Below are 115,343 nucleotides of genomic sequence, written 5' to 3'. Positions count from 1 at the left end.
GAAAAATTGGTCGTATTTCGAGCTAGAAAATAAAAGCGAAACGCTACTAATATGTTTATTTTGTGTTTATCTGGTTTTTACTATAAAATATGTTTTATGAGTTTCTGCCAGCAAATATACAAAATAAAATGATAGGTACGTCCTTTTGCCTTGTTTTTTTTATTTTGGGAGCAAAAATATAATAATAGGGCGCAACAACTTGTCGTTTTGAAAAAACTTTATACTTTTGTTGAAAAAATATTGAAAATGAGTTTATCGAAAATGTTTTCAAGGCATCGTTTTATTGTTGAACGATTGCGTATCAAACCTTGTACTAGTGAAGAATTAGAGAATGCTTGGGAGAGAAGTATGGAGAATACAGAGGGGCAACCTCTTGCTAAACGTACTTTACAACGTGATATTCAAATTATTAAAGAAGTTTACCATATAATTATTAAGTTTAACAAATCTCTTAAAGCATACGAAATCACAGAAGATAATGACCCCTATACCCAAAACCTCTTCGAGGCATTTGATGTGTTCAGAGCTTTGCAAAATTATGGTAATCTTTCTAAAGTTATTCAGTTTGATAGGCGATTGCCTGCGGGGACGGAGTATCTCTCACCCTTGCTTAGGGCTATTAAAGAACATCGTCAGCTAAAGTTGCACTATTATAAGTTTTGGGATAAAAAACAACAACCCCAAGTGCGTACGATAGAGCCTTATTTGCTAAAAGAGGCGCAAAGGCGTTGGTATGTGTTGGCGTGGGATGTGGAGAAGAAAGCGCTACGGGTGTTTGGCTTGGATAGGATTACCCGTTTAGATGACAGCAAAGATATTAAATATCAGCACACTGTACCTGAGAGTGTGGAGTGTTTTTTCGACGATAGTTTTGGGGCGTGGGTAGATAGTGAGCACACACAAGCGGAAGAGGTGGTGCTTGCCTTTAAAAAATTGCTCAATGATTCAGTTTTTATGCCTAATCCGGCGGAATACCTCAAAGCGATGCCTCTGCATCCTTCGCAAGAGGTAGTAAGAGAAACTGACAATGAAATTGTACTCAAACTGCGCTTAAAAATTACACCAGACTTTGTTAGGGAGATACAATCGTATGGTGATAGAGTGAAAGTACTATCGGATAATGTGTTAATTTGCAAAAAATAGCGTGAGTTCGATGTAAAAGATGTTAGTGAATGCTTGGAGCTGAGTATGTGAGAGATTATGTCTCAGAATGTCGTAGCACGATAGGCAATACGAGGCACACGGATAGGTGATAATTAGCAAAAGGTGAGGAGAATTGGCAGGAGAATCTTGTACGATTGTTATGGAAAAGGTGTATAAGTAGTTAAGAGTTAAAAGTTTTTTGAATGGACAATGAATAGTAAAAAAATTGTAGGGTAGGAGAGGCATTTGGAATTTGGGATTTATTCGAAGAAAAGACGAAGAAAAGACGAACAATGAACGAAGAAAAGACGAACCTAAGACGAATTTAAAGTGAAGCTAAGGAGAAGGAAAGAAGATATAATGATGATTTTTTTGGCAAAGTAAGAAGGAAGATGTAAGTGGAATGCTTCTGCTGATGAGGAGAAAACAGCGTATTAACAAATCTGAGAGAGAAATTTAGAAGGACTTGGAGAGTAATAAAAAAGATATTTTATGAGAGTAGTTATTCAGCGTGTAACTCACGCATCGGTGGATATAGATAAGCAAACAGTAGCTTCTATCGGTAGAGGCTTATTGGTATTGGTAGGTATAGAAGATAGCGATACCAATGAGGATATCACGTGGTTATCGGCTAAAATAGTGAATTTACGCGTTTTTGACGATGAAAATGGGGTGATGAATCTTTCGGTAAAAGATGTAGGAGGAGAAGTGCTTATCGTGTCGCAATTCACCTTGCAAGCCTCTACTAAAAAAGGTAATCGCCCCAGCTATATAAAGGCAGCACGTCCAGAAGTTGCAATTCCTATCTATGAGGCGTTTATAAAGCAAGTGGAAAGTTTGTTAGGAAAGCGAGTGCCAACAGGACAGTTTGGGGCGATGATGCAAGTAGCCTTGTGTAATGACGGTCCTGTAACTATTCTTATAGATACAAAAAATAAGGAATAAAAAAGCCCCGAAGATAGTCGAGGCGCTAGATGTTTTCACAACGGAATCATCCTTATTGTGAATTGCTTTCAAATTGTGCGACAAAAGTAGGTATAATATTTTTAATGTGCAAATATTTTTATATAAAAAAAATTATTACATTTGTCCTTTCTAAAAACATTATACCAATGAAACACATATTAGGCTTAGATTTGGGCTCAAACTCTATCGGTTGGGCTCTTGTACAACAAGATTTTGAAAACAAACAAGGAAAAATTATGGCTACTGGTAGTAGGATTATTCCTATGGATCAGGGTATATTAGGTGACTTTGAGAGGGGAAATACAGTTTCTCAAACTGCCGAAAGAACTACTTATCGCAGTACACGTCGCCTGAGAGAACGGCATTTACTTCGCCGTGAGCGACTTCATAGAGTACTTCACATATTAGGTTTTTTACCTCCTCACTACGATGTTCAAATAGACTTTACCAAAAGATATGGTAAATTTATAGATAATGCTGAACCCAAAATAGCTTATAACAATGGGAATTTTATCTTTATGAATAGTTTCAATGAGATGATTAAGGATTTCAAAAAACACCAACCTCAGTTATTCTACAAGAAATCTAATGGCGAAGAGAGTAAAATCCCTTATGATTGGACAATTTATTACCTGCGCAAAAAAGCACTCTCACAAAAGATTACCCAACAAGAATTAGCTTGGCTTATACTTCACTTCAATCAAAAAAGAGGGTACTACCAGTTGCGTGGCGAAGAAGAAACTGAAAACCCTAACAAAGAAGTTGCTTTTCACTCTTTAAAAGTTGTAGATGTAGAGGCTGAAGCTCCTAATAAAAAAGGTGAGATTTGGTATACAATCCGTTTGGAAAATGGTTGGATATACCGTCGCACGAGTAAAATCCCTTTGGACGACTGGAAGGGAAAAACACGTGATTTTATCGTTACTACCGACCTTAATGACGATGGGACAATTAAATTAGACAAAGAAGGGAAAGAAAAACGTTCCTTCAGAGCCCCTGATGAAAATGATTGGAATTTACTCAAAAAGAAAACAGAACACGATATTGATTTTTCTGGAAAAACTGTAGGTGCTTATATCTACGACCATTTGTTACAAAACCCTAATCAGAAAATAAAAGGAAAATTAGTTCGTACTATTGAAAGGAAGTACTATAAAGACGAACTAAAGGCTATTTTGGCTAAACAAATAGCTCTTCAACCAGAATTGTTCACTGAAACCCTATTGGCGGACTGTATAAGAGAATTATATCGCAAAAACGAGACTCAACAGCAAAATCTACTATCAAAAGATTTCCTTCATCTGTTTGTAGAAGATATCATTTTCTACCAACGCCCATTGCGTAGCAAAAAATCTACTATTGCCAATTGTACCTTAGAAAAGCGTTCGTATATAGATAAGGAAACTAATGAGCGCAAAGAAGCTCCTATAAAAGTATGTGCCAAATCTAATCCTTACTACCAAGAGTTTAGAGTGCTACAATGGCTACAAAACTTGAGAATTTACGAAATAGAAACTGACCGTGAGGTAACTGCTGAGTTTATCGAAACAGCCGAAGATTATGAGGCTCTGTTTAACTTCTTGATGTCTCAAAAAGAAATAGATAATGAAGGTTTACTGAAATACTTTTTACTTACAAAAAAACCTCAAATTAAAGACAAAGTAGCTAAAAGCGAGCTTAAAAAATGGCTCACTACTTATCGCTGGAACTATGTGTATGATGCGGCGGATAACTCCTCCAAAAAATACCCTATGAATGAAACAGGCTATGACCTTCAGCGGTACTTGCAGAAAGTAGAAGGACTCCCCGCTAATTTTCTAACCTTTGATATAACATATCGATTGTGGCATTTGTTATATTCGGTGAAGGACAAAGTTGAATTTGAAAAAGCATTAAAGAAATTTGCTCAGGAATATCAATTAGACGAAGCATCGTTTGTAGATAGTTTCAAGAACTTCAAACCCTATCCTAATGAATATGGTAGTTTCTCAGAAAAAGCTATTAAAAAATTGCTTCCTCTAATGCGATTTGGCAATCATTGGGACTTTAATCGCATTGATGTATCTACTCAAAAACGTATAGACGACCTTATCAATGGAGTAGCAAATGACGAAATCCGTACCATCATTAGAGAAAAAGCAGAGAAGTATCAGCTCAATAGTGAGAGTTGCTTTCAGGGGTTACCGCTTTGGTTGGCACAGTATGTAGTCTATAACCGTCACGCCGAAGCTACCGATATAGAAAAATGGACTTCAGTGAATGATTTAGAAGCATATTTAGAAGATTTCAAGCAACATTCACTGAGAAATCCTATAGTAGAGCAAGTAGTTACCGAAACATTACGCGTAGTAAGAGATATTTGGCAACGATACGGCGGAGGACAAGCGAATTTCTTTGATGAAATACATATAGAACTGGGTAGAGAACTCAAAAAAACAGCCGAAGAAAGAAAACAACTTTCCAATAGAAATCAAGAGAATGAAAATACCAACCTACGCATTAAGAAATTACTTGCCGAATTAAAAGAAGATGCAAGCATACAAAACGTGCGTCCGTATTCGCCTGTACAGCAAGAACTGCTTAAAATCTATGAAGAAGGTGTGTTTAGTGCTACCGATGAAGTAGAGGAAGATATTCAGAAAATACGTAAAAAAGCTGAGCCTACCACCCCTGAGATACAACGCTACAAGCTCTGGTTAGAACAAAAGTATAAATCGCCTTATACGGGAGAGGTGATTTCACTTACAAAACTATTTACTGAGGAGTATGAAATAGAACACATCATTCCGCAAAGCCGTTATTACGACGATAGTTTATCCAATAAGGTAATATGCGAATCAGCTGTAAATAAGCTAAAAACAAATCAATTAGGATTGGAATTTATCCAGAATCACCACGGTGAGAAGGTGCGCATAACAGGTAATAAAGAAGTTACTATCTTCACAGAAGAGCAATACAAAGAGTTTGTGAAAAAACATTACGCTAACAATTCAGCTAAACAGCAAAAGCTTCTTTTGAATGAGATACCTGAAAAAATGGTGGCTCGCCAGCTGAATGACACGCGTTACATCAGCAAGTATATTTCTGAAATACTTTCTAAAATAGTGCGTTCAGACGAAAAAGATGAAGGCGTAAACTCTAAAAATGTAATACCTTGTACAGGTAAAATCACTACTGCCCTCAAACAAGATTGGGGACTTAATGACGTGTGGAACGAGCTTATACTTCCTCGTTTTGAGCGAATGAACCAGCTTACCCAAACAGAGCTATTTACCTCATATAACGACAGACTTCAAAAAAATCTCCCTACTGTTCCAATAGAATACAGCCAAGGTTTTCAAAAGAAACGCATAGACCACCGCCATCACGCTATGGACGCCTTAGTGATTGCTTGTGCCACTAAAGAGCACATCAATTATATGAATAACCAACACGCATTGGATAAGAGTAAGGATAAAAAAGAAAAACAACAATCTCGCATAGACCTTCGCACTATTCTCTGTGAGAAAAAGAATAATAACTGGCAGTTCAAGAAACCTTGGGCTACTTTCACTCAAGAAGCCAAAGAAGCCCTTGAACATATAGTAGTGAGTTTTAAACAAAACCTAAGAGTGATTAATAAGGCTACCAACTATTATGAAAAATGGGAAGAGAAAAATGGTGTACTTGTAAAAAAGAAAGTAAAACAAGAGGGAACTAATTGGGCTATACGCAAAAAACTTCATGAAGATTTTCCTTATGGGAAAGTAAAATATCAAGTGAATTTCTTAAAAATATCCGAGAATATTTCTAAAATAGATCTTATAGTAGATGAATTTATCAAAAGGCAGTTGGAAAAGATCTATGTTGAGAATCATCGTAAAGTTAATCTAACGAAGAAATATTTAAAAGAAAATCCCATAAGAGACCAAAAGGGGGAAGAAGTCATTAGTACAGATTTCAGAGAAGAAAATATTAAATACAGAAAGAGAAGACCAATATCGGTACTTTCAGATAGAAATAGAAAAACAGGAATAACTTCTATTGAAAAAATGCTTAAAACGATTGCTAAAGTAGCTGATAATGTTCTAAAAAGAGAATTATTTTTGTATTTAGAAGAATGTAATAATGATATTGATGTAGCTTTTTCTCCTGAAGGGATTGAGCAATTCAACTCTAAAAGGAAGATACCTGTGTATAGATTACCTTTTTTTGAAGAAGGAGAAAAAAAGAATGAACTGGGTAATAAAGGAAAGTATGTAGAAGCAGCTAAAGGAACGAACCTCTTTTTTGGAGTATATCAAGGCAAAGGGAAACGCACTTATGCAACAATCTCTCTCAACGAAGTAATTGAACGACAAAAACAAGGACTTCCTTCTGTCCCCGAGCGCAATGAAAAAGGAGAACCATTGTTGTTTAGCCTTTCGCCTAACGATTTGGTATATGTGCCTATGGAAGGAGAAATCGCAGAGACAATAGATTTTAATAATCTCAGCAAAGAACAGAAAGAAAGAATTTATAAAACAGTGAGTTTTACAGGAAACGAATGTCATTTTGTAAAATCTACTATAGCATCTCTCATAAAATCCTATGATGCTAAATCTAAGATAGGAGAATTAGGAAGTTTGAATAAGTTAGAGGTTACTATTAGTGGAGACAGTAGAATAAAAGAAGTCTGTATCAAACTAAAAGTAGACCGCTTAGGAAATATCACCAAAGCATAGAACTCTTTTTAAAAACCAATAAACACCCTTTAAACTATGTTATACCGATCTATTTACATAGGCAATCCTGCTCATTTGAAGTTGAAAGATAAGCAACTCAAAATAACCGACCCCACTACCCAAACTGTAAAAGGAAGTGTGCCTATTGAAGATTTGGGTTTGCTGATGCTCGACCATTATCAAATTACAGTTTCTCATCAATTACTGCAAGAATTGATGGAGAATAATGTGGTACTTATCAGTTGTGATGAAAAACACTTACCCTTAGGAGCAATGCTTCCTTTCGGTGGGAATACTCAATATTCTGAACGGGTGAAAACGCAGTTAGAAGTGAGCGAACCTCTTAAAAAACAACTTTGGAAGCAAACTGTAGAGTGCAAAATTCAGAACCAAGCTAAGGTCTTAGAACATTTAGGAAAGTATGCTGACCCGATGTACGACTATCTAAAAGAAGTAAAATCGGGCGATACGACCAATATGGAAGGTATTGCAGCGCAACACTATTGGAAGTACCTTATCGATTATGATTTTCTTAGAGATAGATTTGGTGAATATCCTAATCAGTTTTTCAATTTCGGATATGGAGTTTTACTCAGTATCGTAGCCCGCGCATTGGTAGATACAGGTTTATTATTAGTATTAGGAATTTTCCATCGCAATAAGTACAACCCCTATTGTTTGGCAAGCGACATAATGGAACCCTACCGACCCATAGTAGATTTATTGGTAATGGAATGGCTCACAACACATCCTGAAGTAGAAGAACTCAACAAAGAAAGTAAAGCTCATATACTGCAGATGGCAACCCGTGATGTACAGATAGAAAAGAATACCCACCCCTTGATAGTAGCAGTAAAGAACACAGCTTCTTCTTTATACAAATGCTATACGGGTGAAAAGCGACTGATAGCTTATCCTGAATTATGATCATAGCCGAACGATATAATGCTTATAGAATTATGTGGGTATTAGTATTATACGATTTGCCAACAGAAACGAAAAAGATGCGTAAAGAAGCACAGAACTTTCGTGATAAACTCATAAAGGACGGTTTTACGCTCTTTCAGTTTTCGATGTATGTAAGGCATTGCCCTAGTAGAGAGAATGCCCAAGTGCATATCAATCGTGTAAAACAAAACTTACCTCAGTATGGCAATATAGCTATTATGTGTCTAACCGATAAGCAGTTTGGCGATATGGAGTTCTTTTACTGTCAGAGAGAAACAGCAGCTCCCGAAACTTATGTGCAATTAGAGCTTTTTTAAGAAGAATAGGAAAGTGAAAACCTCCTCTTTTGTCTTATAAACAAAGGCAAAAGAGGAGGTTTTTCAGTACTGTTTTTAAGCAAAACGGATTGATATTTAAACTCTTAAAAGATTGAGGTTGTTATCAATCGCAAAACTACAAAATTTGAAAGCAATTCACAACTAGATACCTCAGGGTCAATGTCACAGGAATGTTGTTATCAATCGCAAAACTACAAAATTTGAAAGCAATTCACAACCAGCATTATCGCCTTCATCCTTAGGAGATTGTTGTTATCAATCGCAAAACTACAAAATTTGAAAGCAATTCACAACAAGTTTGTCCATATGAAATATTCATTGTATGTTGTTATCAATCGCAAAACTACAAAATTTGAAAGCAATTCACAACATATAGTGACTTTCTGTGTACTTTGGTCTTGTTGTTATCAATCGCAAAACTACAAAATTTGAAAGCAATTCACAACAGGAAGAGAGGGAGGGGAGGGGGTGCGGGTGTTGTTATCAATCGCAAAACTACAAAATTTGAAAGCAATTCACAACTCTTTTATTAGCGATGAGAAATATCAATCAGTTGTTATCAATCGCAAAACTACAAAATTTGAAAGCAATTCACAACGAGCTTTTAATTCTCCTTTCAATGTGTCTAGTTGTTATCAATCGCAAAACTACAAAATTTGAAAGCAATTCACAACAAGTCCTCACTTGCTCGACACTTATCGTTGGTTGTTATCAATCGCAAAACTACAAAATTTGAAAGCAATTCACAACAGCATCGAGTCCTACAAAATTTTAGGGTACGTTGTTATCAATCGCAAAACTACAAAATTTGAAAGCAATTCACAACCTGTAGCCTATATAAGAGACTACCAAAAGAGTTGTTATCAATCGCAAAACTACAAAATTTGAAAGCAATTCACAACAAGTTTGTCCATATGAAATATTCATTGTATGTTGTTATCAATCGCAAAACTACAAAATTTGAAAGCAATTCACAACAGGATTAGAAGTAACAGAAGGTGAAGGTCGGTTGTTATCAATCGCAAAACTACAAAATTTGAAAGCAATTCACAACCCTAACAAGAGAGGGTTTTTGTTTGAATTAGTTGTTATCAATCGCAAAACTACAAAATTTGAAAGCAATTCACAACACGCTGTTAAGAGGAATCGAATACACGAAGGTTGTTATCAATCGCAAAACTACAAAATTTGAAAGCAATTCACAACGAGGTGAATAGTATCAAGAGGCAAACGATGGTTGTTATCAATCGCAAAACTACAAAATTTGAAAGCAATTCACAACCGTATTTGACATCGGTATTTGCAATCTTAGGTTGTTATCAATCGCAAAACTACAAAATTTGAAAGCAATTCACAACTATCGCTTGAAGATACTGTTACTCTCAAATGTTGTTATCAATCGCAAAACTACAAAATTTGAAAGCAATTCACAACTCTGCTGTAAGTTGCTGCTTGACGGCTACTGTTGTTATCAATCGCAAAACTACAAAATTTGAAAGCAATTCACAACATTAGAAGAGGCTATATACGTGTCTAACCAGTTGTTATCAATCGCAAAACTACAAAATTTGAAAGCAATTCACAACAGAGTTCCAACAAGTAATTGAAAAACAAATGTTGTTATCAATCGCAAAACTACAAAATTTGAAAGCAATTCACAACAAGTTTGTCCATATGAAATATTCATTGTATGTTGTTATCAATCGCAAAACTACAAAATTTGAAAGCAATTCACAACCGTTGTTCTTAGACATTACAAGATTCCATTGTTGTTATCAATCGCAAAACTACAAAATTTGAAAGCAATTCACAACCCTTTATCATTATAAAAATAGTCCCGACTCGTTGTTATCAATCGCAAAACTACAAAATTTGAAAGCAATTCACAACGGTTAGCCATTGGACTCATAGAAACCTTATGTTGTTATCAATCGCAAAACTACAAAATTTGAAAGCAATTCACAACGCCTTTATGAATAGGCATCGTAAAGAACTGGTTGTTATCAATCGCAAAACTACAAAATTTGAAAGCAATTCACAACACCTAAGGGCTTTACTACAATTTTGTTACCGTTGTTATCAATCGCAAAACTACAAAATTTGAAAGCAATTCACAACAATACTCTTTCCCATAAGATGTTTCATAAGTTGTTATCAATCGCAAAACTACAAAATTTGAAAGCAATTCACAACTGAAAAATTTCGCTTTGAAAATATTTGAAAGTTGTTATCAATCGCAAAACTACAAAATTTGAAAGCAATTCACAACCAGTCTTCAGCTGAAAATGAATCTGTCGGGGTTGTTATCAATCGCAAAACTACAAAATTTGAAAGCAATTCACAACACAAGTCCTCTTCACTTAAAGATTTCCATTGTTGTTATCAATCGCAAAACTACAAAATTTGAAAGCAATTCACAACTGGTTATTATAATATCTATAACTTTTTGGTGTTGTTATCAATCGCAAAACTACAAAATTTGAAAGCAATTCACAACTAGTTTTGGCATCGTTTGATAATTCTACCAGTTGTTATCAATCGCAAAACTACAAAATTTGAAAGCAATTCACAACAGTCGCTACAATACAGAAAAACGGAGTTTTGTTGTTATCAATCGCAAAACTACAAAATTTGAAAGCAATTCACAACTTATTTGTGAAAGTTCATTAGTAGCCTCTTGTTGTTATCAATCGCAAAACTACAAAATTTGAAAGCAATTCACAACCAGTCTTCAGCTGAAAATGAATCTGTCGGGGTTGTTATCAATCGCAAAACTACAAAATTTGAAAGCAATTCACAACATTGTATATTGTATTTATAAACGCCTCCTTGTTGTTATCAATCGCAAAACTACAAAATTTGAAAGCAATTCACAACCAGTTTTCAGCTGAAAATGAATCTGTCGGGGTTGTTATCAATCGCAAAACTACAAAATTTGAAAGCAATTCACAACAGCCCCTATTCATAAGCTCTGCGCCTATGTGTTGTTATCAATCGCAAAACTACAAAATTTGAAAGCAATTCACAACTCAACTCCCAGCCTTGCCATACACCTATCAGTTGTTATCAATCGCAAAACTACAAAATTTGAAAGCAATTCACAACGTATGCTTCATTAGCCTTGCGGTGTTGTTCGTTGTTATCAATCGCAAAACTACAAAATTTGAAAGCAATTCACAACGAATTTGTTCCTCATAAATAGATTTAAAAAGTTGTTATCAATCGCAAAACTACAAAATTTGAAAGCAATTCACAACAGTCGCTACAATACAGAAAAACGGAGTTTTGTTGTTATCAATCGCAAAACTACAAAATTTGAAAGCAATTCACAACAATTCTTGTTTTGTTAATGGTTACTTCCACGTTGTTATCAATCGCAAAACTACAAAATTTGAAAGCAATTCACAACGAGATTAGGGAGAAGGAAGGACAGTGATGAGTTGTTATCAATCGCAAAACTACAAAATTTGAAAGCAATTCACAACAAGAAAGTTGCACAGTAATAAGGGCGTCTGGTTGTTATCAATCGCAAAACTACAAAATTTGAAAGCAATTCACAACTACAACATAAGAGAAAGAGATGCTATGGATGTTGTTATCAATCGCAAAACTACAAAATTTGAAAGCAATTCACAACGGATTTCCTGAATAAGGGATTGCGTTTTTTGTTGTTATCAATCGCAAAACTACAAAATTTGAAAGCAATTCACAACTGTACCCTCTACTATATTCACCCGTTCCCAGTTGTTATCAATCGCAAAACTACAAAATTTGAAAGCAATTCACAACCTTAATCTCCTTAATAGCCCCGCCTTCCACGTTGTTATCAATCGCAAAACTACAAAATTTGAAAGCAATTCACAACAGAACAATAATTAACAATTAAATATACAAAGTTGTTATCAATCGCAAAACTACAAAATTTGAAAGCAATTCACAACAAGGTAGTCCTATAACAGTTTTCCCCTCGAGTTGTTATCAATCGCAAAACTACAAAATTTGAAAGCAATTCACAACAAGAAGTCGCAAAGGAATAATTTCCCCTTTGTTGTTATCAATCGCAAAACTACAAAATTTGAAAGCAATTCACAACGGGGCGGGGTGGGCTATTTTTCAAGCCCTCGTTGTTATCAATCGCAAAACTACAAAATTTGAAAGCAATTCACAACTGCACCCTACTACACTAAGAGAAACCGCTAGTTGTTATCAATCGCAAAACTACAAAATTTGAAAGCAATTCACAACTCTAATGGATTTAATAAAAAAGGATTCATAGTTGTTATCAATCGCAAAACTACAAAATTTGAAAGCAATTCACAACGGTTGTCAGTTTGGCGATTTCCTTTTACTTGTTGTTATCAATCGCAAAACTACAAAATTTGAAAGCAATTCACAACCAGAGGCGCGAACAAACCTTGCAACTCGATGTTGTTATCAATCGCAAAACTACAAAATTTGAAAGCAATTCACAACTCCCCTCTTTCCCGATTGAAAAATCACCTCGTTGTTATCAATCGCAAAACTACAAAATTTGAAAGCAATTCACAACCAATATTGAGGATATATACTTCGATATGAAGTTGTTATCAATCGCAAAACTACAAAATTTGAAAGCAATTCACAACTTCTACATCTGCCTTTTGTCCGTTTATATAGTTGTTATCAATCGCAAAACTACAAAATTTGAAAGCAATTCACAACCATATAAATATTCATTATACCTCCGTTCAAGTTGTTATCAATCGCAAAACTACAAAATTTGAAAGCAATTCACAACCTCCCTTGCTATTATCAGAAGAACAAGGAAGTTGTTATCAATCGCAAAACTACAAAATTTGAAAGCAATTCACAACAGCTCTTTTCACAGTTCAAAAAGTTTTGTAGTTGTTATCAATCGCAAAACTACAAAATTTGAAAGCAATTCACAACATTTTACAAAGTGAAGCCCCTAATGTATTGGTTGTTATCAATCGCAAAACTACAAAATTTGAAAGCAATTCACAACAGTGAAAGCGCCTAATGCTGAAGAGGCAAAGTTGTTATCAATCGCAAAACTACAAAATTTGAAAGCAATTCACAACTTTTGCCTTTCTCAAAAGTACTTTAATGCCGTTGTTATCAATCGCAAAACTACAAAATTTGAAAGCAATTCACAACTTCGTATACCCATCTCTCTGTGACCATTTAGTTGTTATCAATCGCAAAACTACAAAATTTGAAAGCAATTCACAACTTCGTATACCCATCTCTCTGTGACCATTTAGTTGTTATCAATCGCAAAACTACAAAATTTGAAAGCAATTCACAACTAGTTGCATATTTATTAGTTTAAAAAACACGTTGTTATCAATCGCAAAACTACAAAATTTGAAAGCAATTCACAACTAGGGCGCAATGTAAAAGAATATTTGCGTTGTTGTTATCAATCGCAAAACTACAAAATTTGAAAGCAATTCACAACGCGGCTGGTCTTGGAAGTTGATGTATGTAGGTTGTTATCAATCGCAAAACTACAAAATTTGAAAGCAATTCACAACATTAAATTCTTAGCTTGTGTAGTGTTCATTAGTTGTTATCAATCGCAAAACTACAAAATTTGAAAGCAATTCACAACCTCTTAACTAATCTTTATCATTTCCACTTCGTTGTTATCAATCGCAAAACTACAAAATTTGAAAGCAATTCACAACTACTATTAATGTGCTTAATGTTATTACTTGGTTGTTATCAATCGCAAAACTACAAAATTTGAAAGCAATTCACAACTAGGGCGCAATGTAAAAGAATATTTGCGTTGTTGTTATCAATCGCAAAACTACAAAATTTGAAAGCAATTCACAACGAACAAAAGAAACTCCTAATGGGCTACCTGGTTGTTATCAATCGCAAAACTACAAAATTTGAAAGCAATTCACAACGGTAGGGCGTGGCAATGAAAAATTTGAAGTGTTGTTATCAATCGCAAAACTACAAAATTTGAAAGCAATTCACAACAATACTTTTTGTTTGATTTTACGAAAGCGTGTTGTTATCAATCACAAAACTACAAAATTTGAAAGCAATTCACAACCTTCAAACTCCGGATAAACATTCTTTATCTGTTGTTATCAATCACAAAACTACGAAATTTGAAAGCAATTCACAACCTTCAAACTCCGGATAAACATTCTTTATCTGTTGTTATCAATCACAAAACTACGAAATTTGAAAGCAATTCACAACGCCAAGCCCTCGTTAGCCCCTATGAGGATAGTTGTTATCAATCACAAAACTACAAAATTTGAAAGCAATTCACAACGACAAGTGTATAAGGTACATCGTGGGTATGGTTGTTATCAATCACAAAACTACAAAATTTGAAAGCAATTCACAACTCTTTGCCTCTCGTTTTTTTATTAATCATCGTTGTTATCAATCACAAAACTACAAAATTTGAAAGCAATTCACAACGTAGGAACCTATAACCACGCCATACGCAATGTTGTTATCAATCGCAAAACTACAAAATTTGAAAGCAATTCACAACATAAATGTTTAATTTATCAAATAGTTCAACAATAAAGCGCAAAGATACAAAAAAAATATTTTATAAGTAACAAAGCATAAAAAAGGTTGCCCAGACTTCTGAGCAACCTCTTTCTATATTCTATTAGATGATTAACTTCCTAAGGTATACCAATGTACGCCTATCAAATATTGAAACTCCGCTGAAAACGACAACCGTACGGCAACTACCAGCAGAAAAGTCAATGCCGATAAGCCTATCTTCTGGTACGTCTTGCTCACGGTGGCAATGAGCATCCCTAATAAAAAAGCTACCCCTGTGCTCACAATATAAATCAGAGCTAAACTGAAATGTGCATCAGGCAGACTCCCTGCAATAAGCATTAACCCCGTAAACGGAAGAACAATGCGTAAGGCACTTTGTAGGCATTCTTGGGGTCTCTCTCTTACAAAGAGATAACTCATAATCACTATCCCTGTTAAGTATAGGGGTAGGGTTACCAAATGATCTCCATAGGCTATTGAATTTATAAACAAGTAAAGTGCAATAGCTGAGATAAGTTCTAAAAAGATTTGTACTGACTTTTTCATAATAAAAATGATTAATTAATTGAAAAAAGTGTTCTCATGATTAAATATTTTAGAATTTTGCGACAAAGTTATAAGATATTCTCTTCTCTGTCAAGTAAGTTAACAAAGTTTAAGATTGTTTTAACTTTTAATTGTAGACTTTGTATTGTTTTTAACAAATTCTATTTGTTATCAATCGCAAAACTACAAAATTTGAAAGCAATTCACAACAGAATACGACTTCTACAAGCTCGAAGCCCTGTTGTTATCAATCGCAAAACTACAAAATTTGAAAGCAATTCACAACTTAGTGAAGCCGCGCTACTTGCGCAATAACGTTGTTATCAATCGCAAAACTACAAAATTTGAAAGCAATTCACAACTCGTACGGCAAGGCGTTCACTTTCAAGTGTGTTGTTATCAATCGCAAAACTACAAAATTTGAAAGCAATTCACAACGTAATTTGACTTCTTATAAAATACTCAACAGTTGTTATCAATCACAAAACTACAAAATTTGAAAGCAATTCACAACTAATGTTATCGGCTGTTTGGCGACCGGCATGTTGTTATCAATCGCAAAACTACAAAATTTGAAAGCAATTTACAAAATGTATAAGTAAATAATCTGAACAATAACGCCAAGTAAATCGAGCGAATCCTCTCCCTTTTATGATTTTTATTTGTTTTTTTAGATGATAATTCTTACCTTTGTACCCTAATTTAATATTAAAAATTATGGGTATTATCGCAACACTTATTATTGGAGCCATCGCTGGATGGTTAGGAGGAACTATCTATAAAGGTAGTGGATTAGGTCTTATAGGCAATATCATTATTGGTATTCTTGGAAGTATCGTGGGGTATTGGCTTTTAGGAGATGTGTTTCACGTCTCACTTGGAGGAGGATGGATTGGTGCTATCTTGACAGGAGCTATTGGAGCTATTGTTATTTTATTCTTGATAAATTTGATATTTAAAAAGAAGTAATAAGGAAGGAAGAGCACATATTAAAAATGAAAAAACCCCGAAAATATATATTTTCGGGGTTTTTTTAGTACTTCTTTTTCAGAATTACCTACTTGCGTTAGCAGTCCAGGTCTTTCCATCTGTAGTATACAAAATGTTCAATGAAGAGGCGTTGATTCTAATGATTTTCACACCATCTTTCAAGTCGATGTTTACTAAAGTGTTATCTCCTTCTTTTTTGAAGCTAACACCTTTAAGGTCAGGAATGCCGTCTGAAAAACGGAAATAATAGTCATTTCCTGTTTTAACAACTGTCACAGCTCCGTTATCAGCAGATTTTTTTTCATCTCCATTTGAATAAGAGATTTTACCTTTGTAGGTTCCTACAAAAAGGTCATTGTCTGCTGGGTCATCATTCTTGCTACAAGATATAGAAGAAAAAGCTACTAGTGATAAACAAATCACTGATACTAAAGCAATAATTTTTTTCATACTTGATTCAATTTAAAAAATTAATATTAAAGTTTGTTGCAATAATTATACCATTCGAATGCTTTATGCAATTTTTAATAGTTGTTATCAATGGGAAAACTACAAAATTTGAAAGGGATTCGCGACTATGTGGCTGTACAACTGAATGTCCGTAATAAGAGTTAATGTTTTAGGCGAAATTATAAAATTTGGGTTCATTTCATATGTGTTTTGATATTATTGAATAATTGTAAAGTTTGTATAGAATCGCCATAATTCAAAAGAAGTATTTGATTTTTAGAGTGATAAATCTTAATGTAAGGTTTTGTATTAACACGTAAAGAAAGTTTATATACATCACCTTTTTCGGTTTTAAAAAATCCCTTTTTGATAATGCCTACATCAAAACCGTTAGTTCGCAAAACAAATTTAGGTAATTCGTTAACAAGAGTTATTGAATCAATATCTTTCATTTTAATATTAAAATGATAAAGACCTGAATTCTCAATTCTTTCTTTGCTAACCTCAATATCACTTTCTCTCATTCCATAAAAAAGAAAAATACACACAGCCCCGATTAAGAAAAGAACAATGTAAATAGTTTTTTTAGAAGAAGATTGTTTTCTTATAGGAGATCGTAATACAGATAAAATGGGAATAAGTAAGCCTGGTAATATGGAAACACCAATGTCCCAAACAACGGAACGAGACAGAAAAGTTAAAAAAATAGAAGCTAATCCACAAATAATAAAGACATTACGCAGATACAGCGTATACTCTGTGTTTTTTAAAGATTCTTTCTCTTCATCAGATAATGTGTTATATCCTGATAACAAGTTAGGAAATTTTGAGATTAGAATTCCCATTGTTATGTAAAACACTCCTAAAATACAATTTATGGTATCCATAAAAGTTTAGTTTTATACGTTAATAATACAAGACAAAGATAAACATAACAAAATCTGTTTAAACTTTTGGCAAAGTTACAATAAATAATTGGAAAATGAGGGAATGAGAAAATGAGGAAATGAGAAAATGAGAAAATTAGGGAATTAAGAGATTAGCAAATGGGGTGCGAGTTACAAGCTTGCACCAGAGAAGATTAACTTTGCCAAAGTTTCAAACTTTGGCAAAGTGTATACCCCTAAAAGTGACACATCAGAGCTATCGGAAGGAAACGGAAAAGAACGGAAGAGAGCTGAGAGAAGTTTTAGTGAAAAAAGGGTGTGAGGAGGGTGGGGGTAGCTTATAGAGAGCTTATAGGAAGCTTATACGAATCTTGGACGATTGGTATAGAAAGGGTATATAAGAGGTTGATTGATAATATGATACAATAGGGTTAAAAATGTTAAAAACGGGGTTTCGAGGCGAAAGAAAGAGAAAAGGCAATAGGCCTTAGGCCATAGGCAATAGGGGGAAGTGTGACGGAAAAAATAATGAAATGACGAATGACGAGAGACGAATGACGAAGAAAATGTGATGAAAATCTCTCGCGGTGCACATACCCAGCTGTCGCAGGCTACCTTCAAAGGGGGAATGTAGAGACGGGAAAGGGGAAAAAATGACGAGTGACGAGTGACAAATGACGAGGGGGCGAGTGACGGGAAAGAGGGGATGTAGCGAGAGAAAACAGAAGGGTGAAGGGGGGAATGATGGATTTTTCTTTTATATATCTTGTATATATTACAAAATTCATTATTTTTGCGGTTGTAATTTAATTGTTTTTTCAAGATGAATAAAATGAAATGTTTATTTTTAATAGGCGTACTTTCGGTAATGAATGTTTGTGCGCAAGATTTTAAAGTAAAGAAGGGTGAACTTCTATCAAATGGTACTCCCGTTGCTAAGATTGAGAAAAAGGACGGTAAATATCAATTTAGTGACCTTTCGAATCATTTGTTGTACAGGGTGGTTCTTACGGCTGAAACGGCACAAGGTAATTTAGCTCCTCACCGTTGGATAGAGTTTTCTAATGCTAATGGGGTAATTCGGGAAGTGGCAATTCCGGATAAATTGAAATTTACTTTTTCGGGTGAGAAGTACCTGCTTGACTGTGTCTTTAAATCGGGGACTGGAATGCTCACAGAAAAGGGTATTGACCCTGCGGTGGTAACGGCTTTTTTTGAGAGTACTCATCGTCCGTTCTCAGAGAAATGGGACGCTGTGTTTGAACAAGAGCGGAATACTATTCAAACGGAAGATAACTTGGCTACGGCTGATAAAATTTCGGTACAGGGAGATGCGATTCTTAAAAACGGCAAGCAAATAGGCATTATTGTGCGCAAAGTGCAAAACGGAGATGGGGGTATTGTTATCACTGATTTTACGGTAACAGATATCAAAGGTCACGTAGTGGCTACTGCGCATCATCATTCGTATAAAAACGAAGATTATTTCGTTATAAAAACCTACGACCAAAAAGAGTTTCCGGTATTTGTTCCTCTTACCAAAATAGGGGTGGCTGATAAAAGAATTGTGAATAGGCTTTATGCCAATGGCTATCCGTTTGGCGATATGACTGAGGCTTTTAGTCAATATTTAGAAGGTAGAAAGAATGCTATCGACCAGCAAAATAAAGAAATGTTGGAGGAAGCGAAAAAGCAAACGGTAAATATTTACGATGCTCCGGGTTATGTGATAGATGCTAAAGGGGATAAGAAAGAGGGGCTTATTACGATTGAATTCCAGTCGGTAGGAGCGATACTTAACAAAGAGCAGAATGTATCAGACCTTACTTCATATGGGGCAACGATGAAATTCAAAAAGGAAGGTGAGAAAGACGCTTATTTTAAAGCGAAGGACGGTGTGAAATTCTGCATAGATGAGCGTTGTTTTATAGGTTCAAAAAGTGCAGAAGACGGCTTTTTTGCTCACGGAGGTTCACAGTTAAACGTACTTTCGGGGGCTGCTCAGTTCTTTGAAATTCTGTATGATAACAACGGCAATTACGTGTTGGCACACAGCAGATATCCTGAGGATTACTATTTAAAGATTAAGGGAGCTGACAAAGCGGTATATTTGGGAGATAAAGCAACTTTTGGTTCGAAGAGTGCAGATAAAATACAAAAAATATTGGCTAAATATATCAACTGTCCTTCATTAGATGTTACTAAATACAACACCAAAACGAAAGAAGGAATGATACAGTTGGTAGATGATTATACAAAGACTTGTAAATAGAATGTTTTTGGGCAAAAAGTAAAATGTTTTGTAATATTTTAGGGTATAAGTATTGCCGATAACTAAAAAAATAGTATCTTTGCCCTTGTAAATATTATCAGAATAAGCAATAAAAGGAATACCAATATGGAAATTCAAGGACGAATTATAAAGATTAGCCCTACACAAACTGTAGGACAAAACGGCTTTCAACGCCGTGATGTGGTGATTTCTACTGAGGAACAATACCCCCAGTATATCCCTTTTGACTTTGTACAAGAAAAATGTGTACTTCTCGACAACTTTCAGGTAGGGCAATTGGTACGCATCAGTTTCAATATTCGCGGTCGTGAATGGGTAAACCCGCAAGGTGAAACTAAATATATTGTGAACTTACAAGGATGGCGTATTGAAAATGCTGAGGTGGCACAAGGAGCCTATCCCCCTCCGCAAGGGCAATATCCACCACAGGGGCAACCAGCTTATCCGCCACAAGGATATGCACAACCACAGTATCAGCAAGCGCCTCCGCAATATCAGCAAGCCCCACCACAATACCAACAAACGCCTCCTCAGTATCCGCCACAAGCCCCTCAACAGGCTTTTAGTGCACCAGACCCCGCACAGGGAGCTTCTGCCCCTACTGAGGAAGACGATTTGCCATTCTAAAGAATGATATACTTAACGAACGATAAAACATCTTTTCCTTCCCCCGATACGGCTTCGGAGGAAGGAATTGTTGCTTTAGGAGGGAGTCTTACCCCTGAACGACTTATTGAGGCGTATTCGGAGGGTATTTTCCCGTGGTATAACAAAGGAGAGCCGGTAGTCTGGTGGTGTCCTGACCCGCGTTTTGTACTCTTTCGGGAGAAATTGCATATCAGCAAGCATATGCGCAAGATGCTACGCGAAGCACTTTATTGCGTTACTTATAACCGTTGTTTTACTGAGGTGATGCGACAGTGCGCTACTGTTCCGCGTAAAGACCAAGACGGCACGTGGATTCACCCTGAACTGATAGAAGCCTATACAGGCTTGCATAAAAGAGGGATAGCGCACTCGGTAGAGGTGTGGGAAGGAGATGTACTCATAGGAGGTTTATACGGGCTAAAAATGGGCAAAATCTTTTGTGGGGAGAGTATGTTTAGCAAGCGCAATAATGCCTCAGAATACGGCTTTATCACCTACCTGCAAGCACACTCCAATATAGCATTGGTAGATTGCCAAATATACAGCGAGTATTTAGAGCGTTTGGGAGCAGAGGAAATACCTCGCAAAGAGTTTTTAGCCCTTTTAGGTAAGGCATATGAAGAAAGAGAAAATGAAAAGATAATAACTTAAACTGTATGAATATGAAACCTTTTACATTATTACTATTTACGTTGGCTCTTATGAGCTGGGGTTGTTCTAAAAAAGAGGAGGTTAATGAGAAACCTTGGAAATTGGTATGGGAAGATAATTTCGACAGAAATGATATTTTCTCGACTGGCGTGTGGACAAAAATGAACCGTTGGGGAGACAACTGTTGCAACACAATGAGCAATGACCCGAGTTTGTTTGAGATAAAGAACGGGAAGATGATTCTCTTAGGGGTAACTAATAAAAATTTAAAAAAAGACCCTTCGCCTTACCTTACTGCGGGTGTTTGGACTAAAGAAAAGAAGTTTTTCCAAAAAGGGAAGATAGAAGTGCGTTGTAAGTTAGAAGGCACGCAAGGAGCGTGGCCTGCTATATGGTTGGTTACCAAAGATACTAAATGGCCTGAAGAAGGAGGAGAGATAGACCTTATAGAACGCTTAAATTACGACCCTTTTGTGTATCAGACTGTGCATTCGCCGTTTACACATAAAAAGAAAGCAGGACCAAAAAGCTCTACTTCTTTTCCGATTAATCCTGATGACTACAACACTTATGCAGTGGATTTTGAAGGAGATGTGATACGGTTTTACGTAAACGGACTGCCTTCATTTGTCTATTCGCGTATGCCTGGTAAGGAGAGTGAAAAGCAATTTCCGTTTGATTTGCCTTTCTTTTTGATTATTGATATGCAACTGGGAGGTGAATGGGTAGGCGAAGTAAAGCCGTTTGATAAACCCGTGAGAATGTATATTGATTGGGTGCGGTTTTATCAGAGGTAAACGAGGTATAAAAATGATTGTTTTAATTACTGGAGCTTCGCACACAGGTAAGACTTTTTTAGCTCAAAAGCTATTAGAAAAATATAAATACCCATATCTATCAATAGATCACTTAAAAATGGGATTAATTCGCAGTGGTTATACTAAACTTACCTTAGAAAATGATAAAGAACTTACAGATTATATGTGGCCTATTATTCGTGAAATGATTAAGACAGCCATAGAAAACAAACAAAATCTTATTATTGAAGGAGTATATATTCCTTTTGACTGGGAAAAAGATTTTACAAAAAAATATCTCGATGATATTAAATGTTATTGTCTTGTAATGAGTGAAAACTATATTAAAACCCACTTTGAGGATATAAAGAAATATGCAAATGTCATAGAAAACCGTTTAGATGATGATTGGTGTACAATGGAAAGTGTTTTAGATGATAATGCACAGTTTTTAGCCCTTGCAAAGAAACACAACACTAATTTTATACTGATTGATGATAAATATAAAGTAAATATTGAGCTATGATGTTTATTGAACTATCAGATTGTTAGTTGTCAATGGTGAATTATTATGAAAGCAAGCGCAGTGGTGAGATTTTTGTTTTGGAGAGTCTTAGAGAGGCAGAGAAACGGTATAGTTATTTGCTAATGGTGCGACGAGCGACTAACAGCACATAGCTGAGAGTGCCAACTCCTATGCATATTGCCATTGCAAATACCATTGGGCGCTCGGAGGTGATGGCAAAAAGCGAGAGTACTGCTCCTACTACCGAACCGATACCAAAACGCAACATTCCTGTGAGGGAATTGGCGGTACCCGCTACTTCGGGGTACATATCCAAAATGGCAGCATTGGCACTGCTGGACACTACCGATACTAAACCTACAAACATTGAAACGCCTGCTACTGTAGCCCATAATCCCAAATGAAAAATACCGCATATCACCAGCCACGCTCCTGCAATGAGTTGGATAGTTAGCCCCAACCGCAAGGATTTTTCTACACCTATTTTGGTGACGAATTTGCCATTGAGTGAGGTTGCCGTCATCATTACAATGATGTTTAAAAGAAAGAAATACCCAAAGTGCTGAGGGGCTACCCCAAAGAGTTTGGTATACACGATAGAGCCCGTGGTAATAAAGCAAAACATTCCCGAATAGGAAAGCGAATTGCAGAAAATATATCCCAATACCTTTTTGTTGCTGAGGAGCTTGCCGTAAATGCGTAAGGTGTTGCCTATTTTCAAAGGAACACGCTTGAACTTAGGAAGCGTTTCAGGGATTTTATAACTCACTAAGAGCGCCGCTAAGAGTCCTAAAACCATCAGCACGTAGAAGATGATATGCCAATGAAACCAGTCGGTGAGGTGACCACCCAGTACGGGGGCGATAAGTGGAGCAATCATCGTGACAATCATAATCATCGACATTTGGCGGGCGAACTCGTTCTTGGCGAAAAGGTCGCGTAAGAGGGCACCCGTAACTACCGCCGGCGATGCTCCAAAAAAGCCTTGCACAAAGCGCAGTATATAAAAATGATGGATATGGTGAATTTGCGTAATCACTAACGATACCAATGCTGAGGTGATAATCCCGATGAGAATGATAGGTTTGCGCCCATAACTATCGGATAGAGGTCCCCAAAAGAGTTGCCCAAAAGCAAAACCAAGGGTAAAGAGCGCTAAGGTTTGAGATATCATCTCTTCGGATACGTTCAAATCGTTAGCAATCTTCACAAAAGCTGGGAGGTACATATCGATAGCCAGCGGGGTGAGCATCGATAGGAGTCCCATAATGAGGATAAACAGTAGGTCGGGTTTTGAGTCTTTGAGTTCTTCGGGTTCTAACACTATTTTTTAGGGTCTTTAATACGTTCTATTTCCTTTATAATTTCTTGGTAGTGTAGATGGTTAATAGATGAAGCAGGTTCTTTAGCAAGAGCTTGTTTGGCGAAAGCCTCAATCATATCTAAATGTTGCAAGGCAAAGAGGCGCACATCGGATACTTGCTGTATGCTCGCAGCTTTACTGTTTTTAGCGTCGGCAGGCGCATTGATGAGTCTATCGATTTGAGAGAGGTACAAGCGTTCTATCCCACGGCGATAAGTGTTCTGGCGTGCATCGGGGTTGTTGAGGGGTTTCCATACCGCTTTGAATACATCTTGCAGATATTCGTTTAGCGGATAAGGATTTTTGGAGGTGAGCGATTGGTTATAAAGGTTGTAGAGGGTTTGCTCTCCTAAAAGCACACTCAGGGTAAGGTTTTGCATACTGATGATGTTCTTATCGGGGGTAGCGCCTGTTTTTTCTACTATTTCCTCAGGATATAACCACAAAGGCGCCTCAAAAAGTTCTTTATCTAAATAGTTTATAGCTTCTTTTACCTTCTCTTTGGGTACTTCTTTATAGACTTCTTTCTCACCGATGATGCCCACATATCTATTGCCAATGTGCTTGAGCACGTGCTTCAAATAGCGGAAATACTGCATATAGGCAGCGGTTTGCATTTCGTCGAGATGTTCGTATTTATCGTTAGGCTGTTTAGTCCATTCGGGGAGGTGTTGGACAATATAGCGGAGGTTTTTCAATCCGTAGGTATTGGCTTTCATCACGTTGTCCGATAGGTCTTCAGTTTGCGCACGAGGGTCTTCATCTTTGCCTTCTCCTCCGAACCACAATCGCGGATTGGCTTTGAGTTTTTGGGTAACCATTTCGGCAAGAGATTCTTGTTCAGCATACTCGTCTTTATATTTGTTGCCATAATAGCGATATCCCCATTCGATTGCCCATTTGTCGTAGATGCCTATGCGCGGATAGAGTCCTTTGCTACTGATGTTGTCTTCGGGCTGTGCCACATAGTTAAAACGCGCATAGTCCATAATAGAAGCGGTATGCCCATTGGCTTCTACCCATTTTTTGTCGCGGAGTTTTTCGACAGGCGTCTGACTGCTGGCGCCCATATTGTGGCGCAAACCTAAGCAGTGCCCTATTTCGTGAGAGGAGACAAAGCGCACGAGGTCGCCCATTAGTTCCTCGTTGAACTCCATAGTACGAGCGCGTTTATCGACAGCGCCAGCCTGAATCATATACCACTGATTGAGGAGTTTCATCACGTTGTGATACCAACCCACGTGGCATTCTATAATTTCACCACTGCGAGGGTCGGCGATGTTAGGACCGTAGGCGTTACTTTTTTCGGAAGGGAGGTAGCGAATTACGTTGAAGCGCGCATCTTCTAAGCTCATTGAAGGGTCGTTAGGCCAAGGTTTTGCGACAATAGCCTCTTTGAAACCTGCTTGTTCGAAAGCAACATTCCAATCGTTTACGCCCAAAATGAGGTATTTTTGCCATTGTTTAGGCGTAGCAGGGTCGATATAGAACACAATTTGCTTTTTGGGGCGTACTAACTGACCGCTGAGGTATTTTTTGACGTCTTCTTTGCGAGGTTCTAAGCGGAAACGGTGTATGTAATATTCAGTTTCGGTGCGCTGTTGCTGATCGCTGAACTTGATGTATCGGGTAGCGAAAAAACCCACACGAGGGTCGAAGAGGCGTTTTTGCATAGGTGTTTTGGGCAAGAGTACCATAGAGATATTTAGTTCTAAGGTAACCGCCCCCACCTTGTTTGCCGACGGAATGGTACTGGGTGAAGCGTTGAACGTTTTGAGAGTATTGACCTCTACGTTGATAGGATAAGGACGTATATCGTCTACAAAAGAACGATCGGTAGCGATAGCGCCTATTTTCATTTGGGTTTTTGTATTCGATGAAAAAGAGGTAACGCTGTTGTCTTGCTTGAAGAAATCGGTGATGTCGATGAGTTGTGCTTTGGTTTTTGGGTTGCGCCCGATAACGGTGAACGATGCTACCACAGGGTTGGCACTCGAATTGGCTACTGCTACCGAAATATTATCGTCGGTGCCGGCTTCTTGCAGATTGAGGAAAGAGCGCAAGAGGAGTGTTTTATCGCCTTTCTGCTCGAAATAGACGGTTTGTTCATTCACTTTTTCGCCTGCATAGAGCCCGAAGTTATGAGGAGCAGCTTTGAGGCGTGTTACGCATAGCAAATAGCGATTGAGGAGAGAATCGGGGACTTCAAAATACCATTTATCCTCAATCTTACGGATAGTAAAGAGTCCGTTGCGCTCAATACCCTTTTTTTTGATGAGTTTAGCGTACTCTTCGGCGCGCTTTTGTTCGGGAGTCTTTTCAGGTTTTTCAGTTGTTTTGGTTTTAGTAGTATCTTTAGTAATAGTATCTTTCACAGCAGGCATTTTCTGCGCGAAAATCATTGTTGTAAATGATAGGAAAAGTATAAGTAAGTGTTTTTTCATTATTAGGTGTCAGGGATTAGACTTGTTAGACACGTCTGATCTGAGACGTATTTGATTTTGGGGTGCAAAAGTAGAAAATAATTAGGAAATTAGCAAATGAGGAAATGAGGAAATTTGGAAATGAGAGAATTAGGGAATGAGAGAATGAGAAAATGGGGTACGAGCTACAAGCTTGTACCAAAGGAGATTAACTTTGGCAAAGTTTAAAACTTTGCCAAAGTTTGAGATGAAAAAGCGATGTGTTGGGGTTGTTAGGACTATTCGGAAGATAACGGAGAAGAACGGAAGAGGGTCGAGAGAAATTTTGGTGAGAAAGTGCTATTAGAAGGGTGGGGTTAGCTTATAGAGAGCTTATAGGAAGCTTATACGAATCTTGGACGATTGGTATAGGAAGGGTATATAAGTAGTTGACTTATAATATAATACAACAGCATTAAAAATGGTAAAAACGGGGTTTCGAGGCGAAAGAAAGAGGAATAGGTGATAGGCCTTAGGTCATAGGCACTAGGAGGGAGTATGACGGAAAAGGAGAAGTGTAGCGAGGAAAAAGCGAAAGAAACCTCCCCCTTGCCCCCTCCAAAGGGGGAATTGGCAGATGTGAGAATTAGCAAATTATGTAAGTTCCACTAATAATTGCAATTTTAAGTAGTAATTTTTAGTAAAACTTTTATTTTTCAGAGGGTTTTGCCTCTAAGGGGCAACCCTCTGAAAAATAAAAAAAGAGAAAAAACTATAAAAGTCTTTTCTCTTTCAAAATAAATGCTTTTCTTTGTAAATGACAATGAAAGAATATAAGCATTTAAATTTGGTGCAAAGGTCGGTAATTTCTGCTTTAAAAGCAAGCGGAATCAAACAAAAAGATATTGCTCTTTATGCAGAGTGTAATCCCTCTACCGTCAGTCGAGAGCTGTCAAGAAACAAAACAAAGACAGGAAAATACAGTCCAAAAGTAGCTCAAGAAATCTCAGAAGAGCGTAAAGAACGTTTTAGGAAAGAACGTAAATTTACTAAAGAAATGAAAGTTTTTGTTATTAAGCATATCACTGAAGAACAGTGGTCTGTTGAGCAAATTGTAGGGTATTGTAAAAAAAATAGAATACCAATGGTTGGAAAAACAACTATCTATAATTTCATTCACCAAGACAAAGAAAACGGAGGCGAACTATACAAACACACTCGTCATCAGCTTAAGCATAGAAGTAGAGCATTGTACACTTGTAAAAAGAAAGTAGAAGATAAAAAGTCTATTGAAGAACGTCCTGAGGTTATAAGTCAGAAAACAGAGTTTGGACACTGGGAAATAGATTTAATTGTAGGAGCAGGAAATAAAGGAGCGATACTTACATTGGTTGAAATGACTACTAAAATGTTATTTATGAAAAAGTTAAAAGAAGGAAAGAAAGCTAAATCATTAGCAGATGAACTTATAGATATGACCTTGCCTTACAAAAACTATATAAAGACAATTACTGCTGACAATGGTAATGAATTTTCTGATTTTAAGCGAGTTGAAAAGAAATTGAACCTACAATTTTTCTTTGCTCATCCTTATAGTTCTTGGGAGCGAGGTCTTAGTGAACACACCAATGGTCTTGTACGGCAATACATACCTAAAAATACTGATTTTAAAAATATTACAGATAAAGAAATTAAAGAATATCAATATAAAATTAATAATAGACCAAGAAAAGTATTAGATTTTGAAAAACCTAAAGATTTATTCTATCAGAAAGTAATCTGAAAAATTGCACTTGATGGTGGAATGGGCGTTAGAAAATTAGTAGATTGGTAAATTTGCTAAATGGAAAATTATTTATACTTTTGCGTCTTGGGAAAAACAAAAGAGAAATCGTATTACTGTATGATTATTGATAAAATAAAAGAGCATATTGCTAAGATAGAAGATTTTAGCGCAAAAACTAAGGAAGAACTTGAACAATTCCGCATTCAGTACCTCGGTAAAAAGGGGGTACTCAACGACTTTTTTACCGCTTTTAAAGAGGTGCCTAAGGAGGAGAAAAAGACTTTTGGGCAGGTAGTGAATGAACTCAAACAAAAAGTAGAAGCCAAAGTACAAGAATGGCGTGAGCGTTTGGAGGAACACAGTGAAAACAAAGGTATATACGGCGATTTGAGTCGTCCTGCGACCCCTTCGCCTATCGGGGCGCGCCACCCTATTTCGATAGTTAAAAACGAAATTGTGAATATCTTTGCCAATATAGGTTTTAACGTATCGGACGGACCTGAGATAGAAGACGACTGGCATAACTTTACTGCCCTCAACCTTCCTGAATATCACCCTGCTCGTGATATGCAGGACACGTTTTTTATACAAACTAATCCGGATATTCTCTTACGTACCCATACCAGTTCGGTGCAAATACGCTATATGGAGGGACATCAGCCACCTATACGGACGATTTCGCCAGGTAGAGTATTCCGCAACGAAGCTATTTCGGCACGTTCACACTGTTTGTTCCACCAAGTAGAAGGCTTATATATAGATAAAAACGTATCGTTTGCTGACCTGAAACAAACTTTGTTGTACTTTACTAAGGAGATGTTCGGCAAGTCGCGTATACGTTTGCGTCCGTCGTACTTCCCTTTTACCGAGCCAAGTGCTGAGGTAGACATCTATTGGGGACTCAATAACGAGGTGGATTACCGTATTACCAAAGGTACTGGTTGGTTGGAAATTATGGGTTGTGGTATGACTGACCCTAACGTACTTAAAAACTGTGGTTTTGATAGTGAGGTATACAGTGGTTTTGCCTTCGGTATGGGAGTTGAACGCATTGCAATGCTTTTGTACCAAATAGGAGATATACGTATGTTCTATGAGAACGATATGCGTTTCTTGGAACAGTTTAAAAGTGCGCTCTAAGTGCGGATAAAAGATAAAAGGTAAAAGGTAAAAGGTGCAAGCCGCACGGGCGGATAGGAGGTAAAAGATAATAAGGTAAAAGGGACGAGCCAAAGCCAGCGAGGGCTCACAGCTGGATATGTGGAGGCGGATTAATTAGGGAATGAGGAAATTAGGAAATTAGGGAATGAGGAAATTAGGAAATTAGGAAATGAGGAAATGGGAAAATGGGAAAATGGGAAAATGGGGAGGTGTGAGTCCTTAGGGCACAGGGAAACTTTGCCGAAGTGTGGGAAGCAATATACGAATTGCATAAATTGCAAAGCGCGAATATTTACATATAAATAAACAATGCTAAACCTTAAAAATATATTCTTTGCTTATGAAGGGCAAGACCCTATACTGCAAGACATTTCTTTTGAGTTGGCGCAAGGTGAGCACCTTTCGCTGATGGGAGAAAGTGGTTGTGGCAAGAGTACCTTGCTGAAAGCTATTTATGGTCTCATTGATGTGCAAGAAGGTACTATACACTTCCACAACGAGCGCGTAAAGGGTCCTTCTTGGCAGTTAGTGCCTGGGTTTAAAACGATGAAATACCTTGCACAGGACTTTGGGTTAGGTCCTTATCACACAGTAGCTGAAAATGTAGGAAAGTTTATCTCTAACCTCGATTTAACCTATAAAAAAGAGCGCGTAATGGAGTTGCTCACCTTGGTGGGAATGGAACGTTTTGCGCCCTTAAAAGCACTAAACCTCAGCGGTGGTGAGAAACAGCGTGTGGCATTGGCAATGGCATTGGCACAAGAACCTCAATTGTTATTGCTTGACGAACCTTTTAGTCAGGTGGATAATTTTAGAAAGAACGAACTACAACGCACTCTCTTCACCTATTTGAAAGAGCAAAACATTAGCTGTATAGTGGCTACTCACGACGGTAAAGACGCGCTTTCTTACTCCGATAAAACCCTTATAATGCGCGACGGGAAGCTGTTGTTTTTTAACAATACGCTCTCGGTTTATTTCCAAAATACCGATTATTACACGGCTTCTTTGTTTGGTGAAGTGAGTTGGCATAACGGTAAGCTCTTCAAACCCCAACAGATTACCATTACAGCAACCTCTGATTGGGAAGCTACTGTACAATACTGTTATTTTCAAGGAGCACAATACCTTATAGAAGCTACTTCGGTAGAAGGGAAAGTGTACTTCTACAACGATACCCCCATAGAGAAAGGGGAGAAGGTGTGGTTGAGGATATTGTAGGGGGCTGTATTGTCCTTTTCAAAAATATTTGTACCTTTGCACCATAACAATACTTGCAAAGTATGGAAAAGATTAAAGAATTCTTAAAAAACTCAGGAAAGAAACTAGCTTGGCAATTTGCTTTTGCCATAGTGGCGTGTATTATATTAGTTTGGTGTGTATTGCAACTCTTGCGCATCTATACGGCGCACGGAGAGTACATTACAGTACCTAATTTGAGCAAGAAAACACTTACCGAAGTAGGGGTGATATTAGATAAGCAACAATTGCGTTATGAGGTGTTGGATTCTACTGAATACGACCCTAAATACCCTCCTCTATCGGTAATCAGTCAGACGCCTGAGGCTACCGAGAGAGTAAAGAAGAACCGCAAAATATACCTTAACATCAATCCGTCGGGCTATCATAAAGTAACAGTGCCTAAGGTGATACAAGTAACGCGCCGGAATGCAGTAGCTACCTTGCAATCGGTAGGGCTTGCCGTCGGTAGGGTTACTTATGTGAACAATATTGGGAAAGATATGGTATTGGAAATGCAACACGATGGTAAACCCGTACAACCTGGCGATAAGCTTATTAAAACCTCACGTATAGACCTTGTGTGTGGCAATGGCTTAGAGGCTCGGGATACTATCCCTACCGAAATACCTATTGAAGAACTGATGGGGGACTAGTGCGAGCCGCACAGGCAGTCGTAGCACGACGGGCGGTGTGAGCCACACTAGCAAGTGTGAGTCGCACGGGCAAGTATGAGCAATGCAGGCTATTATAAATTTAAACTTTGGTAAGGGGCGTAGCACGCACGCTATTAGAAACTTTAGCAAAGTTTGTGGCGCAAATGTAAGGTAATGCGTGATATAGACGAGATAGAAGATTTAGACGATTTGGAACCAGACGGAGAGGAAGCTCCTTCTCTTTACGAGCATTACTCCTTTACGGCGGGCAAAGGGCAAGAACCTTTTCGCGTGGATAAATTCTTGATGAACTTTGTAGAGAATGCCACCCGTAACAAGGTGCAACAAGCAGCCAAGCAGGGTAATATTTTTGTGAATGGCGAGCCTGTAAAGTCTAATCATCGTGTGAAAGCTAATGACGAAGTAAAGGTACTTTTTCCTCACCCTCCTCACGAGGATTTATTGGTGCCCGAGAATATTCCTTTAAACATAGTATACGAAGACGATAGCCTTTTGGTGGTAAATAAACCTGCGGGTATGGTGGTACACCCTGGTCACGGCAACTACAGCGGAACGCTCATCAATGCATTAGTATATCATTTTGAGAACTTGCCTAACAACAGTAGCAATCGTCCTGGGTTGGTACATCGTATCGATAAGGATACTAGTGGACTTTTAGTAGTGGCTAAAACCGAAGAGGCGATGTTACACCTTACTCAACAGTTTTTTAATAAAACTACTCAGCGCGAATATATAGCCCTTGTATGGGGTAATATAGAAGAAGACGAAGGAACGGTGTGTGGTCATATTGGGCGACACTTAAAAGACCGCCTGCAAATGGACGTCTTCCCCGATGGTTCTCACGGTAAAGAGGCAGTAACCCATTACAAGGTGTTAGAGCGTTTTGGTTATGTAACACTCATTTCTTGCAAGTTAGAAACAGGGCGTACACACCAAATAAGGGTGCATTTAAAACACATAGGGCATACCCTTTTCAACGATGAACGTTATGGGGGCGACAAGATTCTGAAAGGAACAACTTTTGCCAAATACAAGCAGTTTGTAGAGAATTGCTTTGCGGTATTACCTCGCCAAGCCTTGCACGCTAAAACCTTAGGTTTTGAACACCCCATTACTCACAAGTATCTTAGCTTTGATAGTGAACTTCCTAATGATATGCAACAGTGTATAGAGAAATGGAGGAATTATAAGAAGTCGATGGTAAGTGATTAGCTATATAGTTTACTCTTTTATTTTTCTATTACATATTTTAGATTGTCAAAGAGTCGTTGGATAAGACGGCGGTCTTTGGTGATGATTTCTGCTGTACCAGAAGTTGCTTTATCAGTTTTAATATACTCTCCATAATTAGTTTTTAGTCCTTCATTAAATTGTACAAGTACTAAATAAACCTCCATTTCTCCTTGTGTAGTTTTTTCTTCTTTTTTACTCATTGAGATGGAAATAACAGTTCCTCGTACTGAACCATATTCTAAATAAGGGAAATCATCTAATTTTACAACTACTTCTTGTCCTACTTTTACTTTACCTGCTCCTAGGGTAGGTAAAAGCATCTGTCCTAAACTCTTTTCTTGCGTAGGTATTACCGAAAAAACTTCTGTACCTGCAGTTACATATTGGTTTTCTGTCCAAAAGTTAAGAGTTTGTACTTTACCTTTTATAGGAGATTTGATAATATATAGATGTTCCCATTTATTTATTTCTTCCATAAGTTTATTATAGGAGGTAATAATATTAGTTTTTAAATCATTATACTTAATTGCTTTTTGTGTAGTAAGTTCTTTTATGGTATTGGTAGTTTGCTTAGTTTGTTTTTCCATAGAGGCAAAATTTTCTTTATCAGAGGTTATATTATTTTTGGTTTGTAAGAGCGTCATATTCGATTTGTCCATATCGGCTTCAGCAACTGTTTGAGAAGAAAATAATAAGGAGTCTCTGCGGTGTATTTTTTTAGCAAAGATATAGTAGTTTTCATCAATTGCTAATCGTTCTTGAAAAATATGTAACTCTCGTAGTTGTTTTTGATAGATATGCTGTAGATTATTTATCTGTACATCATAAAGTTTTTCAGTTTCATAGAGATATAATTGCTCTACATTGGATAAAAAGTCATAGTATGAGACGGTAAGTTCTCCTAAGGTAATTTTATTAGGTAGCTTCTTCAAAACATCAGTATATTGAGGAGAGGTTAAAAAATCTGACAAACTGTTTTTTATCTTTATGATTGTATCGTAAGAAACCGTGTTTTGGATATAAGCAATAGGCTCATTTTCCTTTACGTCTGACAGGAATTTATCAGAAAATAAGTGTATTTTTCCAGAGCTATTGGCAACTAACTTTATTTCTTTGGCTGTACTATTAATGGTAATTTTTCCTACAATAATATCTGGATATTTCACTATGAAACCAAAGAAAAAGAATGCGACAACTATAAAGATGATGATATAGGAGGTATATCTACCAAATTTATGGGGCATCCTGTCTATAATATCTTGTACTTCTTCAGTACGCTGGTGTTTGTAGTATATGTTGGTATCTGTTTCCATTATGTATATTTTAGTTTCTTTTTAAATTATCTGATTTATATAGAGATTACTTTCGAATGCAAAAGTATATAATGACTGTTTAAACTTTAAATGGGTTTGGAATTACTCTATCTGTAAAGCGACATAAGGCAAGTAAGCCTTGAATTTAGGTTCGATAAACAAAATACTATAGCAGTAATCTAATACATTTTTACAAAAGCAAAATTTCTTTTTCTTAGTTTCATCAAAGTCAGGTGTTATCAAGAAAGTTTTATATAGAGGGATCACTCTGTTATCTATCCTAGCTAATGCTTCAGATAGTATATGATAGCTTTTATCGATTTTTAAGGTTGATTTTAAGTATTGCTTTTGATTTTGAAATATACTGTTGTATTTTTTCAAAATTGTACTTTTTTCAATAGTAGTTTCTGGAGCTTTATTTATAAGAATATCATCAGCACAATATATTATCCAGCAATCTATTAAATATTTGAGAAAGGAAAGATACTCTTCTCTGCTCATCTTTTCTATCTTTCTAAGAGTTATTAGTAGGTTTAATCCTTTTAGGATTTTAAAATTCTCATTTTCCAAGTTATGAAAAGCTTCTTTTGATAGCATTTCAAAGAAAGGAAGTAGTTTTTGGTAGTTTTCTAAAGAATTAAAGCAAGTTTGAGGATAGAAATAGTGTATGTCTATCAATTGTTCATTAGGAAATTTATTTAGTAGTTTTTGAAGCTGGGATTTGTTAAAATCTTCTATTATCAAGTACAAAAAGCCATCAGTTGATGATATAAAATGGTAAGCATTTATAGAAAGGGTTTTAAGAAAGGGGACTATAGCTAAAATAATTTCAGCAGATTCTTTTTGATGAAGTACTTTTGAAACTTGTATTACTAGCATATTCTCTGAAAAAGCAAACTCTTGGAAGTTTAACTCCTGTATAAACTTTCCTCCTGTAGAATCTAATAGCTCTTTGGTGATAGTTATCAGTTTATCTTTATCTCCCTTTTCAAAAAACATTTGAGTAGCTATTTGAAGCTCTTCAAAAAAAGTAGGAGCTACCTTCCTTAAAAACTCTGATTTTGTTTTACCAGTACCTCCCCATTGACGGAGCAAACGAAGTTTAAACTCAGCTAAAACATCTATCAAGAGTAATGCTACAAAGAAAATACGTTTGGTGTCTTTTACTCCCTCTATATCTAATAAGTAAGAAGTGATTTTTGATCTATATTTTTCATCTTCATCTTTTGAAAGAGGAGTACTCCCTTTTTCTTTTAGTGCTGTAGTATATTCCTTGAGATGCTTTAAAAAATGATGATGGTCTAACAAAATAAATCCTTTAGAAATCATATCAATATACACTCCTTTGTTAGAGAGAAAATCTTCATAAAGGGTGTATTCAATGCTTTCTACCGAGAAAAAGATAAGTTGTAAAGTAATACCTTTGTAATTGAGAGTTTTAATGATTTTTTGTATTCTCTCAGTAGTAAAGATGATAACATCTACATCCGAATAGATCGTTTCTTTACCTTCAGCATAACTTCCCGTTATAAGGGTAGCGTACTGATGAGAATAATTTTCGATGATATATTCTTTTACAAGCTCAATAATTTTTGGATTCATAAATTAGTTTTAAAAACAAAAGCTATCAAGAAAAATGATAGCTTTTGTAGTGTTTTACTTTAAATTATTTATTTGCCTAAATAGTCTTTTAAGAATGCGTAATAATCCTTGTACTTCTTATCAATAACACCCATTTTTTGAAATACACAAAACTGTTTCTCTAAAAAATCCATAGGATAAGCTGTATTAATTGATTTTTCCAATAAATCAGTAAGTACTTCTTTAGCTTTTCTCTCGTCCAAATATCTCTCTATAGTGTAATTAATACTGAGAGGAAAAATCACTTTCCTCTCAGTATAAAAAATAGAAATACCATTCACATTCTTAGTCTCTTTACTCCCAAAATCAAAAGCTTTTTCCTCATCCTCAGCAAGTGTTTTTATTTCCTGAATGATGAGGTTAATTTTTCTTTTAGAGACTTTGTGTTCTCTCAAAGTCTTCTCAAGCATTTGTAAAGATTTCTCAAAATAACCAAACATAGAGACAATACAAATATCTTTCTCTATATTTTGCATAATAATATCGAAATATTGTGTGTTGTAAAAGCGAGCTCCTATTCCAAAGTTTTCGCAGTCGTAAACACTTTCTTGGGCTTGAGAAAAAATAGGAATTGAGAGAAAGAACACTCCTATACTGATAATTACTTTCCTATACTGCATTTACCTAAATAGTCTTTTAAAAAAGCTCGATAATCCTTAAAACTCTTATCAATAGAACCATACCCTTCTATCAAAGTACCTGCTCTTTGATAAAAGCAGAAATTATCTTCCAAATAGCTAACGGCACACTTACAATTAAAATTCTTCTCCAACAAGTCTTCTATCACTTCTTTTGCTTTTTCTTTACTTAAATACTTCTCTATAACTCGATTCAAAGAAATTTTAACCGTTAGAGGATCTACTTGTGTGAAATTAGTAAAATCAAAATGATTGAAAATAGATATTAACTCCGAGTTTTGAGGTTCTATTAAACCATACTCTTGAAGTTTTTTACCAGGCCATCCAGTCATTTTTCTAATTTGCTTAATAATCTGTTCTCTTTCCTTCTGAGCTACACCATAACTCTCCAACTGACTATTAAGCACTTCTAATGATTTATCAAAATAACCATATACCGAATATACCTCAAAGTCTTTTTTAATAGTTCTGAGCCTTATAGTCAATTGTTGCCCTGTGTACGTCTGTCCTACTCTGAAATTTTCACAATCAAAAGGATGCTTATCTTGTGCAAATAAAAAAATAGATGTAAAAAACAAAAATAAAGTAATCATTAATTTCCTATACCACATCCTTTCCACCAGTCGTTATTATTTTTGTATTTCAGATCCTCACCTTTTAATTCTTTCATCCCCTTAATAGACATCATTTCGTGAAATTTTGTCATATCATATTTAACTTCTCTAATGCCTGTAGAACTTAGAGAATCAGCAATTGTTAATTCGTTGGTTTTTGGATCATATCCTACAATAACTACCGCGTGTCCGTCTTTTACAGAATTTGTACGCCAATCGTAGTCTCCATAAACAGAAATAATAGGATTACCCAATTTCAAAGACTCCGTAACTTTATAAAATTCATCACTGTAAATCTTATCATTCTCAAAAAATGTATTTGCAATCTTCTTATATCCATCCCCATCTATGCCTATATTCTTTAAAAAGAAGTTATCAAATGCCTTTTCTTTACTATCTATTCCTATCGATTCTGCAAAATCACTTTTATGTATTCCCACTTTATCTCCTCCATAAAATTTAGAGAGATAATCAAAGGCAAATATACCACACATAGCTGTTCCTGCAACCTGTTGACACATACCAGGCAGGTTCTTCAATTTTAGTGGAGGACCTGGTTCTGGAGGGGTTTCTTCGGGTGTATAACCTCCGCGGGCACCACCATAATTATCATAATCCTCATAGCCAGGACTAAAATCGTTAGGGAATAAGCCTCCCCCTCCTCCGATAGGAGAGCCATATACAGTGACCTCGTCTAAATCGTGGATATAATCAAACCATCCACCTCCTACACAACTTTGAGCATCTTGCTCTTTAAGAGCTCCCATCTCTTCCTCTAATTGAGAAAAAGATAATGTTTGAATACTTCTCATTCTATTTCAAAATTTAAGGAAAACACCGCAAAGGTAACTCATAAAAAAGTAATCACCAAATATTTTACATATTTAAAATATTCAATACTTTTATCTTCAGAATAAAACTAATGAATATATGAAGTTTAAAACCTTCCCTATTGATAGACAAATGAATATGATGGACTGCGGAGTAGCCTGCTTGAAAATGATTTGCAAATACTACTCTCTTCAGTTGTGTGAGTCCTCAACGTAACCAATCCGCAAAGCCGACCAAATAGTGGTAATGCAAGACGGAACTGTGGTAGAAATAGGCAATCACGAAGTGTTAATGCAATTAGGAGGACGTTACAGTCAGCTTGTAAAATCACAATTAGACATCAATACATAACTTATTCCTCACTAGTTTCATCTGCCTGTATAACTCTCTCTTGTCTCCTGTATTACAACTACGAAGAAAATAATAAAAACAGCGGTATGAATAAAGCATTCATACCGCTGTTTGTTTTGTTAGTATAAATTGTTACTTGTTACTTAGGCTAAACAGATAACGCACTCCTGCAAAGGCTTGTACGCCTTGTGAAGGATAATACAACCATTTTTTATAGTGCTCACTGGTGAGGTTGTTGGCTTTTAAGAATACTTGCCAATGTTTGTTGAAAGTGTAATCGGCGTGGAAATTGATATCAAAATAACCTTCCAAAGAGAGCTTATCAGGAATAGGATTTGCAACAGTTACGTAATCGAGGTCGTAACGTTTTCCTACATAAAAGAAGTCGAATCCAGCAAATAGATTGGGTAATATTCTAAAATCGGTGAAGAGAGATACTCGTGTGCTGGGCAAGTTCCAAGCGGTTTTATTTTTCTGTACACGGGCGTTATAGTTATTATATCTTCCTTCAAAGGTAAAAGAGAAAACATCTTTTATATTTCCTCCGATAGAAGCTAAAAGCTCCATATCGTTTACTTCGTCGTACACTAACTTAAAAGAGTTGTTATATTGATAAGGCAATATCTCGGTGGCGATAGTAGGGGTCTCGGAATTGGTAGTAAACAGAGGCATCTCTTTGTATTGGCGATAGCTTCCTTGTATGCGATAAAGCAAATCAGAAGTTACTTTTCCTTTAAGGGCTACAAAAGCATCGGCTTGCACATTGGTAGGCTTAATTTCTTGCATAGGTGAGAGAAAAGGATTCTCTTTGGTGAGTTTCTCTACTGTGTTTTGTTGCATAATACCGCGTATACCTGCGTGCAAAATAGCATCGGCAGTTAGCGGATAAGAAGCCTCTACATCGGGATAAGCTTTAAACTTGCTTTCATCGGACTGGTTTGCATCTACATACATCAAAGCAACGCCTAATTTTAAGTCCAAATTCTCAATAGATAGATGATAAGAAGGATTTACCCCAAAGAGCATCCAACGATTGTTAAGCTCGTTTACTAAGTTATTTTGACGGGTAAAACTACCATTGTAATAATCGAGAATTACATTGGTACGAACTTTTTGGTCATCGGTAAGAGGAATTTCGAAGGTGGGTTGTGCTTTTACATTCAATTCTTTACTATCGAAATGGTCGTAGAGCCCACGTACGCTGAAATCAAGTCCTTTAAAGTAAGGATTAGACCATTGGAGGTAACCTCCTACGCCATAATCGAAATAGGTTTGGTGTACATCATCTACTTTTCCAATCAACTGTTGTCTTGTATAAGAAGCGGGACGGATGCCATACCAGTTGTGCAAACGGCGACCTATATCAGCAGTGAGCCCCCAGAGTACATCTTGGTTCTGAAAATCATAACGCAACTCAGCCGATGAGAGCGCATAATTGGTATCGGTGTATACCTCGTCCATATTATCATTGGCTGAGATGTGATTCAGTAAAAAAGAAGCGTTACTGTTATCAGTTACAGGGAGAGTGATATTGGCATCGGCATAAAATGTATTGAGCATACCGAAACCGCCACCGAAATAAGAATCTAAATAGTCTTCGCGAACGACTTTTGGTTTCACCGAAGCTGCTTTGCCTTTTTCGGGAACAAAAGTAGAGGCTACCGGTACCGAATAGATGGTATAGTTGATTTGCTTTTTCTTAACGGTAAGCGAATCTTTTACGTTTGCATCTTCACGCTTTTTGTCGGCGTCGGCGATTGTAGGAGCATATGATTTTACCACATCTACTACTTTGGTAGAGAGGCTGTCTTTACGGCTTTGAGCGACTGCCATTGTTGAGGCAGAGAACAAAAGCATTGTTAGAATATATGTGATGTGTTTGTTCATTTGTTTAGAAATTAGGGTTTAGGACGGAGATTCAACTTTGCCAAAGGTGCGAGCCGCACAGGCAAAAACTTTGGCAAAGTGTATACCACAATATTAACCATTATTTTACTGATGAATTACTTTTAGCGGCTTCGGCTTTTACTACTGCGAGTTCTTTTTTGGCTTCGGCTACTATTTCAGGAAACTCTTTAAAGTTTTTAATTACACTTTCTAAGACGTAAGAGGCTTGATAAGCGTCTTTTAGTCCGTAGAAGTTTTTAGCCATTACGATAAGGCTCTTAGCAGCGAACTCTTTGTGTCCGCCATAGTCTTTAGCAATCTTTTGAACTACGTCATTAGAGGCTTTGTAGTTACCGTCTTTATTCTTAAAATAAGCATCGTAATACAAGGCTTCGGCAGCGAGGCTACCCGTAGCGGTTTTCTGTACCTCTTGGTAATATTTGCGAGCTTGGGTTTCATTTCCTGCTTGACTATAAGCACGAGCCAACACTATATAAGCATCGTTCTTGATACGTGTATCGATAGATTTTTCTTCTAATACCTTATTGGCATATTCAATAGCTTTATCGTACAGTTTTTCGTTATAGCACACGCGCATTAGGTTGCTTTGTGCATAAGTTTTGTTCTGTGCGATAGTAGCGGTTCGTTCGAGGTCTTCGAGATAAGGTTTGGCTTTTAGGTAGCTACCTGCTTCAAGAAGGATTTGACACACACGAGTAAGCGATTGCTCGCCGTATTCATTAGAACCGCTTTTGGTTACATTTTCGTAATGTGTAAGTGCTTTAGCCTTTTGTCCACTATTGAAATACATTTGTCCTAAGTAAAACTCGGCATTGGTGCGACGCATACCATTAGGGAACTCTTTAAGGTATTTTTCAAAACCTGAAATAGCCTCTTTGGTATTGTTTTGCATATATTGTCGTTCGGCAGCTTCATAAGTAGCTCCTTCAAGTTCGAGGTCGGTTACCTCTACATATCCCAAACCTTTAGCCCACGATGCGTATTCGTTTACGTTACCCATATCTACATAGATGAGTTTTGCGGAAGCTACCGCTTGTGAGGCTTCGTTGGTATTAGGATAGTCTTTGGCGATAGTTTGGAAAAGCGTTAAGGCTTTTTGGTTTTCGTTCCTATTATAATACACTAAACCTTCGCGGAGCATTGCACGAGGTACGAGCACATTGCCTTTATACTCTTTGGCGAGTTGCTGATAGTACTGTAATCCTTTTTGGGTATTTCCTTTGGTTACATAAGCATTCCCTAATTCAAACAAAGCATTAGGACGCAGATTAGAGCTTTTGTAGTTCTTAACGAAACGCTCTAAGTCTTCAATTTTGCTATTGAGGCGGTCTACGAACCCATAACTAATAGCCTTTTGGTAGGCGGCATAATCTTGGTCGGCTGATTTAGCTTCGATGAGTTTGTTATACCCTTCCATTGCAGGCCAGTATTTACCTGTTACGAAGTAAGAATCGGCGAGACGGAGTATAGCGTCGTGTTTCCAACTACTGTTCTTAGGGTTTTGTTTGAGGTACTTCTCGAAATTAGCGATAGCACCTGCATAGTTTTTTTGATTGAAATTAGCATAAGCTAAACCGTAGAAACCTTTGGCATACTCTTCGGTTTTAGGAGCTGATGAATTATGGAGAAACTGAGTAAAATAGGATTCCGCACCTTTGTAATCTTTCAGCTGATAAGCAGTTTCACCAGCCCAATAGGTAGCGCGAGCGGCAAGCGCAGAATTACCACCGATGGCTTTCTGCAAATATTTTAACGCCTCGTTGTATTGCAATTCATTAAAAAGCTCTAACCCGCGATAGAAGGCTACTTTTTTATAGGTTTCTTTGTCCTTTGGGTCGTTAGACTTTTCGAGCAGACTGATAGCGGCTTGATAGTTACCAGATGAAATATAAGAATCGACTAAGAGCGACTGTATTTCGTCCTTATGGTCGTTAGGATAAGCCGAAGCATATGCTTGTAGCACATTGGGGACACTCTCGTAAGGGTTACCGATTTCATAACTGAGGCGGGCGTAGTTCAGATGAGCATCTTTTTTAATTTGCTTATCGAAATCCATTTGAGAGGCATTGCGGAAAGCGTTGAGAGCCTCTTGTTTTTGGTTGGTTTTCAAATAGCATTCGGCTAAATGATAATACGCATTTTGAGCGACGCTATCGTTTCCGCCTACGATTTTGTTGAACTGCTCGATAGCCGCTTTATAATCGTTATTTTTGTAATGAGCGTATCCGATATAGTAATAATCGGTATTGGAGAACCTACCTTTTTTACCTTTATAGTTTTGTAAGTAAGGGATTGCTTCTTTGTATTTCTTGAGGTTGAAGTAGCTTTCACCTATAATCTTATTGAGCTCAGATACTTCTTGAGCATTTTTGGTTTTAGCGAGCTGTTTCTGTCCTTCGGTAATAGCTTCTTGATAAAGAGCTTGTTTGAAGTACATATTGGCTTGGAAGTAAGACACGTTTTTGGTGAGTGAAGCATCTTCTTCTTGTACCTCGCGGAAGTAGCTTTCAGCCTTAGAATAATCGTCTTTATCATAGGCGATATATCCTAAGTAATACTTGGCGTTGGCACCGTATTCTTTGGTGTTTTGTACCGACTCGAAATAAGGTTTAGATTCGGCTTGTTTGCCGGTTTGGAAGAGGCAAAAACCTTTTTGGAAGTTGTATTTAGCTTTATCGCTACTGCTTATGCTTTGGTCGTCGATAGCCTCGTACCAAGCGAGCGCATCTTCGTAGTTGCCCTGCTGATAATAGATGTTAGCCATTTGCAAATAGGCTTCGGAGCTCAGAGGAGAGTCGGGGTGATTGACGATAAAGTTATTCACCAGCGCATCGGCTCCGTCTTGATTGAGGATAGCGGCAATAGTGGCTACGTAGTATTCACTTTGGGTTTGGATAGCTCTATCGGGATTGGAGGTTTGTTCTTTTCGGAACAAGTTCTGTGCAGGCTGATAGAGCTTGCGATTGTAGAGTTCCACTGCCTTTTGGTATTGGCTTTGTGGATGGGTAATCATCTCAGTTTCTTGTGCCCATAACAGAGGGCTAAACGCCATCAGTGAGAGCACTGAAAAAAGTGTTTTTTTCATAATGTTTTAATAATTAGATGTTAGGATATGAGGAATAGATGGGGCAAAGATAAGAAATAATTATGAAATACGAATAAAAAGAGGAGAAATATTTGTGTGAAGGGGAAGCAGGCCTTAGGCCATAGGCAATAGGCAATAGGAGGGGGAAGCGACAAGCGGGAGGAAAATGAGAGAATTAGAGAATTAGGAAATTTGGAAATGAGGAAATGAGGAGGTAACTTTTTGGAACATCAACTTTGGCAAAGTTTTAAACTTTGCCAAAGTTTGAAATGAAAAAGCGATGTGTTGGGACTGTTAGGAGTGCTCGGAAGGAAACGGAGAAGTTCGGAAGAGGGAAGGGAGAGGTTTTGGCGAAAAAAGGGTATTAGATGGGTGGGGGTAGCTTATAGAGAGCTTATAGGAAGCTTATACGAATCTTGGACGATTGGTATAGAAAGGGTGTATAAATAGTTGATTTATACTGTAATACAACAAGGCTAAAAATGTTAAAAACGGGGTTTTGAGGCGAAAGAAAGAGGAAGAGGCACTAGGCCTTAGGCCATAGGCACTAGGGGGAGTGTGACGGAAAAGAGAAGTAATGACAAATGAACGAGAGGCGAATGACGAGGGGCGAGGGACGGAAAAGGGGGAATGTGTCGACGGAAAGATGAACTTACAGGGTGAAATTAGCAAGATAGGAAAAGACTACTTTGGAAAAGTGCCGTATCTTTGCCACAGAAATTCAAAATAAATCTGTATGAAATCCATTACTCATAACGATTACACTCAGCGTATCAACAAAGTGGCGGAATACATCAATGGTCATCTTGATACTTCTATAAAGATAAAAACACTCGCCAATGTGGCTAACTTATCTGATTTTCATTTTTGTCGCATCTTTAAAGCGCTTAAAGGAGAATCGCCCATTGCCTTTATTGCTCGTTTGCGCATAGAAACGGCAGCTCAGCTGTTACGCTATTCGAAGCTTTCGGTAGAAGAAATAGCTTTTAATATAGGGTACGAAACGCCTACCTCTCTTTCCAAAGCGTTTAAGAATCAATATGGTATTACCCCTACTCAGTATAGAACAAACAGAGATTTTTATATTATGAAGAAAGAAATAAACAATCCAGAAGTAGTGCTCAAAGCTCCAAAGATAGTAGAGCTTGAGCCCAAAAGTCTTATTTACGTAGCTCTTACAGGAGAATACGGGACACTTAACTACAACAAAGCTTATGAACAATTGTGGGGTGTTGTAAAATCGCAAAAACTCTTTACCAAAGGCATTGAGTCGATATGTGTTTCGTATGACGACCCTAAAATTACCGAAGCTTCTTTGCAACGTTCCGAGGTGAGTTTGGCTATTCACAAGCCGGCTAAACCCTCAGGTGAAGTGAGTTGCAAAACCTTGGCGGGAGGCAAATATGCAATCTTTTTCTATCAAGGTAGTTATACTCAGCTCTCAGCCGTCTACGATGCTGCTATGCGCTGGGTGGTAGATAGTGAATACGAAGTGCGCGATGAGCCTATGTTCGAGAAATACCTCAACGACTGCCGTCGTACCCCCGAAGAAAAACTGAAAACTGAGATATATATCCCAGTGCAAACTGCACGGGCAATTTCCTAACTTCTAAATTCTAACATTATGAATCTTACAAAAACAGAAAAAATCACAGGTATCGCTTTGGCGATTGTCTTATTATTGCTTACGCTTTCAGGGAGTGGTTACTTCTTTTTTACTCTGAAAGTAAACTTTGTGCAATGGTTGGCTTACAACGCTTGTTCTCCTAGTAGCTTGGTGTATTTAGGTTGCCTTATCGTCTTTTGGGTGACTAAAAAGACTTTTTGGCTACCGCTTGCCTTCCTACCAATGTACTATTTTGGTACGATGGGGCTCTTTACCTTTACGTGGAGTGGTGCTAACATCTTTGCTCAAATGTCGCATATTACAATGACACTCAACCTAATTTGGGCAGGCTATGTGCTCTATCGCATTGGTGATTACAAAGCGTTTGCACAGGGGTTACTGTGGAGTATCGTTCTCTTTGTGCCTTACATTGCTTTTGTGATGTACTACTGTCGTACACACGCTGAGGAAATTAGTCAATTACTTGAAATGGCGTGAGCTATATAAGCAGTTTATATCAGATTTTAAAATAATAGCACAATGAAAGAAGCTTGTCCTGAGTGTTATGCGATAGATAGTCGTATCACGCCTTTGTTAAACCCCAAAGAGTGCTTGCTACACCACAGGCAGTATATTTGTAGTACTTGTGGCAGATGTATCTGTGCTGATGTAGATGATAAGGGGAAGTTCCGTGCTCTCTTCCCTTTTAAAACTCTTGCTATTGCTACCTTATATTTGCGTGTTGCTGAGGTAATATGGAAGCAAGCCTGTGGTATTTACGAAATAGAAGATAATAGAGGCAGAAAACAATACAAAATCTTTCCTTCTTTATCGGGATTGAAGAGTTATTTGAAGAAGAATAAGCAAAAGCGTAGCCTGCTGTCAGAGCCTTTATTGGTCACACCCCAGTATAAGACTTACCAACCTGAGCAGTTGCGAAAACTATCGACGGAGGAAGTAGCTATTTATATGGAAGAGAAGTTAGCAAAAATTTTGTAATCAAAAAAAGTAGTTGTATATTTGCACCAATAATAATTTAAAAAAGCAATATAAAATGAGAAAAGCAATTCTATTATTAGTAGCCTTTGTAGGAATGGTTGCTTGCGGAAAAGACAACGCCAATGGTACAGAAGAAGGGGACATCTCTACAGCAAGATTTATGCCTCCAAAGTGGATTCAAGGCTCTTGGACGACCAATAACAAGCAGTTCGGTTATGCCTTTAAAACCGATGACTTTTGCCAAATAACCTTAGGTAATACGAACTGTTTTAAGGAAAAGAATCTGCCGGTTACTAATATAAAAGACCTGAAAACAAATAATACTTATAAGGTTAGCTATAAAATCGGTTCCTCTGAACAAGTTTTTGTATTCGAAAAAGAAGGAGGTAACAAGATAAGAGTAACTCATAATGGTCGTGTTGAAGGAAGCTATACCAAACAATAAATTACTTGAAATAGCGTAAGCCACACAGTCTATTACAGTATGAAAAGCAATAGAACAAAGTCCTTTACTCTAAATGAGTAAAGGACTTTTATTTGCTTAACTCACACAGTTCTTCCACAGTGATGCCGAACACCTCAGCATATTGTTGTAGCGTTTTAGAAGATAGTTTTTTGAAAACCGAAGGTTTGGCGTGACGCTTGATAACCCATTGCCAGCGGTGCATTGCATCGGCAAGGACTGCCCAATCCATACGGTTGAGGAGCATATAATACACTATGGGGCTTTTGCGTCCTGCAAGCACATCGGCTTTTGCTTCGTCAATCTGCTCTTGCAAACGGCTGAGAGAGGCTTCTAAGGCAATGCTCTTCACCTCCCAGCCCGAACTGGATAGGGTGGTGTAGTTGCCTTCGTCATCGGTTACATAGCACAGTTCTGTAAAGTCCTGTAAGGCACCTTTTTCCTGAGGTAGTTCGGTTTCTTTCATTCCGTTAGATTTTTAATTACTAAGTTCATTTCAGCAGTTGCCATAAGAATATCTCCTACAAAGGCATTACAGCGCATCGAGCAGATGTAATACTCATCGGTATCGAAACGAGAAAGCAATTCGGCTTCGGTGCGCACCACCTCTTGTACCTTAGGCAAGGCGAAGAGTTCCAATTTCTTAATCGCACTGATGTAACCTATCACATAGTTCGATGTGTCTTCTATACCAAAGAGAAACTGCCCCACAATTGCCGAACAGGTTTGCGCCATATTCTCAATGAGTCCTACTTCGGCAAACTTCCCCTCTTCCACAAATATGCAAGTAGGCTTCACCTCAAACTCAGTAACTACGTGTGTATTACTGATATCGGTAATGGTATCTACCATTTGCATCGGCGGACGGTGGGGGAGGTATTTGTGGATTGATATGTTCATAGAAAATAGAAATTAGGAATTAGTAGAAGGAGCAAGTACGGTTTTCATTTCGCCTTGAGCGATGAGGGTATCACCTACAAAGGTTTGCATTGTTACGAGGGTAACGTCCATAAACTCTTGCTGGATAGTGATGTGTGTTTTAAGCGTATCGCCTACTTTGGGTAGCGATTGTATCTCTATGTTTTTAATCGCTCCTATATACCCCATAGGAGCAGGTTTTCCGTTGAGATAGTAGTAATAACCTTTGTGCAAGGCAATGCTTTGGGCAATGTGCTCTATAAGTCCGCTTTCTAAGAATACCCCTTGCTGTACAAAGAGGTTGCTGGGGACAATGGTGAGCCCTGCCACTCCCTCGGTGGGGGTATACTCCCAAAGAGCATCTACCATTACAATGGGATTGCGCTGGGGTATAAGAGTAAGAATTTTATTTTTATCTGTAATTGGTAAAGCCATAGTTAAACGACCTTTAAGAAAGCATAAGAATAGGAAAATCTACCACTCTCAGGCACTGATAGCAACACAGTATCGCCCGTTTTGAGTTTGCCTGAGTGCATCAAGGCTTCTAACATCAAATAAGCAGAAGCAGAACCTACATTGCCTACTTCGGGGAGATTGATAAACCAACGTTCTAACGGAAGGTCGATACCTACTATTTTGAGGGCTTCATATAAGCGTTCTTTGAAATAACAAGACGAGATATGAGGCAAGAAATAGGTAATATCATCTGCCGATAGTTGGTGTTTATCTAAGGTAGCACGCATACTTTCAGCGCCTTTTAGCAAAATATTCTCATTGAGCAACTTCACATCTTGCTTGATAGCAAAAATAGATTCACTAAGCCACGCTTCAGCAGGGTATTCGCTCCAAGCTTTGAGACTGCCATCGGGGAGCTTGTCGCCACCGGCATACATACACGCTTCGAGCTCGTGAGCATACGAATAAGCGTTCATCCACTCTATTTGCAAAGCGCCTTCACGCGGTTTGTTTTCTAACAGAAAAGCCCCTGCCCCATCGGAGAGCATAAAGCGCAAAAAATCTTTTTTAAAGGCAATGGCTGGGTGTGCTTCCAACTCGGCTAAGAGTTGTACCTCGTTTTCGTATTTATCGGCACGCAACCACGCCGATACACGTTCAGAGCCTGTGCATACTGCATTGGCACTATTGCCTGCCTTTACTGATAAATACCCAAATTTGAGTGCATTCATTCCTGAGTTACACACCCCTGAAGAGGCATTCAGTTCTACTGAGTGTCCGCCCAAAATGCCGTGTACCATAGCAGTGTGCGAAGGCAAGAGCACATCGGGGGTAGAGGTACCGCAAGAGAGCACCTCGATAGTATCCCAAGGCACTTCGCCGTCCAATAGGTTTTGTACTGCCAAAGCCGTAAGCTGGGCATTGTTATGAGTGGGGTTACCTTGCTCATCGAGGGCATAGTAACGGGTGAGAATACCATTGTTGCGGAGCACGAGGCGTCGTGCTTTAGAGGCATTTTGGTTTATGAGACCTAAGAAAGTCTCCATTTGCTCATTGCCAATGGGATTGTTAGGTAAATATTTACTTGCTTTTGTTATATAGACATTCATATTATTCAGGTAATAAGTAATAGGTAACAGGTTGTTATTGAGAACAACTACTACAAGAATCCTAATCTCTCGGCTTGCTTTCTTACATACTCTCCTCTTTCTTCTTCGGTTAAAGAACTCATAAACCTTCTTGAATGCCTCGCCGCCAAGAGCCCGTCCATTGTTTGTTGTAGCCATCCAATACCATACTTCTCGTAACTGTCCAGCAACATATCGACTGTCAGTAGATTGTTGTCGTGTGGTTCTATTTGTAGAATATTGTTCTTTGTAGATGTATCATCTTGTTGTTCCATTTTATTATTCTTTTATTTCAGTTAAATCAATTTCTAAAATGGGTTCTACCTGAGCACAGAACCAATTCCATCTATCTTTCAAAGCTTCTTTATTCCACTGTTTACTAAATAGTCCTTTATTATAGTTGTCTACTATTTGTTGAGTTATTCGGAAAGCTGTAATACCTTCTTGGTTATTTGAATAGAAACCTTTACCTGTATAAGATTTAATTTTTGTTTCAAAATCTCTATTTCCTGCTTCAACATTTTTCTTTCCACTTAAAAGAGTTAAGTTTCGTCCAGAATTTAGCCAACTATTAGTTTCATCATTTTTCTCAAAAATAGTTTTCCAATCTTCATTATTATAATATTTTTGAGGTAATATATGTTCCACTTGTACATTCCTATTCGCTATATCTAAAAAGGTGAAATTTGAATCATCCGTTTGATTGTATTCTATTAGAAAAAGGAGAGGCTTGCACCATTTTTCATTGTAAATATCTCCACTTAAATTTTCAATAGCTTTTCTTATGGTGTTATCAGACTCTAAACTATTATCTAATTCTCCCTTAATAAGTTGTAAAGATTTATTCTCTTTTATTGCCTTGATAAGATTAAAAGAGGTTTGCTTAATTTTAGACAAGGTATTCCCTGCTATCCAATTCAGATAGTAATAACGTCTAAAAACTTTTACAAATTCTTCATATTCAGAATATTGTTCTTTTAATGCTGTTAGTAATATAGTTCTCCAATACATTCCCCAAGGAATATAAAAAAAGGAAGATATTAATTTATTATCATCTTTCTTATCAAAAATTTTAGTTTGATAGGTACGAATAAAATCCTTAATGTCAGCAATGACCTCATTAGAATCTTTTTCTTTTAACTCATTTCTCAACTCGTCATACAATGATTTCTTAGGATTTTGTGCTAAAAGATAATATTCATACATAACGAACAAGTCATTTAGAGTAGTCTCTGTATTATTTGAACAGTTTTCACACTCTTTCCAGTCGTCCATAAACTGATCCTCTTTTTGCTTTCTTATTTCATTTTCGCTACTATATTTTTTCTGTATTTTTTCAATTAAGAAACTCTTTATTAAATCAGAATTTGATAAATCAAGTCCTCTATCATTTAACACTTGAAATAACTTGATAGCAAAAGAAACAGACTTACAGTCTATTCTTATAATCTTTACTTTATTAAAAAGATAATTTAAGAGTTTCCCTGCCTCTTTCTCACCGATAGAAGTAAGTTTTTCTCTAAAAAAGAAAGCGGAATTTATAAACTTAAATTTAGGCTCATCTTTCCTTAAGTCCTGTTTTGTAGGTTTCTCTATTTCTTTAGAATCGACAGTAGCATTTTCTGAAAGTATCAATTTATCGAAATCACTCTGATGATTAGAGTGCGTACGCAAACGTAATCGTTGGAATCTATCATTGAACTTGATAGAATTACTAACAGTTTTTCCATCAATAGCAAATGGGTCTTCCTCCAAAATATCGTTATTTATTTCAGGATATAAATCTCTATAAACACAAAGTAAAATAGTTAAAGTCGTTAATCTTTGTTGCCCATCTACTATATCCAAATAGTTATTGTTATCTTCAGGTTTTGCTGTGATAATGGAACCTAAAAAATAATTAGGCTCATTTTCTTTGGCATCTACCAAATCTTCCCATAACTTCTCCAATTGTTCATCTCCCCAAGAATAAGGGCGTTGATATCTTGGAATCTGATATAAACTATCAGCATTCCCAAATATTTCTTTTATTGATAGACTGTTAGGTTTAAAAATATCTTCCATTTTCTTGTTTTTTTATTTCTAATTCTCAATTGTGAATTTTTTCTTGTCACTCTCTACTTTCCAAAAGAACAATGGATAGGTGAGCCAGTATAGCAACCATACTATGGGCATCAGCACCCAAATAGCGATATACAGATAGATGCGGAAGCATTTCAGCAGGAATTTACGCTTCTTACTGCCGTAAATCATCTTTGCCCAAATGCCGAAAAGGCGGTTGCCTTTCTTCTCTGCCGAAAGAATAAAACGCTTGTAATGCACGCCTCCGTGGGATACTATTTCTTGTTGTAGCCCTGTGTAATCACCGGTTTGCAGGTGAGGGGCAATGAGCGTGCCGTATACGCTCGCGCCTTGTATGTCTTTATCGGCAACGCCCGCTTTGGGGAACACACCGAGATAGCGTTTGTTCTTGTCGCCCGAAAAGAGCCACTGTACAATGGTAATCACGCTGATATGATTGTGGTGCCTATCGGTAAGGGCAATATTGCCCACTAAGCGCGCCCCACACTCGGTTAAGAGTTTTTTTACTTTCTGGTGCGCCATTACCCACATATTGCGTGTGCCCGACACAGTAATTACAGGTTTGCCTTGTAACAGTTGCTTACCTGCTTCACTCTGCAAAAAGGAATTAAACGGAATAGAAGGCGACAAATACCACACTTGGTAGCCCAATATCACTAAATCATAATCAGTATGCACCAATTCAAAAGGCTTTAAGGGCTGGGGTATTTGCAAATACGACTCTGGGAAAGCTCCAAAAAACGCCTCGTCTGTCCACGGAAAAGGAAAAGGTTCTGCTGTATCAATAGGCAAAAAGCCGATAGTTACCTCCGTGAGTGGGGATAGTACACTATCGATAATCTCTTTGAGTTGCCCCGATTGGGTGTAATATACTACTAATACACGTTTCATTGTTCATCCCAAAAGTTGAAATAATTAAACCATTGTAGCGGATACTTTCGTAGCATCTGCTCCATATTCTCGGTATAAGCATCGAGTAGCGCTTGGGCATCGCGACTTTTCACCTCAGCTACTTGGGCATACAAGTGGTAATGCAATCTACTTTCCTTCATCACATAAACGAATAACACCGGCACTTTCAAGCGCGAGGCTATAAAGAAAGGACCTGCGGGGAAGGTAGCTTCTGCACCCAACAGCGTTCCTTTGAGCGAACGCACTCCCTCAAAATATCGGTCTCCCGTGAAACACACTATCTTGTTGTCGCCAATAGCATCGTTGATTTTGAAGATATGCGACATATCTTCTTTCACATAGATAAACTGATTCGAGGGTTTATTTTTAGAAATCGACTCCAAATACTCCTTGATTACCGAGTGTTCCATATCGGTAGTTACGGTGCTTATTTTCAAATCAATATCTATTTTCCTGAAAAAAGGTTCAGCAATTTCAAAGTTGCCTATGTGTGCGGAAATAAGTATCCCGCTCTGTTGTTCGTCTAATAGTTTATGTAAGCTTTCTACTCCATCAAACTCATAAGTAAATTTCTCTTCCAAGCCCGCCAAGATAGCAATCTTATCAATAATAGTTTGCCCGAAAGTAAAATAATTTAAGTATAAGTTCACTACCGCTCTCAGAGGCGAATAGCCCAAGCGGTGACGGAAATAGTAATACATATAGCCATTGGAGCGCCACTCAAACAAAAAGTAATAGAACGCTACAAAGATGAGCAAGGCATAAGCAGCATAAATACCCAAGTGTTTCATCAGCCACACAAAGATACTATAGCCTAATACAGTACCCTTAGATTTGCCTTGCCATTTCGTTTTGGCTTGTTCGTTAGCGTGCATTCACTTTATTTTCTAAGGTAGTATAAAAGTCGTTGAAGGTTACGATAGGCTTAAAATCGGCTTCTACCAATTTCACACCAAATTCTTGTTCAATCAGTACCACCAAATCCACATAATCAAGGCTATCTAATCCTAACGATTCGCGGAAGTTTGCCTCAGGGGCAATCACACTGCCTTCTACTTCAAATTCCTCAACAAAAATACGAGTAGTAAGGTCTATAATCTCCTGTCTGTTCATTCTTCTTTTTATTAGCTAATACTTTTAAGGGGCAAAGATACGAATATTTTGTCAATAACCAATTTTCCTAACAAACATCATCTCCCAAAAAGCCCAAAACTACATCGTTATAATCGAACAACCCTCTGAAAAGTCACTTTTGCGTCACACACTTTGCCAAAGTTTAAACCCCCAGCCCCTCTCTTCCAGAGCTTCTCCCCAGCCTATCCATTTTTCGCCATCAACCCATACTAATTTACTAATTTCCCAATTTGCTAATTCTCTAATTTCTCTCCCCTTTTTTCGTCACTCGCCCCTCGTCATTCGCCTCTCGTTCATTCGTCATTACTTCTTTTTTCCGTCACACTCCCCCTATTGCCTATGGACTAAGGTCTATCACCTATTCCTTTTTCTTTCGCCTCGAAACCCCAATTTTAACATTTTTAGCGCTGTCGTATTATAGTATGAATCAACAACTTATACACCCTTCCTATACCAATCGTCCAAGATTCGTATAAGCTTCCTATAAGCTCTCTATAAGCTAACCCCACCCATCTAATACCCTTTTTTCATCAAAAATCCTCTCAAATCTCTTCCGAACTTCTCCGTTTCCTTCCGAATCCCCATAACAGCTCTAACATATCGCTTTTGCGGTACGCACTTTGCCAAAGTTTGAAATTTTGGTAAAGTTGATGTTCTAAAAAGTTACCTCTCCATTTCCCCATTTTCTCATTCTCTCATTCTCTCATTCTCTCATTCTCTCATTCTCTCATTCTCTCATTTTTTCCCTGCCTGTGCGGCTCGCACCTCATTTTCTCATTGTGATATTTGTAACATTCTATTGGTTATTTTGTAACAAAAATAGTGTTTTTTTACTGAAATAATTTTGCATAAAAACAGTGCATAATAGGCATTTCTTTGCGTTTTCATCAAAGAAATGCCTATTTTATTGCAAAAAACGCAAAGAAATCGCGTTTTTATGATTTTTTTCTCATCTATTTTTTACAAACAAAATGAGTAAATTTGTTAAGGATAAATTTGGAACTTAACAGAAAACTTTTCTACCTTTGCACCAGTTTATAAAATAATGTTATAGAAGATGAGATTAAACAAAGTATCTTTCGCACTATTTTTAATACTAATAGTGCAAGGCTTCTCGTGGGCGCAGGAACGAGAAGTGACAGGAACAGTACGCGATGCTAGTGGAACCGAAATGATGGGCGTAGCTGTAGTAGTAAAAGGAGAACAACACGGTGTTCAAACCGACTTTAATGGTCGTTATAGCATCAAGGTTGCTCCAGGTAAGACCTTAGAGTTCTCATTCTTAGGAATGAAAACCCAAAATCGCAAAGTAGGCCCTTCTGGTCGCATTGATGTAGTAATGCAAGAAGAAGCCCAAGTGATTGACGAGGTAGAAGTAGTAGGCTACGTATCCGTAAAGAAAGACCAATACGTAGGTACTGCTGCTACTGTTGATAAAGATGCTCTTAAAAGAAAAAATACAGCAGACGTATCAAAATCTATTGCAGGAGAAGTAGCAGGGGTTCGTGTAATCAATACTTCGGGACAACCAGGTTCTGAGGCTAAAATTCGTATACGTGGGTTTGGTTCAGTAAATAGTAGTCGTGATCCTCTCTATGTAGTAGATGGAGTACCTTATGAAGGAGCGGTGTCTTCTATCAATCCTGATGATATCGAGAATTTAGTAATATTGAAAGATGCTACCTCTACCTCAGTATATGGTTCTCGTGGTGCCAATGGGGTAGTGCTCATTACAACCAAAAAAGGGCGTTCCGATATATCACGTATACAAATAGAATCAAAAGTAGGCTTCAATATGCGCTTGTTACCTCGTTACGATATGATTAAAAGTCCTGAACGCTATGCCGAACTCAGTTGGGAGGCTTTGCGCCAAAGTGGAGCTTTATTGCAAGCTGAAGACGCTACAGCTTTTGCCAACGAGGGTTATACGAGTGCAGTAGATTATGCTAATAAAAATATATTTAGTAATTTAGGAATTACCCCCAAATATAATATGTGGAATGTAGCCGGAACAAATCTTATCAACCCCACTACAGGTAAGATAAACGATGGTGTGACTCGTAAGTACGATCCTGAAGATTGGAGCGACTACGCCTTCCAAACAGCTATACGCAAAGAGTACAACATAAGTATGAGTGGGGGTAGTAGTAAAACTACTTATTACACTGGTATAGGCTACCTTAAAGACGAAGGCTATGCTATTAATACCGGTTTTGAACGCTATACCGGTCGTCTTAACCTAGGCTATCAGCCCAAAAACTGGCTGAAAGGTGAGTTTAATTTAAGCTATGTACATACTGAAACCAAAGCAAATGGTCAGGCAGAAAGCTCTAATAGCTTGTTTTGGTTTACCGATAATATTCCTCCTATTTATCCGCTATTTTTGCGTGATGCTAAAGGTAACAAAGTGAAAGATAATTATTACGGTGGCTATCAATACGATTTTGGTAGAGGGCGTGGTTTTGGTTCCCTTACTAATGCCGTAGCTCAAGCTACTTACGATAAAAGAAACAGAACGCGTAATGATGTCATTGGAAATATTTTCTTACGTGCCGATATAGTAAAAGGATTGAGCTTTGAAACTCGCTTAGGAGGACAGTATTACAATAATGCATATAACAACTATACCAATCCTTATTATGGTAGTTCAGCCTCACAAAAAGGTTATCTTTATAAAGCTAGATATGACCTACTAAACTACACTTTTTTACAAATGTTGCGTTATACTCACCAATTTGGAGACCATAATCTACAAGCTTTTGTAGCTCACGAAAGTACCGTGTACGATTATTACACTTTGGAAGGAGATAAGAACGGTTTAGTAGACCCTAAAGGTACTGAATTCGAAAACGCTATTAAAGTAGGAAGTTTAACTTCGTATATTTATGGCTACCGTATGGAAAGTTATTTCAGTCAGTTACTCTACGATTATCAAGGTAAATACTTGTTCTCAGGTACTGTGCGCCGTGATGGTTCTTCCCGTTTCTTAAACAACAAATGGGGGACTTTTGCTTCAGCAGGTTTAGGATGGGTAGTAAGTAAAGAAAACTTTTTGAAAGATAAACAATGGCTACCTTATTTCAAACTCAAAACTAGCTATGGTACGGTAGGCGATCAATCAGTTGATTCAGAAGGAGATAACGTTTCATACTATCCAGGTTATGATGTATACGATTTAGGTAACTTTATGGGGCTACCTTCGGCTACGTTTAACAGAATAGGCTACCCTGATCTTACTTGGGAAAAAGCGAGAATATTTCAAGTAGGAGCTGAGTTTACCTTCTTAAAATCAAGAGCTATTGAGTTACAAGTAGATTACTATCGTAAAGCTACCAGTAATTTGATTTTTGATAGTCGCTTGGCTCCTTCTACCGGTAATGGAATCTGGAAAGTAAACGACGGTAAATTAATTAATACTGGATTCGAGTTTAATCTACAAACCCATTTAGTTAATACTAACGATTGGAAAGTAGATGTAGGCGTAAATGGAGAAATGCTTACTAACAAACTCATCCAAATGCCTTACGATAAATCAATAAAAGATGAAAAAATTCTTGATATAAGAAGCGTTTTTGGTAGAAGTAAAGACCACTCTCTCTTTGATTTTTATACACGTGAATATCGTGGGGTAAATCCTCAAACAGGAGCTGCCCAATGGACAATGCACTATGCGGATAACAATAACAACAATGTGTTCGATAGCGGAGACGAAGAGATATCCTCATTGCGCGAATACCAAGTACAATATCCTAATGCGAACATTAAGGAAGGAATAACCGAAGTGTACAGTAAAGCTACACAAAAATACATAGGTAAATCAGCTATCCCCGATATACGCGGTGCTTTTAACTTAAATGTCGGATATAAGGGCTTTTCTATCAGTGCACAACTCTTATACAGCTTAGGAGGTTACGCTTACGATGCAGTGTATGCTGACCTAATGGGTAATGAAAAAGTAGGTGGTAATAATTGGCATACCGATATAGAAAATCACTGGAAACAACCTGGCGACATTACCGATGTCCCAAGATTATCATCAGGATATGGCAATAATATCAGTAGCGATACCGATGTGAATAGCCAATCTTCACGTTTCTTAGTCAAAGCTGATTACTTAGCACTGAACAACGTTACCTTAGCTTATAGCTTAGATAAAAAAGTATGTCAAACCATAGGATTTGAAGGGCTGACCTTTACCCTAAGTGGCGATAACTTATGGTTAAAAACTGCTCGTAAAGGATTCAATCCTACTACTAGCGAATCAGGTAATTCTGATAGATATACTTATTCCCCTCTATCTACTTTTACTTTAGGAGTAAAAGCAACTTTTTAAATGAAAAACACTATGAAAAGATATTTAACTTATAGTATATTATTAGCAACAATAGCAGTATTTATTGGTTGCCAAAAAGATTTTCTTGATACCACTCCTACACGAGTAGTGTCTACAGCTCCTGCTGATGTTCGTCTTAATGGCTTGTACCTAATGACCTACAAATGGGGTACAGGAGGAACTGAGGATCAAGTAGATTTTGGACAAAAACAAGTAGATATCTGTACAGATATGCTCTGTGGAGATATGGCTTTGTTAGCAGCAAATTACAGACGTTATCAAACAATAGCTAATTTAACCGCTACCGAACGCCCAAGCAATGACTATAACTATATTCCTTGGCGTTATTATTATCGTATGATATACGAAACTAATAAATCAATAGCCGAATTGGCAAGCCCTAAAAACGATAGTGAGAAGTACGTCTTAGCACAGTTTCACGCCTTACGTGGTTATGCTTACTTTTACTTGATGCAAATATTCACTACCAAGTATGAACCCGAATCAAGTAAGAACTCTATTCCACTATATACAGAAGCCGATATAGCTAGCAAGCCACGTGTAAAACAATCAGAAGTATATGCCCAAATCATAAGCGATTTGAAATTTGCCATAGATAACTTAAATGGCTTTACTCGTGCCAACAAAGGAATGATTAATAGAAACGTCGCCAAAGGCTTGCTTGCCTATACCTATGCGGCTATGGGCGAAAACCAAAAAGTAGCCGAGTTAGCACAAGACATCATTAATAATAGTGGTTTTCCACTTACCTCTCGCGAGCAAACTGTATACGATGCTACTACCCGAAAAGGCGGTGGTTTTAATGATGTAAATACCGACAGCTGGATGTGGGGTGCCGACCTGATTATTGATAATGATTTTACGTTAAACTCTTGGTGGGGTATGATGGACGTTTATACCTATAGTTATGCTTGGGCAGGTGACCCTAAGGCTATTGATGATAAACTCTATGCCCAAATACGCACTAACGACATTCGCAAAAAACAATTTGACACTCCTCTTGCGGGAGCCGAATTAGTTCCTTCAAACAAGTTTTTTGCACCCGATAGAGTGTTAGGTGGACAAAGAAATATCACTACCGACTACGTGTATATGCGTGTAGATGAGTTTTATTTATTGGCAGCAGAAGCCTTGGCTAAGTTAGGGCAAGATGCCCAAGCCAAAACTATTTATAAGAAACTTTTAATGCAACGTTATCCTGAAGCTACTGCTGCTACCGATATTGCTTATGTTGATGGACTTACTAATACTCAGTTACAAGACGACATCTATCTCAATACTCGTATTGAGCTATGGGGTGAAGGGAAAAGTTACCTCGCCTTAAAACGTAACCACAAAACGGTAAACAGAGGGGGCAACCACTTAGAACTAAAGAACAAAAGTTTTAGTTATGATAATCCACGTCTTACGTTCGCAATTCCTCAAAATGAAAGTATCAATAACTTAAATCTTTAATATTTAGCTAAACTATCTTATAAATAAACATTCGCTGCAATGCCAAAGGCATTGCAGCGAATGTTGTTATAATTTATACTACTTATTTAGCGTTGGCTATAAAGCATCACTACTTTATCCCAGTCTATTGCGTTAAAGAAATTAGTTAGTCACTGCTTCACCAAAAACCATCTAAAAGTTTTTAAAACTACCAAAGTCACACCTATGTTTGTATTACAATCTGTGTAAATCCAGCAACAAAGCTACTAATGCGTACCCATCACATTTATCAATTATCAATTATCAATTATCAATTGTCAATTGTCAATTGTCAATTGTCAATTGTCAATTGAAAGACTGTCCGTGTAATCTGTGTGTAGTCTGCGAGCTGGCATAGCAGAGTATGTGTCTAAAGGCAACTTGCTATCTATTTGTTTGATTTTTTTAAGATTTATAAGATTTCTGTAGCGTAAACTACACTTTTCTTATGTCGAACTCACGAATTTAACAGTCCGTACAGCTCACACCACGGGGATTTCATTTTCTCATTTTCTAATATGCTAATTTTCTAATTCCCTAATCTGCTAATCTGCAAATCACTTTCTTATCGCCAAACTTCTCAGCGAGCCATTGTTGCAACTTTTGGCGATCCACTTCTTTGGCGACTTCTTTGCCCTTCACAGTTTCTTTTTTAGGCGTGTAGAGCATCACCGTAGTGAGAGAAGAGTTGCCTTTTCCTGAAAAATCTGTCAGTTTTCCAAAATAAAAGCTCTCAATATTAGGGAACAATACTTTTATTTCTTTGGCAAAAGTCGGGTCGGTATATTTGTATTGCGCCAACTCTTCTTTTAGCTGATTTATCTTTATGTCTTTATTAGAGAGCGACGCCTTGTTTTTGTTGATTTCCGATAGCATCTCTTTGTCAATATCCGACTCTTTTTGCCTAATGATGAGTTCGGTATTGTGTAATTTGAAGTTTTTGAGGTTGCTTTGTAGTGTTTTTACTTCCTCATCAGTAAATTTCTTGTCTAAAAAAGCCAATTCAATGGTTTTAGGCGAGGCATTGTAGTGTATTTTCTTGTAAATAATGGTATAACCGCTGTTTTCAAACTCGGCAGTGATATAATGAGCTACATTCTCGTGGAATTCCTTCTCTTTCAAAAGGCTATATGCCAAATACAAACTAGGGGTAACAATAAGGATTACCAATGTGGTGATAACAACGCGCAAACGCTTGTTGAGCGCTTCGTTACCCGTGTTTTTAGGAGTGTATTTCAGGTATTTGATGATGAGGAAAGTAGCAATCCCAATGAAGAAACAGTTGATGCTATATAGATAGAAAGCTCCTAAAAAAAAACTAATATTGCCCGTAGCTAAGCCAAATCCAGCTGTACAAAGCGGTGGCATCAAAGCAGTAGCAATTGCCACCCCTGGGATAGGGTTCCCTCTGTCTTCTCGGGTGAGGGAGATAGCCCCTACCAACCCACCCACAAAGGCAATAAGCACATCGTAAATGGTAGGCGAAGTACGCGCCAAAAGCTCTGACTGTACATCTTTAAACGGACTGATATAGAAGTAGATAAACGATACTATAAGACTCACCACAGTAGCGATGAGCAAACTCTTGCCCGTTTTCTTCAACAGGTCGAAATCGTAAGTAGCCAATGCAAATCCTGCCCCTACGATAGGTCCCATCAAAGGAGAAATAAGCATCGCCCCGATGATTACAGCAGTAGAATTCACGTTTAACCCAATAGAAGCAATCAGGATAGCACAAGCCAAAATCCATAGATTAGCACCACGAAAAGAGATATTGCTAAGGATATCTTCAATTACTTTTTCCTTTTTCTCTTCCCCCTGATGTAAATTGAAAAGTTTTTTCAAAAAACTCATAATGTAAGATATTAGATGTTAGTTTTTAGTCATTAGTACAAACGGCTAATGCTTTTTATGTGAAGTGCAAAGATAAGCATAATTTATCAATTAACCAATATGTCAATTTGTCGATTAGTGGTGCAAAGATATAAGATATTAAATGAAGTAGCAAATGTATTCGTATGCTATTTAGTTTAATACCTATTATTGTTCAATGTAGACCCACTGTAGACCCACTGTAGACCCACTGTAGAGCCACTGAAGGCTAACTATTAATTAGCATATTTGTAAATTTACTAATTTGCTATTTTTTCTTATCTTTGTACTTTCAAAACTTCTTCTATTATGACAAAGAACAAGAAGATAAATGTATGCATTTTTATTCTCGTTGCCCTCAGTTGTGGCTGGGTAGGCGTATGGGTAGATTCCCTTACGGGGGAAACAGCAGGCGATTTCAGCAATACCAGCAATGGTACTAAAGGAATGGGTATTTTTATAGCTGCCCCAGTGCTGACTTGGCTCGTGTTGCGCGCCTTTATGGGCGATGGTTGGCGCGATGCAGGACTGCGCCCACTTATCAAGAAAAACCTGCGGTGGTATGGGGTGGCTACGCTTATTTATCCTACGGTGATTGCCCTTACCCTGCTTATTGGAGAACTTTTTGGGTGGCTGAAAGTGCAAATCCATTGGACAAACTACTTCGCGGGTTTTGGTATTTTTGTATTAGCGGAATTTGTAAAGAATTTCTTTGAAGAATCGTCGTGGCGGGGGTACCTCACCGCTCGTTTGCTCAGTTTGAAGCTGAAAGATATATGGCTCTACCTCATTGTGGGGGTAGTGTGGTGTTCGTGGCATTGGCCTTACTTTTTCTACTTCATAAAACCCGAACGCCTATTTGCTTTATTCCCTTACGACAAAGTAACCTTTTGCGTGTTGGCATTAGTGAGCTGCACCTTGTGGACGGTAATGTATACCGAGATTTTCCGCCTTACGGGCTCTATCTGGCCTGGGGTGTGGATGCACGCTATTGAGGATACTACCATCTACAGCTTGATGTACGACAAGCATATTTTCATTGAAACGGGTAAAGATATACTCATTTCACCCGTTTCAGGGATTATTCCTTGTCTGTTGTATCTTGGTGTCGGTTTATGGTTACGCAAAATCAGGATTGCCAAAGAGAAACAGTAGGAACTTATATACTACACAGGGATTATTATTGCCTGTCGAATCACAACTGCTGTGTGGCTCGCAATTTGCTAATTTAACAGTCCGTACAGCTCGCACGTGCTACGTTAACAGTTAAACAACAAAAAATCCCTTTCTCTGTGAGAAAGGGATTTGCTATTATTTATTATCCTGCATCGCAAACACCGATTTTAGTAGAGGGGTAGTGCGCGCCGCTATGTTCGTGCGTATTTCCTTCTCCTTATCGCCCACCTTCACAAACAACCCATTGATAGCCTGTTGGGTAACGTATTTAGTAAGGTTCGGTTCAACGGGCTTTACCAATGGTATTTGGTTATACTTGTTGATAATGTTTTCCCATACCTTATCGGCACCTACTTCACTAAGCGAGGCTTGCACTTTGGGAGCAAAAGCAGTCTCCAAAGAACTATAAGTGCTGTTTTTTAGGTAGGTAGTCGCTGCGGTATTGTCACCTTTTAAGATGTTCATCGCATCGGTAAAGGTCATATTTCGTATCGCCGATAAAAAGATAGGCTTCGCCTGGCTCACAGCATTTTCAGCTGCTTCGTTTAGTACTTTTAGCCCTTGGTCAGCCAAAGAACCTAACCCCACCGAACGCAAAGTTTTATCTACCTTCTGGAGTTCTTCGGGTAAGAGAATCCGTACTGCTTGGTCTTTAAAATAACCACCGTCTTTGCTCAGCAAATCCACCCCACTACTTACCCCCATTTCAAGGGCTTGTTTGAGTCCGCTGGCTACATTAAATCCGCTACCGCCTTGGGTAGTGTTGCCCATAACTTGTTGCAATTCGTCGCAACTGTTCAGAGTAAAAGAGCCCATTGTTAAGAGCCCCAAAAGCATTACTTTTTTCATATATTTGTTTTATTAATTTTTAACTGTTTTTTTCTTATTTCATCTGTATAAGTAGCGTAAATAGTAGCAGAAAATTATTATTTACCTTTTATTTATTGAAAGGTATATACTGAAAATGCTCGCAAAAAGTATCGGGAAGGTAATCACAATGCCTATACCAAAAGAAAGAAAGCCTGCTAATACAAAAACACAACCCAAAAAGGTAATGATAAGAGCAGTGAAAGGTGCGAGCATTATTCTTCTATAACTCTCTCCCATAGCCTTGAAAAGAGGTTTGTTTTCCAAAATAATAATCGGGATAGTGAGCACAAATACTAACGAGATAATAGTGTTAAAGGCAAGTCCTAACGAGTACATTCCTACGGCAGAAAAGCCTATTAATATAAAAGTTTTAAGACACATTTGCAGAATAACGTGGCTTAAAATAGCACTTGTTTCAGGAGCGCGATAATAAGTGAATAGGTTGCTCAAAGTAGCGCGTTCCCCTTGGATTACCGTCGCGTAGTTCTTGTAAATACCTGCTGTAAAAGGGGTAATAATACCATCTACAAGTAACGAGAAGAACCAAAATTTAATAACAAAACTCCGGCTACTGACTAAAGCGATGAGCTTTTTGGGGTTGCTTTGCAGAGCTATGATATCCTCTAAAGGCATTCCGAAGATAGTAGTAATAAGAGAAGCGTAAACTAAAAACACTACTGTAAATAAAATAAGAGAGCCCAAAAGGTGCACTCCGAAAGTACTTTGGTATAGTTTAAAAGTATTGCGCAATATATTCAAAAATTTCATAGCAATAGATTAAAAAGATTGGGTGAGCACAAAATTCCGACGAATGAGCTCTTCGTCCATTCCCGCAGCAAAATGTTCCTTATGGTATTTCAGGAGGTAAATATACCTCACATAACGCCTTACCTTATTATAAAACAGTGCTGTAGGTTCTACTTCCCCTGTGATATAAAGAGGCACTTGCTCAGTATCGATATCCAATTGTTCAATAGAGAAAAGAATGTAATACAAGAAGTCTTCAATGGTTTCATAACTGAACCTATTGAAGTAATACAGTTTTTTACCTCTAAACACTACAAAGTAAAAAGAGCCTACTTCGGCATAGATATACATCACTTCGAAAGCGTGTGAAGAGTAGTGTTTGAGGAACATACGTAGTAGTGAGGTAGCAAAGTGTTGGTAGTCGAACCTACCGTAATAAGAAAGTAGTGAATTATTTACTATTGTATTGGGCAAATAAGCATTCACCGTTTCAATAGATATGATTCTATCAATTTCCACGGTATAGGGTTCCGCCTCCGATACATCTATACTGTATTTGAGGTATTCCAGCATTTCGTCTTTTCCGCCGTAAAGAGACTGTGGGATAAAAGCAAAGGAAGGGGTATTGTGTAAAACCTTAATAGTATCGAAATCTTGGCGGAGGTCGTCTTCACTTTGTATCACAAAATAGATTTGCCTATCGATATCTTCTTTGCTCTTATAGCTGAAGTTGATAGGAAAATTATAAATAGCCTCTACACACAGGAGCACAGGGTTAAACACACAAAAAGAAAGTCCATCCAAGTTTATTTGAATGGACAATTCCTTAAAGTACGTTTTAAACTGATTATTGCTTTGCAATTTTTGCGTCATAAGAAGTTGGCCAGTTACCGTTTACAGTAAGCTCTTCGAGTGAACCTACCTGAATATTAGGACCTCTTACATCTTCTACCGATGTTTTTGCAATTTCTTTTTCTACTAAGTCTTCATCAAGACCTTGTAGCACCACTCTCTTAGGCACATACGCTTCAAAAACGGAAGATTTTACATTGTTCTTGTCGGTAATTTCTCCTGTTTTCATTATAAACTGACCAGGAATTTTACCTTTGATAGGAGGTAAATCGCGCAAATGCAAATAACGATTATCGTTTTTAAACAATGAATCTTTTACTGATACGTGCCCCAAAGTATCAATAACTACACCTTGGCGCATTACCGTAATTTTAAAAGTCTCATCGAAAGCATTCCAGCTTGTGTCGCGTTGTGAAGTAATAGTAAATTGTGCAGTTTCGATGAACTTAGTAAGCTCATCAAAATTATCGGCATATTTGCCGTTGAGTCTCAAATAAGCATCTTGCGCTGCACGGATATCTTTTAGTTTCTTAATTACCTCGGTGTAGCGTTCCTCCTTAATTTTTTTGAACTCAATAGGGCCTGTGATAGACCTGTAAATTAGGTAGCAAAATACTAAACCTAATGCCCAAAATGCAATAGTTACAATTTTTTTCATCGTTTTAATTCTATAAATTAATAATAACTTTCTTGACTGGTATTGCGCAAAACTACAATCTTTTTTTGAAACAAAAAAATTATTTTAACTTTTTTTTATAATTTTGCTCTCAGAACTGTTTTTATTATGAACGAAAAAGCCTTTTTTAGTGCCCTTATTAGTGCCTTTAAACACGAGCCTACTCCTTCGCAAGATGTTGCTTTACAAAAGATTACAGAATATCTATTCTCGGTGAATGCTTCTGATAAACTTTTTTTACTAAAAGGTTTTGCTGGAACCGGAAAAACTTCTATCACCAACTGTCTTATCCGTACTTTACCGCTCATAAACCACCAATCGGTGTTATTAGCACCTACCGGTAGAGCAGCCAAAGTGATGACCTATTTCACCCAAAGACAGGCTTTCACTATTCACAAATATATTTATTACTCCAAAGCTGATGGTACTGATGTATCCTTCAAACTGCGTGCCAATAAGCTCCAAAATACTTTATTTATAGTAGATGAGGCTTCGATGATTGCTGATAACGACTATCAACTCTTTGAGCGCCCTTCATTATTAAACGACTTAATGCGCTTTGTGTATTCTGGAAAAAACTGCAAACTATTACTTATAGGCGATACTGCGCAATTGCCTCCTGTTAATACCCTCGAAAGTCCTGCACTGAATATTCCTTATTTAGAATATCAGTTTCAAAAAGAAGTACTCACGGTTACGCTTACTGAGGTGGTACGCCAGCGACGGAAGTCGGGGATATTGCGCAATGCTACCCGTTTGCGCAAACATATCTTCTCTTCGCTTGCTGAAAAACAGTTCGCTTTTAAGATAAATCATCACCCTGATATAATACGACTTACTGACGGGGCTGAAATACAAGACGCTATCAGTGAGGCGTATGACGATTATGGTTCAGAAGAAACTACGATAATAGTGCGCTCCAACAAGCGCGCGGTGGCTTGGAACAACCAAATACGCAGGGTGATTTTAGACGTTGAAGACGAAATAGCTGCCGGAGACTTGCTAATGGTGGTTAAGAATAATTACTTTTGGTGTAAGGATAATTCGCAAGTGAGTTTTATTGCCAATGGTGATACCATAGAGGTGTTACAGCTTTATGACTTTACAGAAGCCTATGGTTTCCGCTTTGCTGAGGTATCGGCTCAGCTTATTGATTATCCCGAAGAGCCTCCGTTTGATACGGTTATATTATTAGACACCTTAAACAGTGAGGCTCCTGCCTTATCACCAGCTCAAAGCAATCAGCTTTATGAAGAAGTACTCGCTGATTACGCTGATGAACCTACGGCTTATAAAAGATATCAGAAAGTGAAAGAAAACCCTTATTTCAATGCTTTGCAGGTGAAGTTCTCGTATGCGATTACCTGCCATAAGAGTCAAGGAGGGCAATGGGACGCCGTGTTTGTGGAGAAACCTTACTTACCTGATGATATCATAGATGAAGGTTACTTGCGATGGCTTTATACGGCTATCACTCGTGCTAAAGAAAGGGTGTACTTGGTAGGGTTTAAAGACGAGGATTTTGGCTGAGAATTAAGAGTTGAAGAAAGATAAGTTTTTTGAGTGACTTCAACTTTGGCAATAATTAGTTTCTTACTTTCCCAAGAGGAGCAAGAGCTAATGCCTGAGCTAACGAAAGGCAAGTGCTGAACATCAGTCCGCCCCAGAAGCCGTGTACTACAAAGCCACCTACTAATTTGCTTGCCAGGAGCACAATTACAGTGTTGATGATAAATAAAAAGAGCCCAAAAGTCATAAAGGTAATAGGGAAGGCAATGAACTCTAATATAGGGCGTACAATACCATTGAGAAGTGAGAGCACAAAGGCTACCACGAGGGCTGTAAAGAAGTTCTCGATATGAGCACCTACATTTAGATAGCCCAATACAAAAACAAGGGTTGCGGAGATGAATAAGCTTATAAAGTATCGCATAGAAAATGTATGGTTTTATTGTAAAATTCAGTAGGGTTTTGAGCGTGTAACCAGTGTCCTGCCTTGCTCACTGTATCGATAATAGCGTGCGGGAAGTGAGTGCGAATAAGGGCTTCGTCTTCGGGCATCACATACTCAGAATACTCTCCTTTTAAGAAGAGTGTTTTACCTTCGAACACATTGCTATCGGGGAGTTCAGCACCTATCTCGCTTTCATTCTCAATTAAAGCAGGGAGATTCAGGCGCAAGCCCAATCGGTCTTTGGTTTCCCAATAAAGGTTTTTCAGTAAGAACTGTCGCACCCCTATATCGCTTACATAAGCTGAAAGAGCTTTATCGGCTTCGGCACGTGAATGTATCACATCGAAATTTAAGGATGCTAAACCTTGTAAACAAGCTCCGTGATGCTCAGGAAAGTATTTAGGCGACATATCAGCAACGATGAGAGAAAGCACTCTATCGGGGTGTTCGGTAGCGAAAAGCATTGCTGTTTTGCCTCCCATAGAATGCCCCATCAGATGAAAGACTTTTAATCCGTGAGCATCAGCATATACAAGCAAATCTTGTGCCATTAGAGGATAGCTGAAATCGGGGCTGTGAAAACTACGACCGTGATTGCGTTGGTCTACTAAATGCACTTGAAAGCCCGCTTCGGCATATTTGAGCCCCAAAGTACGCCAGTTATCTGACATACCCAAAAAGCCGTGCAGGATAATGAAGGGAGTGCCTTCGCCTATAATTTGAGAATGTAACATAGTTATTTAGTAAGATAATTTAAAAGTTGTTAGGGACTTTCCACTCTTCTATAATTCCTTTTTCAATAGCTTTTTGCACTAATGATTTTGCTACTGCGGGATACCAAGAGCCTGCCTCAGGATCGCCATTGGCACAAGTACCATCGGATAAGCCAGGATGTTTAATCCACAAATAAGCGTCGGCGTGAGGAGCAGAGGTTTTGGTGGTAGGGCGTACTCCTAAAGCGGCGTTGAAATTGTTACAACTGTAATAATAAGCCTTATTGGTTTGTTTAGGACTATCGATACCATTGCGGGAGGTGTCTATCACGTAGTATTTTGTGCCCAAGCCTTTCTTTTGGAGCGTTTGTACGAACTCTTCGCTCCACTTTTCAGCCCGAGGAGTCCCTCTATGGTCGGCGACGTTGGTAACAAAGCCACGCATATACCGGATACCGCCATCTATTACCGCTTGAGCAGCTTCTTCTTGTTTGAGTTCTGTTCCGCCAATATGCAAATACAACAACGCATTTGGGTTGTTATCAGCAAAAGTTTTTCCTACATAAGTGAGGAGTTCAGCGCGTTCTTTGTATTTTGCATCGTTGTATTTCCAGCCTTTCTTTAAACAAAAGTTATGGGCATCGGGTTCTACAATCACTATTATAGGGGTTTTGCCAATAATAGCACTGGTGCGATTTATCCACTCTTTATAAGAAGCAGCCGTTTTATGACCTCCAGTTGAATACGAACCACAATCTCTATAAGGAATACCGTAGAGTGTAATGATAGGTGTTTTTTGTTGTGCCTTTGCGCCTTCGATGAGGCGTTTTAAGGTATTATCGTCGAAGGCTTTTACGCCTTCGAACCATTCAGCTGTGGGAGTAGCGGCTATTTGGTAATAGAGTTTCTTTAAGTAAGGGTCTTTTTCTTGCTTAGTCATTTCATAAGCCTTAGTTTCCGTAAAGAGATAGAAAGGCTTGGAATAAGCTAATAAAGAACTGTCTCCTTTTTTAGGTTCTTCTTTTTTAGGGTTCTCTTTTTTAGGATTTTCTTTTTGTGAAATCTCTTCAGTGTTACTGTTTTTGTTACAAGAGATGATTGCGAAGGATATCGCAATGATGAGATAAATGTACGTTAAAATAATATTCTTTTTCATTTGATAATATAATTGATGTTTAATGTTTATTCTTCTATAAGCCCCCGTTCCCCCGAAGGGGGACAACCCGTAAAGAGAGGTAAGTTGCCCATAGCCTTCCTTGAGGGGGAAGTGGAATGCAAAAAAGACTTTTTAGGTTTTTCAATGTTAATTAATGTGAGTTCGACGTAAGAAAAGTGTAGCTTGCGCTACAGAAATCTTACAAATCTTTAAAAAAATCAAACAAATAGGCAACGAGTTGCCTTTAGATACATACTCTGCTATGCCAGCTCGCAGACTACACACAGATTACACACAGATTACACAGATACTCTTTCAATTGACAATTGACAATTGTTAATTATCATCTTTTTTTATCTGAAAGCGAATGTAGGTAATAGGTTTGTTTTGCTCCAAATAGAACTGCTCATAAAAGGTTTTAATTTCGGTTACTTCTTCGGGTACACCGTCGCTATTATAAATGTTGTGATTGGCATAGAGTACTTTATGCCCTGCTCCGTGTAACAATCCTAGCGTATAGCCGTGCATAAACTCACTATCGGTTTTGAGGTGGATATAACCCTCAGGAGCAAGGATATGCTGATACCGCGTTAGAAAATCGGCGTTTGTAAGGCGGTGCTTGGTGCGCTTGTATTTGATTTGAGGGTCGGGGAAGGTAATCCATATTTCGCTTACTTCCTCAGGGGCAAAACAATATTCGATGAGTTCTATTTGGGTGCGCAAGAAGGCTACATTGGTAATATTTTCGTCAGTAGCAGTTTTAGCACCTCGCCAAAAGCGTGCTCCTTTGATATCGATACCTATAAAATTCTTCTGAGGGTAGCGTTTGGCTAAGCCCACTGAGTATTCACCTTTACCACAACCCAATTCTAAGACGATAGGGTGATTGTTCTTAAAAAAGAGTGTGTTCCACCGACCTTTATAGACAAAAGCACCGTTAAGGAGCTCTTCGCGTGAAGGTTGGATTACATTGGCAAAGGTTTTATTTTCTTCAAATCGTTTGAGTTTGTTTTTGCTTCCCATAGATTGAGTGAATAGAGAAAAATTAGGCGATTACGCGTATGGTGTTCTTTACTTGTTCGGCTATTTGGCGTGCTTCGTTGATATTAGGATTTACAATGGTTACGTGTCCCATTTTCCTAAAAGGGCGTGTTTCTTTTTTGCCGTAGATATGGGGGGTTACGCCTTCCATTGCCATTATCTGTTCGATGTTTTCATACACTACCTTTCCTTGATAGCCTTCTGCTCCTACAAGATTCACCATTACGCCTGCGACCTTACTTTCGGTACTTCCTAAGGGCAGGTTTAAGATAGCGCGCAGGTGTTGCTCAAACTGATTGGTATAAGCTGCCTCAATACTGTAATGTCCTGAGTTATGTGGGCGAGGAGCGACCTCGTTTACCAAAATCTCATCATTTTTTGTTTGAAAGAGCTCGACGGCTAAGAGTCCTACTACTTCAAAAGCTTGGGCTACTTGTATTGCAATAGTACGTGCTTTTTGAGCGACAGCCTCTTCAATACGCGCAGGACAGAGCACATACTCCACCTGATTGGCTTCGGGGTGGAACTCCATTTCTACCACAGGGTAGGTACGCACCTGACCCTTTGCATTACGGGCTACGATTACTGCCAATTCCTTTTTGAAAGGCACTAAGCTTTCGGCAATGCACTGGTCGTTAGGTAAAAAATTCAGGTCGGTGAGCTGGCGGACGATTTTCACGCCATTACCGTCGTATCCGAAGCGTGCTGACTTCCACACGAAAGGTAAAGTGAGTTGTTGCTCATCGATTGCCTTTTTCAGACTTTCGGTATTTTGAAAAACTTGAAAAGGAGCGGTAGGGATACCGTGAGAGGCATAAAACTGTTTTTGAGAGGCTTTATTTTGGATATTCTTGATAGTTTGAGGGCTGGGATATACTTTTACCCCTTCGGTTTGTAGTTTCTCTAAGGCTTCTACGTTTACGTTTTCGATTTCGATAGTGAGTACCTCAACGTCTTTACCAAAGTTATACACGGTATTAAAGTCGGTAAGGTTGCCTTGCACAAAGGTATTGCAGGCAATGCGACAAGGAGCGTCGGGGGAGGGGTCGAGCACCTTGGAGGTGATATCGAACTTGCGGGTTTCGGTAAGGAGCATCTTGCCTAACTGACCTCCGCCAAGGATTCCGAGTGTAAAATCGGAAGAGAAATAATGGGGCATATTGCTTTAATGATTAATGGTTAGTGGTTAATGGTTAATGAGGAGGCAAAGGTACGAAATTATTTTTTAATGCCAAAAAAACTAAATAGTGCCAGAGGAGGTAACTTACTGGAGTTTTCAGAAGATATCGAAAGATATTAGGATAATATCGGAAAAATACCGAGATAAAAGGAAACTATGGAAAAAGTGTACTTAGCTTATAGAAAGCTTATAGGAAGCTTATACGAATCTTGGAAGATAGATATAGAAATGCTATATAGATTGTTTATTTTCAATGGGTTATGAATTGTTAAAATTGTATAAAACATTTTATCGTTTTTATACTTAGCGGTTATTTTATTATCTTTGCGCCAAAAGTTATTTTTTTTCTTATGACAACCTCAGAATTAACTATTGATGAGTGGTATATGCATAGGTGCATTCAGTTGGCTTATAATGGCTTAGGAAGTACCTATCCGAACCCTATGGTAGGTAGTGTTATCGTATACGAAGGGCGTATCATAGGGGAGGGGTGGCACCAGAAAGCGGGTGAGGCACACGCTGAGGTACGGGCGATTACCTCGGTGAAGGATAAGAGTCTGCTACCGAAAAGTACGATTTACGTGAGTTTAGAGCCCTGTTGTCATTTTGGGAAAACGCCTCCGTGTGCTGACCTTATCATTGCTCACAAGATAGGACGGGTGGTGATTGGCACTACCGACCCTTTTGCGAAAGTGCACGGCAAAGGGATTGAAAAACTGCGCAATGCAGGGTGTGAGGTGACAGTGGGGGTGTGTGAGGCTGAATGTAGGGAACTGAACAAGCGGTTTTTTACTTTTCACGAAAAACATCGCCCTTATATTATCCTGAAATGGGCTGAAACGCGCGATGGGTTTATAGCTCCCCTGCATAAAGAAGAGGTTGCTCCGCACTGGATTAGCGACGTTTATGCACGCCAGACAGCACACCAAATGCGCACTGAGGAACAGGGTATTGTGGTGGGAATAGGAACGGTATTGGCGGATAATCCTTCGTTGGACAGCCGTAGCTGGTATGGGCGCAATCCTGTGAGGATAATAATTGACCCAAAGTTACGCAGTCCGAAGGAATTTGCGGTATGGAACGACCGTACGACTACTTTGTTTTTTACTGAAGAGACGTCTGTTCCCGAGATGATACACACTGATTTTTTCACGATAGATTTTAAGCATAAACCGTTGGAACAAATTTGTGCTAAACTGTATGAAATGAATTTACAAAGTATGATTGTGGAAGGGGGGCTTATACACTGCAACAGTTTATCGACGAAGGGTTATGGGACGAAGCGGTTGTATTTACGGGGGATATTTGCTTTGGAGAAGGGGTGAAAGCACCTATTCTTAAGTAAAAGGTGCGAGCCGCACAGGCGTAAAAGGAAAGGAAAAGTCAGCGAGGGCTTATAGTTGGGTATGTGAGTAAAAGGTAAAAAGAGATAGAAATTGCAGGAATTACTAAAAAACGGTGAAAGAAGGCTTGGGGTATACCGAATAAATGTTAAAAAGGGGTTGTTTTTAGGAGAAAAAGTGCTTTCTGGCAAGATTTTTGATAGTAGAATTAGTATAAATATGATGTAAACAAGTGTGTCTTGCAGTGTTTTAGCACAATAGTTATTTTATAAGGAGTGTAACACAACACACATATTAAAAGTAGTGTATAAGTCTTTGGATTGGAAAGACTCGCACGGATTCTAGAAAGTACGAGCATTACAAACATAGATAATCTTCAAAATAATTATATACAATGAAAAGAGTTATTTTATTACTTTCGACAGTTGGCTTATTCACAGCTTGTGATAAAGGCGACGATTTACCACCTTCAGATCCTATCTATTTTGCAGATAAGATAGTGGAGACGACCCTACCTGCACAAGGTACCCAAACACAAACTACTGAAAATCTTTTTGAATATGAGAAAACCGCATTAGGCTTGGTACGCAAACACACAATAAAAGTGATAGATGACACTGGCAGAACTGTGGAAAAAGTGTACGAGACTTCGTATGACGGGACTTTTCCTATCAAAACGGTTTACACAGAAGGCAATGTGAAAAAAGAGGAAGTTGTGTATGAAAAGTATAGCAGTGAAAGAGGACGCTTGCTTAAGAAAACAACTACTGTGGTAGGCAAAGAGAGTTTGCCAACCGTAGATGAGTATGAGTATGATGGTGGCAGGTTAAAAAAACATACTAAAAGTGAAAAGCTATCGGCTAATGTAACTAAGTATACAGTGGTAGACTACAACCGTGAAGTACTCAATGAGATAAAGGCTGTAACAAGCGAATACACTGAAACGAGTGGAGTGAAGAGTACCGCTACCACTACTGCTACAGATACTTATGTGTTGAACTACAACGGAACGGTAAGAGAACACACTCACACGGCAGGTAATAAGACTTCGGTAACAACCTACCAGTATGATGGTAGAACCAATCCTTGGTTTTTGCATTTGTCTTATAGAGCTACTCACCCCGAAGTGTTCTTAGATGAACAATACGCCAGAAATAACATTACCAAGAAAACGGTAAAGGACTCTGGTGCAACAGGACGTAGTTACGAGCAAGAAACCACTTATAGTTACTTTAAAACTGAATACCCTCTTAAAGCTACTGTAAAGGAAAACGGTAAAGAAGTAAAAACAATAGAATTCACATATTAGTTAGAGACTTTTACATTGTATTTGTGTTTGAAATTTCTTTCAGAAAAAGCTCCTATAAGAGGAGCTTTTTTCTTATTTAAGCCGTAGATCGCAACACGATAGGCAGTGTCAGCCACACAGGCAACCGTAGCACGGCAGGCAGTGCGAGTCACACGGGCAGTTTATGATTTTGGTTTTTGAGAAACTCGGGAAAATCTTTAGCAAAAGCTCGCCGTGCAAAGGTACGTTATTTACTAATTATTACTACCTTTGGCGCAAAAATATAATAAAATGAAAACACTATTCTTGATCCTATTGTTCACAACTACTACCTTACACGCCCAAGTAGCTGAGCTTACCCTGTTCGACGCTACTACTCATAAAGCTATTCCCAATGCCGAAGTGTATTATACCAACACGCTTAACGGCACTATTACTAACGAGGAAGGCAAAGCAAAAATTACCGTAGAAAATGATACGCTTACCCTAAGTCATATTGGTTATGAGACCAAGAAGATTTTTACAGATAAGACTTTTTCCAAAGCAACAGTCTATCTCACACCACAAGAAATACAGCTTGACGAAGTAGTACTGTACAATTTTGATTTGAAGAAGAAAGTAAAGTATGTTTTAGATAATTACTTCAAATTGTATGACACTAAGGCTAAGATATTAGAGTGTACCTATCGAGAAAAGATGATAAGAAATGATACCTTAACAAGGCTCTACCAAGTTCAATTAGATTGGTGGAGCAAGACCTATCGTTATGCTTCTTTCAATCAACCTTTAGAAAAACTATTACAAATCCGACTTAAGAATGTTGACTACTCTAAAATGTTAAGCGAAGATGAAGTCGCGGCTCGTTCTGCTCACTTAGAAAGAACGCCAATGTTTATGTATCTTTTTGTGAACACCTATTTGTCATTTATAAATCAGTTTGGTGAAAATATTGAAATTAAAAAAGTAGAGAAAAGTAAAGATGTTACTAAAGTAACATTTAATGCTGATATTGTAATCAATAAAAAACTAATTCTAAAACTTGAAAAATCGGTATTGGTGTTTGACAATACTACCAATGCTGTGAGAAAAGTCATTTTTAATGACATACATCAAGGTATAAAGGATAAAGTTTCTGAGAAAACGAATAAGCCTTATAAGTCTATTACAGATAACTGTCGTTTGGAACTTACTTTAACTGACTATAAAGGCAAGTTATTGTTTAGTTCTTATTATGTAAGACTCATAGGAGCTGTTGAATATAAAGGGAAAAGAGATAAACTCTTTTTAGAGCATAGTTTTTTGCGTACAGGAGTACAGAACAAACATATTAAAAAAGAAGATAGAATAGACATTCAAAAATCTTTTCACGAATACGTTACTCCTCACAAACAAGGTGAAGCCAAGTTTTTACTTACCAAAGAAGAACAAGATTTTATAAACCAATAACCTTGTCCAATACCCAAAAAGAATACCGTGTAATTTCTAATTTTTAACTGTTAGAATACTAAAGCTTCAATAAGCAAAAAGCATTTCTCAATACCTCAATCACCTCAAAAAAAATTAACAGTTTAAAGGAGGAATTGTAGTACAAAGATTGTAACGTATTGATTTATAACGTTAGCATAGTTAAAGTTTTGTTAAAATTGCACTTACCTATTGACACGTTTTTTTTTTTATATCTTTGCGCTATAAAAAGGAAGTAACCGATGCCTTACCCAAAGAAGGTTTGATTTCCAGTATTAAAATATAAATAGTTATGGAAACAAAATTCAACAAAGAGCAAGTTTGCGAACTTGACGAAAAAGCCTTAGTAAATGCGTTTGAGATAGACGAACTTGAAAAACGCTATGAAATGGGGTGGGCACCCAGTTCAGTAGGAGGTTCTGGTGGATATTCCGAATCTGATGGTTGGAATTTTAAAGTACAAAGCACGTGGGATCTTACTAAATGATGAAGTTTTTAACAAACAGCGGGGGATTCCCGCTGTTTGTTCTGATTTTTAAATTTATTACCCTATGAAACTAAAAATATACTTAAAAACAATATTGCTACTAATCTCTTTTCAAATTCTTTCTGCACAGCAGAAGATTATAAATGTTTTGGATAACACAACCAAACAGCCTATTAGCAATGTGCATCTATATCTGCCTAATCTTGAAAAAGGAACAATTACTAATGAAGAGGGGAAAGCAAAAATAGATTTTAGCATAGAAGATAGCTTAATTGTAAGTTGTGTAGGTTATACGACAAAGAGATTAGTTATAAATAAAGACACTTCTTTCAGCACTTTGTATTTAACTCCTGAAGAAATTGTGCTTGATGAGGTAGTTATTTATAATTTCGACTTAAAAAAACAAGTAGGATACGTGTTAGATAATTATAAAAAACTCTATGAAACTAATGCTAAAACATTAGAATGTACTTATAGAGAAAAATTTGTAAGAAATGATACTCTTACACGACTTTACCAAGTGCAATTAGATTGGTGGTTCAAACAATATCTATTTATCCCACAAGAAACATTAGATAAACAGTTGGCTGTTACACTTAAAAATACTGATTATTCTCATATAAAGAATGATAAGGATAAAACCACACAAGGAGCTTTTTTAGATCCTAAAAACCTATTTCAATATCTTTATCCTAACAGCTATTTATCTTTTATAAAGTATTATGGAGAGAATATTGAAATTAAAAAAGTTGAAAAGAATGCTGATCACACCAAAGTAACTTTTAATGCAGACATTGTTATCAAAAAAGAGCTCAGTCTTAAATTAACTAATTCAGTTATTTATTTTGATAATCACACTAATGCAGTGAAACGTATTATTTTTAATGATACCAAGCGTTCTGTAAGTGAAAATGTTTCAAAGGAAAGCAAAATTCCCTTTAAATCTATCTCAGATAATTTCTCCTTAGATATTACTTTCAGTAATTATAAGAACAAATTATTGTTTAGCAGTCTTTATGTAAAAGCTAAAGGAGGTATTGAATATAATAACAAAAGAGATAATCTTCAAACAGAGCAATCTTTCTTGCGTACGGGTGTAACAAAAGGACAAATAAAAAAGGATGACAGAATAGACATAGAAAAACCCTTCTTTGAATATGTTACCCCTCATAAACAAGGTGAAGCCAAGTTTTTACTTACCAAAGAAGAACAAGATTTTATAAACCAATAACCCTTATGCCCACTACCGAGAAGTCTCCAGAGTTTTATAAGCATTACCCTGCGTTGTTTCACGCTTATTTTCCTACTGTAAGTGCTGAAACCTTGCGCTTGCTCTGCAAAGCGGGCTATGCCTACTATAATGCGGTACTTTGTTTAGACGCCTTAGTAGATGAGGGCGATACCAAAGCATTGGTGGAAATGCTTGCCTTGCAAGAGGAAACAATTAAAATTCTCACGAGTATTTACGGTTATAAATCGCCTTTTTGGGCTCTATGGCAACAGCGTAAAGCGGAGTATTTTAAGGCTATACAAACCGAAAAACACCTGCTCACTACCCTTGAGGTATCGTTTGAACAATACAGTAGCTTAGCAGATGACAAGTCGGCTTTTGGCAAAATAGCTATAGATAGCCTTTGGCTACAAAGCAACACTCAAAACAAGGCTGTGTACGAAAAATTATTATTGTCACATCGCTATTTTTCAGTAGGGTTTCAACTCTATGACGATGTAAAGGATTTTGCACGTGATGTACGCCGAGGGCAATTCAATTGGGCGGTCTATCAGTTACAACAAAAGGTAGATTTTGCAGAAGCACAACACGAGCCTAACACTCTTCATAAATATTTGTTTGTAAAAGGCGTGGGGCAAGACTTGCTAAAAGAAGCTATTGTGCAGTTTGAAAAGGCAAAAGCTGTAGTAACTGAGCTGAATATTCCCAGCGGGTGGTTGCAAACTATTGAGCAGATGATTAGCACTATCCAAAGCTATTTGGAAACTACCGAAGGTTATTTGGCTGTGCTAAAAACTACACTTGCTCTTAAAAAAGAACGAAACACTGCCCCTTTTTTCAATTTTTCGGCAGTAAAAGAAGAGAGCATACACAAAGGCTTGGATTTTATAGAGCAAGATTTCCGTCAGCATTACGCTGAACTGAAACATACTATGTACTTAGGCAATGCCGAAGGCTTTGAAAACACTTGTCAGGTACATACCTCCGATACTTTCCAGCGTGCACTATTAGACGATTGCTTGTACACTATTGCTCAACGATACCACTTGCCCATTACATCTTTCTTTGAGGAGGAATACCACTACTTTATGGAGCGTATCAATCCCGAAGTAGGCGCTTGGCAATACTTCCCCACCGTACAAGAAATAGCTCCTGATATTGATGATTTGGCACAAATAATGCAGTTCTTTATTCATATTGGCAAAAAAGATGAGATTGCTAAGCACTGTCAAAAAGCCATTGATACTGCTATCAATAGTAGAAGTTGTGCGAATGGAGGCATTGAAACGTGGATACTCCCCAAGCACAACCTAACACCTCTACAGCAAAAGCAACAGTATTTCAACGAAAGCAAATGGGGGACAGGTCCCGATGTGGAGGTAGTAGCTAACTTCTTGTATGCGCTCTATCTTTATGACCCAAAAGCCTATTTGTCTGTTATCCAAAAAGGAATTAGTTATTTATTCTCTCAACAAAAAGAAGAAGGTTATTGGGAGAGTCGTTGGTATTACGGCAATTATTACGGTACCTACGTTTGTGTGCGCTTGTTGCAATGCTTTGCTGAGCAATATACAAACCAGATACAGCGTGCTGTCAATTATATCAAAACCCATCTACCTACTGAACCCCTTTCTATAGCATTGGCTTTACTCACTTTAAAAACAGTGGGACTCAACACTGATGAAACTACTATAATCCTACAAAAACAATTGCTTGCTACTCAAAATATCTCAGGAGGGTGGGAAGCTATGAACTTTATCAAACCTAAAGCGTACGAACCTTATAAAAGCGAGACGCTTACTACTGCTTACGCCCTTAAAGCCCTTTGCTTCTAATGCAAAACAAAATTCCACATATTAATCCCTCTATTACTTTCAATAAACTCAGCGATAACGAGTTTATTCTCTGTAATACCCTTCATAAGCATTATTTGAAAATCAATAAGGATACTTATAACCTCCTTTCACTCATTGACAATGAGCGCTCTCTTCAAGAGATATGTGAACTACACAACCAGCAATCTGAAAAGAAACTTACGGTAAACGCTCTACACTTTCTTCTTTACGACAAACTCTCGAAGTATGGACTCTTAGTAGGCGAAGAAGAACAAATAAAACCTTATCAAAAGCCTTCCTATCTCAAGCTGAGTTTTATCATTTTTAGCAAGCGTTTTATTGCTAAAATCACCCCTTCACTACATTTTCTTTTTCGCAAGAAAATAGCTTTTTCTCTTTTGATATTATGCGCAGTGATGATAGGAACGGAACTTTATTGGTTATTAGAGGGGTATAAAAGTTTTAAAGTGCAGGAAAGTGTTATTTTCTTTTTGGTGGTAATGGCAATGAGTGTTACCTTTCACGAATTGGGGCACGCTACCGCAGCAAGCCATTTTGGGGCAGAACACGGAGGAATTGGCGGTGGTTTCTACCTATTTACTCCCGTTTATTTTGCCGATGTTACTGATGTATGGCGACTCAAAAAATGGCAACGGGTGGTAGTAAATTGTGCAGGAATGTATTTTGAAATCATTTTCTGTACCTTGCTCTCATTAGTAGGGTTATTGTTAGGACAAATAAGTCTGACCCTCATTGCTATTATCGTTTGCTTACACACTTTTTTTAACCTCAATCCATTTCTCAGAAGCGATGGCTATTGGATACTCTCAGATATTACAAATAAACCTAACCTTTTGCAACACTCTTTCCGCAAAATAGGTGATGTTTTCAGAATGATCAAAGGTAAAAAAGTACAGTGGGCAAAAATAGATTTTCTCTTATTAGTCTACGGTTTAGTAAGCTATAGTTTTATTGTACTATTTGTGTATTATGTGCTATTTAAAAACCCACATTCTATATTAAACTTTCCACAGAACCTATATAATTTCCTCAAAAGTTTATGGGACAAAAATGCTACTATTAGTTTAGTGTCACTTGGCGAACTGATTGTACCAATGTTATTCTTCTATTTGTTGTTCAGCTTCTTAAAAGGAATGTTGAAGAAAAGAGGTTAGGGTTTAACTATCAGGTTTTAGTGGAACTCTTCTAACGACAAATAATTTTCTCTCTAATTTTACTTACAAGTCTCACCTTCTTTTTGAGGTTTTTCTCGTTAATAGGCGGAGTTTGGCTATTTGTTCAGTTTCATCAAAAACATATTTAATAAAGTGTTTTTCTAAAGGCAAAAGCGTCATAGTTAAAAGGTAAAACTGAATATTTGAATAATGAAAAGCTTGTGAGGAACAAGGTAAGAATAATTTCTAATTAACAGAATAGACAATTTGCAGATGAAATACTTTGCGTTTTTTTTGTTAAAAAATCACTTTTACCTGCATTTTGTTCAAAAAAATTCAGCCTTTTTTACCCATCTGATATTCAGTTTTCTAACGCCTTTCCTTCGCCTTAGCTTCGGTTTAGATTCGCCTTAGGTTCGTCTTACCTTCGGTTAAAGTAGCTAAAAAGTAAAATATAAAAATAAAGACAATATATTGACTATTATATATTTATAGTTTTTAAAAAGTTTTAAGATACTCAGCTCTTAAATCTGAAAAAAACGCAAGCATTTAACAAGTATTAACATTTTTATTAATGGATAGATTTGTCAGTGTACTATTAGCTGAATTTGCCAATTCACTAATTATTTACTACTTTTGCAAAAAATTACCTTGTAACTCATTATATGAAACATAGATTCCCCATACTGCTCACTATATTCATCGCTTTACTGCTGTGGCAGTGCGCCCGTCGTGGTTCACCCACAGGAGGTCCCAAAGATACTACTGCACCTGTCCTTTTGCAGTCGGTGCCAAGGTCGGGAGCAATGAAGTTCCACGGCAAGAAAATACGTTTGCAGTTCAATGAGTTTGTGGTTACTAAAGACGTGCGCAAACAGCTTATCATCTCCCCCCCGATGAAAACCTTCCCTACTATTTTGCCTACTTCAGCTTCGAAATGGTTGGAAATAAACATTATCGATACCCTAAAACCCAATACTACCTACGTGCTGAACTTCGGTAATAGTATTCAGGATTACAACGAAGGCAATCCTTTGCCCGATTTTAAATACGTGTTTTCCACTGGCGATGCGCTCGACTCGCTCTGGTATGAAGGTGATATTGCCGATGCCATTGCCCCTAAACCCGATAACTTTGTAACGGTGATGCTCTACCCCTATAACGAGCAGTATAACGATTCGCTCGTGTACAAAACGCAACCTACTTACGTCACCAATACGCTCGATAGTCTCGATAGCTTTGTGCTCGAATACCTTAAAGAAGGCAAATATAAGCTCATTGCGCTGAAAGAGAAGAGTGCGAACTATCTGTTCAATCCCAAAGACGACAAAATTGCCTTTATGGAAGAACCTATCACCGTCGCCTATTTAAAGGGGAATCCACAAGGTTTCTACCCCAAATTGCGCTTGTTTAAAGAAGTGCCTCCTTATAAAGCACACCGCCCTACACAAGTGGCGGGCAACCACATACAGTTTGGCTTCGAAGGTAAAACCGATAGTGTGAACATCAAGCCCATATCACCGGTGAGTAAAGATTTTAAGTATATCGTCTCCAAAGACCCCAAGAAAGATACGCTTAACCTGTGGTATAGTCCTAAACAGAAGGATTCTTTGGTATTTACAGTAGCAAAACAGAAAAAAATTGATACGTTTAAAGTCCGTATAAAGGAAATGAAGAACGACAGTTTGCAGATAGAAAACCTTTTTTCAGGTGATTTGCCGATGTACAAAGACTTTGGTTTTAGGAGTAATATCCCCATAGTAAAGACCGATAGCACTAAGCTAAAAGTGTTTGCAGGCAAAGATTCTACGGCAGTAGCTGTTCCGTTTAAAACACAATTAGCTCCTAATCGCTTAGAATACTATGTGCTATTTGATAAAAAGAACGACGAGACCTACCGCATAGAAGCACTCCCTAATGCGCTCACCGACTTTTTTGGACATACGAACGATACCCTAAAAGTAAACCTACATACCAAAAAACTCGAAGAAGTAGCCATTTTTAAGCTACACCTCAACACCGATGAGAAGACCCTGCAATACCCTGTTATTTTGCAACTCACCAACGAAAAAGCTACCGAGGTAGTGCGAGAACTTTATGTTGAAAAACCACAAGAGCAATACCTGTTCGAGAACGTAAATCCCAGTAAGTTCCGCTTACGGCTGATAGAGGACAAGAATGCTAATCGAGAGTGGGACACAGGTAGTTTCCTTGAACAACGCCAGCCCGAGCGGGTCTGGTATTTCCCGCAACTCATAGAGCTTCGTGCCAACTGGGAAGTAGAAGAAACGTGGCGAATTGATAATTAGCATTTGCTATGTAGATAAAAATTATTATCTTTGCCCGAAAATAATACACACAGAATTATGACAACTGAACTCATACAATTATACGATACCGTAAGTGAAAAAATAGGTAAGGAAGGAGCTGCAGCGTTAGCCAGTTATCTTTCTAAATTTACTGATGAACGCGTAAAGGCAAATATTGATAACTTAGTAACTAAAACAGAATTTCATAAAGAAATAGCAGAAATAAGAATGGATATAGCCGAATTGCGTTCAGAGCTCAAGCAAGATATTGCAGAGTTACATACTGAGGTAGCAGAGTTGCGCTCAGAACTCAAGCAAGATATTGCAGAGTTACGCTCAGAACTTAAACAAGATATTGCAGAGTTACGCTCAGAACTCAAACAAGATATTGCAGAGCTACGCTCTGAATACAAACAAGATATTGCCCAATTGCGTACTGAGATTGTAGCATTAAGAGCAGATTTACAAAATGAAATGAAAGACGGTTTTGCTAAGATGAATCGTATCTTTATACAATGGCTTATAGGATTCTTTACTTCATTAGTAATTCTGATATTAACACTTTATTTTAATAGGTAATAATGATAAATATTATAAAAAAGCCTCATTGCACAGCAATGAGGCTTTTTAGTGAGTGTAGTTCAGATGAAGGAATACGAAAGAAGAATGGGAAGGAATCAGTGCTTTTACTCGTTAAAAAATAGAATACTATTAGGAAAGAACTCTAATTAACTGCTTAATTATAAAGTATTTTATTTGTTTCTAATTTATTTTTCGTAAAAAAACTATTAAAAAATTTGCAGATTAGAAAAATAGCAGTACCTTTGCACCGCAAAAATGAAATGTGATTGGTCTATGGTGTAATGGTAACACAGCAGATTTTGGTTCTGTTATTCTAGGTTCGAGTCCTAGTAGACCAACAAAAGGCTTCCTATAAGGAAGCCTTTTTTGTCTTACAAGAAGGGTGAAAACAACCGCACGATACGTTCTATGAGTTGTTTGAACTTACTCCGCTTTTCCCACGCTTCTAACCTTAACAAACTTGCGTCTTCTAAATCCTTATAGAAAATCCTGCGCAAATCACCTGCAACTTCTTTGTTGTACACTAAGGCATTCACTTCAAAGTTAAGGTCAAAACTGCGTGCATCGAGGTTAGCTGTCCCTACTGAGGCTACTTCGCCGTCTATCACAAAAGTCTTGGCGTGTACAAAACCTTTTTCGTATCGGTAGATTTCTACCCCTGCTTTTAGCAATTCTTCAAAAAACGATTCGCTAGCCGTATGCACAAACACCGAGTCGCCTTCTTTTGGTACAAATAATTTCACCTCTACCCCACTAAGTGCCGCAATGATGAGGGCTTCTTGTAGCGAAGTGTCGGGAATAAAATAAGGAGTAGTAATTAGGATTTCACGCTTGGCAGCGTAGATGAGTTGTACGGTAGCGAAGAGAATGTTAGATAGGTCAGAATCTGCACCGCTAGAGACGATTTGTGTAAAATAATCGGTAGGGTAGGGCTGTGTGACTATGGGGAAGTAAGGTGCATCGATAGCTACGTTTTCCTCACTGCAAAAATTCCAATCTTGTAAGAATACCGCTTGCAATACGTGAGCTGAGTAACCTCGTACTTTTAGGTGAGTATCCCGCCAATAGAGAGCATTAGGCTCATCGTTGTTGTACTTATCACTGATGTTGATGCCTCCTACGAAAGCGGTATAACCGTCCACTACCACTATCTTGCGGTGGTTGCGGTAGTTCATACGGTTAGCGAGTTTTACAAAGTTGATTTTGTAAAAAGGGAAAGCAGGCACACCATTGGCTAAGAGTTCTTTTACTATATTCTTGCGAATGCCTTGACTTCCGAAATCATCATAAATAAAGCGTACCTCTACCCCTGCCTGCACTTTCTCAATAAGAATATTTTTAATGGTATTGCCTATGTGGTCATTCTCGTAGATGTAATACTCTATATGAATATGGTGCTTTGCTGCGCGTAGGGCGTCGAGTAGTTCAGGGAAGAGGTTTTCGCCGTTGCATATCACCTTCACCTCTTCGTTAGGGATAATAGAGAGGCGTTCTTCTATGTTCGAGAGGAAACGTAAACTCTTTTCATAGGGAGTGATGAAGGCAGTATCAAGCGAGTTTAGATGGGCACGTATCTCCGGATAGATATGTTCTAATCGCTGACGAAAGGATTGGTCGATAGTGAGCTTTTTGTGGTATATTTTATGCTTGCGATAGTTGATACCAAATGAGAAGTAAAAGATAGCCCCCAATATAGGCACAAAGATAACCAAGAGCAAGTATGCTAAGGCTTTACTTACTGAACGGGTGTCCCACACGATGCGCAAACAAATAACGATTATCAGTAGGACGTAGAGGATTTCATAGAGCAGAAGGAACTTCATTTTTCACTATTGTCAAGCAATTCTGCGATGTCGTATACTTTTACTTGTGTTTCTTTGTTTTTTGTCTTTATACCATCGGTCATCATAGTGTTACAAAACGGACAAGCGGTAGCGATGATATTGGGATGCACTTCAAGGGCTTGTTCAGTGCGCAAAACATTGATATCCTTATCGCCTTTTTCAGCTTCTTTGAACATCTGAGCGCCTCCTGCTCCACAACAAAGAGCACGTGCCTTGCAACTCTTCATCTCTACCAAATCAGCATCGAGTTTTTGTAAGAGTTCACGCGGGGCATTGTACACCTTGTTAGCTCTGCCCAAATAACAAGGGTCGTGAAAGACGATGCGTTTCCCTTTAAAAACACCGTCCTCAATGGTAAGTCGGCCTTCCTGCACTAAAGCTTTGAGCAATTCGGTATGATGGAGGACTTCATAGTGTCCGCCTAAGGCAGGATATTCGTTTTTAAGAGTGTTGAAACAATGTGGACAAGCGGTTACTATCTTAGTAATATGGTAGCTGTTCAGCACTTTGATATTCATCATTGCCTGCATTTGGAAGAGAAATTCGTTGCCTGCACGCTTGGCAGGGTCGCCGGTACAGCTCTCTTCGGTGCCGAGTACGGCAAAGCGCACCCCTGCTTTTTGCAAGAGGTGAGCAAAGGCTTTGATAATACGCTTGGCGCGGTCGTCAAAACTACCAGCACAGCCTACCCAGAAGAGTACTTCGGGGGTTTCGCCACGAGCTGAGAGTTCTGCCATTGTTGGAATCATAATAATCTAATTTGGTGCGAGTCGCACGGGCTGTAATTTGGTAATTTGTTAATTTGGCACGAGCTACAAGCTCGCACCAGCGAAAGGAAAATTGCCTGTGTGGCTCGCACTAATCGTTAAACACTTCTACGGTTTCTTCTTTGAGAACAAAATCGGTGAATTTGCCCTTATAGCGGGTAGCTTTTACGATGTGATTGTCTATCCAATGATAGTTGCCTCCGCGGGGTTTGCCAAAGATGATGCCGTGATATTTAAAGCCATGCTTTTTGAGCCATTGTTCAGTAACCTTACGGTGGGCTTCGGTACGTGAGGTGAAAAAGTAAATCACGTGACCTTCGTCATACCATTTGTTTACTTGTGCTAAGGCATCGGGAAATACCTCGGCAGTAGCCATACGCTCGGGTTCTTCATTGGGGATATCCTCGCCTACCGTACCATCAATGTCGATGAGGTAGTTTTTTACTCCCTCTGGCAATATAGGATTTTTATTGCCTTGAGCATCTTCTTTTAAGGTAAATTTTTCAGTCATAATATTGAATTAGCAAATTGTTAAGGAATCCATTTCTTTTCGAAGTTAGGTTTGCGTTTTTCGAGGAAGGCATCGCGTCCTTCTTTGGCTTCATCGGTCATATACGCTAAACGGGTGGCTTCACCAGCGAATACTTGTTGCCCTACCATACCATCATCGGTGAGGTTCATCGCGAATTTCAGCATTTTGATAGAGGTAGGCGATTTAGCCATTATCTCTTGCGCCCACTCAAAAGCGGTAGCTTCTAACTCACTGTGAGGGACTACGGCGTTTACCATTCCCATCTCGAAAGCCTCTTGAGCAGAATAGTTGCGCCCTAAGAAGAAGATTTCGCGGGCTTTCTTCTGCCCCACCATTTTGGCGAGATAAGCTGACCCATAACCAGCATCAAAACTCGTTACATCGGCATCGGTTTGTTTGAAAATAGCGTGTTCTTTGCTGGCGAGGGTAAGATCACACACTACGTGCAATGAGTGTCCGCCCCCAACAGCCCAACCGGGGACTACTGCAATCACCACTTTGGGCATAAAGCGAATGAGGCGTTGCACTTCGAGAATGTTGAGGCGGTGGTAACCATCGTCGCCTACATACCCCTGATGACCACGTGCTTTTTGGTCGCCACCACTACAAAAACTCCACACTCCATCTTTTGGGGAGGGACCTTCGGCAGAGAGCAATACGGCACCTATGTTGATATCTTCATAAGCATCTTTAAACGCGTCGAGAAGTTCGGAAGTAGTTTTAGGGCGAAAAGCGTTGCGTACTTCGGGGCGATTGAAAGCGATACGCGCTACGCCATCACATTTTTTATACGTAATATCTTCGTATTCTTTTACAGTTATCCAGTTCATTTATTATTAGATGTTAGTGCGATAACTAAATTATCCTAATTTCTTTGCATCGGCTAAGAATTGAGCTAAACCGCTGTCGGTAAGAGGGTGTTTGAGAAGCCCTAAGATGGCGTTGAGCGGTGCGGTAATCACATCGGCACCTATTTTGGCACATTCGAGGATGTGCATTGTATGACGGACAGAAGCAGCAAGGATTTGAGTCTCGAAATTGTAGTTGTCGTAAATGAGACGTATGTCCTCGATGAGCGAAAGACCGTCGGTTGAGATATCGTCGAGTCTACCGATGAAAGGCGACACGTAAGTAGCCCCTGCTTTGGCTGCCAAAAGCGCCTGACCTGCTGAGAATACCAACGTACAGTTGGTACGAATACCCTTATCGGTGAAATATTTAATGGCTTTGATACCGTCTTTTATCATCGGTACTTTTACCACGATTTGAGGGTGAAGGGCGGCGAGTTCTTCGCCTTCTCGCACAATGCCTTCAAAATCGGTGGCGATTACTTCGGCAGAAACATCGCCTTCTACGATAGTGCAGATATCAGTATAATGTTTTAGTATCGCGGCTTTGCCGGTGATACCTTCTTTTGCCATTAACGACGGATTAGTGGTTACGCCGTCTAACACGCCCAAATCTTGGGCTTCTTGAATTTGCGATAAATTCGCTGTATCGATAAAAAATTTCATTATTAATAATTTATAATTGATAGTGTTTCATTAGCATTTTCTCGTAGGATTTGCTCGGCAAGAGTCGTTTGAGGACAATGGAGAACTTCTGCAAGAAACTACCTTGTTTATAATGTACTTTTGGGTGTTTGGTATTGATGACTTTCAGTATTTTATCTGCCATTTCTTTGGGGTCGCCACCACTATCGACGTGCTTGTTCATCAGACGGAGTTGTTTTTCATAGACTTCGGCATAAGGAGAACCTTCGTTTACAGGGGTGTGGTAACGGCGAGAGGCAATATCGGTAGCATAATCGCCTGGGGAAATGGTACAGACTTCTATACCAAAAGACTTAACTTCCATACGTAGAGCTTCACTCATCAGGAGGAGAGCGCCTTTGCTGGCTGAATAAGCTCCACGAAAAGGCAAGCCCATATAACCTGCAATAGAAGCAATGTTGATGATACGTCCGCTTCCCTGAGAGCGCATTGCTGGGAGGACTTGTTGTATCACAGTTATAGCACCATAGAGATTGGTAGCGAAAACGTTGTGCAACTGCTCGGTGGGGAGTTCTTCTACGGCACCCGTAATACCTACACCTGCATTATTGATAAGTATATCGATGCGACCTACTTCGGTGAGGATTTGCTGTACCGCTTCTTTGATAGAAGCTTCGTTTCGCACGTCCATTGGCAAGAGACGAAAAGGCAAGTTTTTGCCTTCTACATTGCGTGCTGTTCCATAGACCAAAAAGCCTTTGGAGGCAAGTAGCAAGGCGGTTTCTTTGCCTATGCCCGATGTAGCACCAGTGATGAGAACAGTTTTGTTCATTCGTTTAAGAAATTTGTGCAAAGGTAGGAATAATTTGCCAATTAGCAAATATGTGAATTATCAAAAAAAGGGCTAAAATCAATTATTTGTTATTTAATGTGAGTTTGATGTAAGAAAAGTGTAGCTTACGCTACAGAAATCTTACAAATCTTTACAAATCAAACAAATAAGCAACAAGCTACCTGAAGGTCTCGCACAGATACAGATTACAGCTGTGGAAGATACTAAAACCAACGGAGAAGAAATCGGGTTAAATAGTAGCTACTTCGTCGTGAATATATTGTCGTCCTTCACAAAATTGAGCTAAATCCTCTTCTATAAACCATTTTACTTCCGTAGTAGAAGTTTTAGGGTATAACAGATGTACATTAGCCCCTGCATCGAGCGTAAAACAAAGTGGGATATTCGTTTCTTTGCGATATTGCCATATGCGCTGAATCACTTCTAACGTATTGGGGCGCATCAGAATAAAGTATGGAATACTGGTTTGCATCATTGCGTGCAGAGTGAGAGCTTCACTTTCCACTACTTCTATGAAACGTTCTACATCACCGGAAGCAAAACTTCTGACAAGTTTATTGATGTTCTCATTGGCTTGTGCAAAACGCGCCTCAGCAAAAGGGTGACCGTGCATTAGGTTATGACCTATGGTACTGCTGACTTGCTTCTGACCTCTATCGATGAGCAAAATAGTATCTTGATAATTTTGAAAAACTTCGTGAACGGGGAGGGGATAGGGTATACCATATTCATCGGAACTCCCTATAATGGCAGGGTGTTCACCCCATACTACTATACTGCCTTGCACACTTCGGCAGGCACTACCCGAACCCAAGCGCGCCAAGAAGGAGGCTTTTTGCCAAAAAGCTTCTTCTGTGGAAGTTTCTCCTAACTCTTTAGAAATCTGCATTAAGCATACCGAGAGAGCAGCCATTGCACTTGCAGAAGACGCAATACCACTGCTATGAGGGAAAGAATTATGTGAGGCAATGCTAAAATGATAGTCCTTTAAGAAAGGCAAGTAAGCTACAATCCGCTCGAAGAAAGTATGGATTTTAGGGTGAAAAGAAGGTTTGGGTTGTCCTTCAAAGCTAAAATCGAATGAAAAGGGTTCGCCTGAGGCAATAGAAGATTCACTCCTACGTTGATATTCAATAGAAGTTTCGGTATAACAATGCGTGAGTGTAAAGCTGATAGAAGGGTTCGCAGGGAGCTGTTCTCCCTTCTTGCCCCAATACTTTACTAAGGCTATGTTACTCGGTGCTTTGAAAGAAATCATATTTAGGCAATAGGACTTAGTCCATAGGCGTTAGGGTATAGGCAATAGCGGGAAACTACTGACTCATATTATTTTAGTTTTTATTACAATACTAAGAACTAAAACAAGGGTTTTTGTTTAGTACTTCTGAATCTGAGAATTATTACACTATCTCCCTTAATTTCATAGTAGAGTAAAAATCTTCCTTTAAAGAAAATTCGCTGATAAACATTATCTTCCTCTATGTATTTAGCTAAAAAATAAGGGTCTTCTTCTATTTCTTTCTGAACTTTTTCAGTTTCAATTGCTATCTTTTCAGAATAAGAGTCAGATTTATTGTTCTCACTCCAGAAATCTAAAGTGTTTTCTAGCTCTGTCTTAGCTTTACCCGACCACCTTACTCGCATATCTTTTTCTGATGTTATCGAATAATTCTTTTCCGTCTATCCAATTACCTTTTTCGACGTCTTCACGGGCTAAGGCAATAGCTTGTTTATCCTCATTTGTTATTAGAGAAGGATATTCGTAAGGATTGGTTACCTCAATTCCTATGGTAGCAAAGTAATCAACTATTTGTTGATACTGCTCAAAGTCGATATTTTTATTTAATATAAGTGTGTTCACATTGTTAGGTTTTAGGGATTCAACTTTGCCAAAGGTGCGAGTCGCCTATATTTTAAGCTCTCACGGCGCGGTTCATCACCAAATCGATGTACAAATTCACTTTGTCTTTGAGCTCTTTGCGATTTACGATAAAATCCAAAAAGCCGTGTTCGAGTAAGAACTCTGCTGTTTGGAAATCTTCGGGGAGGTCTTGCCCTGTTGTGTCTTTCACTACACGAGGTCCTGCAAAACCAATAAGAGCCCCTGGTTCGGCTATATTGATGTCGCCCAGCATCGCAAACGATGCAGTAATACCTCCCGTTGTAGGGTCGGTACAAAGCGAGATGTAAGGTAGTTTGGCTTCGTCTAACTGAGCGAGTTTAATAGACGTTTTAGCCATTTGCATTAGTGAAAGAGCGGCTTCCATCATACGTGCGCCTCCTGATTTAGAAATCATCAAGAAAGGCAATCGGTGTTTGATAGCATAATCAATCGCACGACAAATCTTCTCACCTACCACACTTCCCATAGAACCACCGATGAAAGCGAAATCCATACAGCCTATTACAATAGACTTACCCTTAGAGCTTCCTACGGCAGTGCGCACGGCATCTTTTAAGTTTGTTTTTTGAGTAGCTTCTTCTAAACGTTGGGTATAGGGTTTTGTATCGACAAATTCTAAAGGGTCTTTAGAGCTCATATTGGCATCGAGTTCTTGAAATTCGTTGTTATCAAACAATATTTGGAAGTACTCTTTACTACCTATGCGCACGTGATACCCGTCGTCGGGACTTACATAGAAATTGGAAGCTAACTCGTCCTGTTCGACGATGTTACCGCTGGGTGATTTAAACCATAATCCTTTGGGGATATCTTTCTTTTCCTCAGTAGAGGTTTGTATTCCTTTTGCTGTTCTTTTAAACCAAGACATAATTATTCTGTTTTAGTAAAGTGCAAAAGTACAAAGTTTTTTTGAAATAGCAAAAAAGGAAAATTAATGATTAGTGGTTAATGGTTAATGATTAATGGTGAAGATAAGATAGGTTTTTTGAGTGATTTTCAACTTTGGCAAAGTATGTAGCGACGGAAAGGCGAAGATAAGGCGAACGATGAGTGGCTCTACAGTGGGTCTACAGTGGGTCTACAGTGGGTCTACAGTGGGTCTACAGTGGCTCTACGCTGACTAATAGATTAAAAATCAGTGGAAGAAAGAGGGACAAAAGACGGTGCGAGATGCATAGGCAGATGAAAAATAAGCGCAGAATGATTGAACCTATGGAGAAGGTAAGGTGAAGAATAATTGGTGTATTGAGATTTGTTTTGTATTTTTGCACCGTTTTTAAGAAAAGTATAATGACGACCCATCACCAGCAACATCTTCTCAAACGCCTTTTGATATGGCGTGTAAAGCATATTTCGGATAGGCGTTTTATCCTTATTCTCAGTGGAATAATAGGCATTGCTACGGGATTGGCTGCCTTGGCAATGCGCTCGTTTACACATCTTATTCAGTGGTTGCTAGACGACAAGCTCGCTCAAACTATTACTTATAGTTTTTACTTTATCCTCCCAATGTTAGGCTTTGCCATTGTGTATTTGGTAAAAAAATACGTGATACGGCACGATGTGAACCACGGAATCCCTTCGATTCTTTATGCGGTAGCCCACCAAAAAGGAATAATGAAGCGCTTTCAGGCGTATGGCAGTATCCTCACAGCACCTATTACCGTTGGTTTTGGAGGTTCGGTGGGGTTAGAAGGTCCGATGGTAGTAACGGGGGCAGGTATTAGTTCCAATATTTGCAGGTTTTTTCACATTAATCAATCTAACCGGATGTTGCTTTTGGCGTGTGCTTGTGCGGCGGCTTTAGCAGCTATTTTTAAAGTGCCTATTGCGGCGATACTGTTTGCTATTGAGGTTTTTGGGTTGGATTTGACGCTCTCGTCACTCATACCGCTGTTTATCGCTTCCCTTTGTGGGGTATTCACTTCTTATTTCTTCTTTGGCAGTGAAGTATTGATACCCATAACCATCACACGAGCTTTTTCATTACAAGGCATTCCGTTTTATATTCTCTTGGGAGTAGTAGGCGGATTGATGTCGGCTTACTTTACCTATGTTTATGAGAAAATAAATGCTACTTTTAAGAAACTCACTTCACCTTGGCTAAAAATAGTAGTGGGCGGAGCTCTTTTGGGGTTGCTTATTTACATAATGCCACCGCTTTACGGTGAAGGACACGAGATTATCAATCACCTGAAAGAAGGTCACCCCGAACTGTCACTGAGCAGTAATATTTTTGGTTGGGACTTATCGAATGCGTGGGTGATTATCCTACTTTTGGCTGCCCTTACCTTTGCAAAGGTTATTGCCACCTCGCTCACCTTTGGTGCGGGAGGGGTAGGAGGTATCTTCTCGCCTATGCTGTTTATGGGGGGAGTGATGGGGAACTGCTTGGCGCGCATCATCAACGAGTTTCCTATTTTGGGCTATAAAGCAGAGTTACCGAACTTCACTTTGGTGGGAATGACTGCCCTGATGACGGGGGTATTGCACGCACCCCTTACGGCTGTTTTTCTCATCGCCGAGGTAACGGGAGGCTATTCGCTGTTAGTACCGGCGATGCTCACTGCTGCGGTATCGTTTTCGGTAGCGAAATACTTTAATAAATATTCTGTTTATACGATGGAATTAGGCAGAAAAGGAGAGCTCATCTCGCAGAACAAAGACCAATCGATACTCACCCTAATGGACTTTGACCAAGTGGTGGAACACAATTTCACCCCCGTATATACCGATATGAAACTTCGTGAGGTGGTGTACAATGCTGTGCGCGAGTCGAACCGCAACATATACCCTGTACTCGACCGCGAAAAAGGTACGCTACAAGGTGTGATACTGCTTGACGACATACGGCACTTGATTTTTGAAACGAACTATTACGACAAGATTCCTGCCGTAGAGCTAATGCAAAAACCACCTGCCATCATAGAAATGGGCAAGGACAAGATGAGCACCGTAATGAATAAGTTTCAGCATACTGGTGCGTGGAACTTGCCCGTAGTGAAGGACGGTAAGTACGTAGGGTTTATTTCCAAATCGAAGTTGTTGAGCATTTATAGAAGGAAATTGATATATTTTACTCAGTAAGAGCTAAAAAGGTAAAAGATAAACAAAGGTATAGAATTAAGCTAATACAAGTGTTTTTATAGTCAAACAAAAATAGATTGCGAATAAAAAGGCTTGTTTTTTGGAGGGACAAATAGCCTCACATACGCTACTATCACAAGCTTTACCCCTACGAATACCGAAAAAGTAGTTGGTTATCAGTACAATCAACTTTGGAAAAGTTTCAAACTTTGCCAAAGTGTGGCGCGTAAATTCGGATAGGCTATAATATAGAGAAACCAAACAGAAAAAAGTTCTTGTTATAGGTATCTTATACAAACCTTATACGAACCTTGGACGAATCTTGGACGATAGCTATATCTATACATTTCTACACAAATACTATTTTTATAGAAAAACATTCCAAAAATCATCTTCAAAACGGAATAAATATCTTTTTTGGTAATCTCTATGAGCTTTGAAAGTTGGAGTAGGGGTATTGAAATCGTTTTTAGAGAAAAGTATAAAGCAAAAAGAATTATTAGAATATATTATTGTATTTGTCATTAGTATTTGTAATTTTGCAGGCTCTATGGATATCATAACTCTTTTGAAAGCTGCGAGGTTGCGCACCTTATCCTTATCGGTTGCGGGGATTATCACGGGGAGTGCTTTGGCATTTCGCGAAGACCCTTATGCTTTTAGGTGGGAGATTTTTGGTTGGGCACTGCTTACCACTATTTTGTTTCAGGTACTTTCGAACTTTGCCAATGATTATGGCGATGGGGTAAAGGGCACGGACAATGAGCACCGCATAGGTCCTACAAGAGCTTTGCAGAGTGGGAGAGTTACGCGTAGGCAGATGAAGAGGGTTGTACTTATCACTGCTTTACTGTCGTTACTTTCGGCTACGGTGCTTATTTATACGGCTTTTGGAAGAGAAAATCTGTTATATATCTCGGTGTTTTTTGTTTTAGGAGTGCTGTGTGTGGTAGCGGCTATCAAGTACACTGTGGGGCAATCGGCTTATGGATATCGGGGCTGGGGCGACCTATTTGTGTTTGTATTTTTTGGGTTAGTGAGCGTGGTAGGCAGTTATTTCTTATACACAGAGAGCTTGAATAAGGTTATATGGTTGCCCGCTATTGCTATTGGCTTGCTGAGTGTAGCAGTGCTGAACTTAAACAATATGCGCGATTATGAGAACGATAAGCGTTCGGGCAAACATACATTGGTAGTGAAAATGGGAATTCCGATGGCTAAATATTATCATTATTATTTAGTTATATTGGCGATGGTGGCAATGTTGGGCTTTTCGGTGATGCGTTTGCAAATGCGCTGGGAGCTTTTGTACTTAGTTGCTTTTCTGCCTTTAATAGGACATTTACTCACCGTAAAACGAAATACGGAACTCAAACAGCTTGATAAAGAATTAAAGATAGTAGCCCTGAGTACTTTTTTGCTTTCGGTACTCTTTTTTGTGGGGATTTTGATACATATATTTTAAGGAGAGTTAAACGAAAGAAGGAGATAGTAACGGACGTTATATATATTAAATAAATACACTAAAAAACATAATAACTATGGAGGTAACTTATTACGGACACTCGTGTGTGAGCATCAAAATAGGCGATACACATTTGCTTGTAGACCCGTTTATTGCTAATAATCCTTTGGCAAGCCATATAGATATCAATACGATTCCTGCTGACTACATCTTGATAACCTCGGCGCAACAAGACCATATATCGGACGTGGAGCAGATAGCTAAGCGCACGAAAGCGCAAATCATTTCGAATTTTGAAATCTCTAATTACTTTTTTAATTTGGGAATTGAAAATTCGCACCCTATGGACTTGGGAGGGCTGTACAGTTTCCCATTTGGGTCGGTGAAGATGGTACCAGCATTACATTCTTCTACCTTCGAAAATGGCACTGCCGGCGGGTGCGCTTGTGGGTTTGTGATTAAAACTTTGGAAAAGACGGTATACGTATCGGGGGCTACGGCTTTGTATTTTGATATGCAACTCATACCGGTGCGTTATAAGTTGGACTTAGCTATATTGCCCATTGGAGGTAACTTTACAATGGACGTGGAAGATGCTATTATGGCTTCAGACTTTGTGAAATGCAACAAGGTGTTGGGGTATCATTACGACACTTTTAACCTCATTAAGTTAGATGATAAGGATTTAGCAAAGAGGAGTTTTAAGGCAAAAGGCAAAGAGCTGATATTAACAGATATAGGACAATCTATTTTTGTATAAATTATGAGAAAAGCGACGTTTATTATAGTCTTATTTTTTACAATATCTTTGTGTGCACAACACAAGAAGGCATATCAGTTATTTGATAAGAATGGAAAGAAAGTCAGTTTTGAGAAGGTTGTAAAAAAAGCCAAAGAGAGCGATGTGGTGCTTTTTGGAGAGTTTCACGACAATCCGATTGCGCATTGGTTGCAGTTGGCATTGGTGAAAGAATTACAGCCTCAGGTTAACTTGATATTGGGAGCTGAGATGTTAGAACGCAATGACCAAGAGGTGGTAAACCAATATCTAAAAGGCGGTGTTACAGAAAAGGCTTTGGATACTTTGGCACGATTATGGACGAACTACAAAACCGACTATAAGCCTTTGGTGGATTTTGCGAAGGAACATCATTTGCCTTTTATAGCTACTAATGTGCCGAGGAAGTATGCGAGATTGGTGAACAAAAAAGGATTAAAAGCATTGGATACCTTGCCAGAAGCTGAGAAGCGATGGATAGCCCCGCTACCTATTGTGTTTGATGAGAACTTATCACAGTATAAAAAAATGACAGAGTCGCTCCCCAATCACAAAGGGAAGGAGAATATAATAAAAGCACAAGCCGTAAAAGATGCTACGATGGCAGATGCTATTGTAAAGAACAGAAAGCCTAATAGTGTTTTTGTGCATTTTAACGGGACATATCACAGCGATTTTTATGAGGGGATTTACTGGTTTTTGAAGCGAGAAGAGCCAAAACTAAAAGTTATTACTATTGCTACGACAGAACAAGTAGACTTATCGAAATTAGCAAAAGAGGCTTATGGTCAAGCTGATTTTATATTGGTAGTAGATGAAGATATGACGAAGACCCTTTAGGGGAAGTAGATTTTGCTCATTCATTAAAATTGATTATTTTTGCACTTTATTTTAAGTGACAAACCAACAACTGTAATGGATAACATCAATCAAATTGGGGAAGCCCCATTCCTAAAGCACACCTACTAGAAGATGTGATATCATTTGAAAAAGTAAAAAGAGAAAAAAAGAAATGAAAAATGAACTTGGAATATAGTTCTAAAACATTTCTAACAGCTAATGACTAAACATAACACCTAAACAATGGAACTGATAAAATTACACGATAAGACTTTTGAGCCTTACGTATCTGCCGAGGAACTCAACCAAATTACCGAACGAATGGCAAGTGAGGTATATCAAGATTTGCAAGAATCACGCCCTATTTTCATCGCCATACTGAATGGCTCTTTTATGTTTGCAGCCGACTTCCTAAGGCACTACAAAGGCGAATGTGAAATATCATTTGTAAAAATGGCGTCTTATAAAGGTACCCAGTCTACTGGAAAAATACACCAACTCATAGGGCTTTCTACCCCAGTGGAAGGACGTGATGTGGTAATCTTGGAAGACATTATTGATACCGGCAACACTTTAGAAGAAATTTACCGCATTTTCGAAGATAAAAAGGTGAACTCTTTCCGCGTGGCTACCCTCTTCTTCAAACCCGATGCCTACAAAAAAGACCTCAAAATAGACTATGTAGGCAAACCTATCCCTAACCGCTTTATCGTGGGCTATGGGTTGGATTTTGACGAGATAGCGCGTAACTTACCCCAAGTATATCAATTAAACACTTCATTAACTATGACAAATTTAGTACTTTTCGGCAAACCAGGGGCTGGCAAAGGCACCCAAGCAACATTCTTGAAAGACAAATACAACTTAGTGCACATCTCTACCGGCGATATTTTCCGTCATAATATCAAGAACGAAACCAAACTCGGCAAACTCGCTCAATCGTATATGGATAAAGGTGACCTCGTACCCGATGAAGTTACTATACAAATGCTACAAGAGGAAGTTGAAAAGAACCCTAATGCCGAAGGCTTTATCTTCGATGGCTTCCCTCGTACTATTGCACAAGCCGAGGCACTTGATGCTTTCTTAGAAAGTAAAGGTATGCGCATTCACGGTACTCTTGCTTTGGAAGCTGATGACGAGGTGCTCATCAAACGATTAGTAGAACGTGGCAAAGTGAGCGGTCGCACTGATGACCAAGACGAAGAGAAAATACGCAACCGTTTCACTGAATATAACGAAAAAACAGCCCCTCTTATCACTTTCTATCAAACGCAAGGTAAATATCACACGATTAATGGTATAGGTACTATCGAAGAAATTACTACCCGCCTTTCTGAAACTATCGACAAACTCAAAGCTGAATAATCCCCAATGACCGAAGGCAATTTCACCGACTACGTAAAGATATACGTTGCCTCTGGCAAAGGAGGCGCAGGTTCTATGCACCTACACCGCGAGAAGTTCGTACCCAAAGGAGGTCCTGATGGAGGCGATGGCGGTCGTGGAGGGCATATCATCTTGCGTGGCAATAAGCACCTTTGGACGCTCATACACTTCAAGTTCCAACAGCACTTTCGTGCCGAACACGGTGAAGCCGGAGGAGCCAACCGTAGTTTTGGTGCCGACGGTAAAGATATCACTTTGGAAGTCCCCTTAGGAACCATTGTTAAAGATGCTGAAACTGGAGAAGTACTCTTTGAAATTACAGAAGACGGACAAGAAATCATCGCTTTGCGCGGTGGCAAAGGAGGGCTAGGCAACTGGCATTTCCGCACCGCTACCAACCAAACCCCGCGCTACGCCCAACCAGGTCTCCCTGGTGAAGAACGCGAGTTGCTTTTAGAGTTAAAAGTGTTAGCCGATGTAGGTTTTGTAGGCTTCCCCAATGCGGGCAAATCTACACTGCTATCGGTAATTACTTCTGCTAAGCCAAAAATAGGCGACTATCCATTCACAACCCTCAAACCTAACTTGGGTATTGTGCAAAACCGCGATTACCAATCGTTTGTAGTAGCCGATATACCTGGGATTATAGAAGGTGCTGCCGAAGGTAAAGGCTTGGGGCATTACTTCTTGCGACATATAGAGCGCAACTCGGTATTGCTATTCCTCATTCCTGCCGACAGCAAGGATATCATTGCTGAATACCATATCTTGTTAAATGAACTCAAAGAATACAACCCTGAACTACTGGACAAAGACCGCCTCATAGCCATTTCAAAATCGGATATGTTAGACGACGAGCTCACCGAAGCCATTCGGCAAGAAGTAGCAACAGGATTAGGTGGTACGCCTTTCTTGTTTATCTCGTCGGTGTCGGGCAAAGGCATTCAGCAACTGAAAGACAAACTTTGGGAAATGATACAATAATATAAAAAGTCAGCTATTATAGCTGACTTTTTATATTATTCAATTCCTTATAACGACTGCTTTCACATCAATAAATCTTAGGGTTCCACTGCTCGGGGTATTTAGGAGTAATATCCTTATAAAAGTTCTGTATTTCCTCCATTATTTGCTCTTGTGGGAGCGTTTGTAAGTCCTCTAAGCTAATGGTCTTCCCGATATATATCATTTTCTTCTTAAAATCACCAGCACCTAAAACTATGGGTACTTGGGCAGAAAGAGCTATATGGTAGAAGCCCATACGCCACTTGTTCACCTTAGAACGCGTGCCCTCAGGGGTTACTACCAAGCTAAAGTCTTCTTTCTTAAAGAGTTCAGTAACAAATTCTATCAAGTGATTGCGCTGTGAACGATTGATGCCAATCCCTCCTAACTTGCGCACTAACCAGCCGTACCACGCTTTGGTATGTGCGTCTTTTATAATGAGTTTAATCGGTTTTTCCATCTTCCAATAAGCCAAGATACCCAAAACAAACTCCCAATTAGTAGTGTGCGGTGCTACTACTAATACACAGCGATTTAAAGTTTTCAAATCACCTTGTAATTCTATCTTCCACCCCATTAGCCATAGAGCAAAGGAGCCAATCCATTTTTTCATTTTTATTCTATTTATAACTCGCTTCTACGCGTAATATTTTCTATTTCACAACCAGTATTGGTATATTATAATCACTACAAAATTGCCTGTCGTGCTACAACTGCCCGCCGTGTTACGGCTACCCGTCGTGCTACGACCGTGTTACGACGTATCTTTCAAAAGTAAACCCATAAGCGTGCCGTTCGTCTTTTTCAAAACGCTCAGAGGCTACTAACTCCCATTCTTCACGGTTAAACTCAGGAAAGAATACATCAGCTTCGGCAAAAGTGTGATGTACCCGTGTGAGTTCTATCGCATCGGCAAAGAGGAGGGCTTGTGCATAGATTTCTCCACCGCCTATCACGTAAGGGTTAGGGTCTATTGCCAAAGCCTTTTCTATAGCCTCTTCAACTGAAGAAACCACCACAGCTCCCTCTTTCGCATACCCTTTCTGGCGCGTAATAACAATATGTATACGGTTAGGCAAAGGTTTGGGGAAAGTCTCGAAGGTCTTCCGTCCCATTATAATGCAGTGTCCCGTCGTGAGGCGTTTGAAATGCTTAAAATCTTCAGGCAAATGCCATAACAGTTGGTCTCCTTTGCCAATAGCGTTATTCTCGGCAACAGCAGCTATAAGAGTTATCATATTTAGTGAATAGTGAAAAGTGAACAGTTAAAAGTTTGTAGACGACGTATTGGTTTGCTCGTTATCTTTCTCAGCCTGTTCAGCTGCCAATTCACGTTTTGCTTGTTCCTTTTGTGTAGCAAGCTCTTTTTCTACTGCGGCTTCCATCTTTATAAGTTTTTTCTGTTGGGCTGCTATCAGTTGTTCGCGTTGCTTTTCTTGCCATTCCTTTCCTAAGAAGCGATGCAATACAAATACATTTATAGCGTGCCACAGCCAGATGAAAAGCCATAAGAGTATCGCCCACAAATACCAATTATAGGTCGCTCCATAGTCTAATACCTTATTGGCTACTACAAAAAAGATAGAGCCTAACACAAAGACAAAGAAGTGAAGATATAACAATCGTTTCTGCTTGAGACGATTTTCAGCATTTTTGAAAAGTTCATATTGTTCGGGAGTGAGTTGAGTGTCTGCCATTCTATTATCTGTTTTTAAGATTTTGGGGCAAAAGTAAGAAAAATATGCTATCTACGAAAGAATTATACACTATTTATATTATTTTTGTCACTTCTTATCTGCTCATCTGCTATTAATAAAACGCCTGTGTACCCCACATAAATTTGCTAATTAATTTGCCAGCCGTGCTACGACTGCCCGTCGCCACTATAACCTCACATTACCTCCGTCATTCATCATTCGTCACTCGTCATTTCTTCTCTTTTCCGTCGCCACATTCCCCCTCTCCTTGGGAGAGGGACGGGGTGAGGATTCCTCTTTCTTTCGCCTCGAAACCCCGTTTTTAACATTTTTAGCGTTGTTGTATTATATTATGAACCAACCACTTATATACCCTTCCTATACCAATCGTCCAAGATTCGTATAAGCTTCCTATAAGCTCTCTATAAGCTAACCCCACCCAAATTACAGCTCATCTTTTACCTTTTATCTCAACCCGTCCTTCCGAACCCTTTCGATATCTTCCGAACCCCTCAACCTCCCCTATTTTCTAATTCTCTCATTTTTTAATTTGCTAATTCTCTATGGCTGTCATCGCTTTTTCGTCTCGAACTTTGGCAAAGTTTTAAACTTTGTCAAAGTTGAATTATGGCATTATTGGCATTTCCAGTATTAATGGCATTATGAGCGTTGTTATATTTATAACATCTCCAACCCCCTTTGTATAAAACCCCTTTTTTATTTTTATAGAAGCAAAAATGCTCTTACTTTTGCACTTTAATTCAGCGTATACTATGAATCAAAAAGTAAAATGTGATGCACCCTGCTCTTAACCAAAGTTTCAAACTTTGTCTAAGCTGATTGCCCTAATAATCAATTGTTTTGCCATATGTTATAGAGGTTAATTACAATTTTTCCTAAAAACAAACCTAAATATGTATCACCTCCTTTTACAATAAAATTTTCAGAGCCTTTTCAAACAGATATCAAAAATAAATGAACTATGTCAGAAAATAAAAAATCCTTTGGTCAAACACTCAAAACTTTCTCACCCAACTTCTGGGTAGCAAGTTTCCTCCAACTGATGGAACGTTGGGGCTTCTACGGTATCTTTACCCTTCTCCCCTTGTATTTAGTAGCTTCAACTGACCAAGGCGGATTAGGTCTTTCGCATACCGAAAAAGGAAGTATTATAGGTAACGTAACCGCTATACAGTACTTTTTGCCACTCGTTTTTGGCGTGATAGCCGACCGTATAGGCTACAAACTCTCTTTAGTCATTTCTTGTACTATAATGGCGATAGGCTATTACCTAATGGGTGAAGTAAACACCTATTGGTCGATGTATATGATGTTCCTCTTTGCCGCCGTTGGAGGGGGCTTCTTCAAACCCGTTATCAACGGTACCGTTGCCCGCAATACCGATGAAAGCACCAGTACAATGGGCTTCGGTATCTTCTATATGATGGTAAACGTCGGAGGCTTCTTAGGTCCTGCAATGTCGTCTTACCTACGCACTACCCTCGGTTGGCGCATTATCTTCCTGCAAGCTGCGGTGGTAATGGTTATCAACCTGCTGGTAGTTTTATTCTTTTTCAAAGAACCTAAAATGGCACAACGCGACAGCAAACCTATCCTCACCGAAATCAAAGAATCCATAATGCACATTATAGAGGCACTCAAAGACCGTCGCCTTACCATACTGCTCATACTGATGGTCGGCTTTTGGACGATGTTCAACCAGCTGTTCTACACCCTGCCTAATTTTATCGAAGATTGGGTAGATTCCTCCAAAGTAAGTGCGTGGATTAACCATCATTTGCCTTTCTTAGGCACTATTCTCACCGAAAAAGGACAAGTAAAAGCCGAATGGTTTATCAATATCGATTCGTTTATGATTATCTTCTTTCAGGTAGTTGTATCCTATTTCGTAACCAAAATGACTCACGTAAGCGCAATGATTCGCGGTACGATTATCGGAACCATAGGGGTAACGCTCACTTTTATGTTTAATAATGTGTGGTTTACCATTATAGGCACTATGATTTTCTCCATAGGCGAAATGGCTGCTAGCCCCACGCTTTCAGCTTTTATCGCTCAAATCACCCCTAAGGGGAAGGAAGCCCTCTATCAAGGCACTTATTTCTTGCCTGTGGCGGTAGGTAATTATATTGCAGGACTTATTTCTGGTGATTTATACGAAAAATGGTCTGATAAATATACTTTACTAAAAACCGAACTCACAAATAAAGCCATTGCAATGCCCGAAAATCTCACTAAAAAGGAATATTTCGATTTGGCAAGTCAGAAGTTAGGTCTCAGTCAGTCTCAAATCACCGATTTGCTTTGGAATACTTATAACCCCAACAAAATGTGGTATCTTATTTGTGGAATAGGTGTCTTTGCTGCCCTATCACTATATGCCTATAACAAAATAATGGTAAGAAAAGAATCAATTTAATAAATCTAACTTTTTTCTTACTCTTACGTTAAACTCCGCTCTCGTTGCCTTTACCTCTCTGAGAAAGCCATCGAGAGCGGACATTTTTCGTCTTACCGTAGCCTTAGATTCGAATAACCTTCGAATAACCTCTTGATTTTTAGCCATATTTCACCTGCCATACCTTTTACCTTTTTCCTTATTTGTTAAATTGCTAATTACGCCGTACCTTTGCACCTTGAAATTAAAAGTTAAACTTAAAAACAAAACACTATGGATTTTTTAAAATTAGCACAAACCCGCTATACTACTAAACATTACAGCTCTAAACGTGTGAGCGATGAAGATATCGCTAAGCTCAAAGAGATATTACGCCTCGCTCCTTCGTCTATCAATTCACAGCCTTGGCAATTTGTTTTCATAAGTGATGAAGCTACTAAAGAGGCTTTCGCCAAAGTATCGCTTACCAACGAAGAACGCGTTAGAAAAGCAAGTCATTTAGTGGTATTTATGGCGAATAGCGCTTTGCCATCATTTGAAGAAAAGCTCGTTAAAGCAGCTACTGAAATGGGACTTAACTTCTCTATCATAAAGTACAAAAACCCAAAGGTGATGTAGGACTCTATGCGTGGATAAACAACCAAGTGTACATCGCATTAGGATTTTTTCTCAGTGCTTGTGCTTCTATGGGCATCGATAGTACTCCTATGGAAGGTATTGTCAATACTGAGTACGACAAGCTTCTGAATGAACCTCAATACACTACGCTCTTCGCGGTGGCAATAGGCTACCGCGACCCTGAGGACAGCAATCAGTTGCACTTGCGCCCAAAATCGCGCTTGCCGTTAGAAGAGGTAGTAAAGGATTTTAAATTATAATTAGGGTCGTAAACTTTGTCAAAGTTGAAGCTAACGCCTTTATTCATACTTCTTTGTTTGATTTGAATTGATTTGTAAGATTTCTGAGGCAAAGCCTCATCTCTAACACAAATATATGCAACAAAAACGCGACATACGCGCTCTTACTAAGGAGGAACTTCGCGCTTTCTTCGAGAGTAATGGCGATAAACCTTTCCGTGGCAACCAAGTATATGAATGGTTGTGGCAGAAAGGCGTGCATACTTTCGAGGAGATGACCTCACTGCCCAAAGCTACTCGCGAGATGCTCAGCGAACATTTTAGCATCAACCATATCAAAGTAGATGTGATGCAGCGCAGTAACGATGGTACGATTAAAAACGCAGTGCGTTTGCACGACGGGTTATTAGTAGAGTCGGTGCTAATTCCTACCGATACTCGCACCACCGCTTGCGTATCCAGTCAGGTGGGGTGTAGTCTCAACTGTTCGTTTTGTGCCACAGCTCGCTTAAAACGTATGCGCAATCTCCTCCCCGATGAGATATTCGACCAAGTAAAGGTAATCGATGAGCAGAGTCGCGCTTTCTTTGGTCGTCCGCTCTCTAACATAGTATTTATGGGAATGGGCGAACCGCTGATGAACTATAATAATGTATTGAAGGCAATCGACAAGATTACTTCGCCTGAGGGCTTAGGAATGTCGCCTAAACGCATTACGCTATCCACTTCGGGTATCCCCAAATTGATAAAAAAAATGGCTGATGATGAGGTAAAATTCAAATTAGCTGTATCTTTGCACTCGGCTATTGGCAGTGTGCGCACGGGCATTATGCCTTTCAATGAGCAATTTCCACTGGAAGAACTACGAGAAGCCTTAGCGTATTGGTATCAAAAAACCAAAAACCGTATTACTTATGAGTACGTAGTGTGGAAGGGTATCAACGACCAGAAGAAGGACGTAGAAGCACTGATAAAGTTTTGTAAGTTTGCCCCTTCTAAGGTAAACCTCATTGAGTACAACCCTATTGACGATGGAGCATTTCAACAAGCCGACCCTAAAGCGCTTGAACTTTACCAAACAATGCTTGAAGAGGCAGGTATCACCGTTACCGTTCGTCACTCACGTGGTAAAGACATCGATGCCGCCTGCGGACAATTAGCAAATAAAAAGGCCTTAGGCAATAGGCCTTAGGAACATTATCTTAAAACCTGTGGACTGAGGACTAATGCCTATGGTCTGAAACTTATGAATGATATTAAAGACTTTAAAGATTTAATTGTTTGGCAAAAAGCAATGGATCTTGTAGTTGAAGTTTATAACTTAGTTAAGAAACTACCTAAAGAAGAACAATTTGCTTTAAGTGACCAAATGAGACGTGCTGTTATCTCTATTCCAAGTAATATTGCTGAAGGAAGAGGGAGATATTCAATTAAAGAATATACTCATTTTTTATCTGTCGCCAAAGGTTCAAATGCTGAATTGGAAACACAATTATTGCTTTGTGTAAAAATTAATTATCTAAACAATTCAGATATTGAAAGAGCTTTTGGTTTAATAAAAGAAGTAGGAAAAATGCTTACTTCTTTACAAAAAAGTTTGACAATAAGTAATACGCAATAGTTATATTATCCTACCCCCCTGTGGCCTAAGGCCTAATGCCTAAGGCCTAAAAAAGAATGGAAGTATTTTTAATAAAAGCGGCTCAGCTGATTCTGAGTCTTTCAATTTTAGTAGTCCTACACGAATTAGGACATTTTATACCTGCTAAACTCTTCAAAACAAGAGTAGAAAAGTTTTTTCTTTTCTTCGATGTGAAGTTTGCCCTTTTTAAGAAGAAGATAGGCGAAACAGTATACGGCATTGGGTGGCTACCGTTGGGTGGCTACGTGAAGATTGCCGGTATGATTGATGAGAGTATGGACAAGGAGCAAATGGCGCAGCCTCCACAGCCGTGGGAGTTCCGTTCTAAACCTGCGTGGCAACGCCTTATCATTATGGTAGGTGGTGTAACGGTAAACCTGCTCTTAGGCTTCATTATCTACGCGATGATACTCTTCACTTGGGGGCAAGACCAGCTCAAACCCGAAGGTATTAAGGAAGGTTTTGCAGTAACCCGCACAATGCGCGCTTATGGGTTCCAAAACGGCGATATTGTAACCGCTATCAATGGTAAACCCTTAGAAAGCGTAGCCGATGTAAGTAAATATATCTTGTTGCGCAATACCAGTGAGCTTACCGTAAAAGGACAAGACGGAACTGTGCGTACTCTATCTCTCCCCGATTCTATTGGGAAGATGCTCTATTTACGAGGAGAAACGACTCCTTTTAGTGTAAAAGTAAAACCCATTATCGATACAGTAATAGTGGGAATGCCTGCTCAGAAAGCAGGTTTACAAAAGGGCGATAAGCTGTTAAGCATCAATGGAGAACCTATTTACTATTTCTCCGATGTAACTCCTGCCCTTGCAATGGCTCCTGAGAACACTCCTCTCACTTTTGCTATTGAGCGCAACGGAAAGCCAATGACCCTCAGCGTCCTCCCCGACAGTAATAAAAAAATAGGTATCAGCGGTATGCAAACCGAAGGGGAGGTACAATTTACCCATAAGACTTACAGTTTAGGAGAAGCCCTCAGTCACGGAATTGCATATGGTTACAATGTGCTACACGACTATGTAGCTCAGTTTAAATTTATCTTTACCAAGAAGGGAGCGAGTGAAGTAGGAGGCTTTGGTTCTATAGGAAAGCTCTTCCCATCGTCTTGGAATTGGCTCGCTTTTTGGCATATTACTGCCTTCCTATCTATTGCCTTAGCCTTTATGAATATTTTGCCTATCCCAGCCTTAGACGGCGGACACGTGGTATTCCTCCTATACGAAATGGTAACGGGTAGAAAACCGAGTGAAAAAGTATTAGAACACGCCCAAATGGTAGGGTTTGCTATTTTAATAGCCCTTTTGCTATATGCTAATGGTAGCGACTTGTATAGAGCGATATTTAACAAGTAATAGTTAAGACTTTGCCAAAGTTTGAACTTTGGCAAAGTTGAAGAACTTATAGACTAAATGAAACACATTTACTTCGTCATATTATTCTTGAGTTTTGGAGCACTGCAAGCGCAGAGCCTTGAAAAAGTACGCGCTGCCTATACTACGGCTTCCGATAGCAAAGAGAACGCTGTAGCTTTTGTAGAGTTAATGGCTGATGCTCCTACTACCGATGTGGTGCTAAGTGCTTATAAAGGCGCGAGTAAGATGATATTAGCAAAATTTGGAGGTAACCGTATTACTCTGCTCAAAGAGGGTAAACCACTGTTAGAAAACGCCCTCAAACAGCAACCTCAAAACGCTGAACTTCACCTGATACGCCTCAGTGTGCAAGAACACTTGCCCAAAGTAGTACCCTATCGCAACGACATCACTGCCGATAAGGATTTTATACTCGCACACTACGCTCAGCAAACCCGTGAACTACAAAAGTATATAGCGGGGTTTGTAAAGAAGTCGAAAGTGTTTAACGATGGAGAGAAAAAGAAGTTAAATTTACAATAAACTCATAAATATGGAACTTACTATAAATATCAATGCACAACCATCTAAAGTAGATGCTTTTCTAAATTTTATAAAATCTCTTGATTTTATAGAAGTTACTGATATTAAAGGGAGTGAAGAAACTTTAAATCCTCAACAGAAAAAGTTTAAGAAAAAACTCTTTAATGCTTTGAATGAGCTAAAAGAAGCAAGAGAAGGCAAAGTAAAATTAGGTAATTTAGACGATTTACTCAATGAAATATAAATTTGGATATATACCTTCTTTTGCAAAGGAATTAAAGACTTTATGTAAAAAATACAAAAGTTTAAAAAAGGATTTTGAGGCATTAAAAGAAGAAATTGAAACAAATCCTAATATAGGAGTATCATTAGGAGAAGGATTGAGAAAAATACGACTAAACATAAGCAGTAAAAACAAAGGGAAAAGTGGTGGAGCAAGAGTAATTACTCACGAAATATTAGTAGAAATAGACCATCAAGAAACTATGTCGGTGGCATTCATTTCTATTTACGACAAATCAGAATATGATACGGTTGATTTGGATATTGTTAAAAAATTAGTTGAAGAATATCGTGGAGAAGAATAAAATTTGCGTTTTAATTCCTACTTATAACAATGCTAAAACCCTCGCTCGTGTGATTGATGGGGTGTTGCGCTATATCTCTCACATTATCATAGTGAATGATGGTGCAACTGATGCTACTCCCGATATACTCGCTCGTTACCCCCAGCTCACTATTATTCATCTTCCTAAGAACAAAGGTAAAGGCAATGCCCTACGTATAGGGTTTGACAAAGCTCGCAATTTAGGTTACGACTACGCCCTTACCATCGACTCCGACGGACAACATTACCCCGAAGATATACCTGTATTTATAGCTACTATCGAAGCTGAAAGCGAACCTACTCTATTGGTAGGTAGTAGGAATATGACCCAAGACGGGGTGCCTAAGAAAAGTAGCTTCGGACATAAATTTTCTAACTTCTGGTTTCACCTCGAAACGGGCGTCAATCTCCCTGATACGCAATCAGGATATAGGTTATATCCTTTGCAGTACATTCCTAAGAAATATTACACCGAAAAGTTTGAGTTTGAGATAGAGATATTAGTGCGCAGTAGTTGGAATGGGGTACAACTGAAGAATGTACCTATACAAGTGTTGTACGACCCCGAAGAACGAGTTTCGCATTTTCGTCCGTTTAGGGATTTTATGCGTATCAGTGTGCTGAACAGTGTGTTGGTGCTTATTGCGCTCTTCTATATCAAACCGCGTAATTTTTTTAGAGATGCTAAGAAGAAGAGTCTCAAACGTTTTATTAAAGAAGATATATTAGAGAGCGACAGTAGCGATAGTGTGAAGGCAAGTTCGGTAGCATTAGGTGTATTCTTTGGCATTGCGCCTTTTTGGGGATTTCAAACCATACTTACTATTACTTTGGCGGTATTCTTCAATTTGAACAAAACTTTGGCTTTTATTTGCTCGAATGTGAGTATTCCCCCAATGATACCGGTGCTTATTTTCACTTCTCTTAAAATAGGTACTTTTTTTGTGGGGGGAACGATTCTTCCGCAAGGAGACCTCACCGCAATGGAATACATCAAAAACAATTTGTTGCAATACTTAGTAGGGAGTTTTACTTTGGCAATTACTGCTTCATTTGTTTTAGGAATGCTCACCTATGGTTTACTAAAAATAAAAAGTAAAAAAGCTTAGATTATTAGACTTCCCTTTTTAATTCTCTCACTACTTCGAGTTCTCTTATTATTTCTTCTGAGGAATCTAACGTTACTAATCGCTGGCGATGTTCTTTAAAATTAGGAATCCCCTTGAAATAATTAGCATAATGCCTGCGCATTTCCAACACTCCTTGTCGTTCACCTTTCCATTCTACCGACCATAATAGATGGTTTTTAGCAGCTTCTACACGATCGGATATAGTAGGGGAGGGGAGAAGCTCTCCCGTTGCAAAATAATGCTTTATTTCATTAAATATCCACGGATAACCAATGGCTGCACGACCTATCATTATACCGTCAACACCGTAAGTATTGCGGTATTCTAAGGCTTTTTTAGGACTATCGATATCGCCGTTACCGAAAATAGGAATATGGATACGAGGATTGTTCTTCACTTTGGCAATGTAGCTCCAATCGGAGTGACCTTTGTACATCTGGCTACGGGTACGGGCGTGAATGGTAAGCGCGCTGATACCTACATCTTGCAGACGTTCAGCTACTTCTTCTATATTGATACTTTGTTCGTCCCAGCCTAAACGCGTTTTTACGGTTACAGGTAAATGGGTACTGTTTACGACTGCTTTGGTAAGGCGCACCATCAAATCGATATCTTTCAATACCCCCGCTCCTGCACCTTTGCTTACAACCTTCTTTACAGGACAACCAAAGTTGATATCTACTAAATCGGGGTTTACAGTGGCAACGATTTTAGCTGAGAGCGCCATTGCTTCTTCATCACCTCCAAAAATTTGTATGCCTACGGGACGTTCGTAATCGAAAATATCTAACTTTTGACGGCTTTTAATGGCGTCGCGTATGAGTCCTTCGGAGGAGATAAACTCACTGTAAAGCATATCAGCTCCGTGCATTTTACAGAGGCGACGAAAGGGAGGATCGCTTACATCTTCCATAGGTGCAAGCAATAAAGGGAAATCTCCTAAATCTATGTTTCCTATTTTAGGCAATTTTTTTAATGATTAATTGTTAATGATTAATGGTTAGTGATTAATAATGAAGAAACCTCTTCTTGCCCTCTCTGCAGGGGAAATTAGAGATGCAAAAGCGATACTTCGGGCGAAATCTTACATATTGTTAAATGAATAAATATCCTATTCCCACCCCTACAAAATATTGAGGTTCCGGTTGCCAAAGGGTACGCCCTCCGCTGAGGTCTATTTGAAAATTAGGTTTTAGGAGGTAGGCAAATCCTGCATTGATATTGTGCTCAGGAGCACGCATTCCATTATAGGAAGCGTAATACTCAACAAAGCTCCATAGCTTGTTGTTGGGAGCATAATTGACCTGAGCAGTAACATCTAAATTCTTAAATTGTTCAGAGCTACGAGCACTATAAGCCAATGAAAGCTGGTCGGTAAGAGAGCTTTCGAAAGCTAAACAAGCGTCGAAAGTATAAGTCTTAGCGTCTGTTTTGCTGTATTGCCCATAACCGATGAGTCCCACTGAGGGGATATAACGCTGTTCCGATTCGTATAAACGCTGTTTTATGCTGAAAGTAGTACTACTAAAATCGGGGGTACGAAGGTCGAAATCGGCTTCTAAGCGGAGTTCGGTGTTTGTGATGAGTCCGTAGCGTAACATTAGGTTGTCACTGCTTTCTTCTTTGCTGAAAACTAAACCATTTTCTATTTGAAACTGACCTTTGGGCAGGGTGTATACCCCTTCACTTTGGTCGGGGCGATCGGTGTTGAGGTTTCCATCGTTTTGAGCAACTGCTAATGAGGTGCAACATAAGGCTATTGTAGCCAATAGTAAATTGAGTTTATTCATCTATCTTTTCGTATAAAAAGTTATTAAAAGGAAAGCGAGTGATGTGTATCTCCTTTACCTTTTCGTACACCACCTCACGGAATTCTTCGAGATTGTTTTTATTGAGTGCCGAAATGAAGAGTACATCGCGCCCCATTCGTTGCATCCAAGTTTGTTTCCATTCCTCAAGAGTGAAGTGTTTTTTAGTGCGCTCGGTAGCCAAATCGTCTTCGGCTATTTCTTCATTGGTATACGCATCAATCTTGTTGAATACCATAATGGTGGGCTTATCGGCGCTGTGAATTTCGGCTAATATTTGGTTTACTGATTGGATATGCTCCTCGAAGTTAGGGTGTGAAATATCGACTACGTGCAAGAGCAAATCGGCTTCACGTACCTCGTCGAGGGTACTTTTAAACGACTCGATGAGCTGGGTAGGCAGTTTGCGAATGAACCCTACGGTATCGCTGAGCAAGAACGGTAGGTTCTCAATCACAACCTTGCGCACGGTGGTATCGAGGGTGGCAAATAGCTTGTTTTCGGCAAAGACTTCGCTTTTGCTAATCACATTCATTAGAGTTGATTTGCCTACATTGGTATAGCCGATGAGTGCCACCCGCACTAATGCTCCGCGATTACTGCGTTGAGTAGCCATTTGCTTATCGATAGCGGTGAGTTTCTTTTTGAGCAGGGCAATACGGTCGCGCACGATACGGCGGTCGGTTTCGATTTCGGTTTCACCAGGACCACGCATACCGATACCGCCTCGCTGACGTTCGAGGTGCGTCCATAATCCCGTAAGGCGCGGTAAGAGGTATTCGTATTGTGCCAATTCGACTTGTGTGCGCGAATAGCTGGTTTGTGCACGCTGAGCAAAGATATCGAGAATAAGCCCTGTGCGGTCTAATATCTTTGCTTTGAGAATACGCTCGATATTCTTCTGTTGAGCAGGAGTGAGTTCATCGTCGAAGATGACAGTACCTACCTCATTTTCTTCAACAAATTGCTGTACTTCCTCCATCTTACCGGTGCCGATGAAGGTCTTAGGGTTAGGCACATCAAGCTTTTGGGTGAAGCGTTTGAGCACTTCACCCCCAGCTGTGTAAGTAAGAAATTCGAGTTCGTCTAAATATTCCTTAGATTTTTCTTCGGTTTGTGTTTGATTGATAATCCCTACAAGTACTACTTTCTCGTAGGTAAGATTGACTTGTTCTAACATTCGTTAATCCCATTTGTGGCGAGAGGAAATGGCGTGTTTGCCACTTCCGGTAAAGAACAAAGCTAAAGCACCGAAAAGGAATAGCCCAGGGAGTTCAGGAGCCCAACCACCGTGAGCCGTAACTGCGGTAATTTGACCTCCATACGCCAAAAAGAGCGTGCTAATTCCGCCGAGTACCATTATAAGAGCAGCTAAACGGGTTCGGAAGCCTAATACAATCATTATAGGAGCGATGATTTCGCTAAGATATACCCCATAGGCAATGAAGGTGGGAAGACCTTTGGCTACTAAGGTACTTTGAACATATCCAAAGGCATCGGCGTGTAATAATTTGTTGATGCCGTGAGGGAGCATAAGCAAGCCTATGGTGAGGCGGAGGACGAGGAGTCCAAAATCTTTGTTTTTCATTTTATAAAAGGGTTTTTTAAGTTTACGGGTGCAAAGATAGAGAATAATTAGCAAATTATCAAATTAGCAGATTAGAGAATGAGATAAATGCCAATAATGCCAGTAATCAACTTTGCCAAAGTTTCAAACTTTGCCAAAGTTTGAGATGAAAAAGCGATGTGTTGGAGACTGTTAGGAGGATTCGGAAGGAAACGGAAGATTTCAGAAGATAGTTGAGAGGAATTTTGGTGAGAAAAGGCTGTAAGGAGGGTGGTGGTAGCTTATAGAGAGCTTATAGGAAGCTTATACGAATCTTGGACGATTGGTATAGGAAAGGTATATAAGTGGTTGACTCATAGTATAATACAGCGACATAAAAAGTGGTAAAAATGGGGTTTCGAGGCGAAAGAAAGAGGAAGAGGTGATAGGTCTTAGGCCATAGGCACTAGGGGATAACCTCCCCCTTTACACATACTCCGCTCTCGCGGTGCACATACCCAGCTGTCGCTGGCTACCTCAATGAGGGGGAATATGGCGAGTCGTTTATTTGGTAAGCCCCCGAACCCCCGAAGGGGGACAAGCTGGAAAAGGTGACAAACCTCTCTCCTTACACATACTCCGCTCTCGCAGACTTCCGTTCAAAGAGGGAATGTGGTAACGGAAAAGGGAAGAAATGACGAGTGACGAATGATGAATGACGGAGGTAATGTGAGGATATAGCGCGACGGGCAGGTGGAAAATTAGAGATTTTCTGATAATTGAAAAAAAATTACTACTTTTGCCGAACTTTTCACAGACGAATAATAGCAAAATTAAACACTATGCGAACTCTTGTTATAGGCGATATACACGGTGCTTTACGCGCTTTGGTGCAGGTGCTTGAAAGAGCTGATATACAAGCTGATGACTACCTTATTTTTCTTGGTGATTACGCTGATGGTTGGAGTGAGACTCCCGAGGTGATGGATTTTCTCATCGGATACCAAAAGAAACAGCGTTGTTTGTTCCTCAGAGGGAATCACGATGTGCTTTGCCGTGAGTTTCTTTTAGGGAAAGAGATGGATACTCTTTGGCGTTTGCACGGAGGAAAAGCTACTGAAAAGGCTTATCGGAATGTTTCGGCAGAGCGCAAAAAGGCTCATATTGATTTTATAAACTCGCTTGAAAATTACTACTTGGATAGCAAAAATAGGCTTTTTCTTCACGCGGGATTTACTAATTTGCGGGGGATTGCTCACGAGCATTTCGAACAGATGTACTATTGGGATAGAACGCTTTGGGAACTTGCTTGTAGCGTTAGTCTTCCTAAAACGGATAAGTACTATCCTAACCGTTTGAAACTCTATAATGAAATTTATATAGGACATACACCTACCACGCGCTTGGGTACTGATAAACCTCTTATTTTCAACGGGGTAGCAAATGTAGATACAGGAGCGGGCTTCAAAGGACGTCTTACAGTTATGGATATTGAGACGAAGGAATATTGGCAGAGTGAGCCTGTTTATAAACTGTATCCAGAAGAACAAGGACGCAATCAATAAAATATTAAAAAATGAAGAAGTTTATATACCTACTGTTGTTACTGCCGATGTTTGGTGTAGCACAAGAACAATTGCAAAATGAAAGTGCTATTTTTAAAGCTATTGAGGCGAAATTTAAGCTCGACAGACGTCAGGTGTATTGGGCACTTTATACTGAGCGAGGGCTAAAAGAAGATACGATACATAAGCTCGTGGTTTTTCCTTTAAAGAAAAGAAGTAAGGACAAGATGCTTTATGATGCTTATGTTGTTTTGTACAATCTTCAGAAACAGATGATAGATAACTACTACATAGGTGAAGGTGAATGGGAAGACAGTGATAGAGGGCGCTTACAGGGTTTGGAAGTGGCTTCTCAGACGCCACTGTTGGGTAAGAAAGCGATTGCTTATCAGGTGAGGGTGTTTTTCTCGAATGCCGATAAAAATAAGCCTATGGGCTCGGAGGTGCTCACCTATTTCATTACTAAAGGGAAGAAGTTGCAAAAAGTGTTAAACACTCATATATTTTCTTATACGGCTGATATTTCGGGGGAGGAACTGCAAAAACTCCTTGTGAGGGAGAAAAAAAAGAGATGAGTAGCAAATTGCATATTTCAGAGCATAAGGTGCGAGGTTTCTATACCATAGAGGAGACACGTGTTACTAAGCATATAAAAATAGAGCGTGATGCGGAAGGATTTTGCACTGAAAGGATGGTTGATAGTAAAGAAGATGTGATACAGATGCAATACAAAAAAGGGAAATATCAACCACAATAATTGCTATAACGATGAAAAAAACGGTGAGTTTTATAGGGCAAATAAAGAAATATTGAAAATTTATAAATTTAGTAATCAATCACTTATCAAGTAATTAAAAATTTTCTTCGAAAAAAAGTGTATAAAAATTTTGGAGGTAAGGAAAAAGGTTATACCTTTGCACCCGCAAAAGAGGAGAGTAGTGCCTCTGGAGCGGGAATAAACAACACGTACCTTGACATAATGTTGTACAGCACAAAGAAGATTTAAAGGATTGAGTGAAACCTGAAGTCAATAACTTGAAGATCGGTTAGAAGATATAAAAGAATTTAACGATGAAGAGTTTGATCCTGGCTCAGGATGAACGCTAGCGGCAGGCCTAACACATGCAAGTCGAGGGGGAAGTTACTTTCGGGTAACTGAGACCGGCGTACGGGTGCGTAACGCGTATACAATCTGCCTTTCACTGGGGGATAGCCCGAAGAAATTTGGATTAATACCCCATAGTATAGTAATACGGCATCGTGATACTATTAAAGCTACGGTGGTGAAAGATGAGTATGCGTTCTATTAGCTAGTTGGAGAGGTAACGGCTCCCCAAGGCGATGATAGATAGGGGTTCTGAGAGGGATGTCCCCCACACTGGTACTGAGATACGGACCAGACTCCTACGGGAGGCAGCAGTGAGGAATATTGGACAATGGTCGGAAGACTGATCCAGCCATGCCGCGTGCAGGATGACGGTCTTATGGATTGTAAACTGCTTTTGTAAGGGAAGAATAAGGGCTACGCGTAGTTTGATGACGGTACCTTACGAATAAGCATCGGCTAACTCCGTGCCAGCAGCCGCGGTAATACGGAGGATGCGAGCGTTATCCGGAATCATTGGGTTTAAAGGGTCTGTAGGCGGGCTTGTAAGTCAGAGGTGAAAGCGCTCAGCTCAACTGAGCAACTGCCTTTGAAACTGTTGGTCTTGAATGGTTGTGAAGTAGTTGGAATGTGTAGTGTAGCGGTGAAATGCTTAGATATTACACAGAACACCGATAGCGAAGGCATATTACTAACAATTAATTGACGCTGATGGACGAAAGCGTGGGGAGCGAACAGGATTAGATACCCTGGTAGTCCACGCTGTAAACGATGGATACTAGCTGTTTGGTTTAAGGATTGAGTGGCTAAGCGAAAGTGATAAGTATCCCACCTGGGGAGTACGTTCGCAAGAATGAAACTCAAAGGAATTGACGGGGGCCCGCACAAGCGGTGGAGCATGTGGTTTAATTCGATGATACGCGAGGAACCTTACCAAGGTTTAAATGGG

General features: G+C 38.8%; 99 protein-coding genes, 1 tRNA gene, 1 rRNA gene, 2 pseudogenes and 2 CRISPR repeat arrays (1 of these 105 cut by a window edge). Of the genes and pseudogenes, 55 read left to right on the top strand and 48 right to left on the bottom strand.

Features of this window, described 5'->3' with window-relative positions:
- Nucleotides 1-246: 246 nt before the first annotated feature.
- The 5 genes from HW278_RS04190 (at nt 247) to cas2 (ending at nt 8,077) form a co-directional block, all read left to right on the top strand.
- Nucleotides 247-1,143 (top strand): helix-turn-helix transcriptional regulator, encoded by an 897-nt coding sequence (locus tag HW278_RS04190; protein WP_178977021.1) that lies wholly within the window; start codon nt 247-249, stop codon nt 1,141-1,143.
- Between the two features lie 492 nt (nt 1,144-1,635).
- On the top strand, nt 1,636-2,088 hold the full coding sequence (gene dtd, locus HW278_RS04185; RefSeq protein ID WP_178977020.1) for a D-aminoacyl-tRNA deacylase: 453 nt from the start codon (nt 1,636-1,638) through the stop codon (nt 2,086-2,088).
- 167 nt (nt 2,089-2,255) lie between these two features.
- Nucleotides 2,256-6,812, top strand: a complete 4,557-nt coding sequence (gene cas9, locus HW278_RS04180; RefSeq protein WP_178977019.1) for a type II CRISPR RNA-guided endonuclease Cas9 — start codon at nt 2,256-2,258, stop codon at nt 6,810-6,812.
- Between the two features lie 36 nt (nt 6,813-6,848).
- Entirely contained in the window at nt 6,849-7,739 is an 891-nt protein-coding gene (cas1, locus tag HW278_RS04175; protein WP_178977018.1) for a type II CRISPR-associated endonuclease Cas1, read from the top strand.
- On the top strand, nt 7,736-8,077 hold the full coding sequence (gene cas2, locus HW278_RS04170) for a CRISPR-associated endonuclease Cas2 (protein ID WP_009411569.1): 342 nt from the start codon (nt 7,736-7,738) through the stop codon (nt 8,075-8,077). Before cas1 ends, cas2 begins: the two co-directional genes overlap by 4 nt.
- 117 nt (nt 8,078-8,194) lie before the next feature.
- Nucleotides 8,195-14,624: direct repeats of the CRISPR family, unit length 46 nt; unit sequence GTTGTTATCAATCGCAAAACTACAAAATTTGAAAGCAATTCACAAC.
- A gap of 131 nt (nt 14,625-14,755) precedes the next feature.
- Here the strand turns inward: cas2 and HW278_RS04165 are convergent.
- Nucleotides 14,756-15,193 (bottom strand): hypothetical protein, encoded by a 438-nt coding sequence (locus HW278_RS04165; protein ID WP_178977017.1) that lies wholly within the window; start codon nt 15,191-15,193, stop codon nt 14,756-14,758.
- 163 nt (nt 15,194-15,356) lie between these two features.
- Nucleotides 15,357-15,783: a CRISPR direct-repeat array (repeat unit 46 nt; unit sequence GTTGTTATCAATCGCAAAACTACAAAATTTGAAAGCAATTCACAAC).
- Nucleotides 15,784-15,910: 127 nt separating this feature from the next.
- Between HW278_RS04165 and HW278_RS04160 the strand changes: the two genes are divergently transcribed.
- Nucleotides 15,911-16,162, top strand: a complete 252-nt coding sequence (locus HW278_RS04160; protein WP_009411577.1) for a GlsB/YeaQ/YmgE family stress response membrane protein — start codon at nt 15,911-15,913, stop codon at nt 16,160-16,162.
- A gap of 84 nt (nt 16,163-16,246) precedes the next feature.
- On the opposite strand, the gene HW278_RS04155 is transcribed toward HW278_RS04160, so the two are convergent.
- Nucleotides 16,247-16,633 (bottom strand): hypothetical protein, encoded by a 387-nt coding sequence (locus tag HW278_RS04155; RefSeq protein ID WP_178977016.1) that lies wholly within the window; start codon nt 16,631-16,633, stop codon nt 16,247-16,249.
- A gap of 194 nt (nt 16,634-16,827) precedes the next feature.
- On the bottom strand, nt 16,828-17,520 hold the full coding sequence (locus HW278_RS04150) for a DUF3784 domain-containing protein (protein WP_178977015.1): 693 nt from the start codon (nt 17,518-17,520) through the stop codon (nt 16,828-16,830).
- Nucleotides 17,521-18,352: 832 nt separating this feature from the next.
- Between HW278_RS04150 and HW278_RS04145 the strand changes: the two genes are divergently transcribed.
- From HW278_RS04145 to HW278_RS04125, 5 genes are all read left to right on the top strand, one after another.
- A complete protein-coding gene (locus HW278_RS04145) occupies nt 18,353-19,792 on the top strand; it encodes a hypothetical protein (RefSeq protein ID WP_255493758.1) in 1,440 nt (479 codons plus the stop codon).
- A 126-nt stretch (nt 19,793-19,918) separates the two neighbouring features.
- Nucleotides 19,919-20,440: a DUF3127 domain-containing protein gene (locus HW278_RS04140; protein WP_009411581.1), complete on the top strand. Its 522-nt coding sequence runs from the start codon at nt 19,919-19,921 to the stop codon at nt 20,438-20,440.
- Between the two features lie 3 nt (nt 20,441-20,443).
- Nucleotides 20,444-21,112, top strand: a complete 669-nt coding sequence (gene aat, locus HW278_RS04135) for a leucyl/phenylalanyl-tRNA--protein transferase (RefSeq protein ID WP_178977013.1) — start codon at nt 20,444-20,446, stop codon at nt 21,110-21,112.
- A gap of 5 nt (nt 21,113-21,117) precedes the next feature.
- The gene (locus HW278_RS04130) at nt 21,118-21,909 is read left to right on the top strand and encodes a glycoside hydrolase family 16 protein (protein WP_178977012.1); all 792 of its coding nucleotides are present in this window, start codon (nt 21,118-21,120) and stop codon (nt 21,907-21,909) included.
- Nucleotides 21,910-21,922: 13 nt separating this feature from the next.
- Nucleotides 21,923-22,435, top strand: a complete 513-nt coding sequence (locus tag HW278_RS04125) for an AAA family ATPase (RefSeq protein WP_178977011.1) — start codon at nt 21,923-21,925, stop codon at nt 22,433-22,435.
- Between the two features lie 112 nt (nt 22,436-22,547).
- Here HW278_RS04125 and HW278_RS04120 read toward each other — a convergent pair whose 3' ends face one another.
- Both HW278_RS04120 and HW278_RS04115 read right to left on the bottom strand, forming a co-directional pair.
- On the bottom strand, nt 22,548-23,759 hold the full coding sequence (locus HW278_RS04120) for a Bcr/CflA family multidrug efflux MFS transporter (protein WP_178977010.1): 1,212 nt from the start codon (nt 23,757-23,759) through the stop codon (nt 22,548-22,550).
- Nucleotides 23,759-26,242 carry a zinc-dependent metalloprotease gene (locus HW278_RS04115; protein ID WP_178977009.1) on the bottom strand — a complete coding sequence of 828 codons (2,484 nt, stop codon included), beginning with the start codon at nt 26,240-26,242 and terminating at the stop codon, nt 23,759-23,761. Before HW278_RS04115 ends, HW278_RS04120 begins: the two co-directional genes overlap by 1 nt.
- Nucleotides 26,243-27,023: 781 nt before the next feature.
- Between HW278_RS04115 and HW278_RS04110 the strand changes: the two genes are divergently transcribed.
- From HW278_RS04110 to HW278_RS04090, 5 genes are all read left to right on the top strand, one after another.
- A complete protein-coding gene (locus HW278_RS04110) occupies nt 27,024-27,983 on the top strand; it encodes an IS30 family transposase (protein ID WP_255493530.1) in 960 nt (319 codons plus the stop codon).
- Nucleotides 27,984-28,103: 120 nt separating this feature from the next.
- Complete coding sequence (gene pheS / locus HW278_RS04105; RefSeq protein WP_178977008.1) at nt 28,104-29,126, top strand: phenylalanine--tRNA ligase subunit alpha; 1,023 nt, start codon at nt 28,104-28,106, stop codon at nt 29,124-29,126.
- A 330-nt stretch (nt 29,127-29,456) separates the two neighbouring features.
- On the top strand, nt 29,457-30,368 hold the full coding sequence (locus HW278_RS04100; protein WP_009410279.1) for an ABC transporter ATP-binding protein: 912 nt from the start codon (nt 29,457-29,459) through the stop codon (nt 30,366-30,368).
- Between the two features lie 62 nt (nt 30,369-30,430).
- Complete coding sequence (locus tag HW278_RS04095) at nt 30,431-31,042, top strand: PASTA domain-containing protein (RefSeq protein ID WP_009410280.1); 612 nt, start codon at nt 30,431-30,433, stop codon at nt 31,040-31,042.
- 174 nt (nt 31,043-31,216) lie between these two features.
- Nucleotides 31,217-32,275, top strand: a complete 1,059-nt coding sequence (locus HW278_RS04090; RefSeq protein ID WP_178977007.1) for an RluA family pseudouridine synthase — start codon at nt 31,217-31,219, stop codon at nt 32,273-32,275.
- A 17-nt stretch (nt 32,276-32,292) separates the two neighbouring features.
- Here the strand turns inward: HW278_RS04090 and HW278_RS04085 are convergent, their stop codons facing one another.
- The 5 genes from HW278_RS04085 to HW278_RS04065 all read right to left on the bottom strand — a co-directional run bounded on the left by HW278_RS04085 (nt 32,293) and on the right by HW278_RS04065 (nt 37,314).
- On the bottom strand, nt 32,293-33,609 hold the full coding sequence (locus tag HW278_RS04085; RefSeq protein WP_178977006.1) for an HlyD family efflux transporter periplasmic adaptor subunit: 1,317 nt from the start codon (nt 33,607-33,609) through the stop codon (nt 32,293-32,295).
- Between the two features lie 102 nt (nt 33,610-33,711).
- On the bottom strand, nt 33,712-35,211 hold the full coding sequence (locus HW278_RS04080) for a nucleotidyltransferase domain-containing protein (protein WP_178977005.1): 1,500 nt from the start codon (nt 35,209-35,211) through the stop codon (nt 33,712-33,714).
- 68 nt (nt 35,212-35,279) lie between these two features.
- Nucleotides 35,280-35,726, bottom strand: coding sequence for a hypothetical protein (locus HW278_RS04075; protein ID WP_178977004.1), 447 nt, complete (start codon nt 35,724-35,726; stop codon nt 35,280-35,282).
- Between the two features lie 125 nt (nt 35,727-35,851).
- On the bottom strand, nt 35,852-36,481 hold the full coding sequence (locus HW278_RS04070) for a hypothetical protein (RefSeq protein ID WP_255493756.1): 630 nt from the start codon (nt 36,479-36,481) through the stop codon (nt 35,852-35,854).
- On the bottom strand, nt 36,481-37,314 hold the full coding sequence (locus HW278_RS04065; protein ID WP_048746026.1) for a C39 family peptidase: 834 nt from the start codon (nt 37,312-37,314) through the stop codon (nt 36,481-36,483). Before HW278_RS04065 ends, HW278_RS04070 begins: the two co-directional genes overlap by 1 nt.
- A gap of 118 nt (nt 37,315-37,432) precedes the next feature.
- Here HW278_RS04065 and HW278_RS12865 point away from each other — a divergent pair, with 118 nt between their 5' ends.
- Nucleotides 37,433-37,549, top strand: a complete 117-nt coding sequence (locus HW278_RS12865) for a cysteine peptidase family C39 domain-containing protein (RefSeq protein ID WP_009420765.1) — start codon at nt 37,433-37,435, stop codon at nt 37,547-37,549.
- 267 nt (nt 37,550-37,816) lie between these two features.
- On the opposite strand, the gene HW278_RS04050 is transcribed toward HW278_RS12865, so the two are convergent.
- Both HW278_RS04050 and HW278_RS04045 read right to left on the bottom strand, forming a co-directional pair.
- Nucleotides 37,817-39,571, bottom strand: a complete 1,755-nt coding sequence (locus tag HW278_RS04050; RefSeq protein ID WP_178977002.1) for a TonB-dependent receptor — start codon at nt 39,569-39,571, stop codon at nt 37,817-37,819.
- A 100-nt stretch (nt 39,572-39,671) separates the two neighbouring features.
- Complete coding sequence (locus HW278_RS04045) at nt 39,672-42,677, bottom strand: tetratricopeptide repeat protein (protein ID WP_016479911.1); 3,006 nt, start codon at nt 42,675-42,677, stop codon at nt 39,672-39,674.
- Nucleotides 42,678-43,413: 736 nt separating this feature from the next.
- On the opposite strand from HW278_RS04045, the gene HW278_RS04040 reads away from it, so the two are divergent.
- The 4 genes from HW278_RS04040 to HW278_RS04025 are packed head-to-tail and all read left to right on the top strand — an operon-like array spanning nt 43,414 to nt 45,727.
- Entirely contained in the window at nt 43,414-44,283 is an 870-nt protein-coding gene (locus HW278_RS04040) for a GyrI-like domain-containing protein (protein WP_178977001.1), read from the top strand.
- An 18-nt stretch (nt 44,284-44,301) separates the two neighbouring features.
- Nucleotides 44,302-44,781 (top strand): hypothetical protein, encoded by a 480-nt coding sequence (locus tag HW278_RS04035; RefSeq protein WP_128091193.1) that lies wholly within the window; start codon nt 44,302-44,304, stop codon nt 44,779-44,781.
- Nucleotides 44,782-44,823: 42 nt separating this feature from the next.
- The gene (locus HW278_RS04030; protein WP_106096348.1) at nt 44,824-45,282 is read left to right on the top strand and encodes a hypothetical protein; all 459 of its coding nucleotides are present in this window, start codon (nt 44,824-44,826) and stop codon (nt 45,280-45,282) included.
- Nucleotides 45,283-45,337: 55 nt separating this feature from the next.
- Nucleotides 45,338-45,727, top strand: coding sequence for a hypothetical protein (locus tag HW278_RS04025; protein WP_106096349.1), 390 nt, complete (start codon nt 45,338-45,340; stop codon nt 45,725-45,727).
- 88 nt (nt 45,728-45,815) lie between these two features.
- Here HW278_RS04025 and HW278_RS04020 read toward each other — a convergent pair whose 3' ends face one another.
- Genes HW278_RS04020 through HW278_RS03980 form a run of 9 tightly spaced genes read right to left on the bottom strand, consistent with a single transcriptional unit; the run spans nt 45,816 to nt 52,353 of the window.
- Nucleotides 45,816-46,211 carry a hypothetical protein gene (locus HW278_RS04020; protein ID WP_178977000.1) on the bottom strand — a complete coding sequence of 132 codons (396 nt, stop codon included), beginning with the start codon at nt 46,209-46,211 and terminating at the stop codon, nt 45,816-45,818.
- Entirely contained in the window at nt 46,208-46,645 is a 438-nt protein-coding gene (locus HW278_RS04015) for a hypothetical protein (RefSeq protein WP_016479907.1), read from the bottom strand. Before HW278_RS04015 ends, HW278_RS04020 begins: the two co-directional genes overlap by 4 nt.
- Before the next feature lie 12 nt (nt 46,646-46,657).
- The gene (locus HW278_RS04010; protein WP_111972299.1) at nt 46,658-47,098 is read right to left on the bottom strand and encodes a hypothetical protein; all 441 of its coding nucleotides are present in this window, start codon (nt 47,096-47,098) and stop codon (nt 46,658-46,660) included.
- Nucleotides 47,099-47,100: 2 nt separating this feature from the next.
- Nucleotides 47,101-48,228, bottom strand: a complete 1,128-nt coding sequence (locus tag HW278_RS04005; protein ID WP_178976999.1) for a beta-ketoacyl-ACP synthase III — start codon at nt 48,226-48,228, stop codon at nt 47,101-47,103.
- A gap of 50 nt (nt 48,229-48,278) precedes the next feature.
- Complete coding sequence (locus tag HW278_RS04000) at nt 48,279-48,521, bottom strand: hypothetical protein (RefSeq protein ID WP_111972300.1); 243 nt, start codon at nt 48,519-48,521, stop codon at nt 48,279-48,281.
- Between the two features lie 4 nt (nt 48,522-48,525).
- On the bottom strand, nt 48,526-50,310 hold the full coding sequence (locus HW278_RS03995; protein ID WP_111972301.1) for a DUF262 domain-containing protein: 1,785 nt from the start codon (nt 50,308-50,310) through the stop codon (nt 48,526-48,528).
- A gap of 18 nt (nt 50,311-50,328) precedes the next feature.
- Entirely contained in the window at nt 50,329-51,219 is an 891-nt protein-coding gene (locus tag HW278_RS03990; RefSeq protein ID WP_178976998.1) for a dialkylrecorsinol condensing enzyme DarA, read from the bottom strand.
- Entirely contained in the window at nt 51,216-52,115 is a 900-nt protein-coding gene (locus HW278_RS03985; RefSeq protein ID WP_009420807.1) for a lipid A biosynthesis acyltransferase, read from the bottom strand. Before HW278_RS03985 ends, HW278_RS03990 begins: the two co-directional genes overlap by 4 nt.
- Entirely contained in the window at nt 52,105-52,353 is a 249-nt protein-coding gene (locus HW278_RS03980) for a phosphopantetheine-binding protein (RefSeq protein WP_009410297.1), read from the bottom strand. The genes HW278_RS03985 and HW278_RS03980 overlap by 11 nt, the downstream gene beginning before the upstream one ends.
- Before the next feature lie 1,078 nt (nt 52,354-53,431).
- Between HW278_RS03980 and HW278_RS03975 the strand changes: the two genes are divergently transcribed.
- Together HW278_RS03975 and HW278_RS03970 are read left to right on the top strand one after the other, a co-directional pair.
- Nucleotides 53,432-56,707: a SusC/RagA family TonB-linked outer membrane protein gene (locus tag HW278_RS03975; RefSeq protein WP_178976997.1), complete on the top strand. Its 3,276-nt coding sequence runs from the start codon at nt 53,432-53,434 to the stop codon at nt 56,705-56,707.
- Between the two features lie 12 nt (nt 56,708-56,719).
- Entirely contained in the window at nt 56,720-58,183 is a 1,464-nt protein-coding gene (locus tag HW278_RS03970) for a RagB/SusD family nutrient uptake outer membrane protein (protein WP_178976996.1), read from the top strand.
- 555 nt (nt 58,184-58,738) lie between these two features.
- On the opposite strand, the gene HW278_RS03965 is transcribed toward HW278_RS03970, so the two are convergent.
- On the bottom strand, nt 58,739-60,055 hold the full coding sequence (locus HW278_RS03965) for a DUF389 domain-containing protein (protein WP_178976995.1): 1,317 nt from the start codon (nt 60,053-60,055) through the stop codon (nt 58,739-58,741).
- A 327-nt stretch (nt 60,056-60,382) separates the two neighbouring features.
- Between HW278_RS03965 and HW278_RS03960 the strand changes: the two genes are divergently transcribed.
- The gene (locus HW278_RS03960) at nt 60,383-61,228 is read left to right on the top strand and encodes a CPBP family intramembrane glutamic endopeptidase (RefSeq protein WP_009410303.1); all 846 of its coding nucleotides are present in this window, start codon (nt 60,383-60,385) and stop codon (nt 61,226-61,228) included.
- Nucleotides 61,229-61,384: 156 nt separating this feature from the next.
- On the opposite strand, the gene HW278_RS03955 is transcribed toward HW278_RS03960, so the two are convergent.
- From HW278_RS03955 to HW278_RS03940, 4 genes are all read right to left on the bottom strand, one after another.
- Nucleotides 61,385-62,098 (bottom strand): DUF4197 domain-containing protein, encoded by a 714-nt coding sequence (locus tag HW278_RS03955; RefSeq protein ID WP_002673868.1) that lies wholly within the window; start codon nt 62,096-62,098, stop codon nt 61,385-61,387.
- Nucleotides 62,099-62,179: 81 nt separating this feature from the next.
- A complete protein-coding gene (locus HW278_RS03950; protein ID WP_178976994.1) occupies nt 62,180-62,887 on the bottom strand; it encodes a beta-carotene 15,15'-monooxygenase in 708 nt (235 codons plus the stop codon).
- A gap of 9 nt (nt 62,888-62,896) precedes the next feature.
- A complete protein-coding gene (locus HW278_RS03945) occupies nt 62,897-63,739 on the bottom strand; it encodes a DUF3822 family protein (RefSeq protein WP_009410305.1) in 843 nt (280 codons plus the stop codon).
- The gene (locus HW278_RS03940; RefSeq protein WP_009418953.1) at nt 63,714-64,376 is read right to left on the bottom strand and encodes a hypothetical protein; all 663 of its coding nucleotides are present in this window, start codon (nt 64,374-64,376) and stop codon (nt 63,714-63,716) included. Before HW278_RS03940 ends, HW278_RS03945 begins: the two co-directional genes overlap by 26 nt.
- Before the next feature lie 126 nt (nt 64,377-64,502).
- Here HW278_RS03940 and HW278_RS03935 point away from each other — a divergent pair, with 126 nt between their 5' ends.
- Nucleotides 64,503-65,924, top strand: coding sequence for an ATP-dependent RecD-like DNA helicase (locus tag HW278_RS03935; RefSeq protein ID WP_178976993.1), 1,422 nt, complete (start codon nt 64,503-64,505; stop codon nt 65,922-65,924).
- Between the two features lie 55 nt (nt 65,925-65,979).
- Here the strand turns inward: HW278_RS03935 and HW278_RS03930 are convergent, their stop codons facing one another.
- The 5 genes from HW278_RS03930 to HW278_RS03910 form a co-directional block, all read right to left on the bottom strand.
- Nucleotides 65,980-66,327, bottom strand: a complete 348-nt coding sequence (locus HW278_RS03930; RefSeq protein ID WP_009420813.1) for a phage holin family protein — start codon at nt 66,325-66,327, stop codon at nt 65,980-65,982.
- A complete protein-coding gene (locus HW278_RS03925; RefSeq protein ID WP_178976992.1) occupies nt 66,312-67,082 on the bottom strand; it encodes an alpha/beta fold hydrolase in 771 nt (256 codons plus the stop codon). The genes HW278_RS03930 and HW278_RS03925 overlap by 16 nt, the downstream gene beginning before the upstream one ends.
- Nucleotides 67,083-67,101: 19 nt before the next feature.
- On the bottom strand, nt 67,102-68,217 hold the full coding sequence (locus tag HW278_RS03920) for a glycoside hydrolase family 6 protein (RefSeq protein WP_178976991.1): 1,116 nt from the start codon (nt 68,215-68,217) through the stop codon (nt 67,102-67,104).
- Between the two features lie 336 nt (nt 68,218-68,553).
- Complete coding sequence (gene trmB, locus HW278_RS03915) at nt 68,554-69,240, bottom strand: tRNA (guanosine(46)-N7)-methyltransferase TrmB (protein WP_178976990.1); 687 nt, start codon at nt 69,238-69,240, stop codon at nt 68,554-68,556.
- Between the two features lie 22 nt (nt 69,241-69,262).
- Nucleotides 69,263-70,417 (bottom strand): 5-(carboxyamino)imidazole ribonucleotide synthase, encoded by a 1,155-nt coding sequence (locus HW278_RS03910; protein WP_178976989.1) that lies wholly within the window; start codon nt 70,415-70,417, stop codon nt 69,263-69,265.
- Between the two features lie 371 nt (nt 70,418-70,788).
- On the opposite strand from HW278_RS03910, the pseudogene ribD reads away from it, so the two are divergent.
- From ribD to HW278_RS03860, 10 genes and pseudogenes are all read left to right on the top strand, one after another.
- Nucleotides 70,789-71,783, top strand: a pseudogene (ribD, locus tag HW278_RS03905) (bifunctional diaminohydroxyphosphoribosylaminopyrimidine deaminase/5-amino-6-(5-phosphoribosylamino)uracil reductase RibD).
- Nucleotides 71,784-72,175: 392 nt separating this feature from the next.
- On the top strand, nt 72,176-73,090 hold the full coding sequence (locus HW278_RS03900) for a hypothetical protein (protein ID WP_178976988.1): 915 nt from the start codon (nt 72,176-72,178) through the stop codon (nt 73,088-73,090).
- 270 nt (nt 73,091-73,360) lie between these two features.
- The gene (locus HW278_RS03895; protein WP_178976987.1) at nt 73,361-74,515 is read left to right on the top strand and encodes a carboxypeptidase-like regulatory domain-containing protein; all 1,155 of its coding nucleotides are present in this window, start codon (nt 73,361-73,363) and stop codon (nt 74,513-74,515) included.
- A 310-nt stretch (nt 74,516-74,825) separates the two neighbouring features.
- Nucleotides 74,826-75,020 (top strand): hypothetical protein, encoded by a 195-nt coding sequence (locus HW278_RS03890; protein ID WP_178976533.1) that lies wholly within the window; start codon nt 74,826-74,828, stop codon nt 75,018-75,020.
- A gap of 64 nt (nt 75,021-75,084) precedes the next feature.
- Entirely contained in the window at nt 75,085-76,251 is a 1,167-nt protein-coding gene (locus tag HW278_RS03885; protein ID WP_178976986.1) for a carboxypeptidase-like regulatory domain-containing protein, read from the top strand.
- A gap of 5 nt (nt 76,252-76,256) precedes the next feature.
- Nucleotides 76,257-78,086 carry a prenyltransferase/squalene oxidase repeat-containing protein gene (locus HW278_RS03880; protein ID WP_178976985.1) on the top strand — a complete coding sequence of 610 codons (1,830 nt, stop codon included), beginning with the start codon at nt 76,257-76,259 and terminating at the stop codon, nt 78,084-78,086.
- Nucleotides 78,086-79,261 (top strand): peptidase, M50 family protein, encoded by a 1,176-nt coding sequence (locus HW278_RS03875; RefSeq protein WP_178976984.1) that lies wholly within the window; start codon nt 78,086-78,088, stop codon nt 79,259-79,261. Before HW278_RS03880 ends, HW278_RS03875 begins: the two co-directional genes overlap by 1 nt.
- Before the next feature lie 665 nt (nt 79,262-79,926).
- Nucleotides 79,927-81,570, top strand: a complete 1,644-nt coding sequence (locus tag HW278_RS03870; RefSeq protein WP_178976983.1) for an Ig-like domain-containing protein — start codon at nt 79,927-79,929, stop codon at nt 81,568-81,570.
- Between the two features lie 57 nt (nt 81,571-81,627).
- Nucleotides 81,628-82,149, top strand: coding sequence for a coiled-coil domain-containing protein (locus HW278_RS03865; RefSeq protein WP_034553891.1), 522 nt, complete (start codon nt 81,628-81,630; stop codon nt 82,147-82,149).
- Nucleotides 82,150-82,419: 270 nt separating this feature from the next.
- Nucleotides 82,420-82,490, top strand: a tRNA-Gln gene (locus HW278_RS03860).
- A gap of 33 nt (nt 82,491-82,523) precedes the next feature.
- Here the strand turns inward: HW278_RS03860 and cls are convergent.
- The 10 genes from cls to accD all read right to left on the bottom strand — a co-directional run bounded on the left by cls (nt 82,524) and on the right by accD (nt 90,412).
- Complete coding sequence (gene cls, locus HW278_RS03855) at nt 82,524-83,975, bottom strand: cardiolipin synthase (protein WP_178976982.1); 1,452 nt, start codon at nt 83,973-83,975, stop codon at nt 82,524-82,526.
- Nucleotides 83,972-84,745, bottom strand: coding sequence for a (Fe-S)-binding protein (locus HW278_RS03850; protein WP_009418932.1), 774 nt, complete (start codon nt 84,743-84,745; stop codon nt 83,972-83,974). The genes cls and HW278_RS03850 overlap by 4 nt, the downstream gene beginning before the upstream one ends.
- A 109-nt stretch (nt 84,746-84,854) precedes the next feature.
- Nucleotides 84,855-85,274 carry a phosphoheptose isomerase gene (locus HW278_RS03845; protein ID WP_009417275.1) on the bottom strand — a complete coding sequence of 140 codons (420 nt, stop codon included), beginning with the start codon at nt 85,272-85,274 and terminating at the stop codon, nt 84,855-84,857.
- A 20-nt stretch (nt 85,275-85,294) separates the two neighbouring features.
- On the bottom strand, nt 85,295-86,125 hold the full coding sequence (locus tag HW278_RS03840; protein WP_009418931.1) for a 1,4-dihydroxy-2-naphthoyl-CoA synthase: 831 nt from the start codon (nt 86,123-86,125) through the stop codon (nt 85,295-85,297).
- 30 nt (nt 86,126-86,155) lie between these two features.
- Nucleotides 86,156-86,809, bottom strand: a complete 654-nt coding sequence (gene fsa / locus HW278_RS03835) for a fructose-6-phosphate aldolase (protein WP_178976981.1) — start codon at nt 86,807-86,809, stop codon at nt 86,156-86,158.
- A 10-nt stretch (nt 86,810-86,819) separates the two neighbouring features.
- Nucleotides 86,820-87,620: an SDR family oxidoreductase gene (locus HW278_RS03830; protein WP_178976980.1), complete on the bottom strand. Its 801-nt coding sequence runs from the start codon at nt 87,618-87,620 to the stop codon at nt 86,820-86,822.
- A 250-nt stretch (nt 87,621-87,870) separates the two neighbouring features.
- Entirely contained in the window at nt 87,871-88,899 is a 1,029-nt protein-coding gene (locus HW278_RS03825; protein ID WP_178976979.1) for a diphosphomevalonate/mevalonate 3,5-bisphosphate decarboxylase family protein, read from the bottom strand.
- Nucleotides 88,900-88,997: 98 nt separating this feature from the next.
- Complete coding sequence (locus HW278_RS03820; RefSeq protein WP_009417180.1) at nt 88,998-89,285, bottom strand: type II toxin-antitoxin system RelE/ParE family toxin; 288 nt, start codon at nt 89,283-89,285, stop codon at nt 88,998-89,000.
- Nucleotides 89,263-89,502, bottom strand: coding sequence for a hypothetical protein (locus tag HW278_RS03815; RefSeq protein WP_009417173.1), 240 nt, complete (start codon nt 89,500-89,502; stop codon nt 89,263-89,265). The genes HW278_RS03820 and HW278_RS03815 overlap by 23 nt, the downstream gene beginning before the upstream one ends.
- Nucleotides 89,503-89,554: 52 nt before the next feature.
- Entirely contained in the window at nt 89,555-90,412 is an 858-nt protein-coding gene (gene accD, locus HW278_RS03810; RefSeq protein WP_009410329.1) for an acetyl-CoA carboxylase, carboxyltransferase subunit beta, read from the bottom strand.
- A gap of 121 nt (nt 90,413-90,533) precedes the next feature.
- Between accD and HW278_RS12430 the strand changes: the two genes are divergently transcribed.
- The 7 genes from HW278_RS12430 (at nt 90,534) to obgE (ending at nt 98,087) form a co-directional block, all read left to right on the top strand.
- Complete coding sequence (locus tag HW278_RS12430) at nt 90,534-90,668, top strand: hypothetical protein (RefSeq protein WP_255493754.1); 135 nt, start codon at nt 90,534-90,536, stop codon at nt 90,666-90,668.
- A gap of 166 nt (nt 90,669-90,834) precedes the next feature.
- Entirely contained in the window at nt 90,835-92,631 is a 1,797-nt protein-coding gene (locus tag HW278_RS03805) for a chloride channel protein (protein WP_009410333.1), read from the top strand.
- Nucleotides 92,632-93,067: 436 nt separating this feature from the next.
- Nucleotides 93,068-94,096, top strand: coding sequence for a 1,4-dihydroxy-2-naphthoate octaprenyltransferase (menA, locus tag HW278_RS03800; RefSeq protein ID WP_178976978.1), 1,029 nt, complete (start codon nt 93,068-93,070; stop codon nt 94,094-94,096).
- Between the two features lie 76 nt (nt 94,097-94,172).
- Complete coding sequence (locus HW278_RS03795; RefSeq protein ID WP_002673809.1) at nt 94,173-94,856, top strand: metal-dependent hydrolase; 684 nt, start codon at nt 94,173-94,175, stop codon at nt 94,854-94,856.
- Between the two features lie 3 nt (nt 94,857-94,859).
- Nucleotides 94,860-95,714, top strand: a complete 855-nt coding sequence (locus HW278_RS03790; RefSeq protein WP_178976977.1) for a ChaN family lipoprotein — start codon at nt 94,860-94,862, stop codon at nt 95,712-95,714.
- Between the two features lie 243 nt (nt 95,715-95,957).
- Complete coding sequence (locus HW278_RS03785; protein ID WP_178976976.1) at nt 95,958-97,082, top strand: adenylate kinase; 1,125 nt, start codon at nt 95,958-95,960, stop codon at nt 97,080-97,082.
- A gap of 6 nt (nt 97,083-97,088) precedes the next feature.
- Nucleotides 97,089-98,087: a GTPase ObgE gene (gene obgE, locus HW278_RS03780; protein WP_106096383.1), complete on the top strand. Its 999-nt coding sequence runs from the start codon at nt 97,089-97,091 to the stop codon at nt 98,085-98,087.
- A gap of 67 nt (nt 98,088-98,154) precedes the next feature.
- On the opposite strand, the gene HW278_RS03775 is transcribed toward obgE, so the two are convergent.
- The 3 genes from HW278_RS03775 to HW278_RS03765 all read right to left on the bottom strand — a co-directional run bounded on the left by HW278_RS03775 (nt 98,155) and on the right by HW278_RS03765 (nt 99,805).
- Nucleotides 98,155-98,721 carry a 1-acyl-sn-glycerol-3-phosphate acyltransferase gene (locus tag HW278_RS03775; RefSeq protein ID WP_002673804.1) on the bottom strand — a complete coding sequence of 189 codons (567 nt, stop codon included), beginning with the start codon at nt 98,719-98,721 and terminating at the stop codon, nt 98,155-98,157.
- Between the two features lie 130 nt (nt 98,722-98,851).
- Complete coding sequence (locus HW278_RS03770) at nt 98,852-99,346, bottom strand: dihydrofolate reductase (protein ID WP_015781792.1); 495 nt, start codon at nt 99,344-99,346, stop codon at nt 98,852-98,854.
- 27 nt (nt 99,347-99,373) lie between these two features.
- Nucleotides 99,374-99,805, bottom strand: a complete 432-nt coding sequence (locus tag HW278_RS03765; protein WP_178976975.1) for a 2TM domain-containing protein — start codon at nt 99,803-99,805, stop codon at nt 99,374-99,376.
- A 982-nt stretch (nt 99,806-100,787) separates the two neighbouring features.
- On the opposite strand from HW278_RS03765, the gene HW278_RS03760 reads away from it, so the two are divergent.
- From HW278_RS03760 to HW278_RS03720, 9 genes and pseudogenes are all read left to right on the top strand, one after another.
- Complete coding sequence (locus HW278_RS03760) at nt 100,788-102,245, top strand: MFS transporter (RefSeq protein ID WP_002673787.1); 1,458 nt, start codon at nt 100,788-100,790, stop codon at nt 102,243-102,245.
- Between the two features lie 252 nt (nt 102,246-102,497).
- Nucleotides 102,498-103,102 (top strand): annotated as a pseudogene (locus HW278_RS03755) (nitroreductase family protein).
- 115 nt (nt 103,103-103,217) lie between these two features.
- A complete protein-coding gene (rlmN, locus tag HW278_RS03750; RefSeq protein WP_178976974.1) occupies nt 103,218-104,273 on the top strand; it encodes a 23S rRNA (adenine(2503)-C(2))-methyltransferase RlmN in 1,056 nt (351 codons plus the stop codon).
- Between the two features lie 54 nt (nt 104,274-104,327).
- Nucleotides 104,328-104,702, top strand: a complete 375-nt coding sequence (locus HW278_RS03745) for a four helix bundle protein (protein ID WP_009410551.1) — start codon at nt 104,328-104,330, stop codon at nt 104,700-104,702.
- A gap of 56 nt (nt 104,703-104,758) precedes the next feature.
- The gene (rseP, locus tag HW278_RS03740; protein WP_178976973.1) at nt 104,759-106,090 is read left to right on the top strand and encodes an RIP metalloprotease RseP; all 1,332 of its coding nucleotides are present in this window, start codon (nt 104,759-104,761) and stop codon (nt 106,088-106,090) included.
- Between the two features lie 57 nt (nt 106,091-106,147).
- A complete protein-coding gene (locus tag HW278_RS03735) occupies nt 106,148-106,633 on the top strand; it encodes a hypothetical protein (RefSeq protein ID WP_178976972.1) in 486 nt (161 codons plus the stop codon).
- 10 nt (nt 106,634-106,643) lie between these two features.
- Entirely contained in the window at nt 106,644-106,877 is a 234-nt protein-coding gene (locus HW278_RS03730; protein ID WP_106096389.1) for a hypothetical protein, read from the top strand.
- Nucleotides 106,867-107,220 carry a toxin gene (locus HW278_RS03725; protein ID WP_106096390.1) on the top strand — a complete coding sequence of 118 codons (354 nt, stop codon included), beginning with the start codon at nt 106,867-106,869 and terminating at the stop codon, nt 107,218-107,220. Before HW278_RS03730 ends, HW278_RS03725 begins: the two co-directional genes overlap by 11 nt.
- Nucleotides 107,207-108,349, top strand: coding sequence for a DUF2062 domain-containing protein (locus HW278_RS03720; protein ID WP_178976971.1), 1,143 nt, complete (start codon nt 107,207-107,209; stop codon nt 108,347-108,349). Before HW278_RS03725 ends, HW278_RS03720 begins: the two co-directional genes overlap by 14 nt.
- A gap of 4 nt (nt 108,350-108,353) precedes the next feature.
- Here the strand turns inward: HW278_RS03720 and dusB are convergent, their stop codons facing one another.
- The 4 genes from dusB to HW278_RS03700 all read right to left on the bottom strand — a co-directional run bounded on the left by dusB (nt 108,354) and on the right by HW278_RS03700 (nt 111,766).
- Complete coding sequence (dusB, locus tag HW278_RS03715; protein ID WP_178976970.1) at nt 108,354-109,337, bottom strand: tRNA dihydrouridine synthase DusB; 984 nt, start codon at nt 109,335-109,337, stop codon at nt 108,354-108,356.
- Between the two features lie 127 nt (nt 109,338-109,464).
- Entirely contained in the window at nt 109,465-110,160 is a 696-nt protein-coding gene (locus tag HW278_RS03710) for a transporter (RefSeq protein ID WP_009410546.1), read from the bottom strand.
- The gene (hflX, locus tag HW278_RS03705) at nt 110,153-111,358 is read right to left on the bottom strand and encodes a GTPase HflX (protein WP_002673774.1); all 1,206 of its coding nucleotides are present in this window, start codon (nt 111,356-111,358) and stop codon (nt 110,153-110,155) included. Before hflX ends, HW278_RS03710 begins: the two co-directional genes overlap by 8 nt.
- Nucleotides 111,359-111,361: 3 nt before the next feature.
- Nucleotides 111,362-111,766, bottom strand: a complete 405-nt coding sequence (locus HW278_RS03700) for a DoxX family protein (protein ID WP_009410544.1) — start codon at nt 111,764-111,766, stop codon at nt 111,362-111,364.
- An 800-nt stretch (nt 111,767-112,566) separates the two neighbouring features.
- Between HW278_RS03700 and HW278_RS03695 the strand changes: the two genes are divergently transcribed.
- The 4 genes from HW278_RS03695 to HW278_RS03685 all read left to right on the top strand — a co-directional run.
- Entirely contained in the window at nt 112,567-113,289 is a 723-nt protein-coding gene (locus tag HW278_RS03695; RefSeq protein WP_178976969.1) for a metallophosphoesterase, read from the top strand.
- A gap of 11 nt (nt 113,290-113,300) precedes the next feature.
- Nucleotides 113,301-113,864, top strand: coding sequence for a hypothetical protein (locus HW278_RS03690; RefSeq protein ID WP_255493752.1), 564 nt, complete (start codon nt 113,301-113,303; stop codon nt 113,862-113,864).
- Nucleotides 113,861-114,046 carry a hypothetical protein gene (locus HW278_RS12425; protein WP_255493751.1) on the top strand — a complete coding sequence of 62 codons (186 nt, stop codon included), beginning with the start codon at nt 113,861-113,863 and terminating at the stop codon, nt 114,044-114,046. The genes HW278_RS03690 and HW278_RS12425 overlap by 4 nt, the downstream gene beginning before the upstream one ends.
- 311 nt (nt 114,047-114,357) lie before the next feature.
- Nucleotides 114,358-115,343: ribosomal RNA gene (locus HW278_RS03685) — 16S ribosomal RNA — on the top strand; it runs 532 nt beyond the window's last position.

It is taken from the genome of Capnocytophaga sp. oral taxon 902 (assembly GCF_013394735.1).
Classification (GTDB): Bacteria; Bacteroidota; Bacteroidia; order Flavobacteriales; family Flavobacteriaceae; genus Capnocytophaga; species Capnocytophaga ochracea.
The sequence above is the reverse complement of the archived record's forward strand: the minus strand, read 5'-3'. Positions and strand labels throughout refer to the sequence as shown.

What these genes read in the sequence shown, in the direction of transcription:
- HW278_RS04190 (WP_178977021.1), top strand. Translation starts at nt 247, where the DNA reads ATGAGTTTATCGAAAATGTTTTCAAGGCATCGTTTTATTGTTGAACGA.
- dtd (WP_178977020.1), top strand. Translation starts at nt 1,636, where the DNA reads ATGAGAGTAGTTATTCAGCGTGTAACTCACGCATCGGTGGATATAGAT.
- cas9 (WP_178977019.1), top strand. Translation starts at nt 2,256, where the DNA reads ATGAAACACATATTAGGCTTAGATTTGGGCTCAAACTCTATCGGTTGG.
- cas1 (WP_178977018.1), top strand. Translation starts at nt 6,849, where the DNA reads ATGTTATACCGATCTATTTACATAGGCAATCCTGCTCATTTGAAGTTG.
- cas2 (WP_009411569.1), top strand. Translation starts at nt 7,736, where the DNA reads ATGATCATAGCCGAACGATATAATGCTTATAGAATTATGTGGGTATTA.
- HW278_RS04165 (WP_178977017.1), bottom strand. Translation starts at nt 15,193, where the DNA reads ATGAAAAAGTCAGTACAAATCTTTTTAGAACTTATCTCAGCTATTGCA.
- HW278_RS04160 (WP_009411577.1), top strand. Translation starts at nt 15,911, where the DNA reads ATGGGTATTATCGCAACACTTATTATTGGAGCCATCGCTGGATGGTTA.
- HW278_RS04155 (WP_178977016.1), bottom strand. Translation starts at nt 16,633, where the DNA reads ATGAAAAAAATTATTGCTTTAGTATCAGTGATTTGTTTATCACTAGTA.
- HW278_RS04150 (WP_178977015.1), bottom strand. Translation starts at nt 17,520, where the DNA reads ATGGATACCATAAATTGTATTTTAGGAGTGTTTTACATAACAATGGGA.
- HW278_RS04145 (WP_255493758.1), top strand. Translation starts at nt 18,353, where the DNA reads ATGAAATGTTTATTTTTAATAGGCGTACTTTCGGTAATGAATGTTTGT.
- HW278_RS04140 (WP_009411581.1), top strand. Translation starts at nt 19,919, where the DNA reads ATGGAAATTCAAGGACGAATTATAAAGATTAGCCCTACACAAACTGTA.
- aat (WP_178977013.1), top strand. Translation starts at nt 20,444, where the DNA reads ATGATATACTTAACGAACGATAAAACATCTTTTCCTTCCCCCGATACG.
- HW278_RS04130 (WP_178977012.1), top strand. Translation starts at nt 21,118, where the DNA reads ATGAATATGAAACCTTTTACATTATTACTATTTACGTTGGCTCTTATG.
- HW278_RS04125 (WP_178977011.1), top strand. Translation starts at nt 21,923, where the DNA reads ATGATTGTTTTAATTACTGGAGCTTCGCACACAGGTAAGACTTTTTTA.
- HW278_RS04115 (WP_178977009.1), bottom strand. Translation starts at nt 26,242, where the DNA reads ATGAAAAAACACTTACTTATACTTTTCCTATCATTTACAACAATGATT.
- HW278_RS04110 (WP_255493530.1), top strand. Translation starts at nt 27,024, where the DNA reads ATGAAAGAATATAAGCATTTAAATTTGGTGCAAAGGTCGGTAATTTCT.
- pheS (WP_178977008.1), top strand. Translation starts at nt 28,104, where the DNA reads ATGATTATTGATAAAATAAAAGAGCATATTGCTAAGATAGAAGATTTT.
- HW278_RS04100 (WP_009410279.1), top strand. Translation starts at nt 29,457, where the DNA reads ATGCTAAACCTTAAAAATATATTCTTTGCTTATGAAGGGCAAGACCCT.
- HW278_RS04095 (WP_009410280.1), top strand. Translation starts at nt 30,431, where the DNA reads ATGGAAAAGATTAAAGAATTCTTAAAAAACTCAGGAAAGAAACTAGCT.
- HW278_RS04090 (WP_178977007.1), top strand. Translation starts at nt 31,217, where the DNA reads ATGCGTGATATAGACGAGATAGAAGATTTAGACGATTTGGAACCAGAC.
- HW278_RS04085 (WP_178977006.1), bottom strand. Translation starts at nt 33,609, where the DNA reads ATGGAAACAGATACCAACATATACTACAAACACCAGCGTACTGAAGAA.
- HW278_RS04080 (WP_178977005.1), bottom strand. Translation starts at nt 35,211, where the DNA reads ATGAATCCAAAAATTATTGAGCTTGTAAAAGAATATATCATCGAAAAT.
- HW278_RS04075 (WP_178977004.1), bottom strand. Translation starts at nt 35,726, where the DNA reads ATGCAAAATATAGAGAAAGATATTTGTATTGTCTCTATGTTTGGTTAT.
- HW278_RS04070 (WP_255493756.1), bottom strand. Translation starts at nt 36,481, where the DNA reads ATGATTACTTTATTTTTGTTTTTTACATCTATTTTTTTATTTGCACAA.
- HW278_RS04065 (WP_048746026.1), bottom strand. Translation starts at nt 37,314, where the DNA reads ATGAGAAGTATTCAAACATTATCTTTTTCTCAATTAGAGGAAGAGATG.
- HW278_RS12865 (WP_009420765.1), top strand. Translation starts at nt 37,433, where the DNA reads ATGAAGTTTAAAACCTTCCCTATTGATAGACAAATGAATATGATGGAC.
- HW278_RS04050 (WP_178977002.1), bottom strand. Translation starts at nt 39,571, where the DNA reads ATGAACAAACACATCACATATATTCTAACAATGCTTTTGTTCTCTGCC.
- HW278_RS04045 (WP_016479911.1), bottom strand. Translation starts at nt 42,677, where the DNA reads ATGAAAAAAACACTTTTTTCAGTGCTCTCACTGATGGCGTTTAGCCCT.
- HW278_RS04040 (WP_178977001.1), top strand. Translation starts at nt 43,414, where the DNA reads ATGAAATCCATTACTCATAACGATTACACTCAGCGTATCAACAAAGTG.
- HW278_RS04035 (WP_128091193.1), top strand. Translation starts at nt 44,302, where the DNA reads ATGAATCTTACAAAAACAGAAAAAATCACAGGTATCGCTTTGGCGATT.
- HW278_RS04030 (WP_106096348.1), top strand. Translation starts at nt 44,824, where the DNA reads ATGAAAGAAGCTTGTCCTGAGTGTTATGCGATAGATAGTCGTATCACG.
- HW278_RS04025 (WP_106096349.1), top strand. Translation starts at nt 45,338, where the DNA reads ATGAGAAAAGCAATTCTATTATTAGTAGCCTTTGTAGGAATGGTTGCT.
- HW278_RS04020 (WP_178977000.1), bottom strand. Translation starts at nt 46,211, where the DNA reads ATGAAAGAAACCGAACTACCTCAGGAAAAAGGTGCCTTACAGGACTTT.
- HW278_RS04015 (WP_016479907.1), bottom strand. Translation starts at nt 46,645, where the DNA reads ATGAACATATCAATCCACAAATACCTCCCCCACCGTCCGCCGATGCAA.
- HW278_RS04010 (WP_111972299.1), bottom strand. Translation starts at nt 47,098, where the DNA reads ATGGCTTTACCAATTACAGATAAAAATAAAATTCTTACTCTTATACCC.
- HW278_RS04005 (WP_178976999.1), bottom strand. Translation starts at nt 48,228, where the DNA reads ATGAATGTCTATATAACAAAAGCAAGTAAATATTTACCTAACAATCCC.
- HW278_RS04000 (WP_111972300.1), bottom strand. Translation starts at nt 48,521, where the DNA reads ATGGAACAACAAGATGATACATCTACAAAGAACAATATTCTACAAATA.
- HW278_RS03995 (WP_111972301.1), bottom strand. Translation starts at nt 50,310, where the DNA reads ATGGAAGATATTTTTAAACCTAACAGTCTATCAATAAAAGAAATATTT.
- HW278_RS03990 (WP_178976998.1), bottom strand. Translation starts at nt 51,219, where the DNA reads ATGAAACGTGTATTAGTAGTATATTACACCCAATCGGGGCAACTCAAA.
- HW278_RS03985 (WP_009420807.1), bottom strand. Translation starts at nt 52,115, where the DNA reads ATGCACGCTAACGAACAAGCCAAAACGAAATGGCAAGGCAAATCTAAG.
- HW278_RS03980 (WP_009410297.1), bottom strand. Translation starts at nt 52,353, where the DNA reads ATGAACAGACAGGAGATTATAGACCTTACTACTCGTATTTTTGTTGAG.
- HW278_RS03975 (WP_178976997.1), top strand. Translation starts at nt 53,432, where the DNA reads ATGAGATTAAACAAAGTATCTTTCGCACTATTTTTAATACTAATAGTG.
- HW278_RS03970 (WP_178976996.1), top strand. Translation starts at nt 56,720, where the DNA reads ATGAAAAGATATTTAACTTATAGTATATTATTAGCAACAATAGCAGTA.
- HW278_RS03965 (WP_178976995.1), bottom strand. Translation starts at nt 60,055, where the DNA reads ATGAGTTTTTTGAAAAAACTTTTCAATTTACATCAGGGGGAAGAGAAA.
- HW278_RS03960 (WP_009410303.1), top strand. Translation starts at nt 60,383, where the DNA reads ATGACAAAGAACAAGAAGATAAATGTATGCATTTTTATTCTCGTTGCC.
- HW278_RS03955 (WP_002673868.1), bottom strand. Translation starts at nt 62,098, where the DNA reads ATGAAAAAAGTAATGCTTTTGGGGCTCTTAACAATGGGCTCTTTTACT.
- HW278_RS03950 (WP_178976994.1), bottom strand. Translation starts at nt 62,887, where the DNA reads ATGAAATTTTTGAATATATTGCGCAATACTTTTAAACTATACCAAAGT.
- HW278_RS03945 (WP_009410305.1), bottom strand. Translation starts at nt 63,739, where the DNA reads ATGACGCAAAAATTGCAAAGCAATAATCAGTTTAAAACGTACTTTAAG.
- HW278_RS03940 (WP_009418953.1), bottom strand. Translation starts at nt 64,376, where the DNA reads ATGAAAAAAATTGTAACTATTGCATTTTGGGCATTAGGTTTAGTATTT.
- HW278_RS03935 (WP_178976993.1), top strand. Translation starts at nt 64,503, where the DNA reads ATGAACGAAAAAGCCTTTTTTAGTGCCCTTATTAGTGCCTTTAAACAC.
- HW278_RS03930 (WP_009420813.1), bottom strand. Translation starts at nt 66,327, where the DNA reads ATGCGATACTTTATAAGCTTATTCATCTCCGCAACCCTTGTTTTTGTA.
- HW278_RS03925 (WP_178976992.1), bottom strand. Translation starts at nt 67,082, where the DNA reads ATGTTACATTCTCAAATTATAGGCGAAGGCACTCCCTTCATTATCCTG.
- HW278_RS03920 (WP_178976991.1), bottom strand. Translation starts at nt 68,217, where the DNA reads ATGAAAAAGAATATTATTTTAACGTACATTTATCTCATCATTGCGATA.
- trmB (WP_178976990.1), bottom strand. Translation starts at nt 69,240, where the DNA reads ATGGGAAGCAAAAACAAACTCAAACGATTTGAAGAAAATAAAACCTTT.
- HW278_RS03910 (WP_178976989.1), bottom strand. Translation starts at nt 70,417, where the DNA reads ATGCCCCATTATTTCTCTTCCGATTTTACACTCGGAATCCTTGGCGGA.
- HW278_RS03900 (WP_178976988.1), top strand. Translation starts at nt 72,176, where the DNA reads ATGAAAAGAGTTATTTTATTACTTTCGACAGTTGGCTTATTCACAGCT.
- HW278_RS03895 (WP_178976987.1), top strand. Translation starts at nt 73,361, where the DNA reads ATGAAAACACTATTCTTGATCCTATTGTTCACAACTACTACCTTACAC.
- HW278_RS03890 (WP_178976533.1), top strand. Translation starts at nt 74,826, where the DNA reads ATGGAAACAAAATTCAACAAAGAGCAAGTTTGCGAACTTGACGAAAAA.
- HW278_RS03885 (WP_178976986.1), top strand. Translation starts at nt 75,085, where the DNA reads ATGAAACTAAAAATATACTTAAAAACAATATTGCTACTAATCTCTTTT.
- HW278_RS03880 (WP_178976985.1), top strand. Translation starts at nt 76,257, where the DNA reads ATGCCCACTACCGAGAAGTCTCCAGAGTTTTATAAGCATTACCCTGCG.
- HW278_RS03875 (WP_178976984.1), top strand. Translation starts at nt 78,086, where the DNA reads ATGCAAAACAAAATTCCACATATTAATCCCTCTATTACTTTCAATAAA.
- HW278_RS03870 (WP_178976983.1), top strand. Translation starts at nt 79,927, where the DNA reads ATGAAACATAGATTCCCCATACTGCTCACTATATTCATCGCTTTACTG.
- HW278_RS03865 (WP_034553891.1), top strand. Translation starts at nt 81,628, where the DNA reads ATGACAACTGAACTCATACAATTATACGATACCGTAAGTGAAAAAATA.
- cls (WP_178976982.1), bottom strand. Translation starts at nt 83,975, where the DNA reads ATGAAGTTCCTTCTGCTCTATGAAATCCTCTACGTCCTACTGATAATC.
- HW278_RS03850 (WP_009418932.1), bottom strand. Translation starts at nt 84,745, where the DNA reads ATGATTCCAACAATGGCAGAACTCTCAGCTCGTGGCGAAACCCCCGAA.
- HW278_RS03845 (WP_009417275.1), bottom strand. Translation starts at nt 85,274, where the DNA reads ATGACTGAAAAATTTACCTTAAAAGAAGATGCTCAAGGCAATAAAAAT.
- HW278_RS03840 (WP_009418931.1), bottom strand. Translation starts at nt 86,125, where the DNA reads ATGAACTGGATAACTGTAAAAGAATACGAAGATATTACGTATAAAAAA.
- fsa (WP_178976981.1), bottom strand. Translation starts at nt 86,809, where the DNA reads ATGAAATTTTTTATCGATACAGCGAATTTATCGCAAATTCAAGAAGCC.
- HW278_RS03830 (WP_178976980.1), bottom strand. Translation starts at nt 87,620, where the DNA reads ATGAACAAAACTGTTCTCATCACTGGTGCTACATCGGGCATAGGCAAA.
- HW278_RS03825 (WP_178976979.1), bottom strand. Translation starts at nt 88,899, where the DNA reads ATGATTTCTTTCAAAGCACCGAGTAACATAGCCTTAGTAAAGTATTGG.
- HW278_RS03820 (WP_009417180.1), bottom strand. Translation starts at nt 89,285, where the DNA reads ATGCGAGTAAGGTGGTCGGGTAAAGCTAAGACAGAGCTAGAAAACACT.
- accD (WP_009410329.1), bottom strand. Translation starts at nt 90,412, where the DNA reads ATGTCTTGGTTTAAAAGAACAGCAAAAGGAATACAAACCTCTACTGAG.
- HW278_RS03805 (WP_009410333.1), top strand. Translation starts at nt 90,835, where the DNA reads ATGACGACCCATCACCAGCAACATCTTCTCAAACGCCTTTTGATATGG.
- HW278_RS03795 (WP_002673809.1), top strand. Translation starts at nt 94,173, where the DNA reads ATGGAGGTAACTTATTACGGACACTCGTGTGTGAGCATCAAAATAGGC.
- HW278_RS03790 (WP_178976977.1), top strand. Translation starts at nt 94,860, where the DNA reads ATGAGAAAAGCGACGTTTATTATAGTCTTATTTTTTACAATATCTTTG.
- HW278_RS03785 (WP_178976976.1), top strand. Translation starts at nt 95,958, where the DNA reads ATGGAACTGATAAAATTACACGATAAGACTTTTGAGCCTTACGTATCT.
- obgE (WP_106096383.1), top strand. Translation starts at nt 97,089, where the DNA reads ATGACCGAAGGCAATTTCACCGACTACGTAAAGATATACGTTGCCTCT.
- HW278_RS03775 (WP_002673804.1), bottom strand. Translation starts at nt 98,721, where the DNA reads ATGAAAAAATGGATTGGCTCCTTTGCTCTATGGCTAATGGGGTGGAAG.
- HW278_RS03770 (WP_015781792.1), bottom strand. Translation starts at nt 99,346, where the DNA reads ATGATAACTCTTATAGCTGCTGTTGCCGAGAATAACGCTATTGGCAAA.
- HW278_RS03765 (WP_178976975.1), bottom strand. Translation starts at nt 99,805, where the DNA reads ATGGCAGACACTCAACTCACTCCCGAACAATATGAACTTTTCAAAAAT.
- HW278_RS03760 (WP_002673787.1), top strand. Translation starts at nt 100,788, where the DNA reads ATGTCAGAAAATAAAAAATCCTTTGGTCAAACACTCAAAACTTTCTCA.
- rlmN (WP_178976974.1), top strand. Translation starts at nt 103,218, where the DNA reads ATGCAACAAAAACGCGACATACGCGCTCTTACTAAGGAGGAACTTCGC.
- HW278_RS03745 (WP_009410551.1), top strand. Translation starts at nt 104,328, where the DNA reads ATGAATGATATTAAAGACTTTAAAGATTTAATTGTTTGGCAAAAAGCA.
- rseP (WP_178976973.1), top strand. Translation starts at nt 104,759, where the DNA reads ATGGAAGTATTTTTAATAAAAGCGGCTCAGCTGATTCTGAGTCTTTCA.
- HW278_RS03735 (WP_178976972.1), top strand. Translation starts at nt 106,148, where the DNA reads ATGAAACACATTTACTTCGTCATATTATTCTTGAGTTTTGGAGCACTG.
- HW278_RS03730 (WP_106096389.1), top strand. Translation starts at nt 106,644, where the DNA reads ATGGAACTTACTATAAATATCAATGCACAACCATCTAAAGTAGATGCT.
- HW278_RS03725 (WP_106096390.1), top strand. Translation starts at nt 106,867, where the DNA reads ATGAAATATAAATTTGGATATATACCTTCTTTTGCAAAGGAATTAAAG.
- HW278_RS03710 (WP_009410546.1), bottom strand. Translation starts at nt 110,160, where the DNA reads ATGAATAAACTCAATTTACTATTGGCTACAATAGCCTTATGTTGCACC.
- hflX (WP_002673774.1), bottom strand. Translation starts at nt 111,358, where the DNA reads ATGTTAGAACAAGTCAATCTTACCTACGAGAAAGTAGTACTTGTAGGG.
- HW278_RS03700 (WP_009410544.1), bottom strand. Translation starts at nt 111,766, where the DNA reads ATGAAAAACAAAGATTTTGGACTCCTCGTCCTCCGCCTCACCATAGGC.
- HW278_RS03695 (WP_178976969.1), top strand. Translation starts at nt 112,567, where the DNA reads ATGCGAACTCTTGTTATAGGCGATATACACGGTGCTTTACGCGCTTTG.
- HW278_RS03690 (WP_255493752.1), top strand. Translation starts at nt 113,301, where the DNA reads ATGAAGAAGTTTATATACCTACTGTTGTTACTGCCGATGTTTGGTGTA.
- HW278_RS12425 (WP_255493751.1), top strand. Translation starts at nt 113,861, where the DNA reads ATGAGTAGCAAATTGCATATTTCAGAGCATAAGGTGCGAGGTTTCTAT.